The organism is Hymenobacter glaciei (assembly GCF_039539585.1).
In the GTDB taxonomy this organism is placed as follows: domain Bacteria; phylum Bacteroidota; class Bacteroidia; order Cytophagales; family Hymenobacteraceae; genus Hymenobacter; species Hymenobacter glaciei.
In genome coordinates this window covers 1-115,343 of record NZ_BAABDK010000034.1, presented here as the reverse complement: position 1 = coordinate 115,343, position 115,343 = coordinate 1, and the positions used below count along the sequence as shown (strand labels likewise).

The following is a 115,343-nucleotide window of genomic DNA, read 5'->3' as shown; positions in this document are numbered from 1 at the left end:
GTGTTTCGAGGCTGGCGCCGCCCATGCGGGGCAGGTCGCCGGCAAAGCGGGCGCGCCAGAAGAAGTTGTAGAGGTGGACAATCAGGAAAATCAGGATGATACTGCCCAAGATGCCCATGTTGCGCGAGGTCCACTCCGAGTTCTGCTCCGAGTGGTTGCTCACGTAGCCCTGCCCGCCGCGCGCCGCCTTGTTGCGACGGGTAAGCATGAGGGCTTCATAAATATGGAAGCCGAAGCCCAGCACCAAGCCCCACTCGATGGTGCGGATGATGGGATTGGTCCCCATGAAGTGGGAGTAGGTGTTGAAGGCCGCGCCCTGGTCGTGCTTGAACAGCTGCAGGTTGCCAATGAGGTGAACCACCAGGAACGTGCACAGGAACAGGCCTGTAGCGGACATAATAATTTTCCGGCCGATGCTGCTGGTGAGTGTTTTGGTTATCCAACTCATAAAGTCGCCAAACTTGGGAAGTGAAGAAGTATGTTTAGGTTGCTCAAAGGTAGGCCCCACCCGCTAATCGGCCAACGCACGGCCCGATTCTTGCGCGTAATCGGGACTGCGCTAAACATTGCCGGGGGTGGTGAATCTATCCACTGCCGGCATCGTTAACACGCACGGGCTCGTGGTTGTTAACGATGCCGGGCGGCATACTTGAACTTCCTTTTCCTCCATACTCACGATTGACTATGACCACACTCTTTTCCCATCGGGCGCGGAGCGGGGCCCGGCTGGTGCTGGCGTTGCTGGGCCTGCTGGCCTTTGCTGCCCTACGCCCCCAAGCCGTCCAAGCCAGCCACCTGCGTGCCGGCGATATCAAGGCCACCTACGACACAACAGTGAATGCCCCTCCCGGCTCGCGTCGGGTGTTTTTCCGCATGATTCTGTACACGGATATTTCCTCAAATGTCTCCGCTGTGCAGGATAAGGCCACTATCTTCTTCGGCGATGGCACTGCCACTTGTCCTGGTGATGAGATAAAACGGACAACACTTGCCGCAGTACCAACTGCGTCGGACAAGAATGTGGGGAGCAACGTGTATTATTTTGAACACACGTACCCAACTGTGGGGCCGTACACCATCAGCTTTGTAGGGGAAAATCGCAATGGAACGGTTCGCAACATGTCAACCCCTGCTTCACAGACTTTCTATATAGCGACCACCATTTACCTCGACCCTCTATACCGTGGTAACCATGGCGTGGTGTTGCGTGCGCCGGCTATTGATAGAGGCGCCATTGGCCAGATTTTTCTGCATAATCCAGCCGCTTATGACGCTGATGGCGACTCGGTGGCCTTTCGACTGGCACCCAGCCGGCAGGTGGCAGGCAGTACCAGCGCCGTTGATATGCTGCTGGGCCTGCCTTGTCCAGGACGTACTGGTACCAACCGGCCCGACCGGGTAGTGGTGACCACCACCGGCTATCATTATCCTAATGACCCGACGGTAGCAGGCCCTGCAGTAAAGGAAGACGGCACTCCTCCGGCTATTTTCGAGGTCGATGCCCGCACCGGTCAGCTTACCTGGAATGCTCCGGTAGCGGCGGGCGAGTATAACGTTGCCATCGAAATTCTGGAGTACCGGCGTACACCCGGCGGCTTCGACTTAATCGGATTGGTAATCCGGGAAATGCAGATTACCATTGCCGCTACCAGCAATCGGAGGCCCATTCTCACTATTCCGCCCGACCTGTGCGTGATTGCCGGGCAGCAAGTGCGGGGCGTGGTTACCGCTGTGGATGGCACTGGCCCCGGTACTACCCAAACTCCGGTGACGCTGTTTGCTTATTCTGGCATTCTGCCCCCCGCTACGTTCGTACAAACCCAGGCGGGGCCGCCTACCGCTACTGGTAACTTCACCTGGAATACGGCCTGCAACAACGTAGCCAAAGAACCCTATCTGGTGGTATTCAAGGCCCAGGATAACCCCAATCCTATTTCCAATACGAACCCACCGCTCATTGATGAGAAAGCCTGGCGGATAACCGTGGTGGGCCCGCCGCCCCAAAGCCTGCGCGCGGCTCCAGCTAGCGGCAACAACGTGCAGCTTACCTGGGACCCGTATACCTGCACCAATGCACAGTATATGTACATCTACCGCAAAGAGGGGCCTTCGGGCTTGGTACCAAGCAACTGTCTCACAGGTATTCCGGCCAGTGCAGGCTACACGCTCATCAAGCGAGTGGCGGCTTCGGACGTAAGCTACATCGACAACAACCCCGATGCCACGGGTACCGCCCGGGGCCTGAAGCGGGGCGTGAACTACTGCTACCGCATCTACGCAGGCTTTCCACCACCGGCACTGGGCGAGAGCATTGCCTCGAACGAGGCTTGCGCGATTATTCCGGGCCGCGAGGCACTGCTGACCAAGGTTGACGTGACGGCTACCGCTACCAGTACCGGCCAGATTCAGGTGTGCTGGACGCAGCCGCGCACCGGCACCAGTGCTTCCTTCACGGGCACGCCGAGCTACGTGCTGTCGCGGGCCGAGGGGCTAAACCCACTTCCTGGGGGGTTTGCGCCCATCGCCACCATTACTGCACTGGCCGATACCTGCTATGCCGATAGCAACCTGAATACGCTGGACAAACAGTATACCTACAAGCTCGACTTTATCCGCATCTTCCCCACCGGGCAGGGCACCACCATCACCGAAACGACGGCTCCGGCCAGCAGTGTGCGCGTGCAGGTGATACCAGTGAATAACGGTAACTCGGCTAGCGTGAGTTGGACGTTTAATGTGCCATGGGACAACACCGCGCGGCCTACGGAAATTTACCGGAGTAATGGTGGCACTGCCCCTTATGTGCGTATTGGCACCGCGACCAGCATGGCCACTGGCGGCACCTACGCCGACAGCGACCCCACACTAGTGAAAGGGCAGCAGTACTGCTACTACGTGCTGACTACGGGCCGCTACCCCAATATTCCCTTCCTGCAAAACCTGCCCAACCGGAGCCAGCGCCTTTGCCTGACCCTGATACCGCCGCCCTGCCGCCCCGTGCTGACGCTGCTTACCACCAACTGCGACAGCCTGGCCAACCTGCAGGAGTTTCCGCGGCAGAACGAGCGCTACACCAACCGCCTGCGCTGGGCCATTAGCAACCAGCCCACCGGCTGCGATGCCAACGTAGCTGGCTACCGGCTCTACTACCGCCCCACGCCCACGGGGCCCTTCACGCTGCTGACTACGACGACTGCCACCAGCTTCCTGCACACCGACCTGAGCTTCTCGGGCGGCTGCTATGCGGTGCAGGCCATTTCCGCCAGCGGCGTGGCCAGCGACACGAGCAACGTGGCTTGCCAGGACAATTGCGTGTTCTTTAAGTTGCCTAACATCTTTACCCCCAACGGCGACGCGCAAAACGCCGTGTTCCGGCCCAAGAACTACAGCCCCATTCGGCGCATTCACTTCCAGGCCTACAATCGGTGGGGTGTGAAGGTGTTCGAGAACACCACAACGGCTAATGACCGCATCCTCATCAACTGGGACGGCGGTGGAACTGGTGGCGAAGGTGCCACGAGCCGCAAAGTGTCGGATGGCGTGTATTACTACTTGGCCGAGGTGGAGTTTGCTGACTTCGCCAATACCAAGCGTACGTACAAGGGCTGGGTCGAAATCGTCCGATAATCATGTCTTTAGCTAAGATAGAGAGTTGAAAACGACGCGGAGCGGGCCAGGTGGTCCGCTCCGCTTTTTTTGGGCAATGCGGGTTTTTGTGCAGCTTGCGCCCACTTTGTTATTTCCCCGGTGGGCGGTGCCGCCCGTGCAGATGCCCTCCTCTCTAAACCACTAATCCGCGACCTCTAATGAATCCGTCTTCTTCCGTTCTGTTCCCCGGCCAGGGCAGCCAGTTCCCGGGCATGGCCCGCGAACTGTTCGACCAAAGCCTCGAGGCCCGTGCGTTGCTCACCCGCGCCAACGACGTGCTAGGCTTCAGCCTCACCGACATTATGTTCGCCGGTTCGGACGAAGACCTGCGCCGGACCGATGTAACGCAGCCCGCCATTTTCGTGCATTCGGTGGCGCAGTTCGTAGCCCGGCCCGGCTTTGAGCCCGCCAGCACGGCCGGGCACTCGCTGGGCGAGTTCTCGGCGCTGGTAGCAGCGGGCGTATTAAAGTTCGAAGACGCATTGCCGCTGGTGGCGCGCCGCGCCCAAGCCATGCAGGCCGCCTGCGAGGAGCAGCCCGGCACCATGGCCGCGATTCTGGGCCTCGACGATGTCATTGTGGAGCGCATTTGTCAGGAAATCAGCGGTGGTGGCCACGTGGTGGTGGCGGCCAACTATAACTGTCCGGGCCAGCTCGTCATCTCCGGCTCGGCCGAAGGTGTGGCCCAGGCCTGTGAAGCCCTGAAAGCCGCCGGAGCCAAGCGGGCCCTGCCACTGCCCGTGGGCGGTGCCTTCCACTCGCCGCTGATGCAGAGCGCCGCTGCCGCCCTGGCCGAGGCCATCGAGAAAACCACTTTTGGCTCCGCCCGCTGCCCCGTGTACCAGAACGTGGACGCGCTGCCCCACACCGACCCGGCCGAAATCAAAGCCAACCTGCTGGCTCAGCTCACGGCCCCCGTGCGCTGGACGCAGCTGGTGCAGCACATGGCTGCCGACGGAGCCATCGACTTTGTGGAGTGCGGCCCCGGCAAGGTGCTGCAAGGGCTAGTGAAGAAAATTGCGCCCACGGCCACCACGAGCAGCTTTTAGCTCGCTGTAACGGCAAAAAGGGCTGGTATTCCAAACTTCAGTTCAGCCACCGAAACGCGCTTTTTATGCGTAGTTCATCGGCCGACCTGAAGTTGAGAATGCCAGCCCTTTGTGGCTGCAACTCAATTGTAGCCGTATTTGCCACGCGGGAACGGCCCGTATCGTTTTTGCAAGTCCATGTCTACTGCTCGTCTGCCAACCCGTGCTGCTCGTCGCCGGCCGCGACCACTTATTGGGGTGCTGCTGGCAGTAGCGGTGCTGGTGCAGCTGGGCTTATTTAGTTACACCACCGCGTCTGGCCTGGCGGGCACCAGCGACTCGCGTCTGTACCTCTACGCTGCCCAAACGCTGCGCGAGGCCGGCCACCTGTTGCACCCTGATGGCTCGCCGTACCGCTACTGGCCCCCGCTTTATCCGGTGTTGCTGGCCGCTGCGGACTCCCTGGCCGGGGTGCGCCTGCTTCACGGCAGTGCATTAGTCGGCAGCTTGCTGCTGTGGAGCTGGTTGGGCCGGCAGTTGCTGCCGTGGCGGCGGGCGCTGCTGCTGCCGCTGCTGCTGGCCCTGGGTACGCCCGGGCTGCTGGTCGGCAAGTTTGTGTGGGCCGAATGCGTGTTTATGTTGCTGGTAGCAGCGTACGTTTCGGCGCTGCTGCAGTGGCTGCGTTCGGCCCGGGGCGAGTGGGGAGTGCTGGCCACCGTAGTGGGCGTGCTATTGCCGTTGCAGCGTACGTTGGGGCTGTTTCTGTTGGCGGGCGTGGGCCTGGCGCTGGTGGTGGGCACGTGGCGGCACCTGGCAGTGCGCGGCCGCTGGCTAGTGCTGCTGCACCTGCTGCTGTGTGGCCTGGGCGGCGTGCTGTGGCAAACCTACGCGCTGCTGGTGGTAGCCGCGCCCAGCCGCTACCACCCACCCCGCGGCTGGGCGCAGCTGCTGAGTTCGGCGGCCGATTATGGATTTGTACTGCTACGCTGGGGGCTGCCATTGCCGGCTGCGGCTAGGGTGGGGCTACCAAATGCGTTGTGGGCAGCCGTGTTGCTGGGGCTATTTGCAGCGCTGTGGCCCCGGCGACGGCCCTGGCGGCAGGTGGGGGCTTTGGCGGCACCTGCCACGCCCGATGCTGAGCCTGCCAACACGGCCTTTCGGGCTACCCACGGGCTCAGTTTCAGCACGCAGCTGGTGCGTGAGGTATTGTGGGCCGCATCTGTAACATTGGTCTCGTTGGTGGCGGCGCTCACGGTATTTGCCCAGAGTGCCGCGGGCGTTCACGATGCCGAACGATACGCCAGCGTGCTGTTGGGGCCGGTGGTGGTACTGGTGCTGGCCGCGTGGCCCACCCGCGCACCACGCTGGCTGGGCGTGGGGCTGCTGGGGCTGTGGCTGGCTGGGTCGGCGGTACGGGCGGTGCACGTAGCGCGCGACTTGCACCGGTTGCCGCCGCTGGCCCCGGCTTCATTCCCCCGCCCAGTGCTGCACCGCCAACCGGTCGGGGCAGAGGAGGAGTAAGGTTTCGATGGTTTCGTGCAGTTGGGGATGGCGTAGTGCCCCGGCAATTTCGGCCAGCGGCACCAGCGCAAAGCGGCGCTCGGGCAGGCGGGGGTGCGGCACCGTCAGGTCAGGGGTATCGATGATGCTACCTCCAAAAAGCAGGATGTCGACATCGAGCGTGCGGCTGCCCCAGTGCTCCAGCCGCTGGCGACCTGCCTGTTGCTCGGCTGCCTGGCAGGCCGCCAGCAATGCTTGGGGTGATAGCCAGGTGCGCACGGCCAGCGCCTGGTTCAGGAAAGCGGGTTGGTCTTCGCGCCCCCAGGCCGCCGTTTGGTAAAGGCCCGACGCTGCTACGATTTCGCCAGCGGAAGTAGCCAGCATCTGCCAGGCCGCCACCAGCAGCGCGGGCCGATTGCCGAGGTTGGAACCCAGCAGCAAATATGCCACCGTAGGGTCGTTTAAAGCTGCTGAACTCATAGCTGGCGCTCAAAGAAGGCAGCCGTCGCTTCAGCCACCGTGCGGGCAGGGGCCGGCAACTCGGCGTGCGGCCACGGGTGGGCACCGCCAAACATGTGCGTGGCTTCAGGCAGCAATAGTAGCTCAGCATCGGGCCGCAGTTTGCGTAGTGCGTGGGCGGCAGCTACATGCACTGTTTCGTCGGCCTCGCCATGGATGATGAGCAAGGGTTGGCGCAGCCGGCGGCGCACGTTGTGGGCGATATCGAGCCGTGCTCGGTTCACCTGGTAATCTTCGACCAATTGATAGTGCAGCGGCAATTGCTGGCCAGTGCGGGTGTTGGGCACGTGCAGCACGCCAGTGCGCGCCCAATCGTCAAAAACGGCTTGCGGCCACTGCGGGTGCACTTCGGCGATGGCGGCCCAGGTGGCTACGGCCCGCACGCGCGGGTCTTCGGCGGCTTTGAGCAGGGCGAGACCACCGCCGCGGCTGTGCCCCGCTAGGAAAAAGCGGCCCAAGTCCATTTCGGCAGCGGGTATGGGCGTGGTTCCTGGTGCGAACAGCGCATCGATGACTTGGCCAATATCATCGAGTTCGATGCTGAAGTTGTTGCGGCCGAAGGCGTCCAGGTCTTCCAAATCGCCGGTGCCGCCCACCACCAACCCGTTGTGCGAGAGGTTGAGCTTAACAAAGACAAATCCGCGCTCAGCAAAGAAATCGGCTAGCAGCGGGAAGTGCCCCCAGTCTTTGAACCCCTTGAACCCGTGCACGAACAGCAGCACAGGTTTGGCCCGGCCATCGGCGCGATAAGTGGCATCGGCGTCGAACGGCCGGCTGTGGGTAGGGCCGGTGAGGAGAAAAGACTCGTGGTTGAGCATGGTGCGAAGGTAGGAGCCGGGGCGGCCCGCCCATAAAAACTAGCAGCAAAGCACATAAAAGGTTGCGCCCGTAATACGGGCCTGCGCCGTTGTGGCGTATCATTGCGGGCGCAATGCCCAACCCGTCCACCATCTCCCTCGACCAGATTCAGGCGCCCATCGCGGCCGAAATGACCGAGTTTGAGCACAAGTTCCGCCAGTCGATGCGCACTAAGGTGCTGCTGCTCGACAAGATAATGGGCTACATTGTGAAGCGCAAGGGCAAGCAGATTCGGCCGATGTTCGTGTTTCTGACGGCCCGGGCCGCGCGGGCCGAGCCCAACACCGGCGACCCGCTGCCCGATGCTTCTTTCCGCGGGGCGGCCCTAATCGAGCTGCTGCACACGGCCACGCTGGTGCACGACGATGTAGTGGACGAAAGTAACTACCGCCGCGGCTTCTTCTCCATCAACGCGCTGTGGAAGAACAAGATTGCCGTGCTCGTGGGCGACTACCTGCTCTCGCGGGGCCTGCTGCTCTCGCTCGAAAACGACGATTTCGACCTGCTTAAGATTGTGAGCAATGCCGTGCGCGAGCTCAGTGAAGGCGAACTGCTGCAAATCGAGAAAGCCCGCAAGCTCGACATCACCGAAGAGGTTTATTTCGACATTATTCGGCAGAAAACCGCCTCGCTTATTGCCTCGTGCACGGCCGTTGGTGCCGCCTCCGTGGGGGCCGACAAGGAGACGATAGAGCGCGCCCGCCTGTTTGGCGAAAAAGTAGGCATTGCCTTTCAAATTAAAGACGACTTGTTCGACTACGGCACCGCCGAGATTGGCAAGCCCGTGGGCATCGACATCAAGGAAAAAAAGATGACGCTGCCACTGATTTATTCCCTCCAGCAGGCCAGCTGGCTGGAAAAGCGCCAGGTCATCTTCAACGTTAAAAACAACGCCGGCCACCGCGACCGGGTGCAGCAGGTAATCGAATTTGTGAAGAGAACCGGCGGGCTGGAATATGCGATTAAGACCATGAAGGAATACCGTGACCAGGCTCTGGCCATTCTATACACCTTCCCCGAGTCGCCGAGCCGCACGTCGTTGGAGCAATTGATTAACTACACCATTGAGCGCGAAAAGTAAGGTGTCTGTGATGGCGAGAGGGCGTTGCGGAACGCGGCGCCCGCATAATCTGACCTCTCACAACAACCAACCTTGAGACATGAAAAGCCCCACCACTGGATATTGACGGGGCTTTTTGCTTCAAAAGAAATGTGCTTCCTCAAAAGGATAGTCTTGACCGAGGCCGAATTAGCTTCCTTTACTTTCGGGTGCCATAGCTTGCGGCTAGGCAACGACAGGCAACTTGTTACTGGGCTTGCGCCACTTGGTAGCTCACGCTGCCGGGCTTCACCTCACTCACTTTGAAGGTAACGCCGTCGAAGGTGCTGTCGACTTCCAGGGTGTGGGTCATCTCACAGCCGGGGCATTTTACTTCCTCGATTTCGTGGTTGGCGGCGTGCTCGGGCGAGTCGGCCTGGTCGTTGGGGGCAGGCACGCCGATGAGGTCGGTGAAGACTTCGGTGTGGCACATGTTGCACTCAAATTTGAGGCCCACGGCACGGCCTTGCAGGTCGGCGAGCGGAGCGGGGGTGTTCGGTTGTTGCTGAATCCACATAAGGTGCAGGGTAATTGGGGCGGTGAAAGAGAGTAGGGCGGGGGCCGGGCCCCGGTTGGCTGTACGCGGCCCGCCGGAAAAAAGATAGGCCGGGACCGGAGCGGCGTTATTTTTGGGCGTCGCATCCGATTGCGGCCTCGCGCCATGCCTGAGTTGCTACCTTCCGAAACCAGTGCGCCGGCCGGGCCGGCACGGCTGCCCCGCGTGCCCCGCTGGCGCTCGCTGCTGCGCTCGTTTGCGCTGGCCAAAGACCCGCTGCCCGTGCTCGATGCCGTGCTCGCCCGCCACGGAGACACGGTGGAGCTTTACGTGGGCGGGGTCGAGAAAAGCATTCTTACCCGCGACCCGGCTCTGATTCAGCACGTGTTGCAGAAGAACCACCGCAACTACGCCAAATCGAAGTTTACCCAGAGCTTTTCGCGCTATATCGGCCACGGCCTGCTCACCAACGAGGGGTCCGACTGGCTGCGGCAGCGCCGGCTCATTCAGCCCGGTTTCCACCGGCAGCGGGTGGCGGCCCTCACCGGCTTGATGCAGGAGATTGCCGCCGAAAGCCTGGCCCCCGTGGTGGCCCGGGCCGCCAGGGCCGGGGGCGAAACCACCGTGGAAGTGCACGAGCTGATGACGCGCCTTACCTTTCGCATTATTGCGCGCTCGGTGTTCAGTACCAACTTCCCGGAGGCTGAGCTGGACCGACTGGCGGGGCTAATAACCCAGATACAGGCGTTTTTCGTGCGCTCTATTCGCCAACCCTACCTCAAGCCCTGGTTTCGGCTGCGCGGAAAATTCCGCTACCACGATGCCCTGGCGCTGGAGTTGCGCACCCTGCTGGGAGCACTCATTGCTCAGCGCCAGCAAGCCAATGCCCAGCCCAACGCCCCCGCTGCGCCCGACGACCTGCTGCAAATGCTGCTCGACGTGCGCTACGAGGACACCGGCGAGCCCATGAGCACCGACCGCCTCATCGACGAGTCGCTGATACTGCTCGTAGCCGGCCACGAAACCAGCGCCAACGCCCTCACCTGGCTTACCTACCTGCTGGCACGCCACCCCGAGCAGGCCCGCGCTATTCAGGCCGAAAGCGCGGCGGTGCTGGCCGGCCGCATCCCGGCGTTCGACGACCTGCCGCGCCTGCCGCGGGCTTTGCACGCCGTGCAGGAAGCCATGCGCCTCTACCCACCCGCCTGGATGGTAGACCGCGTGGCCCTGGCCGACGACGACTTTCAGGGCCTGCGCATTCCGGCGGGCACGCTGTTTTCGCTCTACTTCCACGGCCTGCACCATGATGCCAAATACTGGGATGCGCCCGAGGAATTCCGCCCCACTCGCTTCGGTCCGGGCCAAGATAAGCCGGTGCAGGCCAATGCCTACGTGCCCTTTGGCGGTGGCCCGCGCCTGTGCATCGGCATGCAGTTCGCCCTCACCGAAATGCACTTGGTAGCCCTGGAGCTGCTGCGGCAATTCGACATTGACTGGGTGCCTGGCCAGCCCGAAGTCGCCATGCAGCCGCTCGTGACGCTACGCCCGAAGCACGATTTCCGGGTGCGCCTGCGGGCGCGGTAGCGCAGCCTTGCAATCGTTCTGCTCAATGTAGAGTGTCATGCTGAGCGAAGCCGAAGCATCTCTACCGCGCAACGCAATCCGTGTGACTAAATTAGTGTTGAGGTAGAAATGCTTCGCTTCGCTCAGCATGACGTTCCTTGTCAGCGTCTTTCAACGCTTGTTCAAATCGGCTCTTACGCGTCTGCGAAGTGGTAGGTGAGTACCGGCGGGAAGGCGTGGGTGGCCACGGTTTCGGCAATGCTGGTTTGCAGGAATCGGCTAAGGCCGGAGCGTACATGCGTTGGAATCACGACGAGGTCGGCCCCAATCTGCTTGGCGTAGTCTTCGATGCCCGCGCTGGTGCGGCGGGCATCAACTTCGGTGGTTTCGCATTCGCCCAATTGGTGCTGCTGGGCGAAGGCCCGCATTTGCTGCTCGGCTACGTGGCCGTCGCTGTCCGCCGCCACGTGGAGCAGGTGCAGGGTTGCTTCGGGAAAGGCGGCCCGTACGGCGCGCAGGCCGTCGAGCGCCCCTTCGGCCTCGGCCGAGAAGTCGGACGGAAACACAACGTGTTTCACCTCATACGCAGCGTGCGGATGCTTCACGGTGAGCACCGGGCAGGGCGCAAGCCGAATGAGGCGCTCGGCGGTCGAACTCACGAAAAAGTGCTCCATCGCCCCGTGGCCCCGGGCGCCCACTACCACCAGGTCGATGGCGTGGCGCTTGATGGCCGCGAGAATACCTTCACCAGCGCGGGCCATTTCCACCGTTTCGTGCACGGGCACCTCGGGCGCCAGGCGCAGCGACTCGGCGGCCAGCGCATTGAGGCGGCGCTTGGTGGCTTCAATCAGCTTGATGGCGAAAATCTGATTGATGCTGTCCTCGCCCACCGGCGAGCCCACGGTGCTGAACCCGCCACCCGAATCCTCAATCGTCTCCAACACATGCAGCAGCGTAAGCTGGCCGCCCGTGTGCCGGGCCAGCTGCACTGCCACCTCAAAGGCATGGTGCGCTTCGGAAGAAAAATCGGTGGCAACCAATATGTTTTTCATGGCCGAAAGAGGGGGTTTAGGTGCAAGCCGTAAGTAGGTAAGCACAACAGGGGCCGGGGATAAATCGTTACATATAAAAGTAACGATTTATCCCCGGCCCCTGCGTAGCAACTCGTTCAAGCGGTGCGCTATTCCTTCAATAGCTTATCAATTTCGCGGTTGAAGCCGGTAATTTCCTCCTGGTAATACTTGCCCGTGCCTGGCCCCGCAAAGCCGGTGTGGATTTTCCGCACGTTGCCCTTCTTATCGAGGAAAATGGTGGTGGGGAAAGCCAGGAACTTCGCCAGCTGCGGCAGCGACCGGGCCACCGAGTCCTTGTTGCTCACGCCGGCAAAAGCCACGTCGTAGCTCATGTTGAACCGGTCGCGCATGCTGCGCAGCTTGGCTGCCGAGACCTTATAATCGTCGCTGCGCTCGTAGCCCAGGCCAATAATTTCCACCCCGCGGGCTTTGTTCTTCTCGTACCACGGGGCCAGGAAGTTGGTTTCGTCCATGCAGTTGGGGCACCACGAGCCCAGAATTTGCAGTACCACTACTTTGCCCCGGTACTTGGGGTCGGTGGGGGAGATTCTGCCGCCTTCGATGACGTTGGGGAACTTGAAGTTCAGCCGCGACTCCCCTTTTTTGAGGTAGGTAAGCGTGTCAGCATCGGGCAGCTTGGCCTTGGGGTCGGGCACGGCCGTCCAGGTTTCGTGGCCCAACTTGCCCGAGTAAAAGTCGCCAAACAGGGTGTTGGGCGCGTATTCCTTGGTGATGTCGACGGGTTCGGGCGGGCCATTTTGGGCCTTGAACAGAAAGGCGTGGCTGCCGTCGAAGGTGCTGAGGTACATTTTCTGCCCGTTAACCTGGCCGCTGAGGTAGCGGTAGTCGCCGGTAGTGGTAAGGAAGGTGCCCACCAAGCTTGTTCCTTTCTGAGTGAACACGCCCGTGGCCGGGTAGCTCTCGCCGCTGTCGTCGCGGAAAGTGGCCCGCCAAGTCCCGCTGAAGCTACCCGTTTTCTCAGTCGATTTGGCGCCAGCAAACAACTCCTGCGCACCCGCCGAGGCTGTCAGGGGCACCCGGTAGGGCGTTTTTGAGTCGTATTTCACCCAAGTCCCTTTCAGCTTGTCGGTGCCGTCGGCGCGTACCACCAGTGCGGCATCGAAAGCATGCAGGCGAATAGTAGTGGAGTCGCCGGCTGATTTGATGTCGTCGCAGCGCAGGCGCTCCTCGCCGTTCAGGCCTTGGTTGATGAGGTAAACCACCGGCTTGTCGCCCTCGGTTTTCACCTCGAATAAAAATGGAATTTCTTGGCCCTGGGTGGCCAGTACCCCGCGCCAGGGACCCGGGGTGAGCACGGGAGCCGTCGCGGAGCCGCCCGCGCCGCCCGCGGCGGTTTCGGAAGAAGTGGAAGGAGAGGAGCAGCCGGCAAGGCCCAGGCCCAGCGTGGCCGCAGCCAATAGGATAAGAGGAGATGCTTTCATGGTAAGCGCAAATGTGCGAATAGAAGCCCAACAACCACGCGCTGCCCGAATAGGTTAGCGGTTGCCCAAGGCAGAAGGGCGTCGTTGCCGGGCGCTGGTCCTGCTCGGCTCTGCTTGCGGCGCAGTTGCCGGTGCCGGCTAATTTAGTCCTTTGGGAAGTCGGCTTGCTGGGCGGGCACAGCCGTCCAGGTTTCATGCCTCGACTTGCCGGAGTAAAAATTGCCCCTCAGGGTACCGTTGGCAAGTTTCTGGGCCTGCAACAACACGCCGGTGCGGCCATCGAAGCTGGAAAGGCCCAGGCCGCTTGCCAGCGCTGCGCCCGACAGGTAGCGGTAGCTACTGCCAGGCGCATCCAAAGAACCGAACAGCTTGGCGCCCTTTTGCTCGCATACCAGGGTGGCGGCGTGCGTCTTGCCGCTGCCGTCCTTGAATGTGACCCGCCAGGTACCCGCAAAATTGGGGGTAGTAGCATCCAGGCGCAGCGGGCTTAGCTCGCCATATAGTGCGCTGAAGGCGATACGGGTGGATGTTTTGCCATTCGGCATCGCCCAGGCGCCGGCCAGGTGCTCATCCCCGTTGGCGTGCACGGTCAGGGTCGCGTCGGTGCCGGGCAGGCTGATGGTGGCCGAGTCGCCAATGGCCCGCACCTTGTCGCAGCGCAGCCGCTCCTGGCCTTGTGGCCCTTCATTCACCAGGTAGGCCACGGCTTTATTATCCTCTACAACCACTTCGAAAACGAAATGCACTGCATGCTGCTGGGTAAGAAGGAAGGCCTGCCACCGGCCGACTTTAAGGCCGGCGGGCAGCGCAACGTTGCTGACCTTCGTGGCAGCCGGAGCGGTGGCAGTGGTTTTAGTTGCGGCCGAAGAACCAGCGCCGGCACCGGCAGCAGCAGGGCCACTGCCGGTGTCAGTTGTGGCCGTGTTGCTGTTCTGGACGACGCCTTTTTTAGAAGAGGAAGGGTCGCAGCTAGCCAGGCTCAGGCCCAGCGCAGCGAAGAGGTAGAGGGGAGATGCTTTCATGACGAGTGCAAATGTCCGAAAGGAAACCCACCCTTCACAGTCCTGCTCCGCTCGGTTTTTGGGACCTGCCTGGCGCGCCTAAATGCCATTAATCCTCCGGATGAGGCCACTTCACCTCAACGCCGCCCGTCCAACCTTCGTTAAGCCCGATAACCGCCTTTTTAGGCTAGGTCCAACTTCGCGTGGGCACTACCTTTGCGGCCATCACCCTCTATTTACCTCGCATCCTATGGCTTTCGACCTGGAAATGATTCGCGCCGTGTACGCCGGCATGGGTTCCCGCATCGAAGCGGCCCGTGCCGCTGTGGCGCGCCCGCTCACCCTCACCGAGAAAATCCTCTACGCCCACCTCTACGGTGGCGATGTTAAGCAGGCCTACGAGCGCGGCGTTTCCTACGTCGATTTCGCCCCCGACCGCGTGGCCATGCAGGATGCCACCGCCCAGATGGCGCTGCTCCAGTTCATGCAGGCCGGCAAGCCCACGGCCGCCGTGCCAAGCACCGTGCACTGCGACCACCTCATTCAGGCCAAAGACGGCGCTACCGCCGACCTGGCCGAAGCTAACTCCGAAAACAAGGAAGTGTATGACTTCCTGGCCTCGGTTTCCAATAAATACGGCCTGGGCTTTTGGAAGCCAGGTGCCGGCATTATTCACCAAGTAGTGCTCGAGAACTACGCCTTCCCCGGCGGCATGATGATTGGCACCGACTCGCACACCCCTAACGCGGGCGGCTTGGGCATGGTGGCCATCGGCGTGGGCGGTGCCGATGCCGTGGACGTGATGGCCGGCATGGCCTGGGAGCTGAAATTTCCGAAGGTGATTGGCGTGAAGCTGACCGGCAAGATGAGCGGCTGGACGTCGGCCAAAGACGTGATTCTGAAAGTGGCCGGTATCCTGACCGTGAAGGGCGGCACCGGCGCTATCGTGGAATACTTCGGCGACGGCGCCGAGAGCTTGAGCTGCACCGGCAAAGGCACCATCTGCAATATGGGCGCGGAAATTGGCGCGACCACGTCGGTGTTCTCCTACGACGAGAAGATGGGCGACTACCTGCGCGGCACCGGCCGCGCCGAGATTGCCGAAGCCGCCGCCGCCGTGCGCCAGCACCTGCGCGCCGACGAGGAAGTGTACAACGACCCGGCCAAATACTACGACCAGCTCATCGAAATCGACCTGAACACGCTGGAACCCTACGTGAACGGCCCGTTCACGCCGGACGCCGCCTGGCCCATCTCGGAGTTCGCCGCCGCTGTTAAAGAGCACGGCTGGCCCGAGAAGCTAGAAGTGGGCCTCATTGGCTCGTGTACCAACTCGAGCTACGAGGACATCACCCGTGCCGCCAGCATCGCCAAGCAGGCCGTGGACAAGGGCCTGACCGTGGCCGCCGAGTTCACCATCACTCCCGGCTCGGAGCTGGTGCGCTACACCGTGCAGCGCGACGGCCTGCTCGACACCTTCGCCGACATGGGCGGCGTGGTGCTCGCCAACGCCTGCGGCCCGTGCATCGGCCAGTGGGCCCGCCACACCGACGACCCCAAGCGTCGTAACTCCATCATCACGAGCTTCAACCGCAACTTCGCCAAGCGCAACGACGGCAACCCCAACACCCACGCCTTTGTGGCTTCGCCCGAAATCGTGACGGCCTTCGCCATTGCCGGTGACCTGACCTTCAACCCCCTCACCGACACGCTGCCCGGCACCAACGGCCCCGTGAAATTCGATGAGCCGGTGGGCGTGGAAATGCCCCCGCGTGGCTTCGCCGTAGAGGATGCCGGCTTCCAGGCGCCCGCCGCCGATGGCAGCGGCGTGCAGGTGCTGGTGAGCCAATCGTCGGACCGCCTCGAGCTGCTCGAGCCCTTCAAGGCCTGGGAAGGCACTGATTTGACGGGCCTGCGCCTGCTCATCAAGGCCCAGGGCAAGTGCACCACCGACCACATCTCGATGGCCGGTCCGTGGCTGAAGTACCGCGGCCACCTGGATAACATCTCGAATAACATGCTCATCGGAGCCACCAATGCCTTCAACGGCGAGGCCAACAAGGTGCGCAACTTCGCGGTGCAGGGCGACGACTACGCCACCGTGCCGCAGTCGGCCCGCTCCTACAAGAGCATGGGCATTGGGACCGTGGTAATTGGCGACGAGAACTACGGCGAAGGCAGCTCGCGCGAGCACGCCGCCATGGAGCCCCGCCACCTCGGCGTGCGCGCCGTGATTGTGAAGAGCTTCGCCCGCATCCACGAAACCAACCTGAAGAAGCAGGGCATGCTCGGTCTCACCTTCGCCAACAAGGCCGATTACGACCTGATTGAGGAAGGCGATACCATCGACATCCTGGGCCTAACCACCTTCGCCGAAGGCACCCCGTTGCAGGCCCGCCTGCACCACGCCGACGGCGACACCGACCTGATTACGTTGAACCACACGTACAACGAAGGCCAGATTGAGTGGTTCAAGGCCGGCTCGGCCCTGAACCTGATTCGCCTGAAGGAAAGCGGCGGAGCTCAGCTATCCCAGAAGTAAGCGGGTTGCATTAGCAGCTTAAGCAGCAACGGCCGCCTCAGGAAACTGGGGTGGCCGTTGTGTTTTTATAATACTCATGACTAGTTCTTCCCGACCCGCCATCCCCATTGCCGGATTTATCATCACCCTGCTAGGAGCTGTTTTATTTTCCACCAAGGCCATTATTGTCAAACATGCCTTTGGGGCCACGCACACCGACGCGCTGACCCTGCTGACGCTGCGCATGGCATTCTCACTGCCCTTTTTTGTAGTGGCCGCTTTTCTGGTATCGGGCCAAAAGGCAAACGTGCGCATGACACCCCGGCAATGGCTGCTGGTGACTTTTCTGGGCCTTATGGGCTACTACCTGAGCAGCTTGTTAGATTTTATCGGCTTGCAATACGTGTCGGCCGGATTGGAGCGGTTAATTCTGTTTCTGTACCCCAGCTTCGTGGTATTCATCAACGCTATTGTATTCAAGCAGCGAATTACCCGCATTCAAAAATGGGCGCTGCTGCTCACATATACCGGTATTTTAATTGCCTACGTGGGGGAAATAGCGTTTGATGCCAGCAAGCCAGGGCTGTATTTGGGGAGTTTCCTGGTGTTTGTCTGTGCCATTACGTACTCCATTTATATTGCGGGCAGCGGCAAGATAATTCCAGTAATTGGGGCCAATAAATTCACGGCTTACGCCATGCTGGCCGCCACAACTGGCATATTTATTCATTTCGCGCTCGCCGGCCACCACGAAGTATTTGCCACTGGGAAGGCGCTGTGGGTGTACGGGCTGCTGCTGGCGGTATTTGCCACCGTGCTGCCGTCGTTTATGATATCGCAGGGCTTGAAACGGATAGGCTCCAATAATGTGGCCATCATCAGCGGTATCGGACCAGTTTCGACCATCTTGCAGGCCCACTTCATTTTGGGCGAGAAGATTTTCGTGGCGCAGATTTTCGGGACTATTCTGGTGGTGCTGGGTGTGCTGCTGCTAAGCTGGAAGCGTAAGGAAGCAGCCGGGTAAATTGCACCGTCTAAGTCTAGCCAGCTCTCAGAACAGTTTTGCGAGCCGGGTACATGGGAGCAGCAGCGTGGGCTTGGGACTCCGCGCGGCGAACCTGCATTTTCTGGTTATTACGGAGGCCAAAGCGCACGGCGACCGTGTTGCTGTGGAGTCGTAAAGCAGAAAGGTGCTTTTCGCATGGGCCCGAATGCCTAACTTGCCACACCTTGCGCACACCAGATGGATTTAAAAGAACTCGAAAACGGCGTTAATCCCGACACGCACTGGTACTACCAGAGCAAGAAGTTGCCGCTGCTGCGCTTCGCCCAGCAGCTGGCCAAAGCCGGCAAGCCGCTGACGATTATTGACATCGGCTCGGGCTCGGGCTTCTTTGCCTACGAGCTGGAAAAGACCCTGGGCGCGGCCATTGCCAAGGTGTGGCTGGTGGATATCGGCTACTCGGAGGAAGAAATGGCCCCGACGCGCGGGGCTAAAATTGAGATGGTGCACGACGTGCCCACGAATGTTACCGACGGCCTGTTCATTATGATGGACGTGCTGGAACACCTGCCCGATGACCTGGCCATGCTGCAGCGCGTGAAGGCGTCGGCGGTGGGCGACAACAACCACTTCTTCATCACGGTGCCGGCGTTTCAGTCGCTCTGGAGCGGGCACGATGTGTTTCTGGAGCACTACCGCCGCTACCACATCCCAATGCTGAGTGGGGTGCTGCAAAAGGCCGGCTTCCGCCGCATTCGCAACTACTACCTCTACGGGGCCTTGTTTCCGCTGGTCTGGACGGTGCGCCGCCTCAGCAACCTGCGCAAGCACGAGGCAGCTTCCAACATGAAGCCCATGAACCCGCTAGTGAACAAGGTGCTGCTGGGGCTGAATTCGCTGGAGATGAAATTTTCGCGCGCTAACCGCGTTGCTGGCGTTACCTGCGTGGGCGAAGGGCAGGTGTAGACCTCCATATTCCACCAACCAGGGTAAGATGTTCAACCTGCGATACCGTTGGATGCTGGCCGGACCCTTGGCGCTGCTGCTCTCAGGCTGCGCGACTATGCCCAGCAGCCTGCGCACTGGTTACTACAGTGCGGCTACGGGCCTGCCCCTGGGGCCGGCGGCCTACGTTGCCGAGCAGCCCACCGGCTCGCCCAACGTGGTGAGCATCTAAAGCCCGCCCATGCCGAACCCGGCCCCATTCCTTGACAGTGAGGTGGTGAAGCTTCGCCCTGGTTCCAAGCTTTGCCGCGATACCTTCCAGGTGCCGAATCTGGGGCATTTGCACGGCTTAGTGGAGGGGCCGGGGGCAGTGCACTTCTCGCACTCGGGCCTGGCAATCGACGAAGCGGAAATTACTAATCTCGACTGGCGACTGTTTGTGGCCGACGTGTTTCCCGCCGACTCTTCGTCGAACGACATCCGGCCTGCGGTGCTGCCCGACCCGGCCGCACTGCCCGTGCCGGACTACTACACCAGCCCGTTTTACGCCTACTACCCGGTGGTGGGCATCCGTTACGAGCAGGCCGTGCTGTACTGCCAGTGGCGCACCAAAGCAGTAAACAAACAACTGAAGCTAGGCAGTGATTTTGCGGGCGAAAGCGTAGAATACCGCCTGCCCACCGAGGCCGAATGGGAGGAAGCCGCCGAAGTGCGCAGTGGCTTGCCGTATGGCACCACCTGCCTGGAACTGCCGGTGCAGGTAGCACCCAAAGCGGCGGCATATTTGCAAAAACGGTCGGGTAGTACCAAGCCGGTTGCGCAAATCAAGGCCGACATTGCTGCCTACAACAGCCGGCACCCGGCGCGCTCGTGGATTAACTATGCCCAGGCCGAGCCTTATTTCCTGAAACTGGCCACGCCGGGCTACGTGTACCAGGGCCCACCCAACGACTTTGGGCTTTATCAAATGCTGGGTAACGTGGCCGAAATGGTGCAGGAGCGCGGCCTGACCAAAGGTGGTAGCTACCGCGACGACTTGGCGGCGTGCACCATCAGGGCGCGCGGGCAGGTGGCCGGGCCCGCGGCCACGGTGGGCTTTCGGGCTGTGTGCGTGGCGCAAGCGCGAGTCAAGCAGTAGCAGCTGGCGTTGTCTGCGTGAGGCTACCGTGTAAGCAAAGTCAGTTGCTGATACCCGTTAATAACGAACGTCGAAGCGGCCATCGGCTACGGCCAATGAATCGTGTTGCCCAGTATTATCGCTGTAGAGCATCCCTTCGAAAGTGCCGCTCACAATGCGCTGCTGCCGGTTGAGCTTGCGGACGAGCAACCGAACAGGGCGACGGCTGATGCTGGTATAGTCCAGTCCGGTGATAAAATCGGTGACGCGCACTCGCTCATTCGTGTTGCTGCCGCCGAGCAGGCGAAGGCCCCCTAATGTGTCGGAGGGAAGAAACACCAGGTAAAGGCGTCGGTCGTAAAACTCCTTGCTATTGCGCACGCCCGTCATTCCACCATGCACCTGGAGTGTGCGCGGAATGGAATAACCTCCTTCAACTATTAATTGATTGGACTCCCAGCCACCGCCGATGCTGTAGGCTCTATGCTTGCCCAGCACCGTCCACACCTGCGGCCCCAGCACGCAGCCCAGCGTATTGGCTCCGGTTTCGGTGTAGGGCGGCAGTTTGGCTTGCGCGAACTCTTCGTTGTTGTCGTAGTCGTTGCACGAGCGGGTACAAGCGCTTAGTGGCAGCAGGCTGAGGTAGGTGAGAAAGGTGCGGAAGCGCATGGCTGGAAAGGGAAAGGGGGCAGAAGCAAGATAGTCTGAGGAGGCAATTGGTTGCGTCCGGTTCATCGGCGGCTCTAACGGTTCGTCCGCCTCATCCGACGGTTCGGCAACGGGAAGTTGAGCGCAGGGGAGGGGCACGGGCACCTTTGAGCCATCAAAACGCCTACTGCCATGAAAACCTCACTACTTCCGCTGCTCCTGCTGCTGAGCGCCACGCCCGCCTCTTTCGCCCAAACCACTCCGTCTGCTAAGACACACCAAACCACCACTTCATTAACCCGCCTGCATGGCACTGTGCGCGATGCTGCCGGCCAGCCCCTGCCGGGCGTGAACGTGTTTCTGAAAACCACTTTCGACGGGGCCAGCACCGACTCGCTGGGCCGCTTCGATTTCCGCACCGACCGCGCTGCTGGCCCGGCCGTGCTGGTGGTGAGCTTCATCGGCTACGTGCCGCAGGAGCTGCTGGTGAGCCTGGGCGAAGGCTCCGTGGCCCTGCCCAACATCCGGCTAAAGGCCAACCCCGCCGCCCTCGGCGACGTGGTGGTGACGGCCGGGGCTTTCGAAGCCAGCGACACCAAGCGTGGCACCCTGCTCAAGCCCCTCGACATTGTGACCACGGCCGGCGCGCTCGGCGACGTAGCCGGCGCCCTGAATGCGCTGCCCGGCACCACGCGGGTGGGCGAGGACGGCAAGCTGTTCGTGCGCGGCGGGGCAGCTTCAGAAACCAAGTACTACATCGATGGCCTGCCCGTGCAGACGCCGTACGGCGGCGCGGTACCCAACGTGGCCTCGCGGGGCCGGTTTTCCCCCTTTCTGTTCAAAGGACTGGTTTTTAGCACGGGTGGCTACTCGGCTGAGTACGGGCAGGCCCTGAGCGCCGTGGTGGTACAGAACTCGACCGATTTGGCCCCCGAAACGCAGTCCAGCGTGTCGCTGATGAGCGTGGGGGCAAGCCTCGGGCGTACCAAGCGTTGGGAGCGCACCTCGGTAGCTGTGAGTGCCGACTATACCAACCTGGCTCCCTACTACAACCTAGTGCCCCAGAACCTGGGCTGGGACAAGGCCCCGCTGGCTCTCGGTGGCTCGCTGAAAGTGGCCCACAAAGTAGGTGAGGCCGGCATGCTGAAAATATATAGTACCTACAGCCGCCAGCGCCTGGCCCTGCGCCAGCCCGACGCCAACCCCACCTACGCCGCCGACGGCCACCCCGTAACGCTGGCCAACGACAACGCCTACCTCAACGCCACCTATCGGGCCCCATTGCGGCGTGGCTGGAGCCTGAACACCGGCCTGGCCCTGACCGTGGACGACAACCGCATCAGCCCCGACGTGCAGTCGGTGCGCGACCTCGACCAGTCGGCTGTGGCCCGGCTGGTGCTCACCAACGACTCGGCCAGCACCTGGTTCAACCTCAAAATGGGCCTCGAAGGCTATGCGCAGCGCTACCGCCAGCAGTACCAGCCCACCGCCGAAGCCCCCACGCTGGCCCTGGCCGTGGATGAGCAGCGCGGCGCCGGCTTCGTGGAAAGCGAGCTGGTGCTGAGCCGCCGCCTGGCCGCTCGCATGGGTGGGCGGGCCGAGTATTCGGCACTGCTGCGCCAGTTCAACGCCGCACCCCGCCTGGGCATGGCCTACAAAACCGGCGAGCACAGCCAGCTTTCGGCGGCCTGGGGCTACTTCTACCAAACGCCCACTACCGATTTGCTGCGCGTCAGCCACGCCCTCAATTTCGAGCGGGCCGAGCACTACAGCTTGTTGTTTGAGCGCACCGTGAACAACCGCACCCTGCGCGGTGAGCTGTACCAGAAAAACTACCGCCAGCTCGTGACCTACGACCGTACCAACCTCTTCAACCCGGCCGGCTACCAGAACGTCGGCAGCGGCTACGCCCGGGGCCTCGACGTGCTGTTTCGGGACCGCAGCACCTTCAAAATGGCCGATTACTGGATTAGCTACGGCTTGCTGGATACCCGCCGCCAGTACCGGGCCGACCCCGTGGCGGCCATCCCCACCTTTGCCGCCCGGCACAACCTGAGCGTGGTAGGCAAGTACTACGTGGCCAAAATCCACACCCAGTTCGGTTTCACCTACAGCTACGGCACCGGCCGCCGCTACTACGACCCCAACCTGCCCGGCTACAACCAGGCTGCCCTGCCCGCCTACCAGGACCTGAGCCTGAACGTGAGCTACCTCACCCACTGGTTCAAGCAGTACACCATCGTTTACCTCTCGGCCAGCAACGTGCTGAATCGCCAGAATATCTACGGCTACACCTTTGCCAGCGCGGCTGATGCCGGCGGCCAGTACCGCAGTGCCGCCGTGCTGCCGCCCGCGCCGCGCATGCTGTTTCTGGGCGTGTTCATCTCAATTAACAAGACCACGAAAGTGGATTTGGAGAAGCGGCCGGACTGACCCCGCCCCCAGCCCCTCCCCGGTGGGGAGGGGTGCGTTCAACGTTGTTAATGCCGTTTCGGAATCAGTGGATGTAGGGGCGGGGGCAAGCCCTACCGGGTACGACCCCGCCCCTACATTGTTCAACAGGTACATTCACCGCGAAATTGCTCTAATGATGGTGGTGATGGTGCGACGAGTTGGATGCCGCCGTCATCATTTCCTCCAGGTTGTTGGTTGAGCCGGCGGGCAGGTCGAAGGCATCTTCCGATGCTGTGGGCTCGAACGACTCAAGCTCGGTGTCCTGCGAGAACAGGTTGCTTAGGCGGTGGTGCATCCGGTCGAGCAAGCCAGTGGAAGTGGGCTGCGGCGTTGGGGTATAGCGCACGCCCAGCGCCAGGGTGGGCAGCGCAGCCGGCGAGTGGTGCACGATGCAGGCCACTGCCGCCTTCGATACCCGCACCTGCTCGGAGTAGAAGGCATCGCAGCGCGTGAGGTCGGGCAGCATAAACAGCACGGCCTGAAAGCTGCTGAGGCGGCGCAGGGCGGGGCCTGCCACCGCCGTGCTGTGTAGGGCGGGGGAGTTTAGCGGAACGGGCTCGAAAATGGTGCTGTAGGGTTTGCGGTCCGTAAGCGGGGAGAAGATGGGTTCGTTGGCGGCCACGCGGGCCAGGTAGGCGGGGCGGGCCATGCGGTAGTGGGCATTGCGGGTGGCATCCTGCACGTAGTAGGTCACGCTGTCGGTGCGCAGGTCGGCGATGATGCCGTACCGCTCGGTGGAATCGGCGAAACTGCCGGTGCGGATATCGCGCCGCAGCCGGGGGCCGTCGAAGGTGAGCGTAACGAACGTGGTGGTGCGGATGCCCAGCACGTAGCGGTGCTCTACCAGTAGGATGGTGCCCACGAAGGGCTTGGCAGCTGCCGCGCGGGGCGGGCGGGGCGGGCCGGTGGTAGTAGTGGGCGCATCCTCGGTAGGCGAGGAGCAGCCGGCCAGCAGTAAGCTCAGGGCTACGGCGGGCAAACGGTACGAAACGGGAAAGGGCATGGAAGGGCGCAGAAAAGGCGGAAGGTACGAGCGTTGCTTGTCCGATGCCTGCTCAGCTCCGTAACGCCGCCTTACTGCCACTGGAAGGGATGCCTGCTATCCTGCACGGGTGGCGAGCCCGTGCGTGGCATCGCCCGACGATGCCGACGGCTTCGCGCCCGGCAACTGGACGACGCCCCGCCGCACGCCGGCGGGCTTAGCGGCCCTAGTCGAGCTCTGCGGCAGCCATATCGATTTGCTACTGGGCCGCCGCACCTACGATGCCTGGTCGGGCTTCTGGCCGACGGTGGCGGATGGTCCGATGGCCAACGGGCTGAACGCAGCCACAGATTACGTAGCGACTCACCGGCCCGACAGCCTAGAAGGTATTCGTGCTGTCAAGTCCACCAACGGCCCCGGCCTGCTCACTACAGGAAGAGCGAAACAAACAGCCCGGTCATAAAAAAGCGGCCGTCCCATCTAGGAGCGGCCGCTTTTTGCTGTGCCATAAACCAAGGTGCGATTACCGCCCAAAGCGGTAGCGAAGACCAAGGGCCTGACTAGTGGTGAGCACGTTGTCGCTGTAAGGGCCCGACCCCTCGGTCAGGTTCTTGTTCACGGTGAAGTCGTAGGTCAGCTCGAAGCGGCGACTCATGCGGTAGCGGGCTCCCACGCCACCGGTGAGCAGCAGCGCGTTACGACTGTAGTGGTTGTTGTAGGTGGAAGTGGTTGTAGTACCCTGGAAGCTGTCGGTGCGGGAGCCCTTGTTGGCACTGTTGGCGTGCTCGAAGGTGAAACCTCCCAACGCATCAAACTGCAGGCGGCGGGCCGGGTTGGCCGTGAGGGTGTAGCGGGCCAAGGTAGAAATGGAAGCCAGCCGCTGGGTGAAGACGCCTTCGGTGTTGTAATAAGGCGAGGGCGTGTTTGGCGTGGGGGTGCTGTACACAATGCTCTCGCCGTAGTGCGAAGTGTTGCCGCTGTACGCTACGCCCACCTGTACCGCCAAGCGCGGGCTAAGCTGGTAGCCAGCCGTGAGCTGCACCGGCATGCGGAAGCTGTTGTCGTAGCCCAGCGAAGTACCGCCGAGCCGCTGGTAGTAGCTGCTGTAGGCCCCCAGGCCCACGTAGTAGCGGGGCGTGGTCGTGGTTTCGGCGGGAGTGGTTTGGGCGAGGGCGGGGAGGGCCGCGGTGAGGAGTAGGCCGCCGAGGGCGAGGGAAAGGGTGCGCATGCGTTGCGAGAAAAAAAGTGGAATGGAATGTCAGGAGGAGGCAAATGGCTGGCTCAGCGTTGCAATCGGCTTCAAAAATGAAAACCACGCCGGAAAGCCCGGGTATTAGTGCCCAAACCGGTAGCGCAGGCCCACCGCAGCAGCCCCGGTGAGGGCCGGGCCGGTATAGACGGGGTCTATGTTGTTCAGAGCCCGGTTCACGGTGAAGTCGCTGGTGAGCTCGAAACAGGGGCTCAGTCGGTAGCTGGCACCCAGGCCGGCGGTGAGCAGCAAGGTGTTTCGGACAGTGGTGTAGTCGTAGGTAGAGGTTTGGAGCGTGCCCGAGAAGCCGTCGGTCTGGGTGCCGCGCCCGCGATAGGAAGAATGCTCGAGGCCAAAGCCCCCCAGGGCATCAAATTGCAGTCGGTGCGCCGCCTGTTGCGTAAGTCCGTAGCGAGCCAGCACCGTTACTGACGTCAGGCGCTGGGTATTTTTCCCCTCGATGGAATAGGGAACATACGAAGGGGAAGACTGCTGATTGGAGTTATTATAGGTATAGCTGTGGCCACTGTAGGCCACGCCCACCTGCACCGCCAGGCGCGGGCTGAGCTGGTAGCCCACCGTGAGCTGCACCGGCACTGGAAAACCAGTGGTGCCGTACGGCCGGCCGAACTTATTGTAATAGCTGCTGTAGGCCCCGAGGCCGACGTAGTAGCGGGGCGTTGCCGGCTTTTCGGCGGGAGTAGTTTGGGCGAGGGCGGGCAGGGCAGCGCCGAGGAGCAAGCCGCCGAGGGCGAGGGAAAGGGCACGCATGGGACGCGAGGAAAAGCGGAATGGAATGTTAGGAGGATGCAAATGTCCGTTTCAGTGTTGCAATCGGCTTCAAAAAATGAAACCACGCCGGCAAGTCCGGCTGCTACCGTCCGAACCGGTAGCGCAGCCCCAGCGCCGCGCCGCCGGTGTAGCCGTTGTAAGTATCCGGATGGCTGAGGTTGCGGTTGGTGGTGAGGTCGAAGTCGAGCTCGAAACGGGGGGTAAGGCGGTAGCGCAGGCCCAGGCCCACTGTCAGGAGCAGGTCGTTGGCGGAGCGGTGGTAGGTAAAGGGCGTTGTTTCGAGTGTGCCGGAAGCGTCGGTGGTTTCGGCACCGCGGGAGTAGCCGTTGCGGTGTACCAGCGTGAAGCCGCCCAGCGCATCTACCTGCAGGCGGTGGGCTGGCTGGCGCGTGAGCGTGTAGCGGGCCAGGGCCGAAACCGAGGTGATGCGCTCGGTGGTGGTACTTGAATATTGGCTGTGGTAGGCCAAGCCCGCGGCATTATAGAAGTAGGCATCGTAGGCGTAGTTGGCAGTGCGGCCGCTGTAGGCCACGCCCAGCTCCAGGGCTAAGCGGGGGCGCAGCTGGTAGCCGGCTACCAGCTGCACCGGTACCCGGAAGCCGGTATCGCCCTGCCGCCAGCTGCTTAGGTTCTGGAAGTTGCTGTGGTAGGCCCCCAGGCCGACGTAGTAGCGGGGCGCGGGCGGCGTTTCGGCGGGAGTGGTTTGGGCGAGGGCAGGCAGGGCCGCGGCGAGGAGCAAGCCGCCGAAAGCAACAGAAAGGGCACGCATGGTAAGCCAGGAAATGTGGAAAGGAACGCCCGTAGGATGCATTGGAGCACCCGAGCGTTGCACGAAGCGTCAAAAAAGCTGCCCGTCCGGGCGCTGAACCGTCGTTGCCAGCAACTTGTCGGTCGCCCGGTCCCGACACTTCATCCGCTTCATCTGACGCTTCGGTCGCAAGCGTTTTCGGACGGCCCAGGCCGCTGCCACCTTTGAATCATCAACCACGGCAAGTACGCCTTCATCTTCACTCCTAACCCCTTTTCAACCATGAAAACCCTCGTTCTCACCCTCGCGTTCGCCGCTGCTTCGCTCGCCGCCAGTGTCCAGGCGCAACCCGCTGCTCCGGCGACAAATGCCGCTGCCGCAGCGCCTGCCGATGCGTACACCACCATGATGACCGCCACCATCACCGAGCTGATGAGCACCGGGGACCCAGTGGTTCTCAAGGCGGTGGCTGCCAAGCTGGAGCGCGCCGCCACCGTGGCTCCCGCCGACTGGCTGCCCCGCTACTACCAGGCTTACGCCCTTGTCATCAGTGTATTCCAGAGCAAGGAAGACGGCGACGCCAAAGACAAAACCCTCGACCAGGCCGAAGCGGCCCTGGCCAAGGCCCGCCAGCTGCACGGCGACGAATCGGAGCTGCTCGCCCTGCAGGCCTACGCCCACCAGGCCCGCCTGGGCATCTCGCCCATGATGCGCTCACAGAAATACTCCGAGCTGGTGGGTGAAGCCGTTGCCAAAGCCCAGGCCCTGAACCCCGCTAACCCGCGCCCCTACCTCATCGAAGCCAACAACGTATTCTTCACGCCCAAAATGTTTGGCGGCGGGGCCGTTGCCGCCAAGCCGCTTTTCGAAAAGGCTCAGGACAAATTCGCGGCATTCGTACCGGCCGGCCCACTGGCACCTAACTGGGGCCAGCGCCAGCTCCAGGGCCGCCTGAAGCAGTACGAAACGCCCGCCACGGCCGCGAAGTAGCAGGTAGGAGGTGCGTCGTGACATGGGAACGTCATGCTGAGCGCAGTCGAAGCATCTCTGCCGCGCAACGCAATCCAATCGACCGGATTACTGCTGCGGTAAAGATGCTTCGGCAAGCTCAGCATGACCGTTCATTTTACCCGCTTTGCCGTTCGATTAGCTCCCGATTCTACCCCCAGCCGCTTACTTTGATGGAAACATTCCTGCCTACCGCCGTGGCCCTGTCCCGTTCTGCTATTCCTGTTTCCAACGCCGGCCCGGCCCGGCCCTGGGTGACAACCGTCGAGCCCTCGCAGCTGCGCAGCATCTGGAAGCAACGCTGGTGGATACTGCTGGGCACGGTCGGCTTCGCGTTCTCCAACGAGGCCCAACCCTGGCTGCACCCCATCAACTACGCCATCAGCTTCGCGATATCGCTGGCTTATTTCGTGGGCCTGTGGCTGGCCAACGGCTACACCACCGACTGGCTGAACCGACGCATGGGCTGGACCGAGCGGCCCGTTCGCCGCCTCTTGCTTACGGTAGGGGCGTCGCTGCTGGCCTCGCTGGCCGTGATTATGCTAATGGGCGAGGCCATTGCGGTGCTGCTGTGGCATCGGCCGCCAAGCTACGTCTTCCACGAAAACGCGTTGCGGCAGATGGTGGTACCGCTGGTGATAACGGTAATTATTTCGCTGTTCATGCACTCGCGCTCCTTTCTGCTGGGCTGGCGCGAGGCCACGGTGCGCGTCGAGCGCCTCGAAAAGGAAACGGCCGTGGCGCGCCTCGACTCGCTGCGTCGGCAGGTCGACCCGCACTTTCTGTTCAACTCGCTGAACGCGCTGACCAGCTTGGTAGAGGAAAACGACCCGGCCCGGGCGGTGCGTTTCATCCGGCAGCTGAGCCAGGTGTACCGCTACGTGCTCGACAGTGAAAGCCAGGAGCTGGTGCCGCTGGCCGACGAGCTGAAATTCGCCGAAAGCTACCTCTACCTCCAGCAAACCCGCCTCGGCAACGCCCTGGCCGTGGAAATGGACCTGCCGCCCACCGCCGTGGCCGGGTACTACGTGCCGCCGCTGGCCCTGCAGCTGCTGCTCGAAAACGTGCTCAAACACAACGCCGCCTACCAAAACGACCCACTGCGCCTGCACGTCACCCTCGACCCAGCCGCCCACACCCTGACCGTGCGCAACACCCGCCGCCCGCGCCGGCTGGCCCCGGGCGAGTCGTCGGGCCGCGGCCTGGCCAACCTGGCCGCCCGCTACGCTTTCTTGACGGACAAGCCGCTGGCCATTGGCGAGGAGCAGGGCGAGTTCGTGGTGACGCTGCCGCTGCTGATGCTGTGAGGGAATATTCAGAGTCAAAAGAACGTCATGCTGAATTTGCCGAAGCATCTGGCGTGGGGTAGTAACCCGTTTTTTTAACGATTGAATTACTATTGCACGCGAGATGCTTCGACTGCGCTCAGCATGACGTTCTTTTTTCTGCATCCGAAAACAATGCCCTTCCAAACAATGCCCCTCCGCGCCCTCATCGTCGAAGACGAACCCTTGGCTGCCCGCCGCCTGGCCGACATGCTGGCCCGCCAGCCCGAGCCGCTCGAAATCCTCGGCACGGCCGAATCGGTGGCCCAGGCCGTGGCGCTGTTGCGCGAAACCACCCCTGATGTGCTGTTTCTCGACATTCACCTGGCCGATGGGTTGAGCTTTGAAATTTTTGAGCAGGTGGCGGTGCGCTGCCCGGTCATCTTCACCACGGCCTACGACCAGTATGCGCTGCAGGCTTTCAAGGTAAACAGCGTCGATTACCTGCTTAAACCCATCGATGCCGACGAGCTGGCCGCGGCCCTGGCCAAGCTGCGCCAGCGCCTGCCCGCCGCTACGCCCGCGCCCCCGGCCTTCGACCCCGCGCTGCTGGCCCAGCTCATGCACCAGATGCAGCAGGCGGCCCCGCCGGCGGCCAGCTACAAAACCCAGTTTGTGGTGCGCGTGGGCGAGCACCTGAAAGTGGTGCCGCTCGACCAGATTGCCTACTTCTTCAGCCTCGAAAAAGCCACCTTCCTGCAAACGGTGGAGGGCCGCAAGTTCGTGGTCGACTACACGATGGACCAGCTCGAAGGCCTGCTCGACCCGCGCCGCTTCTTCCGACTCAACCGCGCATACCTCACCCAGCAGTCCGCCATTCAGGACATCATACACTACACCAACTCGCGCCTGCAAACCGTGCTCAAGCCCACCGCCCCCGATGCCCAGGTGCTGGTGAGCCGCGAGAAAGTCAACGTCTTCAAGAGCTGGCTGGACAGGTAGTCAGTGCTCAGGGCGCACGCGAATGAATTTGCCCTGCACGCCCATCTTGTCGATTTCAATGAGCGTATCCGCTTCCACATTGTAGTCGAAACGGAATTTGCATGTGAGAACCGATGCGGTGGCTTGGTGGCGCGGCGTGCGCGGCGTGTACGTAACGTGCACCGGAGATTCGTACAGGAAGTACCGCAGAGTGTCGGGGAGAAGGCCCGGCGTTTGATTTCGGTCGATGAACGTGGTATAGGTACCGGTGGAGTCGAGCTTTATTTTAAGTAAGTCGAACCCATCCTTGCGGCGACCTACCCAGGTGCCGGCCAGCCGATGCAGGTTGCCTTTAGAATCTTTGGTGGCTGTGGTGGCTGTGGTGGCTGATGTTTTCGATGAGTAAGGCGTTTCATCAGTGGCAGGCTGACAACCGGTAACTGAGCTTCCAAGAAGGAAAGCCACGAGTAGTGAATAGTTCATCGATAGTTGCAGATTGGCTGAAAGCATGAGCTAATCACTCCGCTCGCAGCCGCCGCAACTCCAGCGCGAAGCCGGGCAGCACTGGCCCGGCTACCAACTCCTGGTCGAAGCCCACAACGGGGCGCACGGGCTGCCCGGGTTCGAAAATATAGACCGATTCGGTGCCGGGCGCAATGAGCCAGCCGAGTTTGGCGCCGGCTTCGAGCCAGTGCTCCATCTTGCGCATGGTGTCGGTGAGGCGGTCGGTGGGCGAGAGCAGCTCCACCACAAAATCGGGGCAGATGCGCGCGAAGCCGCGCCGGTCCTCCGGACTGAGCGCGTTCCAGTTGTCCGAAGCAATCCAGCTGGCATCGGGCGAGAGCATGGCCCCGGTGGATAGGGTGAAGCCGGTCGAGGAGTCAAACGTTTTACCCAACTGGTGCTGACGGTTCCAATAAGCTAATTGGTAGTTGATTTCGCTGTTGGATGCACCAGTTTCGGAATTGGTAGGGGGCATGATGGTGATTTGATGGTTGGCATCACGCTCGATGCGCTGGTCGCGGTTGTCGGCGCAGAACTGGTAGAACTCCTCATCGGTGAGGCGTGCGAGCACGGGGCTTTTCAGAATGATGGCAGTCATAGCACTGGGGATTAGCGCAACAAGATACGTCGAAAGCTACCCTTCCAGCCAGGCTTTCAGGGCCGGCGCTTTCTCGCGGCTCACCAGCACTTCTTCGGCTGGCGCAGGGTGAAGCTCCACCAGCAGCTTGCCGCCAAAGTGCGGGTGCAGGCGGCGCACAGCCGGCAATTGGGCAATGAGCTGGCGGTTCAGGCGGAAGAACCGGGCGGGGTCGAGCAGGCCTTCGAGCTGCTCCAGCGTATAGTCGAGCACGAAGCGGCGGCCGTCGGCGGCTACCAGCGTAACGGTTTCGTTCCGGCTCAGAAACCAGGCTGCTTCGGCCACGGGCAGCGGCAGCAGCTGCTCGCCCTGCCGCACCAGAAAGCGCGTTTTGTAGGCCCGGGGCAACGCATCGAGCAACCGTTCGATGCTTAATGAAGAATGAGGAGACGCTTGGCTTAATTCTTCATTAAGCCAAGCTTTCCGTGTAGCGTGAAGCTTGGCGATGGCAGCTTGCAGCTCAGCCAGTTTCACGGGCTTCAGCAGGTAGGCCACGCTGTTGGCCTGGAAGGCGCGGATGGCGTAGGCATCGAACGCGGTGGTGAAGATGACCGGGCTGAGCACCACGGCCTGCTCCCAGATTTCCAGGCTCAGCCCGTCGGCCAGCTGGATATCGCTGAGGATGAGGTCGGGCGCTGGGTGGACGGCCAGCCAGGCCAGCGCCCCGGCCACGGTATCGAGCACGGCCAGCACCTGCGCCTCGGGCACGGCTTGCAGCAGCAGGCGTTGCAGGCGCTCGGCCGCGGGGTATTCGTCTTCGAGCAGGAGAATAGTCATGGCAGCAGGGTGGCCGGCGCGAACAGCAAGGGCAGTTTCACCACAAATTTGCCTTCGGCCACGTGGTTTTCGACGGGCTGGGCGGCGCCCAGCAGCTCGTAGCGGCGGCGCACGTTGGCCAGGCCGGTGCCCGTGCCCGGCGCGAACCCGGCCGTGCGCGGCCGCAGCGTGTTTTCGACTACCAAAGTAGCCGGTGCGGCGGCGGTTGCGGTTAGCCGCAGGTGCAGCGGGTGCTCGTGCGAGGCCACGTTGTGCTTCAGCGCGTTTTCCACCAGCAACTGCACGCTGAGGGGCGCCACGTGCCGGGCCAGCGTGGCAGGCGCAACGCTGATTTCGACCCGCAGGTTATTCCGAAAGCGGGCTTTGTGCAGCGCCAGATAGGTTTCAATAAAGGCCAGCTCCTCGGCCAGCGGCACGGTGGCGCGGCCCTGGGCCAGCAGCACGTAGCGGTACACGTCGGCCAACTGTTCCACAAAATCCTGGGCCGGCGCGTTGCCGGGCTCGATGAGGGCCGCCAGGGTGTTGAGATTGTTGAACAGAAAATGCGGGTCGAGCTGGCTTTGCAGGGCATCGAGCTGGGCCTGGGTGCCGGCGCTGGCCAGTTGCTCGGCCTGGTGATGGCTGGCCTTCCACTGCTGAAAAAAATAGGTGGTTTCGTAGAGCGTGAGCACCGCGCTGGTGGGCACCAGGCTGAAGCGGGTCGACTTCAGCAGCTGCCCCACGGAAAGGGCAAACCATTCGGGCAGCAGTACATGCAGCGGCAGTACCAGGACCACGGTAGTCGCCATGGTAACCAGCACTGCCAGCCCTGCCAGGGCCCACAGGCGGCGCGGTGTTTGGGCGGGACTGGGGAAGCGGGCCAGCAGCGTGCGCCACAGCTGCCGGTTGGCCAGCCAATAGCCCGCAGTGAAATAGAGCGAGATGAGCCAGTGCATCAGCACCAGCGGCCAGTGGACATTGGGCCCGGTGGGCAGCATGGTCGCCTCAATCAGCAAGCTCAGCCCCGGAATGCCCCAAAGCAGAAAGCGGCGGTCGTCGGGGAGGGTAGAACGCATAGCGAATGGGGGAGCCGGAGTGTTAAGCGGCCAGCGCCAGGGTGGCGCAGCTGGCGGCCAGGGCCAGGCACAGCGGGGTGTAGTAGCGGGTGTCGAGGCGGGCAAAAGTAGTGTCGTGCACGCGCTTGCTTAGGCCCACGTAGCGGAAGTCGCCCAGGGCCCGCAGGCCAAACACCAGCCCCAGGCCCCCATTGCCCAAACGCAGCCAGCCCGGTGCGGTGGCGGCCCCCAGCACCAGCGGCACGGCACTCAGGGCACTCATCGCCAGCAGGCCCGCGGCCACGGCGGCCGTGAGGGCGGCCGAGGGGCGCAGCTGCAGGGTGCCATCGGGCGTGGCCGGCAGCGCCGACGCAATGCCCTGCCGGCCACCCAGCGCCCAGTAGACGTGCAGGCCGCCCAGGGTCAGAAAAATGAACGTGTTGAAAGCGGCAAGCCAGTGCATAGGTTCAGCGAATTAAAGTATGAGAAAACAAGCCAATGGGCGGCCCGCTACTGCCCGGCCCACAGCGGCCGGCCGGCCAGGGCCAGCGCGAACAGCCCGGCCACCGCAGCGGCGTACAGCGCCGCCCCAACCCAAGTGAGCAGCCTGGCGCGGCGCGGCACCGTCCGGCTCAGCGCCCAGCCCAGCGACGGCAGGGCCTGCAGGGCGTGCATGCCCAGGAAATGGGCCGCGCGCAAGTCGCCGGCGCGGGTGCTCCACCCCAGGCCGGGCAGGCCGGGGCCCCCGTCGGCCGCGCCCACGGTGTGCTGGTTGAGGTGAATCATCATGCCGCCCAGCACCGAGCCCACCAAAAACAGCAGCAGCCCCAGCCGCACCCCCCACACGTAGCCGGCCGGCCCATGCGGCCGGTGCCGCCAGACCAGCAACACAGCCCAGATGGTCATGGCCGTGTTCACCATGATGAAGATGCCCATGAGCTGAAACAGCACGGCATCGAGTGGCGAGCCAACGTTGTAGTGCGAAGTGGTGCCCCGGGCGGCCTGCGTAAAAATCACGGCCTGCTCCACCACCATGCTCAGGGCCACGATTTGGCTGAGGCGGCGCACACTGCGCTGCGCAGCGGCCGGCAGGTCGGCCAGCAGCCAGCCCAGCGTCCAGGCGAAGGCGGTGATGGACAGTGCGAACTTCAGGGGCTTGAGCCAGACCAGCGCGCCCACCACGAGGCGGTGGTCGAAGGGCAGCAGCAGCAGCGCCAGCGCGGCCAGGGCCACGTTCAGCCAGCCAGTGCCCGAGAGTACGGGGTTCACGCGGTGCAACACGCGCAGGAAGGTTCGCAGCGGGTTTTCGGTGGTTGGCTTGGCCGCCGAATCAGGGAAAATAGTGGGCGAAAGCAGAGCCGTTTTCATGAGGTCAGGAGTGAGAAGTCAGGAAAAAAGAAAACCAGAGTTGAATTGGAAAAGCCCGAAATCAAGCTGCCGGGTGGGGCACTGGATACCGGCCGCGCACCCCGAAATACAGTAGCAGGCCCACCGGCCCGAACATAAACGTGAGCAGTAGGCAGGGCACCAGCAGCCAGTGCGGGAGGCCGCGCAGCTGGGCATCGCGGGTTTCCCAGGCACCGGTCCACATGTCGAAGCAGAGGTAGTGCACCCAGCCGGCCAGCAGCGCCCACCGGTCGCGGAACAGCGCCGCCACGGCATCGAGCGACTGGAAGCCGCCCTCGCCGCCGTGCGGCCCCAGGTAGTGCGCGGCAATGAGCACCGCGTAGGTGGCGGCCAGCACCAAGGGCAGTGCGCCGCTCAGCACCACGGCGCGGGTGCCGCGCCAGCGCGGGGCCAGCACCAGCAGGGCCCAGCCGAGCACGGCTGCAGGGTTGGCAAGGGAAAACAGAAAATCGGGCGTAAGCATGAGGGTAGGAGCAAAGCGTTGGGCCAAAGCTAGCGGGACGGCCAGCTCAGTGCCAGCGCCACCGGGGCGAAGCGTTGATTAGGGGGAGTGAAGCTGCCGCCGAGCTGGGGCGAAGCAACCAATACCCGCCCGGGCGACTCTGTGCTGGGAACTATCTTTCCGCGCTTTTTTTTACCCTTCCAGCTGCTCTCCATGCTGCTTACGCTACCTGCTCTGGCCCTCGCGGCCGCCCTGCGCCTGCCCGCGCCGCCGGCTCCCGTCACCCTGCGCGGCCACCTCGACCACGCCCCGGCCGGCGACACGGTGTACGTGTGGTACGACCACGTAAAAGCGGGTCCATTCCGGCCGGCCAAGGCAGTGCTTCGCCCCGGGGGTAATTTTGAAATGATGCTGCGCGACGTGAAAGAAGGCCCGGCCAGCCTGAACTACGCCCGCCAGCGCACGGTGCTGTACTTCACGCCCGGCGACCAGCTCGCCCTCACACTCGACTTTCCCCGCTTTGAGGAAACTGTGCGCTACACCGGGCGCGGGGCGGCGGCCAACAACTACCTGGCCCGCTCGCGCTACAAGTTCGAGTTCGGCCCCGCAACCGCCGATGCCGTCCACCTGAACGAGGCCCGCACGCCCAGCACCACGCCCGCCCAGATGCGCCAGCTGGCCGACCAGGCGCGCCGCCAGCAGCAGGCGTTTTTGAAAACCTACGCGGCTGCTCATCCGCTGCCGCCGGCTCTCCAGCGGCAGGCCGCCCTCGACATTGACCTTGACTGGGGCCGCGCCCTGCTCGATTACCCCGGCTACCATTTCGCCACGGCCAAGCAGGTGGCGCCGCTGCCGGCCAGCTACTATAATTTTCTGAAAGAGCTGCCCCTGCAAAAGCTCGACAACCAGCGCATGCGCGAGCCCGTGGTGCGCTTCGTCTCGGCCTACGGTGGGCGCCTGCTGGGGCCGGGCGAGAAACTCAGCGCAGCTCCCGGAGCCGCCGCGAAGCTCTATGCCCAGGCCACTGCTGACTTTGGGCCCACGCTGACTCGCGACCTGGCCATGTTTCAGCTGCTAAGCTTCGAGGCGATTCAGGGCGACCCGCTGACGGTGCTGGCCGCCTACCCCACCTTCCGGGCCCAAACCCGCGACTCGACCCTGGCCCGCAACATGCACGAGCTGGTGCGCGCCCAGGCGGCGCTGCAGCCCGGCCAGCCCGCTCCCGGCTTCAGCCTGCGCGACGACAGCGGCAAAACGGTGTCGCTGGCCGATTTTAAAGGCAAAGTCGTGTACCTCGATTTCTGGGCCAGTTGGTGTGCGCCCTGCATCGCCGAAGCGCCCGCTGGTGCCGAGCTCAAGCAGCAGTTTGCGGGCCGCGACGTGGTGTTTCTCTACATCTCCATCGACCGCAACCCCGACGACTGGCGCAAGGCCCTCACCAAACATGCCCTCACTGGCCCCACCAGCGTGCATTTGCTTGATGAGGCCGCCTACAATACCTCGGCTGGCAAGGCGTACCAGGCCGGTGGCATTCCCAGCTATTGGCTTATCGGGCGCGACGGCCGCATCCGCCTGGCCCATGCCCCCCAGCCCTCGGCAGGCACCGCTACCATCGCGGCCATCGAGCAGGCCCTGGCGCAGTAGCCCGGGCCGGTAAGTTATAACTTTGTGCTGGTGAAACGCGTTGGCAACTTGCTATGGTTGTAGGAGTGCGTTGTGCGTTGCGGCTGGCTTTGCTGGTAGGAATGGGGCTTCGGGCGCAGGCGCAGGTGCAGCCTGCTTCCGGCAGTGTGGGGCGCGATTCGGTGGTGCGCCGGCCGGCTATTCCGCGCTTGCCACGCAACCGCTTTGTGGTGCAGTACGACTCGCGCTATTCCATTCTCAACCACCACTTCACCACCGTCAACGGCCTCAAGCTGGGCATCGAGTTCAAGAGCCGTTTTCGGACTGGGGCAGCAATCTATTTCCTGAGCACGGGCGTGCCCTCGCGGCAGGCCAAGCCCGACAATGCCGCCGAAGAAGCCGACGCCGAAATCCGTTTCCGTTACCTGGCGGCCTATGCCGGCTACGTGCTGCTCGAAAAGCGCCGGTGGGAAATCAGCGCCAACATGCAGCTGGGAATGGGCTCAGCCTACGTGCTGTACGAGACCGACGACGGCGACCTCGACAAAACGCCCCGCTCGGTCCTGGGCATTGTAGAACCCACGTTGGCCGCCCAGTATCGGGTGTTTCGTTGGGGCGGCTTTGGCACGGGGCTGGGCTGGCGGCAGCCGGTATTCGTGCCCCTGCCCATTCAGCGGGAGTTGAACGGGCCGGTATTTTACCTGCGCGCCAACCTGTTTTTGGGCGAGTTATTCAAGGTGCTGAAGGACAAGGAGCCCCTCTTCACCCAAACCAACATGCGCTAAGCCGGGTACGACCGCGCTACTTGCCCGTGCTGTAAGCGAATCCTACCGAGAGCGTGCCGTTGGCCCGGGCGCGGTTCAGCACCACCACACTTTCGTAGGAAAACGTGTAGGCGAGGTTCAGGGCCAGGTGCTGGTATAGCTTGAAGGCTAACACGGTGGCGCTGTTCAGGCGGTAGTCGCCGCCGGGGTCGGTCACCGAGGGCTGGTAGAACAGCAGCTCCGAGAAGCTGAATACTTTTTGGTTCAGGCGCGCTTTCAGGCGGCTGCTGTTGCGCACTACGTGGCGCTGCAGCTCGGGCTCGGTGTTGTAGTTGGTGCGCTCATCGAGCAAAAAGGTGCTCAGGGCCACTTCGTTACTGAGGCTGTCGGCGTAGAGCTGGTAGCCCACTCCGCCGCCGGTCACCACCCGCCGGTCGATGGCGCGCAGGTTGCTGGTTTCGAACTCGCCCAGTACATAGAACTTCCAGCGGCCCAGGCGGTAGGCGGGCGTGAGGAGCAGCAGTAATTCCCGTTCGCGCAGCGCCCCGCCCTGCCGCCCGTAGCTATAGCTCAGGGCCGCCGGGAACTGCCAGTGCCCGGTGGTGTAGTTGCCAGTGTGGCTGGTGCTGAAGTACACCCGCTCGACGGTGCCGGTGGTGAGCAGGCCGGTGAGGGCCGCCGTGTAGCGCACGCCGTTGCCGTGTACGTTGTAGGTTTCAAACTCCGGCGAAGGCAGCCCCGCCGGCGGTGGCGTGAAGCTGCCGGCCTTATCGATTACCGTCGAGTCGGGCCCGCCGCCGGTGTTGGTCGAGTCGGGCACCTGGGCGCGCGCCGTACCGGCCGCCAGCACCAACACCAACAACAGCCGCCACTGCCGCCCCCAGACCCAGGCTGTTGCACAAGCGCAGCTCACTACTCCTCGTGGGCCAGGCGCAGGGTGGCGGCACGGTCGAGCTTGCCGTTGGGCGTAGCCGCAAACTCGGGCACGTAGCGCAGCTGCCGGGGCTGCTCGTAGCGGCCCAGCCGCTCGGCCAGCAGGGTTTTGAGTTGGCTTTCCTGGTCGGCTGGCAGGGGGGCTCCTTCGATGAAGGCCGTCACGGCCTGGCCCAGGCGCTCATCGGGCTGGCCCGCCACAAAGCAGCGGCGCGAAGCCCCAATTTCGGCCAGGGCCACGTCGAGCACCAGCTCTACCTTCTCGGCCGGTACCTTCACGCCGCCCGAGTTTATCACGAAATCGGCCCGGCCCAGCCACTCGAACGTGTGCGCGTCGAGCAGCTGCACCACGTCGTTGGTAACCACAAGCTGGTCGTCGGTCACGTCGCCGCGCAGGGTCAGGCAGCCGCGCTCGTCCTGGCCCGCCGCAATGCCGGGCAGCACCCGGAAGCTGGTAGTAGCTGCCGGGCCATTCAGGCGGCGCAGGGCCACGTGGGAGCAGGTTTCGGTCATGCCGTAGGTTAGCCACGCGGCGGCTTGCACGGGCTGCAGCTCCTGCTGCAGGGCCGCATCGGCCGGTGCACCACCTATCAAAAAGGCCTTCATTTTATTGAGGCGCGGGGCATGGCCCGCCGCCAGCACGGTCTTCAATTGCAACGGTACGAAGGCGGCAAAGTCAAATTCCGCATCTGCGGCCACGTAGGTAAATGGGTCGGCGTGGGGCTCCACAATGGTCAGGTGCACGTTGCGCTCCAGGCCGCGCACCAGCATCATCATGCCGCCAATGTATTCGCAGTTGAGGCAAACCAGCGCCCGGTCGCCGGGGCCAAGGTCGAAGAAGTCGGCCGTGCGGCTGGCCGAAGCTTCGAGCTGCCGCCGCCGCAGCGCAATAGCCGCGGGCGTGCCCGTGCTGCCCGAAGTGTGCAGCGTGAATTCCTGCGTGCCGTTCAGCCACTGCCGCACAAAGTCGAGCACCTTGGCCTCGTAGCCGTTCACGGGCGCATCGAGCTGCGCGGGGTATTCACGAATGGCCGCGTAGGCGTATTCGCGGCCATTGAGCAGGAGGGAAGTGGGCAGAGCAGGAGCAGTCATGCCGCAAAACTACTGGCGCCGGGGCCACGCCCCATCAATTGGCAGAATAATGCAGACGCTGCGGCCGGCTTAGCTTTTCTTCTTGCCGGCTTGCTGCTGTTCGATGAACCGGTCCGTCATTTTTTCGAGGATGGACAGCGTGACCGAACCGTTGGAAAGCACCATGTCGTGAAACGCCCGCACGTCGAAGTCCTCCTTCAGCGCGGCTTCCGCTTTACGCCGCATTTCCTTGATTTTTAACTCCCCCATTTTATAGGCCAGCGCCTGTCCGGGCCACAAAATGTACCGGTTGACTTCGGTGTTGACCTCGTGCAGGGAAAGCGCGGTATTATCGGCTAAATATGCCACGGCCTGGTCCCGGGTCCAGCCTTTTGAATGGAGGCCGACGTCGATTACCAGACGGCAGGCGCGCCACATTTCATACGTCAAGCGGCCAAACAGACTGTACGGGTCTTTGTAAAAACCCATTTCATGCCCGAGGTATTCGCTGTACAATCCCCAGCCTTCGCCAAAGGCATTAATGTATAAATTCCTTCTGAATTCTGGCAAGTTGGTTAATTCCTGCGTCAGAGAAGTTTGCAAATGATGACCGGGAACCGCCTCGTGCAGCGTGAGGGATTCGAGCGTATACAGGGTCCTGCTCGGCAGATTGGACGTATTTACCCAGTATTCACCAGCGCGCTTGCTGCTGATGGAGGCGCCCGAATACCGGCCCGAGGTATAGTTGGGAGCGAGGTATTGCGGCACGGGCACCACGGTAAAAGGTTGTCGGGGCAGCTTGCCAAACAGCGCGGGCAATTTGCCCTCTACTGTCTTGGCAATAAAGGCGGCGTCCTTCAGAAGCTCATCGGCGGTTTTGGGCCGGAATTGCGGGTCGTTGCGCAGAAAGAAAACGAATTCTTTAAAGTCGCCTTTAAATTTTACATCCCGAATAACCTTGTCCATTTCCGCTCTGATTCGGGCCACTTCCTGTAAGCCAATCTGGTATACTTCCTCCGAGCTTAACGCAGTGGTAGTGAATTGCCGCACCCGGTCTTCGTAATACGCCTTGCCGTTCGGAAACCCCGAAGCTCCAAGGGTGGGCCGGGCTTTGGGCAAGTATTCCTGGTCAAAGAAGACTTTAAGTTTTTGATAGCTGCTGATTACGTCTGTCGTCACAACGGTTTTGGCTCTGGCTTGCAGAGCGCTCCAATCGCCTTCGGAAATGGCGGCCGGTTTGGTTGCGAAGGGCTTCCAGAACACGGACTGTTCTGCCGTGGGGACGATGTGCTGGGTGTAGCTCGTTTCGTAACCATTGAGCACTTCCCGGGGCTGAATTACACCCAAGGAAATGCCTTTGCGCATCAGCTGGATGTTCTCGTCCATGAAGCGCGGGATGTCTTTTAAGAGAATCAGGTACTGCTCGGCCTCTTTTTTTGAGGTAATGGTGGTATTGCCCCGGTTGGCCAAGGCTGCGTGAAATCCGGTGTCGCTGATAAGCGGATTCAAATAGGCCTGGTATTCGTAATCCGCTAATTCGTCGTGAATCTGGTAATTCAATAATTCCAGATTAACCTCGTCGTCGAATGACAAGCTTTTCTTATTTATCGAGCTGAGATTGGCGGCAATTTTCTGATAGAAAGTGTACCGGGCCAGCGCAATGCTTTCCGTTTGGGAGCGCAGCGGGTGGTGACTGCTGCTGTCGCGTTTCCATTCGCTCCGGTCGAAGGCTTTTACCGCGGTCAGCGCAGCGGAAATATCTTTATGGATACTCTTTTGCTGCGCCTGAAGCGAAGGCGTGAGCAGCAGCAAGGGCGCGGAAAGCAGGAGCGTAACCTTCATGAGGTGGGAGGGGAGGAGGAGCACAAGTTGCGGTGAAAATAACCTCTAGCTAATCAGCCAACGCTGGTAGGTTTTCGCAGTAGGGACCAGCCGCCAGCTTAACGCCAGCAGTACGCCGGCGCTGGCCAGCAGGTCGAAGGGCTTGTGGGTAATGGCGTAGGAGGCTAGCAGGGGCAGGGCCGCCATACACAGCAAACTATTGCGCAGAAATACCCGGCCCAGGTAGGTGCGCAGATTCACCTCGGAAGGGTGCCGCAGGTTGGGCCGCATGTACTTGTACACCATGTACAAGCAGATGCTGACCACTGGCACCAGTACCCCCAGCAATAGCAGCGCCGGCCAGGTAGCCAGCTGCGGCTCTACCGTTTGCCCAACTGCTGCCCTGCCACTGGTCACCAGTACGGCGGCCCCCATCAAGAGCCCTTGTACCGGGTAGTGGTACCAGTGCACCCAGCGAATGCGGCGAATGGCTTGGTGAAAATCAGCGTCCGTCATGGGGTGATTCTGAGGGCAGGACCTTCAGCAAAAATAGGCTGCGCCACCGACTAGCCCGCGCGCTATTACACCGTAGCCGCGAAAGGGCTCCGTAGCAGTGACCAGCTTATAAAATAGCTGTTGCTTTTGCCCGGAAAAAAGCTGATATTAGGGTACACCAACCTCGCGTAGCCATGAAAGCTCAGCCTCAATCCGCGTCTGGTTTCACGCCCCCATCCGTTCCGATGAATCCGGCGGATACGCGCACCCCCGAGCAGAAAGCGCAAGCCAAAGCGCTGAAAAAGGAGCGCAAATACGAACGGATGCGCTTCTTCTTTGCCTGGTGCGAAGGCTGCCGGGCGTTTGGGTGCGGCTTTTAGCACCCCCCCGGGGCAGCAGGGGCTGGCACCAGTTTTTGGTGCTACGTTACTCTTACTGTCTGTTAATGAATTAGTTGCGCTCAGGCCGGACCTGTTCGGCAGGTAGCCATGCGCAAGGGCAAACTGCTTAGCGCACGCGCTCCACCCAAAAAAGGTGCTTAAAAAGAACAAGGTTTTGGCGTAGCGCACCGCTGCTCCACTCCAGAAAAACAGTGCTGAGGCTAAATCGCGTGGAGTAGCCGCAACTGGTTGCGCCAGGCATCGAGGCACATGCTACCTGTTTGGCCCAACCTTTTTTAATAGTAAGTATTTAATTATATAGCTAAAAATGATAAAAATTCCCAATTACATTCTGGGTGCTAACCAGTTGCTCCTTAAGGGTACTCGATTTACTCGTTAAGGAATATTTCGCCCATAAAGCAAGCCTGTACTGCTACCGGTGCGTCTTGCTTGGGCCTTGCTCATGACTCTGAATACCTGTTTTTCTTTTTCTATCACCACACTCTTAAGCCCTTTCAATCATGAGCAAAGTCATTCTACTCATTGCAATGCTGTGCTGCGGCACCCTGGTCCAGGCGCAGCAGTATTCATTTCCCTACGATGGAACTACCAGAAGTTACCTCGTGCATTTGCCCAGCGGCTACACGGCAGCCCGTGCTTACCCGCTCGTGCTCAACTTCCACGGCCTTACCTCTACTGGCGCGCAGCAGCAGTACTCCAGTGGCATGGATGCGGTTTCCGATGCCAATGGATTCATTGTGGTGTATCCCAACGGCTTAAACAATTCCTGGAATGCCGGAATCAACAACGCCAATGTCGACGATATCGGCTTCGTCAACCGATTGCTCGATGTGCTTGCCGGCCAGTATTCGGTGGATGCGCAGCGGGTTTATGCCACGGGTTTCAGCATGGGCGGGTATTTCAGTTACCGGCTGGCGTGCCAGCTCAGCAACCGGATTGCGGCCGTCGCGCCGGTTTCGGGCTTGCAGCTGGGCAGCTGCGCCCCAGTTAGAAGCGTGCCGGTGTTGCACATTCACGGCACCAGCGACCCCATTGTCTCCTACAGCCAAGTGGCGGGGAGCCTCAACTATTGGCGCAACCGGAACGGATGCACGGCCGCTGCCCAAACCACGAGCCTGCCCAATGGAGTGGACCTGACGGTGTACGGCGGGTGTACGCAGGGAGCAGAAGTGCGCCACTACCGCATCAACGGCGGGGGGCATAGCTGGCCGAGAACTTCCCTCAACGGCAGTCAGGTAATCTGGACTTTCTTCAACCGTTTCACGCTGAACGTGCAGCCGTCTAATCCTGCGCCGGTGGTGAGCATCACGGCCCCGGCCAGCAATGCCGCCTTCAGCGCGCCGGCCAGCATTAGCATCACCGCCAATGCCACCGATGCCAACGGAACTGTGGCCCGGGTTGAGTTTTTTCAGGGCAGTACGAAGCTGGGAGAAGACCTGACCAGCCCGTATGCCTTCACCTGGACTGCGGTAGGAGCAGGCACGTATAGCCTAACCGCTCGGGCAACCGACAACGAGGGGGCCGTGACTAACTCAGCGGCTGTAGCCGTAACCGTGACGGGGACGGGCGGCGACATTTGTGCGGGGGTGCCGGCTTATTCATCCACGGCCAACAACTACGTGGTGGGCAGCAAAGTCACCGGCTCCAATCAGTTGTACGAATGCCGGTCGGCCGGCCGGTGCAACGGTTGGGCCTACTATTATGCTCCAGGAACGGGCATTTACTGGCGGTACGCTTGGACGCTCCAAGGCACTTGCTCGTCATCGCGTGCTGCTACCGTGGACGAAGATGTTGTGAGCGTGTATCCCAACCCCGCAGTCAACCAGTTAGAAATTGATTTCAATGCTCCCACTGCGGCTCAAGTCAAGGTTTCACTGACCAGCATGTTGGCCAAAGACGCCGTCAATAGCAACTTTAGCGCCCATGCCGGTGAGAATAAATTGCTCCTCGACGTCAGCAAACTTCCCGCCGGGCTGCATATTCTTACCGTCGTCTATGACAACGAAATCATTGTGAAGCGGATTCATATCACCCGTTAGCCCAAGGTTACGCTACCATTTGCGTGGCTATTCAGAAAGGGAGGGTTAAATAGCAAAATCCAGACAAGTGGATTTTGCTATTTAACCCTCCCTTTTGACGTTTTCAAGCCTTGGTCATTTCTCCCGGTAATCGAATTACATCGGGCAATCGAGTTGGCTTGGCCCCAGAGCGCGGGCTGCTATTGCACCAGCAGCCGCAAATATTCAACGTGGGTTCGGAGCTGCACGGTCACGAAGTACACGCCCGGCTGCAGCGAGGGCGGCACGGCATAGCCCAGGGGCTGGTCGGCCGCAAGTTCCGTGTGGATGCTGGCACCCACGGGCTGGCCTTGGGCGTTGCGCAGCGACAACTCGGCCGGCCCGTTATAGCCCGAAACCGTGAGCCAGGCTTTCGAGCCGGCCTCTACGGGGTTGGTCATCAGTACCAAAGGCTGCGTTGGGGTGGCCTTGCTGCTGCGGCTGGCATAAGTGGCACCATCACGTGCTACCAGCCAAGCACTAGCCTGCGTCGACACCCGCAACGTGTAGGAACTGGCGCTGGTGTTGCCGTTATAGCCGTACACTTTCACGAAGTAAGTAGCGGCCGGGGCCCCGTTGTAGACGATGCTTTCGTCTGTGGTGCTGGCTTGGGTGGAGGAATACAGCAGCGTGCCGCCCGCATTATACAGCTCCAGGTCGTAGTCGAGCGGCAGCGTGCTGAGCGTGATGCGGATGTTGTTGTTGGTGCTGCTGCTCGTGAACCGGTACCAGTCCACGTCGCCGGTGGGGCAGATGTAGGCCGAGTTGTTCACGTTCACGCCAATGGTAGCGCCGGCACTAAGGGTCTCATTGGCTTCGTAGGTGTCGGCGGGGCAGCTGCTGGTGCCGGTCGACGTCCATCTGGCCGCGAAGCCGGGGCGCGTGGTGGCGCAGTCGCTGCGCAACTCCAGAAACATCTTGCCCGACGAAGCCGTGAGCGTGCCCGGAACGGTAGTGCCCGAAAACTTGCCAAGTAGCGGGGCCTGGTTGCTACTGCCGTTGAACACCAGCAGGTGGTCGTAGCCGCTTTCCAGGTCGAAGCTGCTGAAGGAGAGCGACACACTCGTAGCGCCGGTTGGAGCGATGAGCTGCGACTGGCGCACGTCGTCGGGGTAGTTGCCGGCGCTGCCGCCCGCGTCGTACACGTAGCCCGAAGCAGCGCTCAGCATCGATACGGTGGGCGCGTTGTTGACGAGGGTGTAGAAGTACTCCCAATTCCAGTTCACGCCGGGGTCGGTGTGCGTCTGGTTGGGGTAGTGCTGGTGGCCCTTGATTTTCACGCACGCGCCCGTGCTGTACGTGCCGGTAGTGGCCGCCCCGTAAAAAGCACGCAAGCCGCTGATGCCGTAGCCGCTGCCCACGATGTCGCGCGCCAAGGCCGCCGAGCTGCTATACATAGCGGTGGTGTACCACGAGGCGTCATTTACGTAGCCTTCGTGCTCGGTGCCAATGGTGTAGGGATTTTCGGAGCCGATGTGCCAGGCCTTGTTGGCCTCGCTCACCATCTGCGTCACTTGCCCGTCGCTGGAGCGCACCACGTAGTGGGCCGACACCTGCGAGGAGCAGTTTTTGAACCACGAAATGCAGCCTGCATACGTCCCCTGCACCGTATGAATGGCATAGTGAGTGACCGCCACGCCGCCGCGCCCACTGTAGTTGCAGGTAGTAAAATCGGTAACCGCCGGCCCGTAGTCGGTGGATTCCAGCCGGGACTGCGCCGAGCCGTCGGGGTTGTAGCGCCGGCCGTCGCCTTCCACGCCCTCGTTCGAAACCCGCGTGCTGCCCGCGCTCAGAATGCGGTAGTTGGCACCGAAAATGGCGGGTAGGTTGAGGCGATAATCGGAGAAGTGGTAGCGCTGCCGGTTCTCCGGTTTTGCCAGGAACGTGACCACGCTGTACAGGTGCGAATCCAACGCGTAGTTGCTCACGGCGTCTTTTTGGAGTGGCAATTCGCTCAGGGCAATGAGGACTGGCAGGTGCCGGGCAGGTTCCTCCGCCGTAAGCTTGCGCTTGGCCGCTAGTTTGGCGTAAGCTGCCGCATAGGCTAGGATGTTGCTTCTTGGGCTAGCCTTGATTTCCTCTTCGCTGACCCCCGAAAGAGAAGCTACCAGCGGCAAATTGGCGCGGAAGTAATTCTTGCCCTCGGCCACCAACCCCATCACGCCAAAAGGCAGCGGCATGCCCGTGCAGCTGGGCTGCTCATCGGCGCTGATGTGGCGAATGTGGGTTTGGGTATAGGCCACTGCTTCGAGCATGCCCCGCGGTATTTCCGGATACTGGCGGTAGGCAGCAGCGAAGTCCGCCGCGTATGGGGTTTCGGCGCTGATGGCCGTGCTTGGCGCCGTCTGCGCCTGCAGGGTGGGGGACAGGCACAGCAGGCCCGCCCAAAACAGTAAGGGTTTTTTCACGAAGGACTGCCAAAGGGAAAAAGTACGGTAGACTTTGGCTCTCTTAAGGTACTAAGGATTAGGTAATATCTCTGTTGATGTCAGACATTTTGCCCGAATGTTGTACTGCAAGCAGCTTGCGGTAGCCGGAGTATTAGCCTACAAAAAAGACCTTGCCGATAGGGCAAGGTCTCGTTGTGTTCTCTGAGCGAATTGTAGCGCGAACGTTGTAGTCCGCACCCCCGCGCCGGTAGAATCGTTTGGGTTTCCGCCGGGGACGCGGACTGTAGAGTCTGCGCTATTAACCGCGCTACAGCCGCACTCACTTACGGAAACTTGGGATACTTCGAGAAGTCGGGCTGGCGCTTTTCCATGTAGGCGTTGCGGCCTTCCTTGGCTTCGTCGCTCAGGTAATAGAGCAGCGTGGCGTTGCCGGCCAGTTCCTAACTGCTTCAGTTCACGGCAAAGCACTGCCGCCTACTTGGTCCTTTTCAGGTTAACCTCTTTCACTTCTCCGTCTTTGTCGATGGTTATTATTTTTTCCACGAATACTCTGACACCCGTGGTTACGCCGTAGCTGTTGGTTAAGTCGCTAGAGCCTTGGTAGACACCGTTTACGTAATGGTCACGCTGGCCTACGACATCAGTCTGAGTACCCTGGTGAACATACCCAAAACTGGTGTATATAAAATACTTGCCTTCTGTTAATTTGTCGAATATATATTTGCCTCTGCCGCCAGTCTTAGCGAATTTCATGCACTCAACGACTTCGTTGGGAAGTAGCAACGACTTGCCGCGTCTATGCTGTTTTTTTGATTCCGCCAGGTATTCTCTAAAATATGCTGTGTAAGGCATTAATACTACTTCGGTTCCCGCGCGCGCGTATTGCTTTTCGTTGGTATTCAATATGGACACTCCTGGTATTAGTCCGCCTTGGTTGTCTCGGGCGAAAACTTGTCCGGTGATAGTGGAACTGCCCCCGTCAAGCATTCTTATTGCTTCTGCTTTATCAAGCTTGTTATTCTGACTTGGTACGAATGTCTGTGCGTGGGACTGGAAGGCCATTGTCAAGGCGCAGGACAGCAGAGCGAAGGTTGTTTTCATGGCGGGTTTTTGATAGTGGTTTGGAGCAGGGGCAGTTGTTTTCAAGACTCATTGGGTCCCTGCAACATCAGGGTGCGGGCTGTTCCGCGCTTCCACCGTTGCTTGGGTTCACGCCAAAGCATGGCCGTCTACTCCGCCTTTTTCAGGTTGACCTCCTTCACCTCTCCATCTTTGTCGATGGTCACCAGCTTTTCAACCAACGCGTCACTATCCATGCGTAGTCCGTAGCTGCTGGTTATATCGCTGGAGTTTTGATAAACACCGTTTACATAATGGTCAGTCTTGCCTACGACTCTGGTACGGGGGATTGTGTGGATGTACCCAAAATGGGTGTACAGGACATATTTTCCTGGCATTAGTTTGTCAAACACAAATTTCCCGCCTCCGCCGTCAATCTTATGAAATTTCATGCACTCCACCGCTTCGTTTGGAAGCTGCAACCACTTGCCACGCTTGCGTTGTTTTTTAGCTGTCTCCAGGTACTCCTTAAAATATGCGGTATAAGGGATTAGGATTACTTCGGTTCCCGTAGGCGCGTATTGCTTTTCGTTCGTATTCAAAAACGATAATGCTTTGATGCCGGTCTGGATATCCCGGGCGAAAACTTTTCCGGTAATAGTAGAATTGCCCTTGTCAAGCATTCTTATCGCTTCTTCGCGCTCAAGCTTGTTGTTCTGACTAGAGACGAATGTCTGTGTTGTCTGTGCTTGGGCGAAGAAGGCCATTGTCAAAGCACAGGAGACTAAAGCAAAAGTGGTTTTCATGGGCACGGATGTTTGTAAGGGAGGTGGTTTGTTTTGGCGAGGCGAACGGAGGAAGATGGTCCCACTACTTCTGGTAATCCCGCAAAATCAGGGGGCTTGGAGTAGCGGCAGAACTTGAGACATTGAATGAATACAGTTGAGTATCGGCGGTTCTAATAGCGCCATTCATATCGATGTCCCATGAAATATATCTATATATTTTACGCCGCTGCTTCTACGCGAGGTTCTGGAAAAAGTTGAATGTGCAGGTGCTATGCCATCTGAGGTGGGTGGGCGGCGTGCCCAAAAGGTTTCAATCGGTCATTGCCACGCCCCAGCAGCCCCGAAAGACTAGCTGACCCCAGTGGTGAAGTTGGTGGTCGGGCCCCACAGGCAGCAAGGCGGCAGAAAAAAACCACCACCACGGCAAAGCCCCGTAGAAACGGCACCCGGACCTGCCGAATTTCGTTCCTACGGGGCTTATCATCCGCTGTTCTGGCCGTTGCTGCCGATGTGCTGTCCCGCCGGGACTATTGGTCGGCCGCATGTAACACGGAGGGCGCTAACGCGCGCAATTCGAGGAGTGGAATAATCAGGCAGAACACCAAAAGCCAGACCGCCGCCAAAGATTGACAGTGAAACAGCTGCACCGTTTAGTTAAGCGCCAGTAGTTTACGGAAACTTGGGGAATTTTGAGCAGTCGGGCTGGCGCTTTTCTATGTAGGCGTTGCGGCCCTCCTTGGCCTCGTCGCTCAGGTAATACAGCAGCGTGGCGTTGCCCGCCAGTTCCTGAATACCCGCCTGCCCGTCGAGCTCGGCGTTGAAGCTCGATTTGAGCATGCGCAGCGCGAGCGGGCTCTTCTGCAGAATCTTGTGGCACCAGGCCACGGTGGTTTCTTCCAGCTTATCCAGCGGCACCACTTTGTTTACCAGGCCCATGTCGAGGGCTTCCTGCGCGTCGTACTGGTCGCAGAGAAACCAGATTTCGCGGGCTTTCTTCTGGCCCACCACGCGGGCGAGGTAGCTAGCGCCGAAGCCGCCATCGAACGAGCCCACGTTGGGTGACACTGACGGTGGGGGAGCGGGTTAGCTCGGGACATCTGGCTTGTGCCCGCAATCATTTCAGCTTTACGTGCTTGCCGGGGCCACTCCCGGCTAGAAGTGGTTGTCGCGATACGAAAGCAGGGATTTGCGCGACACGGGGTTGCCGTGACCCAGGTAAAAGGTGTGGGTGTTCAGGGCCAGGAGGGCGTCGAGGCTGGCTTTCACCTGCGGCAAGCTGTCGTGAAAGGGCGGGTGCTTCATGTGGGAGTGCCAGGCAATGCCCCCGAGCAGGATGCCGGACGACGCCAGGTCCATTATTATCGCCTGCCCATCGTCGAGCACGACCGACAGGGAGCCGGGCGTGTGGCCGGGGGTATGCAGCACCTGGCCCTGGATTCCCCATTTCCGCAGGCTAAAGGCCTCGCTGCCCTGCAGCACGATGTCGGGCTGGCAGGGCTGGGCGCGGCTGTGGAGTAGCCGTTGCCGGAGAAGGTGCCAGCACTGCCTGTTGGGCTTCAGCGTCGAAACCTGGCTTTGCCCGGTTTCCAGCGCCGCCCGGTCCAGCTCGTGAATCAGCACGGGCACGTTGAGGGCCTGCTTCAGCTGGAAGGTGCTGCCGAAGTGGTCGATGTGGCCGTGGGTGATGACGAGCAGGCCGATGTCTTCCGGGCGGATGCCGTGGGCGGCCAGCTGCCTCAGAATTTTTCCTTCACTGTTGGGCAGTCCGGTATCGACCAGGATGTGCTTTTTATCGCCTTTAATGAGAAAGCAGTTTATCATCCCCAGAGGGAGAATCGAGAGTTGAATGATTGGGTGCATGGCGCGGTGATATGAGGATGCAAAGCTCCCCCGGGCCACGCGCCGCCTACTTGATAAATGTTAGAAAATGACTTTTTTGCGGATGCGGCTCAAGGACTCTGGCTTGATGCCGATGTAGGAGGCAATGTATTGGAGCGGCACGTAGCGGATAAGCTCGGGCTGGGCCGTAAGCAGCTTCCGGTAGCGCTTTTCAGCCGGCAGGGTCAGCATGTCTTTCGTGCGCTGCAGGCCGAACGCAATGGCCTGCTCGTAGAGGCGCTGGCAGAAGTGCTTCCAGTTGGGGCTCTGCTGGTGCAGGAGCAAGTAATCGGCTTTCGTAATCGAGTAGGCGTCGCACCCGGTGATGGCAATCAGGCTTTCCTGCGACGGCTTGCCACTCATGAAGCTGGTGAAGCAGGTGATAAAGCCCGGCCCGCCCATGAGCTGGGTGGTAATGTCGCGGCCATCCTCATTGCTGCTAATTCGCACAAAGCCCTGGTGAATGTAGTAGAGCTGGCCTGCCGGTCGGTTTTCCTGTTCCAGCACCGCGTTTTTTTCCAGCCGCACGGGCTTGAACAGCCGCGTCAGCAGCGCTTCTTCCGGGGCCGAGAGCGGAGCCTTGCGCGAAATGAATTGGAGTAGCGGGGAGGTATTCATGCTGGGCGGGCTTCCTTGGCAAGTCGGAAGCAATGAGGGGAAAGCCAGCCTGCAAGTACGCCAGCTTTTTTGCCTGGCGGCAGCCACTAGCTGCACAACCAGCCGCTTGGCCGGCCGTTGCGGAGTGCGGCCAGCAAAAAGCCCTGCCGGGAAGGCAAGGCTTTTCGGGAACAGGCAGCGGCGAAGCCATTACGGGAATTTCGGATACTTCGAGAAGTCGGGCTGGCGCTTCTCCATGTAGGCGTTGCGGCCTTCCTTAGCCTCGTCGCTCAGGTAGTACAGCAGCGTGGCGTTGCCGGCCAGCTCCTGAATGCCCGCCTGCCCGTCGAGTTCGGCATTGAAGCTGGATTTAAGCATGCGCAGCGCGAGCGGGCTCTTCTGCAAAATCTTGTGGCACCAGGCCACGGTGGTTTCTTCCAGCTTATCCAGCGGTACTACCTTGTTTACCAGGCCCATGTCGAGGGCTTCCTGCGCGTCGTACTGGTCGCAGAGGAACCAGATTTCGCGGGCTTTTTTCTGGCCCACCACGCGGGCGAGGTAGGACGCGCCGAAGCCGCCATCGAACGAGCCCACGTTCGGGCCGGTCTGGCCAAAGCGGGCGTTTTCGGCCGCGATGCTCAGGTCGCACACCACGTGCAGCACGTGGCCGCCGCCAATGGCCCAGCCCGCCACCATGGCAATCACCGGCTTGGGAATGGAGCGGATGATTTTCTGGAGTTCGAGCACGTTGAGGCGGGGCACGGTGTCCTCGCCCACGTAGCCGCCGTGGCCGCGCACGCTCTGGTCGCCGCCCGAGCAGAAGGCCCGGCCGCCCTCGCCGGTGAGGATGATGACGCCGATGTCGGTGCGGTCCTGGCAGATGCGCATGGCGTCAATCATTTCCTGCACCGTGAGCGGCGTGAAGGCGTTGTGCACCTGCGGCCGGTTGATGCTGATTTTGGCGATGCCGCCAAACTGCGAGAAGATGATTTCTTTGAACTCCTTAATCGGGGTCCAGCTGATGGGTTCGGTCATAGACTTTTATCATTCTGAGCGCAGCGAAGAATCTTGTCACGTCCGCGCCGCAAGAGTTACTAAAACCAACGAAAGCAGCCGTGATAAGATGCTTCCTTCGTCAGCACGACAGGTTATGAAAATGCTTGTTTCACCGCCGCCCGGTATTCTTCAAAAAACGCCGCGTTGGTCTTTGAGTCGGTGAAGACTTCGAGAATGGCCGCGCCGGTTTCGGCTGCAAAGAAAACCGGTAGTGCGGCTTCAAGTTCGGCAAAGCTCGAAACCGGGAAGTAGCGCAAGTTGAAATCGCGCGCCGTGTTCTCGGCCGTGAGCTGCTGGCGGGTCTCGAAAAACTCCTCCAGCTCCGGCTGCTGGCGCGGCCCGTCGATGATGCGGAAGATGCCGCCGCCGTGGTTGTTGAACAGCATCACCCGCAGGTTGGGCGTGGGGTAGTTGTGCCAGAAGGCGTTGCGGTCGTAGAAAAACGCCACGTCGCCGGTGAGCAATACCACCGGTCGCGCGGGCTGGGCGAGGGCTGCGCCCACGGCGGTGCTGGTGCAGCCGTCGATGCCGCTGGTGCCCCGGTTGGCGAAGACTTCTATTTGCCGGCCCTGCGAGATGCCAAGGATATTGGCGTAGCGCACGGCCATGCTGTTGGCCAGGTGCAGGGCAGTGTTAGAAAGCAGTGCCAACAACGCCGCACGAAAAGCCGAAAATTCGTTGAATACCGCTGCCGAAGTGAAAAACGAATTGAGAAATGTCGTGGCGCTGGCTTCGGCCCGCTGCCAGGGCTCTAGTGTTTCGCGGGGCGGAAGCTCTGCCGGAGCCCAGCGCGAGAAGAACTGCTCGGGCTCGCAACGAATAATTCTGGTGAGGCTGCGGAAGGTGTCCGCGACTGGTCCGGTTGCCTGAATGTGCCAGTGCTGAGCAGGAGCCGCCTCACGCAGAAATAGCTTCAGACTCTTAGAAATTAAAGATTTTCCGAACGTAATGAGTAAATCAGGTCGCAGCTCCTGCTTAGCTGATGTCGGTATCCCCGCCAGAAATACGTCCTGATGCGTCATCAATTGGCCTGCCGAAGTCAACAAGCTGGATGCGTCGGGATAGTATGCTCCTGCAGAACCCTCATGAATTGGTATTGGACTGGCGATGTTCGCAATAGTATCGCTTACCACCGGAGCACCGAATACTGCCGCGAACTTGATAAGTGCTGCCGTGACACGTGCATTTGCGGGCTGTTGACCAACCACTATAAGCATCTGCTTCGCCTGCTTTAATTCTGCATAGATTCCTAAATCAAATAAAACAAAGTTTGATGGTGGCAGCGGAATTTCCCGAATAATCCGCACGTCCTTCTCATACCTAATTACCTCGCCTGCCTTTGGGTAAAATGGCTCGCGCAGCGGCACGTTCACCTGCACCGGCCCGGCGGGCGCGGCTTGCGCCAGGTTGATGGCCTCGTTCACGATGCGCGCCGAATGCCACTTGGCATCAGCGTGCGCGGTATCAACCGGAAATTCAAATTCGCCCTTGGCGTGCGCGCCATACAAATTGCGCTGGCGGATGGTCTGTCCATCCAACTGGTCTATCCATTCCGGCGGGCGGTCGGCGGTGAAAATCACCAGTGGGATGTGCTGAAAAAAGGCCTCGGCTACAGCCGGCGCATAGTTCAGCCCTGCCGTACCTGACGTGCACACCAACGCCACCGCCCGCCGCTGTGCCTGCGCAATGCCCAGCCCAATGAAGGCGGCCGCCCGCTCGTCGGGCACCACGCGCACGGTCAAATCGGGATGGCGGGCGAAGGCCAGCGTGAGCGGCGCCGAGCGCGAACCCGGCGACAAAACAACATCGGTAATGCCGTGGCGGGCGCAGATTTCAGCAATGTTATAAACGGCCTGCATGTATTTTAATAAAGAATGAGGAATGAAGAATGAGGAATTGAAAATGGGGCAACGAGGTAGAACTCCTCATTTTTCATTCCTCATTCTTCATTAACACCGCGCCTACGGTTTGCATCTTCATCTGCGTTTCCTGCCACTCGCGGGCGGGGTCCGAGTCGATGGTGAGGCCGGTGCCGGCATAAAGGATGACCTCGGTAGCGCGCACTTGCAGGCAGCGCAGGTTCACGAAGAGGCGCGCAATGCCGGGCGCTTCTACGTTCACCGGGCCCAGAAAGCCGCTGTAGTAGGCACGGTCGTAGCCCTCGTGCTGCTGCAAAAAAGCCATCGCCGCTGTTTTGGGCATGCCGCCTACCGCCGAAGTCGGGTGTAGCAGCCGCAGCATGTCGGTGCCCAGCGAGGCCGCGTTGGGGATGTTGTGCAGGTCTACTTCAAAGTCGGTGCGCAGGTGCAGGAGCCGGCCGGCGACCACGGTGCGCGGGCCGGTTTCGAGATACTCGCGCAGCCGCAGCTGCTTGAAGCAGTTCACGATGTAGCGGGCCACCAGCGCCTGCTCTTCAATCTCCTTTTGCCGCCAGATGGCCTCCTGGGGGCGCGTGCTGGGCACCAGCGGCTGCGTGCCAGCCAGCGCCATGGTATGAAACTGCCCATCGGCCGTGACCTCGGCCAGCACCTCGGGCGAGGCGCCCAGCCAGGTGCCCACGCCCGGCACGCTCACCAGCGACACAAACGCGCGCGGGGACTGCGCGCTCAGCTCGGCAAACGCGGCCAGTGGGTCGAAACCCGGCGGCAACGGTTGGCGCGCGGCGCGGGAGCTCACCACTTTCACCACCTCCCGGGCCTCGATGGCGGCCACACCGGTGCGCACCAGCGCCTGGTATTCGGCCTCGGAGGCCGTGTGGGGCACCGGTTGGGTGCTGTAGTGCCAGGCCAGCTCGGCCGGTGTGGGCAGGGCCAGCCAGGCCGTAAGGTTGGGCACCAGCTCGCGGGCTGCCGGCGCTACGGCCACGGCTTCGGGCCGGGCCAGGTCGTAGCGTACGTCGGCGGGCAGGAACAAAGCCGGGTTGTGGTCGGAGTCGCGAAAGGGGAAGAACGCGAAGCCGGCCGGGGCGCGGTCGTCCAGGGCCGGGGGCAGACCGGTGTAGGTGGCTTCGAGCGAGCGGGCCACCAGCAGCTGCGGGTGCGCTGCATCGGGGGCCCGCCACAGCGCCAGCGGCCGGCCCGTACGCAGCGCGCCCGCCACCAGATGGCGCAGCCGGGCGGTGGCGTCGGGGCTGGCCGTTGCGGGCCAGGGCAGTTGGCGGTAATCGGGCAGCGGCATTTAGGGAGCGGGCTGAGGCTTGGCAGCGGGCAGGTCGACCACGGCCATGGTGATGCGGCTGATGCACACCAGCGCGCCGCTCTCCTCGTGGGTGATGCGGATTTCCCACACCTGCGTGCTGCGGCCGATGTGCACCGGCATGGCTCGGCCCTTCACCCAGCCATCGCGCACGCCTTTGAGGTGGTTGGCGTTGATTTCGAGGCCCACCGCCGTCTGCTTGGTGCGGTCGGGCAGGCGGAAATAGGCGGCCACGCTCCCCAGCGTTTCGGCCAGTGCTACCGAAGCCCCGCCGTGCAGCAGGCCCATGGGCTGGTGGGTCCGGCCGTCGACCGGCATGCGGCCCTCCACGTATTCGTCGGTAATAGCGGTAATTTCAATGCCCAGGGCATTCGAGAGGGTCGGACGCGAGGTCGTCCAGCTGTGCACTTGTTCCAGCGAGGTCATGCGGTGGGTGTTAGTTGTCAGTTGCTGGGAATTCGTTGTCAAGTGGTTGTTCTCAGAAAGCTGACGGCGGCTGACACGGTTGAGCTAACAACCGGCAACGAACGGCGAACAACTAAAAGCCAAACCCGTACTTTGAAGTATTGTTGACGCAAGGGTTACGCAAAACTACCACGCAACGTCATGCCCCGGACCATCTTTCTCCTGCGCCACGGCCAGACCGATTTCAACGTGCGCGGCATCGTGCAGGGCAGCGGCGTCGATTCGAGCCTGAACGATACCGGGCGGCAGCAGGCCGCGCAGTTTTTTGCGGCCTACAGCCACATTCCCTTCGACAAAGTTTATACGTCGGCCCTGCGCCGCACCCACGAGTCGGTGCAGCAGTTCCTCGACCTGGGCCTGCCCCACGAAGCCCATTCCGGCCTCAACGAAATAAGCTGGGGCGTGCGCGAGGGCACCCGCATCACGATGGAGGAGGACGAGGAATACCGCCGCGTGCTGGCCGGCTGGGCGGCCGGCGACACCCACGCCCGCCTCACCGGTGGCGAAAGCCCCGAGGAAGTTGCCGCCCGGCAGCGTCCCTTCATTGAGCTGCTGAAGGCTCGCGACGACGAGCGTACCGTGCTGGTGTGCCTGCACGGCCGGGCCCTGCGCGTGCTGCTCTGCCAGCTGCTCAACTACCCGCTCAGCTGCATGGAAGGCTTCGAGCACAGCAACCTATGCCTGTATAAAGTGGAGTACACCGGCAGCATGTTCACGGTGAAGAATTTCCTAGATGTGGCGCATTTGCAGACGGCAGGGTAGGGGAGAGTGCGTTGAGTAGTGAGAACGTCATGCAGAGCGCAGCGAACCGAAGGTCGGCGTAGCCAAGCATCTCGCGTGCACAACGCAATTCAATTGATTAGGATTAGTGGCAGCAAGCAAGATGCTTCGCTGCGCTCTGCATGACGTTCTGATAGTAATAAGCGGGCTGCATTATTCTCCCGCCAGCAACCTTGCCTCCCAAACTTTTCGGGCTAATTTTGGCCTCCTCAATCCAAGACGCGATAATCCGATGGCCGAAATCATAAAAATGCCCAAAATGAGCGACACGATGACCGAAGGGACCATCGCGGCCTGGCTCAAGAAAGTGGGTGATAAAGTTAAATCCGGCGATATTCTGGCCGAAGTGGAAACCGACAAGGCCACCATGGAGCTGGAGAATTACGAAGACGGCACCCTGCTTTACATCGGGCCGAAAGAGAAGGACTCGGTGCCGGTTGATGGCATCCTGGCCATTGTGGGCAAAGAGGGCGAAGACATTTCCGGCCTGCTGAACGGGCAGAGCGGTGGTGCTGCTACGGCTCCGGCCGCGGCGCCAGCGCCAGCTGCTGCGCCCGCACCAACTCCGGCTCCTACTGCTCCGGTAGCGGAAGCGCCGAAAGCGGCCCCGGCTCCGGCCCCCGTTGCCGCAGCCCCCGCTGCTCCGGCCGCGCCCGCCAACGGCAAAAAAGCCACCGTGGTGCGCATGCCCAAAATGAGCGACACGATGACCGAAGGCACCATTGCCGCCTGGCTGAAAAGCGTGGGCGACAAGGTGAAATCGGGGGATATTCTGGCCGAAGTGGAAACCGATAAGGCCACCATGGAGCTGGAAAATTACGAAGATGGCACGCTGCTCTACACCGGTCCCAAAGCCGGCGAAGCCGTAGCCGTCGATGGCATTCTGGCCATCATCGGCGAAGAAGGAGCCGACATTCAGGCCCTCCTTGGTGGTGGCGGTGCTCCGGCCCCGGCCCCGGCCGCTACACCGGCTGCCCCGGCTCCGGCCGAAGCGGCGCCCGCCGCAACTCCCGCTGCTGAAGCGCCTGCTGCTGCTCCTGCCGCCTCGGCCACGGCTGCGCCCGCCAGCAATGGCCGCATCCTGGCCTCGCCGCTCGCCAAGAGCATTGCCAAGGAAAAAGGCATCAACCTGGCCCAGGTAGTGGGCAGCGGCGACAATGGCCGCATTGTGCAGCGCGACGTGGAGAACTTCCAGCCCGGCGCAGCAGCTCCGGCGGCTACTCCTGCCCCGCAAGCTGCTCCTGCTGCCTCGGCTCCAGTTGCTGCTCCGCAGGCGGCTGCACCAGCCGCTCCAGCAACTCCCGCTGCCAGCGCCCCCGCCTCGACCGATACCTACACCGACACACCCGTGTCGCAGATGCGCAAGGTGATTGCCAAGCGCCTGTCGGAAAGCCTGTTCACGGCTCCACATTTCTATCTCACGATGGAAATCAACATGGACAAGGCCATCGAAGCCCGCGTGAAACTCAACGAGCTGTCGCCGGTGAAACTGAGCTTCAACGACCTCGTGCTGAAGTCGGCGGCCATTGCGCTGCGCTCGCACCCGGCCGTGAACTCCTCGTGGCTCGGCGACCGTATCCGTCAGAACAAGGTCATCAACATCGGCGTGGCCGTGGCCGTGGACGAAGGGTTGCTCGTGCCCGTGGTGCGCAACGCCGACCAGAAAGGCCTCGCCACCATCGCCAACGAGGTGAAGGAGCTGGCCGGCAAAGCCAAAACCAAGAAGCTGCAGCCGGCCGAGTGGGAGGGGAGCACCTTCACCATTTCGAACCTGGGCATGTTCGGCATCGACGAGTTCACGGCCATCATCAACCCGCCCGATGCCTGCATCCTGGCCGTGGGCGGCATCAAGCAAACCGCCATTGTGAAAGACGGCGCGCTGGCCATCGGCAACATCATGAAAGTGACGCTGAGCTGCGACCACCGCGTGGTGGACGGTGCCACCGGCGCTGCCTTCCTGCAAACGCTGAAAAGCTTGCTCGAAGACCCCATGCGCCTGATGATTTGAGTTGAATAACCATTAATTTAAAAAACCAGCCCCACCGGGCTGGTTTTTTTTGTGCGCCATTCACTAGCTTGCAGGGGTCTAAATATATTGTTTCAATATTATTGTATTGAAGCATATGTTGGCAATTCTTTCCACCTGCTAGTTTTTGCATGAAAACAAAACACCTATTACCCATTGTGTGTCTGGCCACAACCTCTGCCTGGGGCCAGGCGGCCACCACGCTTACCGGCCAGATTAAAGATGCCGCCGGCCGGCCCGTCATCGGGGCCACCGTTATCGAAAAAGGCACCAATAACGGCACCGCTACCGATGCCAACGGCCGCTTCACGCTGCGGGCCCGCACGGCCACGCCGCAATTGATTGTCAGCTCGCTGGGCTACACCACCCAGGAAGTGGCCGGCAGCAGCGACCTCACCGTGATGCTGGCCGAAAGCAGCACCAGCCTCGACGCGGTGCAAGTGGTGGGCTCGCGCAGCCAGAACCGCTCGGTAACGGACTCGCCCTCGCCGGTCGATATCATCGACATCCGGAGCGTGACGGCCAAAACCGGCCAACTCGATGTAAACCAGCTGTTGCAGTTCGTGGCGCCCTCGTTCAACTCGAACCGCCAGACCGGTTCCGACGGGGCCGACCACGTGGACCCGGCCAGCCTGCGGGGCCTTGGTCCCGACCAAACCCTGGTGCTCGTGAACGGCAAGCGCCAGCACCAGTCCTCGCTGGTGAACCTGTTCGGCTCGCGTGGGCGCGGCAACACCGGCACCGACCTGAACGTGATTCCGGCGGCGGCCATTGAGCGGATTGAGATTCTGCGCGACGGCGCGGCGGCCCAGTACGGCTCCGACGCCATTGCCGGCGTGATTAACATCGTGCTGAAAACGTCGGTGAACGAGCTGACGGCCAGTGCCAACTACGGTGCGTACACGGCCAAGTACCGCCGCGACGACCAGGATTTTGACGGCGGCAACTTCAACGCCAACGTGAACTACGGCGTGGGGTTGGGCGAAAAAGGCAGCTTCATCAACGCCACGCTCGATTTCAACCAGCGCCAGCACACCCAGCGCGCCAACGTGCCCTCGCCCAACGGCCTGGCCCGCCGCGAGTACGGCGACCCGAAGGTTTCCAACGCCTCGCTGTACCTCAATTCCAAGTTTGCTCTCAGCGACAAGGCTCACGTGTACGTGTTTGGCGGCCTGAACAAGCGCAAGGGCGATGCGTACGCCTGGACCCGCTTTGCCGACGACGACCGCAACGTGCCGGCCATCTACCCGAACGGCTTCGACCCCATCATCACCAGTGACATCGTGGACGCGTCGGCGGTGGCGGGCGTGCGCACCAAGCTGGGCGAATGGGAGCTGGACGTGAGCAACAACTTCGGCTCGAACCGCTTCGAGTACGGGCTGCGCAACACGCTGAACGCCTCGCTGGGGGCCGGCTCGCCCACGGCTTTCAACGCGGGCGGGTTCCAGCTGCAGCAGGACGTGGTGAGCCTGGGGTTGACGCGCAACTACAAAACCGTGCTCCAGGGCCTCAACGTGGCGGCGGGCGTAGAAGGCCGCCGCGAGTGGTACCGCCTGTTTGCCGGCGAGGAAAAGTCGTACCGCAATTACAACCCCACCTCGACGGGCGGCTCGCAGGGATTTCCGGGTTTTCAGCCCAGCGACGCCATCAAGGCCCAGCGCGACAACCTGGGGGCCTACGTTGATGCCGAGCTGAGCCTGACGCGGCAGTGGCTGCTGGCCGGTGCGGTGCGCTTCGAGAACTACAGCGACTTCGGCAGCACGGTGAACTACAAGGCCTCGACGCGCTACAACGTGACGGAGTTTCTGACGCTGCGCGGCACGTTCAGCACCGGCTTCCGGGCGCCGTCGCTGGCCCAGGTGAACTTCAACTCCACGTTCACCAACTTCATCAACGGCGACCCGGTGGAGGTGCTGCTGGCCCGCAACAACAGCGCCGTGACCCAGAAGCTGGGCATTCCGAAGCTGAAGCAGGAAACCTCCACCAGCGCCAACGTCGGCTTTACCAGCCGGCTGGGCTCGGCCCTGAGCCTGACCGTGGACGGCTACTACATCAAAGTGAACGACCGGGTGGTGCTTACCTCGGCCTTCAGTGCCCGGGACGACAACAACATGCTCGACCCCATCATTGGGGCCGACCTGGAAGCACTGGGCGTGGGACGCGCCCAGTTTTTTGCCAATGCCACCGACACCCGCTCCCTGGGCCTCGACGTGGTGCTGAACCACGCGGCCACGGTGGGCACCGGCCGCCTCAGCTCGACGCTGGCCGCCAACTTCAACGACCTGCGCATCGAGCAGGTGCGGACCTCGGGGGTGCTGGCCGGGCGCGAGGACGACTTCTTCGGTCCGCGCGAGCAGGCGTTTGTGAAGGCTTCGGCGCCGCCGTCCAAAATCAACCTCACCTTCGACTACCAAGTGGGCCGCTGGGGCACTTTGCTGCGCTTCGTGCGTTTCGACAAGGTGAAGCTGCTCGATTACGACAACGCCCCGATGGACTACGCCGCCCGCATCACCACCGACCTCACGGTGAGCTACGCCCTCACGCCGCACCTGCAGCTGGCCGTGGGCAGCTCCAACCTGTTCAACCTGTACCCCACGCTGTTCGACCCGCAGCGCACCGAAACCGGCGGCGCCTGGGACCCCGTGCAGATGGGCGCCAACGGCCGCTACCTTTTTGCCAAGCTGCAGTTTCGCGTGAGCAAGTAGTAGGTTGAAAAGAATATGGCATTGACTGAAAGAACGTCATGCTGAGCGCAGTCGAAGCATCTCTACCGCACGAGTAATTATTTACTTTCTGCGGTAGAGATGCTTCGACTGCGCTCAGCATGACGTTCTTTTTTGGTTTTAAAACCTTCTATGCCCCGGACGGGCACCACCGTCGTATTTTTGCGCCCTTATGCAAGCAAAAATCCGCTCTACTACCGTGCTCGGCATCCGGCACAACGGCGAAATCGCCGTTGGGGCCGACGGGCAGGCCACCATGGACAAGCACGTGGCCAAGAACAACGTCCGCAAAATCCGCAAGCTGCTCGACGGCAAGGTCGTGACCGGTTTTGCCGGCTCCACCGCCGACGCCTTTATGCTGCTCGACCGCTTCGAGGAGAAGCTCACCAGCTACGGCGGCAACCTGAAGCGCGCCGCCATCGAGCTGGCCAAAGACTGGCGCAAAGACCAGTACCTGCGCAAACTCGAAGCCATGATGGTGGTGGCCGACAAGGACGAACTGCTCATCCTCAGCGGCACCGGCGACGTATTGGAGCCGGACTCCGACGTGGCCGCCATCGGCAGCGGGGCGATGTACGCCCAAGCCGCCGCGCTGGCCCTGAAGAAGCACGCGCCGCACCTCACTGCTCGGCAAATGGTGGAAGAGGGCCTGCACATCGCGGCCGACATCTGCATCTACACCAATCATAATTTGATGATTGAGTCGCCGTCGTAAGCGACCAATCATCAGATAATAAGAACGGTCATGCTGAGCGCAGCCGAAGCATCTTTACCGCTTCGTTGTAACCGTATTGATTACTTCAGCAGTAGAGATGCTTCGACTGCGCTCAGCATGACGTTCACCTAATTCAGACAATAATTCCTCAAGCAATGCAAGTAACCAATTTCCTCCGCCACCACTTCCGCCACTTCAACGCGGCTGCCCTCATCGACGCGGCCGATGGCTACAACAAGCACCTCGCCGATGGCGGCAAGATGATGATAACCCTGGCCGGCGCCATGAGCACCGCCGAAATGGGCATCCAGCTGGCCGAGCTCATTCGCCAGGACAAGGTGCAGATTATCAGTTGTACCGGTGCCAACCTCGAAGAGGACATCTTCAACCTCGTAGCCCACGATTTCTACGAGCGGGTGCCGAATTACCGCGACCTCACCGCCGCCGACGAGCAGGCCCTGCTGGCCCGCCACATGAACCGCGTCACCGATACCTGCATCCCCGAAGAGGAGGCCATGCGCCGCCTCGAGCACTCGGTGCTGAAGTTCTGGGAGAAGGCCGACAGCGCCGGCGAGAGCTACTTCCCGCACGAATTCTTCTACCAGATTCTGCTGAGCGGCGAGCTGGAGCAGTACTACCAGATTGACCCCAAGAACTCCTGGATGCTGGCCGCGGCCGAGAAAAACCTGCCCATCATCTGCCCCGGTTGGGAAGATTCGACCCTCGGCAACATCTACGCCGGCCACGTGATGACCGGCGACATCAAGAACGTGCACACCATGCGCACCGGCATCCAGTACATGATGTACCTGGCCGACTGGTACACCGCCCAGGCAACCGACGACAGCACGGTCGGCTTCTTCCAAATCGGCGGCGGCATTGCCGGCGACTTCCCCATTTGCGTGGTGCCCATGCTGCACCAGGACCTGGGCCGTACCAGCGTGCCGCTGTGGGGCTACTTCTGCCAAATTTCGGACTCCACCACCAGCTACGGCAGCTACTCCGGCGCCGTGCCCAACGAGAAAATCACCTGGGGCAAGCTGGGCGAGAAAACCCCGAAATTCATCATCGAGTCGGACGCTACCATTGTGGCGCCGCTGGTGTTTGCCATCGTGCTGGGACAATAAAGCAGAAGCGCGTGGTAGCGCGAACTTTTAGTTCGCGTCCGCGCGCCGCCAACTCGTTCCGGGACGCGAACTACACCAAAAGAGCCGGTCGCTACATCAGCGGCCGGCTCTTCTTTTGATATGCTACACGTTGGCCAGCACCTCAATCTGCCCCCGGGGGCTCGCCGGTAAAACGTCCAGGAGCCGTGGAGTTTGCGGAACGGGTCCACTACAATGCCGTCGGCGGTTAGGCGCTGGTGCAGTTCGTCGACTTTCGCCGGGCTTTCCTGAATGAAGCCGAGGTGGAAGTGCTCGGGGTACACTACTTCCGGGGCGCGGTCGAAATTGCTTGGCGTGAGCACCAGGCCGGCCTCGTCGCGCAGGACGACGAGGGTTGGGTTAGACTTGGTGATGGCTTGCAGTCCAAAATAAGTTTCGAAAAAGGCCTGGGGTTGCGGTACGTCGCTGACGGCTAAGTTGAGATGGTTCAGAACCAAGGCGGGACTAGGGGATAGGCGGTGGGGCCAGCATGTTGGCCAGCAGTTCGGCTTCGCGCTCCAGGCCGGCAAGGCGGGCTTCGAGCAGCTGCCGTTCGGTGGCGGCTTTGCGCAGCTGGTGCTTGGCTTCGAGCTCAAAAACCGTGAGCCAGTTGGCTTCCTGCTCGGGGTCGGCCACGGGGCCGGGGTACGCGCGCAGGGCCGGGGCCGCCGCCCACCGGGCCTCGTGCGGAGCCGTCCGGCGGCGCAGCACTTCCAGCTTCAGCGCAATGCCTTGCGCCTGGGCCCGGCACTGGCGCAGGCGGTAGCCCAGCTCCCCGGCATCGGGCAGCGGCTCGGGCGGGGCCGCCGGGGCCGAAAAACTGCCGCCCGCCCCATCGTACACGAGGCCCTGCGCGGCCAATTGCAGGCGCAGGGTCTGCTCGCCCGTGCCCGCCGTGGTCGACTGATAGCCCCGCTCGGTCAGGGCCAGACTCGACCGGGCCACACCCAGCCACTCGGCCATCATTTCCTGGGTCAGTCCAAACTGGGTGCGGAGGGGAAGGGTGTCCATGGGCAAATGTGAAAAGCCAAAGCTAAACAGTTTTGAGGTAAACAAGTTGAAAATGTTTACCTCAAAACTGTTTAGGGCCGCCGGGCCAGCTTTCGCATTGCCAGTAAGTTTGCCTTTGGGTGCCAATTCCTGCCTCCCTGGGGTTTGTAAGGCCGGGGTTGGCGCTTAGGATGACTTCTGCTTCAGATAGCAGCCATAACAAGTATCCTTTGGTAGATGGGCGCTGTCCGTAGGAATGATGAGCTTGCCACATTTACCACAAGCAATGGCAAGGTGCTGCTGGTCCCAAGAGGGGCAATCATCGTCGGGCTCTTCTGATGGCATATAAAATGTCAGGCCATATTTTTCGCTGGCCAGTTTCCCTATCTCTTTTGCTAATTCAGCTTCTGGCCAAGGAGGCACCTGACCACTGAAGAGTCTGATGTCTCCGCCGAGGCTAATAGTGCCCAGGGCTTTTTTGCTCAGGTGCGGCTGAAAGATTTCTTTAAACCACCAAGTGCGGCGTTTGTAATAGAGGTTGAGGTACAGATACCAGCCACTGGTATCACCATCCCACAGTGCCTCTAACACACAAGGGATGCCGTTGATAGCCTTAATCTTCTCGTTCAGTTTGGAAAAGGAATTGATGTTGTGGCTCATCGTCTGTGAAGTGTAATGGCACTGTAAACCAAAGAGCCTGATTAGGTTGTGCTGCCCAGATTTGGGCAGGTTACAAGTGTTGATAGGATTTAAATCATCACAAATTACAGAAGTAAAAATCCCCCATGCCCACGCCCATCCCCAAAAAAATCCTGGCCCGCCAGCACGAAATCACCGCCGATTTCCGGCGGGAAGTGGACCGGCACCTGGCCGACATCGTGGCCGGGCGGGCCACCGAGATGTTCGAAGTGCGCGACCTGGCCGGGGTGCTCTGCATCCACCCCACGCACCTGAGCAACACCATTAGGCTGGCCACGGGCCATTCGCCGTGCTACTTTTTCGAGGCGCGCATCATGGATGTGTCGCGGGAGTTGCTGGCCGACCCGCGCCGCTCGGTGGCCGACATCGCCGCCAACCTCACCTACGACCCTTCTAACTTCACCAAGTTTTTCAAGCGCTTTCAGGGCTGCACGCCCAAGCAATACCGCGAACAGGTGTGGGCCGCTCAGCGCGAGCGCGAAGCAGTTCTTCTGTCATCCTGAGCTTGCGAAGGACCTTATCGCGTCTGCGCCAATCGAATTACTGCAAGCAGTTCTTCGGTGACAAGGTCCTTCGCTACACTCAGGATGACAAATAGCGCGGGGCGGCGTTGAAACGGAAACAGTCACCATTTAAACTGAACTACTCACCACAAACCCGGCGGCCGGGGGCCGGAACTTTGCCTCATCATTCACCCCCAACCAATAGCCCTGATGAGCACCTCCAAAATAGCCCTCGTAACTGGCGGCAGCCGTGGCCTGGGCAAAAACATGGCCCTGAGCCTGGCCAACAAAGGCATCGACGTTATCCTGACTTACCACAGCCAGCAGGCTGAAGCCAACGCGGTGGTCGCCGAAATTGCTGCCCTGGGCCGCAAGGCCGTGGCTTTGCAGCTTGACGCCGCCAACGTGGCCAGCTTCCCGGCATTCTACGCGCAGGTTGTTGCCGCACTGACGGACAGCTTCGGCACCGATAAATTCGACTTCCTGATTAACAACGCCGGCACGGCGCTCTACGCGCTGTTTGCCGATACCACCGAGGCGCAGTTCGATGACATGCTGAACATTCACCTGAAGGGGCCCTTTTTCCTGACGCAGCAGGCCCTGCCGCTGCTCCGCGACGGCGGGCGCATCATCAACATCTCGTCGGGGCTGGCGCGGTTTGCCAACCCGGGCTCGTCGGCCTACGCCAGCATGAAAGGCGCCATTGAGGTACTGACCCGCTACCAGGCCAAGGAACTGGGTGCGCGCGGCATTGCGGTGAATACGGTGGCCCCGGGCGCGATTGAAACCGATTTCGGTGGCGGCCACGTGCGTGATAACAAGCAGGTCAACGATTTCCTTGCCGCGCAAACGGCCCTGGGGCGCGTGGGCCAGCCCGACGACATTGGCGGCGTGGTGGCTTTCCTCTGCACCGACGAAGCCCGCTGGGTGAATGCCCAGCGCCTGGAAGCTTCAGGCGGCATGTTTATCTAGTAGTTGCGCGGGCACAAGAAGCCTTTCTGTTGGTTGCCAATGCAACTTTTTAGCGCGTAGATTAGAGCGGTTTCGTGGTCAGTGTACAGGTTGAACGACGTAGGGGCGGGGCTTGCCCCCGCCCGTCGTTGAACGGAACCGGTCAACGGGCGTCAACGTCCGGGCGGGGGCAAGCCCTACCGGGTACGACCCCGCCCCTACATCCACTGACTCCGAAACCGCTCTAGTGCCTCAACTACCTACCATGAAATACTTTCCAATAGCCGCGTTTCTTGCGTTTGGTTTTCACTCCGCCGCCGCCCAATCTCTGGAAGAGAAAATAGCTGCCAAGAGTTGTGAATGTCTCGACAAGGAGAAGGGTGTAACGGACTCAATAATGCGCGATTGCATCTCCCGTTCGCTGGCAGAAGTGATAATGGCTGACTCTACCAAAAAATACATAAGGCTACTAAGCTCGGTAGAAAGCATCCAGAGCACAGCAGCGAAAGTTCATGCTTTACTGGTCAAACAGTGCAAAGTGGCGACTAAGCCTCGTGAGGATTAAGTAATCGAGCAGAAGTAATCAGGTCATCGTCCGGCCCGGTCCGACCGCCCTAGGCGGTCCGACCGGTTGTCGTCAGCGCAAAACCGGAGGTGCTTCAACCGGTCAGACCGCCTAGGGCGGTCGGACCGGGCCGATGCCGAATTACTTTTGCTCGACTACTTAGGGTCGCATTGTGAAACGAAAAAGCCTTCCTGCTACGTAGCAGGAAGGCTTTTTGATGTGATTTCAGTAGTAAGGGCTATTTGCCGGCCGGTCGGCTTTTCCGATACGAATCGACTTGTTGGCGCAATACGGCGAGCAGGCCGCCGTAGCGTTGGCGCGCTTCCTGGGTGCTTTCGAGACGTTGCAGGCGCGCGCTGATGAGCTCCGAGAAGTCTTCAACAGAATAAGTACGTTTCGGCGCGGTGGTCACGAGCGAGGAAGCAAAAGGGAGCCAGGCAAATACGGATGCCGCTACGGAACATACGTAGCGTCCCCAAACTTAGGATGTAAAAACTAAAAACGAAATAGCGGCCGGGCCGGATTCCAAATTCCCCACGGAATCATGAGCAGCACCAGCAACAGAGCCACGCCGAAATAGAGCAGTGCCTTGCGGTGTTTCTGGGTGCTGTCGGCGGTTTTTTTAACGGCAATGCGGCCCACTTGAGCGATGATGGCGGCCAGAATCATGACCATGACGTGTTCCATTCCGAAGAAGCGGGTGGTGGGGTCTTTCATGGCGCCGGCCTGCTTCATGGCGTTCAGGCCGTAGGGGCTCAGGCCGAAATACAGGCCAAAGCCGATGAGTACCTGCAACCACATAAAGCCCGAGAAAGCGGCACTCATGCCGTTGTCGGCGCTCACGAAAGCGCGGCGGCCACTCCAGCCCACGTAGGCGCGGTACACGGCGATGAGGCCGAAGATGACCACAAACCAGCGGGACCAGGAGTGCAGATGAAGAAGCGCGTTGTACATAAAAAAGGGAAGAGGTAAGGGGGAAAACAGGGTAACGTGAGTATCAGTAGCGAGTAGTTAACAAGGAAGGGCCATGCTTGGCTACGCGCTGCACAGCGACCTCGACTGGAAAGCTTCCTAAGCTACCACTGGCGCGGCGCCAAGCTGCTTTTTGTCGCGGCGTACCACGAACATAACCACGAACAGCGACACGTAGGGCAGGCAGCAGCCAATGCCGAACCACCTCCAGAACGAGCGGCCGTGGTTGTAGGCCATAAACGCCGTCATGAGCGGCATGAAAACAGTGGCGTCAGGATAACAATAGGGGCTTCGAGCATCGAGATAATAGCGGGAATACTATCGCCACAAAGGTACGGCCGGTGCCCGGGCCTCACACCTTCAATACCACGCCTTTCCGATACATCCAGCTCAGAATGAAATACCAGATGACGATGAGCGCCACGGCCCCTACCAGCGAGGCAGTGCGTGGGTCGGCGAAGTACGGCGCGATGCCCCACTCATACAGCCATTCCTTGACGCCACCGGTTTTGCCGCCGGGCAACGCCAGCTTAAACAGCCCGAACGTGCGCGAAAGCAGCGCTGAAAGGCAGAACACGAGAATGGCATTGACGCCGTAAACCAGCGCGGGCCGCGTCCAGGCGCGGTGGCCCTGCACGTCGCAAATCCAATACAATGCGGCCAGTCCGGCCATGGCCAGCCCGCCGGTGTACAGCACGTAAGGGCTGCTCCAGAGAGCTTTGTTGATGGGGAACCAGGGGTGCCAGATGAGGCCAAGCAGCGCCAGCCCACCGCCGGCGATGAACAGCCAGGCGACTTTGGCCGCCGGTTCGCGGTCGGGGCGCCGCAGCCATTGGGCGGTGAGCGCACCGAGCAAGCCGGTGGCCAGCGCGGGCAGCGTGCCGAGCAGGCCTTCGGGGTCCCAGGTTTTGCTGGTTTTCCAGAGGTGGGGCTCGCTGAAGACGAGGCGGTCGAGCCAGGCCCCAAGGTTGGTGGCAGGCTCCAGGTTGGCCGGCCCGAAGCCGGGCACCGGCACCAGCTGCATCAGCACCGCGTACCCAATGAGGAAGCCCACCACCAGCCAGATTTGCGTGCGCCGACTGGTGGTCAGGAAAATGACGCTGCACCCGAAAAACACCAGCGCAATGCGCTGCAGCACGCCCATGATGCGCACCACCGAGAAATCGAACTTTGGGTAGAGCGACAGCAGCAGGCCCAGGCCAAACAGCACAGCGGCCCGGCGCGCCACGCGGCCTAGCACCGCGCCCTGCGGGCCGCCTCGGCGCTTCACCCCATCGAGGGCGTACACCAGGCTCACGCCCACAATGAACAGGAAAAACGGGAAAATGAGGTCGGTGGGCGTGCAGCCGTTCCATTCGGCGTGCTCCAGCGGCGGGTAAATGTGGCCCCAGTCGCCGGGGTTATTCACCAGTATCATGGCCATCACGGTGAGGCCACGAAACACGTCGAGGCTGATGAGGCGGCCGGGTTGGGAGGCCTCAGCCAGCGGCTGCGTACCGGTGGTGTCGAGGGCGGCCTGGGTGGTGGAATTCATGGCGGGGTGGGTGGGATTGGGTAGTGGTTGTCGCAGAAAAATAGAAGAACGTCATGCTGAGCGCAGCCGAAGCATCTCTACCGCAATAGTAAATAAATTACTCTTCGCGGTAGAGATGCTTCGGCTGCGCTCAGCATGACGTTCTCTATTCAGTCGTTCAAAGCCACCGCCTCACCCCGGAAACGACACCTTGCCCATGCTCACGGCTGGCACCCGCTGCCGGCCCGCGCCAATAGAAACTGGCGTGCCTGCCACGGCTTCGTTGGCCAGCACCGCAAACAAGATGGCTTCTTTAGCATCGCCGGGTACGCCGAGTTCATCAGTACTAGCGAAGCGGGTACCGGGCAGGTGGCGGGCCAGGGCCTGCATGAGAGCGGGGTTGTGCGCCCCGCCGCCACTGGCGTACACGGCCGTTGGCGCGGGTCGGCCGGCGAAAGCCAGCCGCACGGCCCGCGCCACGCCAACGGCGCTGAACTCGGCCAACGTTGCCAGCAGGTCTTCCAGCGGCAGGCCTGTGGTGGCACTGCACTCTTGAGCGGCAGCCAGGTAGGCGGGCGCAAACAGCTCGGGGCCGGTAGTTTTAGGCAGGGGCGCGGCAAAGAAGGGGTGGGCCAGCAGTTCGGTCAGCAAGCCTTTATGCACGTGGCCCGCTAAGGCCAGGCGGCCGTTCTCATCGTAGGCCAAGTCGGGGCGGTAGGTGCGCACGGTCGCGTCGAGCAGGGTATTGCCGGGGCCGGTATCGGTGCTGAAAGCGGACGTGGCATCGCCACCGGCGCGGGGCAGGTAGGTGAAGTTGGCAATGCCGCCGAGGTTAAGCAGCAGCCGCTCTTCGGCGGGGCTGCTGAGCAGCAGGAAGTCGCCGTAGGCAGCCAGGGGGGCCCCTTCGCCGCCGGCCGCCACGTGCTTCTGGCGGAAATCGGAAAGCGTGATGATGCCGGTTTCTACCGCTATATGGTCGCCATCGCCGATTTGCAGCGTGGCGTTCAAGTCGAAACCGGGGCGCTGGTGCTGGTGGCGCGGAGCGTGGTAGATGGTCTGGCCGTGGCTGGCGATGAGGTGGACTTCGGCGGGTGCGATTTGCCACTCGGCCAGACAGGCCAGCACCGCGCGGGCGTGCAACTGGCCCAGCCAGGGGTTAAGCAGCGTGAGATATTCGAGGTTCACCGAGTCGCGAGCGAACACCTGGCGGATGCGCTGCTTCGTGTCTTCAGTATAAGACACGGTTTGGAAGTGCTCCAGCGTAAGTTTGATGCCCGGACCGTGGCCTTCGAGCCGGCACAACGCTACGTCAAGCCCATCGAGCGAAGTGCCCGACATGAGGCCGATGATGCGGCGGCTGGGCTGGCCGGCCAACTGGCACAGGCGGGCGAGGTGGGGGTTCATTTTTAAGGGTAGGAGGGTAGGAGGGTAGGAGGGGATTGGGAAGGAAGCAAAAGAACGTCATGCTGAGCGCAGCTGAAGCATCTCGCGTACCACCAGTAATCAATACGATTGGATTACTACCACACGCGAGATGCTTCGGCTGCGCGGACGCCAGATGAGCATGACGTTCTTTTATCATACCTCGATTCGCTGCAAAGTCCTACTGCAACGGGTCGGGGGGCGTCTGCGAGTTGTTTTCGCGCTCCACCCGCGGGTAAGGGTAGAAGTTGCGGTTGCGCTCGTTGGTGGCCAGCGGGCCGGGGCCGGGGCGGCCAAACCGGCGGCTGTCTTCCAGCCGGAAGCCCTGGTAGGCCAGCTCGATGTGGCGGTTGCGCAGAATGTCGGTGAGGATGTCGGCCGCCGTGAGGAGGCCGGCATAAGGGGCCAGGCCCGCACCGGGCGGGGCCGTGGGCAGGCCAGCCGAGTTGAGCGTGGCCGGTGCCGTGCTGGTCCGCACCTTGTTCAGCTCGATAACAGCATTGGCGAGGTCGCCTTTGCGGGCGTAGGCTTCGGCCCGAATCAGCAGCATTTCGCCGGGCACGTATACCGGAATGGGGGCGCTGTTGGCCGTGAAGAAGCCCGTGCCGAGGTTCTGGGTGGCGCTGGGGTTGGTGCGCACGTAAAACGGCAGGCGGCGGTCGCCGGCTTCGGGTGCCAGCGCGCCAGTCAGGCCCAGACTGGCGTTGGTGGGCTCAAACACGTTCTTATTGCCGAAGGCGTACTCAAAGAGCGGGTTGCGGGTGAGGTCGTCGTAGTTGAACACCGAGCGTTTGCTCAGGTCGACGCGGGCCGCAGCGGCCAGCGCTTTGTCGTAGTCGCCGGCGAAAAGGCTGTAGCGGGCAATCAGCGCCTGGATGGTGTTGGGCAAGTCGATGCCCGGCGCAATCTTGGCCGTGAATTCGGCCGACACCGGTGTGGCGGCCAACTGGGTGGCGGCCGCTTCGAGCTGGGTAACGGCCGATTGCAGCACCGCCACGCGGTCGACGAACGGGGCGTTTTCCTGGGTCACGATGGGGGCCTTCTCGAAGAACTGCGCCAGCGTGCCCAGGCTCAGGGCCCGGAAGATGCTGGCGTAGGCCACAATGCCGCTGCGGGTGCCAGGGTCGGGCGCGTTGCCCACGTTTTGCAGCACCAGGTCGGCGTTGGCGCGTACCAGCTGGCACTGCGTCCAGAGGTTGCGCACCACGAAGTTGCTGTTGTTCACGCTGGCCCCGCCCAGGAATACGTTGAATTCTTCGTTATTGCCCACATTCAGCACGGTCAGCTCGCGGGTGCTTAGGCCGCCCAGGGCGGTGGCATTGTAGGGCACGCTCAGCGACGCGCCGGTGCTGTAGCGCTGCTGCAGGCCGTTGCAAAGCGTCAGCAAGCCGTCGGAAGAGCCCGTGGCCTGCGGCAGGCTAATGCTGCTGGGGTTCAGGTATTCTTTGGAGCAGCCACCAAGGGCCAAAGCCAGTGTGGTGGCAAAGAGAAGGAGCTTTTTCATGAGAATCGGGCGGAATTAGAACGTGGCCGAAAACTTAACCTGGTAAGTGCGCGGCACCGGCACGTTGCCGAAGTCGATGGCCCGCAGCAGGTCCGACGAGCCCCCGGCGCTGGTTTCGGGGTCAAAACCGTTGTAGTGGTCCCACGAGTACAGGTTGCGGCCTACCAGGCTTAGGTTCAGCGAGCTGATAAATTTGCTGAATGTGGGCAGGCCGTAACTCAGGGCCACTTCGCGCAGCTTCACATACGAGCCATCGTCGATGCGGAATTCCTGGGTGTTGTAGATGGCGAAGACGTAGCCGCGCGGCAATTGCCCGCGCAGTTCCTGCTCGGCCAAATCGCCGAGGCCCACACCCTGGCGGGTGCGCTTGTCGGCGTTGAACACGTTCCCGCCGCGCACGGCATCGAGCAGCACGTGCAGTCCCAGTTTCTTGTAGCTAAAGTTGGTATTGAGCGAGCCCGTCCACTTGGGGTTGGGGTTGCCGATGACGATGTTGGCCGCCGAGGTGCCCGCCGCGTAGCTAGGCTGGCCGTCGGCGGCGCGCGCGGGCACGAAGGTGGTCGAGCCCACGGCCTGGCCACTGGTGCGCTCGTCCTGCGGGAAGCCCTGGGGCGTGAGCAGCAGCGAGCCGTCGGGGTTGCGGGCGTAGCCGGTGCCGTAGAACACGCCGGCCGGCTGGCCTTCCAGCAAATACACCGGCGCGCCGGTTACGTTGTCGATGGAAATGGCCTGCACCGCGCCGTTCGAGCCGGGCAGGCTCAGCACCTTGTTGCGGTTGCGGTTGTAAATCAGGTTCACGTCCCAGCCGAAGTCGGTGGTTTTCACGGCCTGTACGCCCAGCGCTACTTCCAGGCCCCGGTTTTCCATGGTGCCCACGTTGTTGATGATGGCCGAGCCACCCGACGAAGGCGCCACGTTGCGCCGCAGCAGCAGCGAGCTAATCTGCTGGTTGTAGGCCGTGACGCCCAGCGTCAGGCGGTCGGCAAAAAACGAGAGGTCCGCGCCGGCTTCCAACTCAGCCATGCGCTCGGGGCGCACGTCGGGGTTGGCCAGGGTAGTGCCGGGCACCACGGTGTTTTTGCCCAGCAGCGGCACCGGGTTAAACTGATAAAACCGGTCGTAGGAACCAACGCCGGTCAGGTTGCCGGCCTCGCCGTAACTGGCACGCAGCTTCAGGCTGGTAAATTTCTGGGCGAAAGCGGCATCTTTCCAAAACGCCAGGTCCGACACCACCAGCGAGGCGCTCACCTTGGGGTAGAGCTGGTTGGTTTGCGAGGGCGAGAACTTCGACGACCGGTCGCGCCGCAACGCCCCCGTCAGGAAAGCCAGGTTGCGGAAGCCGATGGTGGCCTGCCCGTAGTAGCCGCTCAGGTCGAAGCGGTCGAGAAAGTAATTGGCCGTAATGGTGGTGCTGGAAGCCCCGCTCACGGTTTCGACGAAGGGGGCCAGGTTCTGGCCCTGGGCAGTGTTGTAATCCTGCTGGCTGAACTGGTAGCTGTAGCCGGCCAGCAGGTTCAGCTTCAGGTTTTCGCTGAAGCTGCGCTCGTAGCCCAGGTTCACGTCCGAGTTCAGCAGCAGCACGGCGTTGGCGGCGTTCGAGGCGAAGCCGCCGGGGTAGCGGGCGGCGGGCAGGCCGGCCGTGGCCTGGTAGGGGTAGGGCCGGATGTAGCCCCGGCCCACCTGCGAGTAGGCATCCACGCCCAGCACGTAGTCCACCGAAAAGCCTTTGAATGGCGTCAGATTCAGCTGCACGTCGCTCACGGTGCGGTTCACGCCCTGGGTAAATTTCATGTCCTCGATGGTCGAGAGCGGGTTCACGCGGGTAGGCTCCACGGCCAGCAGGTTGCCGGCCGCGTCGCGCCGGGTAATGTCATAAATGTTGTTGGTGATGTTGATGGCGTTAATTGGGCTGTAGAACACGTTGCCGTTGGCCTTCTCGTTCGAAAAGCTGTTGATGTAGCTCAGCCCCGCCGACACCTTGGCCCAGTCGGTGAGCCGCTGGTCGACCCGGGCCCGCAGGTTGTAGCGCGTAAAATCGGTGCCCTTGATGATGCCCTGGTTGCGGAGGTAGTTGGCCGACACGAAATACGTCGTCCGCTCCGAGCCGCCAGCAATGGAAACGCCGTTGTCGGTGCCGTAGCCTTTCTGGAAAATCTGGTCGAAGTAGTTGTAGCGCGTCACGTCCACCAGGTTATTGGCCAGCTGCGTGGTCAGGTTGGCCCGGGTGATGGGTGTGGTGGTGGTACCGGGGTTGGCCGCAACCTGAGCCGGCGTCACGCCGCCAATGGGGTACAGGCGCAGTCCGGCGTAGCCGAATTGCTTGCCGTAGGTATTCACCGGCACCGATTTGCGCAGCTCGTTCCGGTTCACGCTCGTGTACACGCTCACGCGCGGGGCACCGGCCTGCCCGCGTTTGGTGGTGATGAGCACCACGCCGTTGGCGGCCCGCGAGCCGTACTGCGCTGCCGCCGCCGCCCCGTTTATCACGTTCAGGCTGGCAATATCGTTGGGGTTGAGGTCGGCCAGGCGGTTTTGCCCGGCGCTGGCGGCTCCAATGTCGTTGCTCACGGCCAGCTGCGACACGTTGGTGCTGGCGTTGCTCACAATCACGCCGTCAATCACATACAAGGGGTCCGACGAGCCCAGCAGCGAGTGCACCCCGCGCAGGCGCACCGAGATGGAGCCGGCCGGGTCGCCCGAGTTCTGAGTAATCTGCGCGCCGGGCACCTTGCCTTGCAGCGAATTCAGCACCCCGCCCGAGCCGCTTTGTGCCAGGTCTTCGGCCCGAATGGTGCTGATGGCGTTGCCCAGCTCGCGCTTGTTCACGCTCACCGTCGAGCCCACCACCACCACTTCGTCCAGCTTCTGCCGGGCTTCGCTCAGGCTCACGTTGGCGGTCACGTTCTCATCGGCACCCAGCGTCAGCGGGCGCATCACGGTTTGGTAGCCCACCAACGATACCGTGAGGGTGTAAGGCCCCGGCGCAGTGCTTAAACTCAGCGTGTAGTCGCCGTCGGCGTTCGCAGCCGTACCGGCCTGCGTGCCGGCCAGCAGCACGTTGGCCCCAGGCAAGCCCTGGCCAGCGGCATCGGTTACGCGGCCCTTCAGCGTGTAGCGTTGGGTACCGGTTTGGGCCCGGGCCGCCAGGGCCAGCAGCAGGCACAGCAGCAGTCCGCCCAACGGACGGCCCAACTGCTGCAAACAGTAAGAGTACGACATGAGAAAAAAGGGTTGGTGGGTTTCGTGAGGCTAAGAAAAGCAATGATTTACAAAATATTTACAATAAATGTATTTATAATATAAATGCATCGGCATCAGCTTACCTCAACAGCAGGCGAAGTGCCTGTGAGAGCCGAATAAATAAGGCGTCAAACTAGGACTTGTATAAACTCTCGCAACAGTACAAACCGGTTTTGTACTGGCCTGTACCTCATAAATGGCTTCAGGGCGCCAAGACGAAGCTAAAATTCCCAGCGCACGAAAGCTTCAATGCCCTCATATTCGGGCAGGCCCAACTCGTCGTAGAGCTTGGCGGTGGTGCGGTTGCGGGCCTCGCTGCGCTGCCAGAACTCGCGCTGGTCGGCCCCGGGAAATAGCGGCCGGTCTTTCTGGCTCTGGTGCTTAAAGATGGCGCGGCGCTTGCGCGTGAGCTCCTGCGGCGAGAGCGGCACGGCCATTTCAATCTGGTCGATGTCCCACTCCTGCCAGGCCCCACGGTAGAGCCATACCCAGCAGTCGTCGAGCCAGGGCGTGCCCGACGCTTTGAGGCGGGTAATGCTCTCGAAAATGGCGGCCAGGCACACGCGGTGGGTGCCGTGCGGGTCGCTCAGGTCGCCGGCGGCGTAAATCTGGTGGGGCTGGATGCGGTTGAGCAGCTCCATGGTCAGGCGCAGGTCTTCGTCGCCGAGGGGGTTTTTGCGCACGCGGCCGGTTTCGTAAAAAGGCAGGTCCTGGAAGTGGGCGCGGGTGGTGGGGTCGAGCCCGGCGTAGCGCAGAGCCGCCCGCGCCTCGCCCCGGCGGATAACGCCCTTGAGCTGCTGCACCTCGGCCGAGTCGACCTGGCCGGGAGCTTTGGTGTGCAGGAAGTCGGCCACGCGCTGGTAGAACTGCTCCCCGGCCGGGTCGTTCTGCTGAAACATCTGGTCGTATTCGGCCGCGAAATCGGCGAAGCGCAGGGCATCTTCGTCAAACACGGCAATGTTGCCCGACGTCTGGTAGGCGACGTGCACCTCGTGGCCTTGGTCGACGAGCCGCAGCAAGGTGCCGCCCATCGAAATCACGTCGTCGTCGGGGTGCGGCGAGAAGATGAGCACGCGCTTTGGAAACGGCGCGGCGCGCTCGGGCCGGTAGGTGTCGTCGGCATTAGGCTTGCCGCCGGGCCAGCCGGTTATGGTGTGCTGGAGCTCGTTGAAAACCCGAATGTTTAGGTCGTAGGCCGGGCCCGACTGCGCCAGCAGCTCCGAGAGGCCGTTTTCGTTGTAGTCTTCGTCGGTCAGCTTTAGCAAGGGCTTGCTTACGGTGCGGGCGAGGCCGGTTACGGCTTTGCGCACCAGGGCGGCATCGTGCCAGTTGCAGGGCAGGCTGCGCAGCCAGGGCGTTTTGCGGGTGATAAGCTCGGCGCCGGCGGCCTCGTCCAGCACTACCTGCACGGCGGGGTGGCGTTGCAGGTAGGTGGCGGGTACCGAGTCGGTAACGTCGCCCTCCACCATGCGCTTCACCACGGCGGCTTTGCCCTCGCCCCAGGCCAGCAGCACAACCTGGCGGGCTTCGAGAATGGTGCCCACGCCCATGGTGAGGGCCCGGCGGGGCACGTTTTCCTCGCCGTAGAAATCGGATGCCGCGTCGGTGCGCGTCACGTGGTCGAGAGTGATGAGGCGGGTGCGCGAGGCTGGCCCCGAGCCCGGCTCGTTGAAGCCGATGTGGCCCGTGCGCCCAATGCCCAGCAGCTGCAAATCGATGCCGCCGGCCGCCCGAATCTGCTCTTCGTAGCGCTGGCAGAAGGCCGCTACCTGCGCCTCGGGCACGGTACCGTCGGGGATGTGCACGTTTTCGGGCCGGATGTCGACGTGGTCGAACAGGTACTCGCGCATGAAGCGCACGTAGCTCTGCAGCGAGCCCGGAGCCATCGGGTAATACTCGTCGAGGTTGAAGCTGATGACGTTCTGGAAGCTCAGGCCGTCTTCGCGGTGCAGGCGCACCAGCTCCTCGTAAACCCGCGTAGGGGAGGAGCCGGTAGCCAGGCCCAGCACGCAGGGCCGCCCCTCGGCCGCGCGGGTGCGAATGAGGCCGGCTATCTGGGCCGCGACGGCCGCCGAGGCCGCTTCGGAATCGGCGTAGAGCTCCACCGGGAGGTGAGCGCCGGCCGTGGCGGGCAGAGTGGCGAGCAGCGTGGGCATGGCGAGAATGCAGTAGGTGAAAGGACCCGGGCCCGTGCGGCCCGGGCCGAAAGGTGGCAAAACCTAGCTGATTATCAAAACAAAGCCGCGTTTTCTGTGCCTCCCGGGCAAAAATAGGCAGTTGTTTATACGCCAGAACCTGAATTCTCAGATGCTGCACAACATCATGGCATGGGTTCGCAATTGCGAAATTTTCAATGAATATTGCTTGAATATTTCGCACTTTTGAAAGTGCTGCGGGGCCACCACCCGCATGAGTATTCCCGTTGCGGCTCGGACGGTTGGCCCGTACCGCCGCAGCGTTTTTTGGGCATCGGAAGGCTCCTGCAGGCCACTTGGGCTGCATCGCTTCGGAACTGATTCCGGCCACGTATTGCCGCGCTTGCCATCTGGTATCTCCGTTTCCCCGGGGCTTGAGCCTCCTCCTACTTCTTCTCATCCCACCTCCATTTTTCTCACCCATTCATTTCCCATCATGAAAAAACCTTACTGGCTATTGCTGCTGGTGTTGGCCGTGCTGCTGGCTCCGCCCAGCTGGGCCCAAACAGCGCGCCCGGTATCGGGCACCGTTACTTCCGGCACCGACCAAGCGCCCCTGCCTGGCGTGACGGTGCTCGTGAAGGGCACCACCAACGGCAGCACCACTGGTGCCGACGGCCGCTATTCGCTGTCGGCCGAGCCGGGCGCTACCCTGGTGTTCAGCTTCATTGGCTACGCTGCCCAGGAGCGCACAGTGGGCACCAACAGCACTATCGACGTGGTGTTGAAGGAGAGCACGACCGGTCTCGATGAGGTAGTGGTGACGGCCTACAACATCAAGCAGGAAAAACGCACGCTGGTAACGGCCGTGCAGGAAGTGCAGAGCAAAGACATTATCGACTCGCGCCAGACCAACGTGGTGAATGCGCTGCAAGGCAAAGTGGCGGGCGTGGACATCACCTCGTCGGGCGGCGCGCCGGGCGAGGGCGCGGCCATCGTTATCCGGGGCGGCACCTCGCTCGACGGCAACAACCAGCCGCTGTTCGTCATCGACGGGATGATTATGGACAACGGCTCGTTTCAGGAAAGCACCGCGCCCGGCGGCGGCTCGGCCTTCAATGGCCTGCTGGGCCGCTCGGTAGGCGCCAGCAACCGCGCCGGCGACCTCAACCCCGAAGACATTGCCAGCATCACGGTGCTGAAAGGCCCGGCGGCGGCGGCCCTCTACGGCCTGCGCGCCTCCAGCGGCGCGGTGGTGATTACGACTAAAAAAGGCGTAGCTGGCGCTACTACGCTTAACTTCCGCACCCAGGTGTCGGTAGACCAGGTGAACCGCCTGCCCAAAATGCAGGACCTGTACGGCCAGGGCTCGAACGGGATTTTCGACGGTACCACGCGCGTGTCGTTCGGCCCGCGCTTCGGGGCCAACCAGCCGGTGTACGACAACATCGGCAACTTCTTCCAGAAAGGCTACACCTACCAGAACTTCCTGAACATGTCGGGCGGCTCGGAGAAGGCCTCGTTCTTTATGTCGGCCTCCAACCTGCAGCAGTCGGGGGTGGTACCCAATAGCACCTACGACAAAAGCACGGTACGCCTGTCGGGCACGGCGGCCATCTCCAACAAGCTCAGTGTGAGCGGCTCGGCCCAGTACCTGACTTCGGGCGGCTTGCGGCCCATTCAGGGGCCGGGGTTGTTTGGCTCGTCGGGCGGGTATCTGCTGAGCTTGCTGAACTGGCCGCGCGGCGACGACGCCCGCAACTACCTCAACCCCGACGGCTCGCGCCGCCGCCTGCTGGCTTTGGGCAACGGCACCGACGCCGACGCCGACAACCCCTACTGGACGGTGTACAACAACCCCCAGACCGAGCGCATCAACCGCTTTATTGGCAACGCCCAGCTGAGCTTTAAAGTAGCGCCCTGGCTCACGCTAAGCCACAACATTGGCACCGACATCTACACCTCGCGGAACACCTCGGTGCGCGCGGTGGGCACCTCGCAGGTGGGCAACCAGAACGGCGGCATCTCCGAAACCGTGGACCAGTTCCGGTCTGTCACGGCGACCACGCTGGCCACGTTCGCGCACGATTTCGGCACCAACTTCGGCGGCTCGCTCATTTTGGGCAATACCATTGAGGAAAACAAAGACCAGGCGGTGGACTACATCGGCCTGATTTTCCAGAACCCCAACTTCACCGGCCTCAACAACACGGTGAACCGCGGCGCGCTGCAGCGCGACAACACCCGCCACGTCATCGGCAACTTCGCGCAGCTGAACGGCACGCTATTCAACCAGTTGTTCATTCAGCTGCAGGCCCGCTACGACCAGTCGTCGACGTTGCCGCGCCCCGAACAGAACAAGGTGTTTGGCAAGGGCTTCCTGTACGGCTCGGCTGGTGTGGGCTATGAGTTCACCAAAGCCCTGGGCCTCGACCAGAGCAACATTCTGAACTACGGCAAGGTACGTGCCTCCATTGCCGAAGTGGGCAAGGATACCAACCCCTACCGCGTGGAATCGGCCCTGACGCAGAATACCTACATCGGTGGCGGCTTCCGCAACGACTTCTTCGGCTCGAACCCCAACCTGAAGCCCGAGCGCACCCGCACCTACGAGGCCGGCGTAGCGCTGCAGTTTCTGAAAAACCGCCTGGGCCTGGATTTCAATTACTATTTCTCCCGCACCACCGACCAGATTATCGCGCCCCGGGTGAGCCAGTCGGCCGGTTTCATTCTGCAGTACATCAACGGCGGCATCGTGACGAACGAGGGCCAGGAAGTGTCGCTGACGGGCTCGCCGGTGAAGGGCAAAGACTTCAGCTGGGACATCGTGGCCAACTTTTTCCACAACACCAACCGGGTGGAGGAGCTGCCGTTCCCGCTCACGGTGGTGTTTCAGTCCGATGCCTTTATCACCGATGTGCACGAGGGCGGGGCCTTTCCCGGCCGGTCCATCTCGGGCGTGGGGGCCTCCGATTTTGCGCGCGTAACCGACCCCAACAACCCCGATTATGGGAAGGTGATTGTGAACACTACCACCGGCTACCCCACCGTCAACAGCCTGTTCACCTACGCCGGCAACCGCGCCCCGCGCTTCACCACCCAGCTCACCAATACGTTCACTTATAAGGGGCTGTCGCTCACTTCGCTGTTTGATTTCCGCGTGGGTGGCGTGGTCATCAACGGCAACGACTGGTACCAGACCCGCGTGGGCACCTCGCCCCGCACCGCCGACCGCTACAAGCAAGTGGTGTTCGATGGCGTGGTGGCCCCGCTCAACCCCGACGGCACCATCAAAAAAAATGCGGACGGGGGCGTTACGTACTCGCCCAACACCCGCCCTGTAGAGCTGACGCAGACCTACTACACCAGCATTCTGGGGGCCGTGGGCACGGCCTTCATCGAAGACGGCTCGTGGGCCCGCCTGCGCTACGTGACCCTGAGCTACGCCGTGCCCGCCAGCCTGCTGGGCGCCACTAAGTTCATCAAAGGCGCCGAGCTGAGCGTGACCGGCCGCAACCTGGTGCTGCTGACCAACTACACCGGCGCCGACCCCGAAACGGCAGCCGCTGGCGCGGGTGTACGCGGCGGCGGCTCCGGCGGGTTCGACTACGGCAACGTGCCCGCCACGCGCGGCGTGGACATGGCCCTGCGCGTGAATTTTTAATTGCTGGTACGGTCTGACCGCCCTAAGCGGTCTGACCGGTTGAAGCACGAACGAAACCGTTGTTTCAACAACCGGTCGGACCGCCTAGGGCGGTCGGACCGGGCCAGCAACCCCCACCACTGACAACTAACCACATGAAACGATATATCCTTGGCCTCAGCTTACTGAGCCTACCGGCCCTCACCGCGTGCGAGAAGTTTCTCGACGTGAACAACAACCCCAACAACCCGGTGTCGTCGACGCCGAACTTCATCCTGCCGGGCATCATTTCCAATGGCATTCAGACGCAGATGTTCACGGCCCTGCGCACGCCGTTCATCACGCAGTACGTGGTGAGCCGCACGGCCAACAGCGGCGGCAACGACCAGTTTTTCTTCACCAACGCCCAAAGCACCAACACCTTCAACTTCTCGTACTTTCAATCGGGCGGCAACATTCCGGTGATGCAGAAGGCGGCGCTGGCCGAAGGCTCGCCCTATTACGTGGGCGCGGGCAAGATTATGCAAGCCCTCATTCTGGCCCACGCCACCGACATGCTGGGTAACATTCCATACTCAGAAGCCTACCAGGGCGGAGCCAACTTCACGCCCAAGTACGACTCGCAGCAGCAGATTTATTCCACCATCAACCAGTTGCTCGACGAGGGCCTGGTGGAGATGCTGAAGCCGGCCAGCGCCAACTTTCGCCCCCTCTACAGCACCTCGCCCAGCGAAAGCGGCGATATCCTGTACAAAGGCGACGTATTGAAATGGCAGCGCCTAGCCTACGCCCTGAAGGCCCGCCAGGCCCAGCACCTCACCAAAAAAGCCAGCTACGACCCCAACGCCGTGCTGGCCCTGTGCGCCAAGGCCTTCCAAACGTCGGCCGACGATGCGCAGCTGCAGTTCCAGCCGGCGGTGGCCCCGCTCACCAACACCACCAACATCTTCGGGCCAACCCGGGGTAACTTCGGCGGGGCCACGTTTTCGCTCAACCTTATCAAGTACCTCAACGGCACTACTTTTCCAGGGGTGGTCGACCCACGCTTTGGCGTGATGGTGCCCAGCACCAGCACCGGCGCGGCCCCCGGCGCGGGCACGGCCAGCACGGCCAACCTCACGCCCGGCTCTACGCTCACCGACTTTTACGGCGGCTGGTACGCCCGCGACCTGGGCTACTACGAGGCCATCACCTACCACGAGGTGAAGTTTATTGAGGCCGAAGCTGCTTTCCGGGCCAACAACAAAACCCTGGCGCTGGCTTCACTGAAGGAAGGCATTCGGGCCCACATCCGCAAGATGAGCGGCGGCGGCACGTTCTCGCCGCCGCCGGTGACGTTCCCGGCCATTACCTCGGCTCAGATTGAAGCCTATATCGCCAGCGCCGCCGTGCCCCAGACGGAGGCGGCCCTCACGCTGCGCTCGATTATGGAGCAGAAGTACATCGCCATGTTCCTGAACCCGGACTCGTGGTCGGACCTGCGCCGCCTGGATTTTGACTCCAACATCTACGTCAACCTCCAGTACCCCGTGTATTCGAACGGCGGCACCGGGCCGCTGCTGGGCAAGTACCCGCGCCGCCTGCTGCCGGGCGCCACCGAAGTCACCGTGAACCCCAACGCCGTGGCCGCCAACTACGCCGAAGCCGGCGCCACGTCGGACCAGGACTACGTGACCAAACCGCTGTGGTTTGACATGCCGTAGGACGGAGCCTTTGCTCCGTCTCGTCCGCGCCGCCCAGACCCACCCCCGCTTGGCGGAGCAACGACCCGGTTCGCAGCCACCGATTGGCGGAGCAAAGGCTCCGCCCTACATTCAATCAACTTCTATTCCCATGAACTATATACCCACCGCCCGCGCCCTTTGGGGCGGGCTCCTGGCCCTGGCTCTGCTGGCCACCGGCTGTAAGAAAGAGCTCGACGACTACTACACTGCCCAGGGGCCGCAGTTCCCTACGCTGCTCACCACCAATGCCCTGGGCACGGCCACCAAGTACGCCAGCGGCGAAACCGTGACGTTCGAGCTGCAGTTCGCGCAGCAAACCGACCCCATCAAGCAGATTGTGATTCTGCAGAAAGTAGAGCCCGCCCGCGACTCAGCCATCGTGCAGACCCTTACGTACGCGCCCGCTTTCTCGAAGCGCAAAAACGTGGACACCCTGGTGGTGAACTACACGGTGCCCACCGGAGCCAATAAGTCCCTGGTGCGCGTCGATGCCCGCGTGGACAGCCAGAACGGCCAGACCAAAACCCGGACGTTCTACTTCCGCCTGGCCGAGGCCACGCCGACTATCGTCATCAACTCGGGCCCTACCAACGTGACGCTGCCCACCGCCACTGCTACCAGCGCCCCCGGCGACATCATCCGCTACAGCGTGACGCTGAACAAGGGCGGCATCACGGCCGCGCCGCTGCCACCGGCCAGCACCGCCGTTATTCCGGCCGGCATTCTGTACAAGGACCTCGACAGCCTGGTGACCTACGCCAAAGTGGGCACTGCCGCCGAGCGGCGCGTGGTGCGTACCAAACTCACCGCCAGCGGCGCCGAACTCACCACCAACGTCGACATTCCGCTGCCGGCCGGTAGCGCTGGCCAGCCCATCACCTTCCGCTTCGAGGTGAAGGTGCGTACGCCGGCCCGCGCCGCCAGCGCCACGGCCACCGCCGTTTACACCCCCGCCGCTGCCACGCCCTTTGCGGCCGTGCGCACCGGCACGCTCACCTACACTGGCACCACCGGCGGCGACCTCGCTGCCTATGACCTAACGACCTTCGCCGCGGTGCCCGCCACCGGCCCCGCCACTAGCAAAGACCTGGTCATCAGCAGTACCGCTACCAACGCCGTGCAGTTCCGTACCCTGAGCACCGGTACCCGTCTGGTGCGCTCCACTGCGGCCGTGTACACGGCGGCCACGCTCAGCAGCATCCGCCAGACCTACAATGCCACGGCGGCTGCCTCACAAGTTGCCACGTTGGATAACATCGTGGTGGGCGACGTCATCATCCTCAAGCTGCGCGGCCTCGACCAGTACGCCGTGGTGCAGGTAACGGGCATCAACCGTACCTCGGCTACAGATGTGACGGTGAGCTTCAACGTGAAGGCGCTGTAGAAGCTGACCCGCATTTTCCGAATGAAACGAGCCCGGTGCATTACGCCGGGCTCGTTTCGTTTTAAGTCCTCGTTCAAAAGCAACTGGGTACAAGCACGTCATGCGCAGAATGCGCTGCATCACGGTTCCTTTTGCTGGAGTACTTAACTCTTGAATTTTTCTGTTGTACTTGTGTCGAAGAGAACTGCGAAAATCGGCCGGCTGGTGTAGAGACGCGACCCATCGCGTCTCGGCGTTGAACGATGCTGGAACGGCGCGGTCCCGAAGACGCGATGGGTCGCGTCTCTACATTGTCGGGTATAATCAAGGCTGATTACCGCCATCATATTGATTGCTGCAACCAAATTGCCACGTGAGTAATGGCAATGCTTATTCCAGTTTGTAGATGAATTCTTCTACCTCGGTTTGGCGCGCATTGGCAAAGCCTTTGTCCGTGCCGATTTTGACAAAGCCACATTTCTCCAGGACTTTCTGCGAGCCTGAATTGTCAAACGCCACTTTGCCAAAAAGAGGCCTGGCGCCTTCAATTTCCAGAAACTGGCTGAGTGCTGTTGTCGCAATTCCTTTCCCCCAGAAGTTTCGGTCTATCCAATAGGTGATTTCAGCGTCGCCATTCATTTCGAATTTCGCCATGCTCCCTGCGATGGTTCCATCGGCCAGAATCGTCTGCATATGTATGGTCGGGTCGTTTAAGAACCTGGTGAATTTCTCAACATAGGCTGCTTCGTCGGGTTGGTCTTTGGGCGTGAAGGCAGCTAAGTAGTTAGCCTCTTCGTCAAGCTGAAATCGAAAGAAAAATTCCAGGTCAGCTTTTTCGGTTTTTCGGAGTTTTACCTGTCTGTTCTGCATCAGGAGAATTCTGTTGTTGCGCTTAGGCAATGTAAGCTAGAGCGATTTCGTGGTCAGTGTACAGGTTGAACGATGTAGGGGCGGGGTCATACCCGGTAGGGCTTGCCCCCGCCCGTCGTTGAACGGAACCGGTCAACGGGCGTCAACGTCCAGGCGGGGGCAAGCCCTACCGGGTACGACCCCGCCCCTACATCCACTGACTCCGAAACTGCTCGAAGCTGGTCGCTTCAGGCAAAAGGTTGAGCCAAAGTCTAAAAGCAAAAGAGCCCGACGCAACGCGCCAGGCTCTTCTGTTTCAGGAAATCAATGCCAGCAGCCGAACCGTGCCCATCAGGGGGGGGCAAAAATGATACTGAGGTATTACTTGCCCCCGAACAGCCGCGCGAAAAAGCCCTTCCTTTTCGCCGGCTTCTCCTTGATTTTTACCTTCGAGAATGGAGCCGAGCCTTCCGGCTTTTCGGCTGCGGGCGTGGGGCGCAGCACCGGTTGCGGGCGCACGGGAGCCGGCGCAGAAGCCACCGTGGGCGCGGCTGGTTGCGTGGCCGGGCGCGGGGCCCCGGCCGGAGATTGGCCCACGGCCAGCTCGGGGCCGGCCTGGCCGGCGGTCACCACGCGCATGGGGCGGCTCTCGTTGTGCAGCCGGTCGACGGCCGTGACGTAGTAGGCGTAGGCCTGGCCGGGCACGGCGGTGGTATCCACAAATGTGGCGGGGTAGCCGGGGGCGGGGCGCGGCAGGGCCAGGATGTGGCGCGGGTCGTTGGGCGTGGCGCGCTCGTTGGCCTCGAAGCGGTAGAGGACGTAGTAGGTGGCAATGTCGCCGTCGGCAGCGGGCGCGCCGCTCTGCCAGTTCAAGGTCACGTAGTGGCTGAGGCGGCGCAGGGTGAGGTTGGCCACGGGCAGCGGCGGCATAGCGTCCATCCAGGGCATGGTGGGGATGAGGGCCGGGTAGCGGAACAGGTTCCGGCGCAGCGAGTCGGTGGTGTGCAGCGGGTTGGTGAGCACCGATTTGGCCGAGAAGAACACGCTGCCGGGCGCTTCGCCGTCGTAGCTGCGGTTCAGCCGAATCTGGCGGGGCAGCTCGCGCGGGTTGCGCCAGGTGGTGTCCGAGCGCGTGCTTTCGAGCATGCGGTAGGTGCCGTGGCCGATGTAGAGGTGGCGGTCGAAGTGGTTGCGCGTCCACCATTCGAGCAGCACGGGGTAGGGCACGAGCTTGAAATTGGTGCTCCAATACAGCTGCGGCAGGATGTAGTCAATCCAGCCCTGCTCCAGCCACAGGCGCGAGTCGGCGTACAGGTTCGAGTACGACGGCTGCCCGGCGCGGGTATTGGAGCCCAGCGGGTTGGCCGATTTGTTCATCCACACACCAAACGGCGAGATGCCGAATTTCACCCAGCGCTTGGCCGACCGAATGCTGTCGTGCAGGTCGCGGATGAGGATGTTCACGTTCTGCCGGCGCCAGTCGGCCAACTTGGCAATGCCGTCGGGGTTCTGGTCGCGGAAGGCGGCTTCGTCGTGAAACACTTGCCCAACTGCCGGGTAGGGGTAGAAATAGTCGTCGAAGTGCACCGCATCAATATCGTAGCGCCGCACCACGTCCAGAATCACGCGGGTGATGTGGGCGCGCACCGCCGGCAAGCCGGGGTTGTACAGCAGCTGCCCGCCGTAGCGCAAAAACCACTCGGGGTGCTGGCGGTAGGGGTGGTTGGGGGCCAGGCGGCGCGTTACCGAGTCCATGGTGGCGCGGTACGGGTTGAACCAGGCGTGAAACTCCATGCCGCGCCGGTGCGCCTCAGTAATGAGGAAGGGCAGCGGGTCGTCGCCGTTGGCCGGGGCGCGGCCCTGCACGCCGGTCAACCACTTGCTCCAGGGCTCGATGTCGGACTTGTAGAAGGCATCCGAAGCGGGCCGGATTTGCACGAACACCGCGTTCAGGCCGGCGCGCTGGCCGGCGTCGAGCAGGCGGCGGTAGTCGCGGCGGTACTGCTCGGGCGCTTCGCCGCGCTGGTTGGGCCAGTCGATGTTCTCGACGGTGGCTACCCACATGCCGCGCAGCTCGCGCTTGGGCGGCACTCCCTCCTCGGCCTGGGCCTGAACCCGAACGGCGCTAAGCAGGCCGCTCCCCAGCAGCCCTACAAACAACAGAAGCCGGCCAGCGGCAAGAAAACGGACCATCAAACGAAATTGGCAACACAGAAACGCCCGCAAATTACGCCGAGGCCGTCGAAGCCCGGCGCCGACGTCTCCACCGGCTTCAGAAGCTGTATAGAAAGTCGGTGTGTCGAGGTAGAGACGCATACTTGCGTCTCGTCGTCTGTGCCGTTCAACAGTAATCGTTCAACAACGAGACGCAAGTATGCGTCTCTACACTGTTCTGGCGACTTCCTAAAACAACTTCTCAATCAGAACCAGCCAGCCAAACAAACCCAACATAAGAAGGTCGGATTTCTGAAATCGAGCCGTACGGGCGCGAAATCAGAAATCCGACCTTGAAAATGGCGGATTCGGCCGCCGTGTTCAGTTACTTCAGGAGCCGGTCAGCTCGGTATCCGTTTCCGGAGCATCTGGGCCGCCTTCGAGGCCGTTGGTCTGGCTGGCGTTGCCGTAGTCGCCGCGGATGCCCGCGCCGTCGCCCATGTTTTCCTGGGTGCTGGTCGGAATCGCGCCATCGGCGGCGGTGCCGGCTTCGGGGTTGCCGCTGGCATTTTGGTCGCGGTCGGTGCCTTGGTCAGGCGTGAGGCCGCCGGTGCTGGCTTGGTCGGGGCGCGGGTCGGTGGGGTTTTGCTCGGGCGTAGGCATGGGGGAAGAGGGATAAGGAATAGGGGAGAAGGGAAATGAGCCGCCTGCTTGGGTGTACGGCCCCGGGCCGGCGTGGTTGGCGCGGTAATTTTTGTGGAACCGGATGCGTCATAATGTGGCATCTGGTGCGAACTTGCCAATGGGAAGCTGGGTCTGGTTCGCCGGAATTACCATATGCCCCCTTTTTGCCTGTTTTCTTCTCCATTCCCTTTTCCATTTACCCGCCGTGGCCGATTCCATCGACGACTTCTACCACCAGAAAACCGATTCTGAACTGCAGTTTTTTGTTGACCATCCCGAGCTCTACCAACCCAGCCTGATTGACTCTGCCCGCCGCGAGCTGCGTCGCCGGGGCGTGGCGCTGGCCGCCCCGGCCGAGTTGCCGGCCCTTACCTACGTTTCGCCCGACCAGTCGCCGGCCGGCGGCCTGCGCACCGGCCCGCTCGCCCTGGGCCTGGCAGCGGTATTGGTTGTGGGCCTCGGTAGCTTTTACGTTGTGAAGCAAAAAAAACAGCCGCCGCCCGTGCCCACGGCCCCGGCCAAGCCCAAAGCCCCACCGCGTTTGGAAGAGGTAGAAATGTCGGCCATTCCTACCTACGACGGCGTGGTAGACCAGGCCGTGGCCCAACAGGTGCAGCGCCTGCCCGCCGCCGAGCGCGCCGCTGCCAAAGCCAAGGCCAACGGCATGGCCCTGCGCCAGTACCGCGAGCTGGCCAAGCGCTTCTGGGCGGCCGAGTGCCAGACGGAGTACCTCACCAACCAGGCCCACGCGGGCAAGGCCGGCGCCATGTTTGCCGACCAGGCCCTGGTGGCCCGCGCCACCTGGAGCAACTGGAACAAGGCGGCGGTGTACACCTACAAGTTCGGCCCCGCCATGCAGGAAGATTTCCAGCGCATGCAGGAAGTAGCCAGCAGCCAGCAGCACGTGCTGGAACGCATGCCGGACCTGCTGCCGCAACGGCAGTTTTTGACGGACAAAGAGCTGAATGCCCGCGGTGCCGAAGTGCAGGATTGGCTGCGGGTGCTGTGCCCGGCATCGCCCGTAACGGGCAAAGCGTACAAAGCCACGGTAATTAAGATGCAGATGTAGACGCTGCTTGCGGCCGAACAACTGGCAAAGTGGCCGGTTGCCCAGGCTGGCGCGCTCCTTGCCGCGCCGTTTCGCAATGGAAACCCCCGACCCCGCCGCTCCAGGCGCTACCGCTGCCCTGGCTGCCCAGCTTTTCGCCCAAAAAACCGAGGCCGAGCTGCTGTACCTGGCCCAGAATGCGGCCCGCTACCCACCGGCCGTGGGGGCCGCCGCCGTGGCCGAGCTCAGCCGGCGCGGCCTGCTGCCCGAAGCCGCAAGCCCCCAGCCCCCGAAACCAACCGCCGAGCCCGAAACCTGGCCGCAGCTGCTGGGCCAGCTGCTGCGGGGCCTATTTATTCCCTCGCGTCGCTTTCTGGTTACGCCGCTGCTGATTGATGCCTGCCTGCTGGTGTTTGGGCTGATGGTGGTGCTGGGCGGCGTTTCGGCTACTAACCCGACCGGGCACCAGCTGGTGCAGTGGGGTTCGAATGTGTCGGGGCTCACGCTGCACGGGCAGCCCTGGCGGTTGCTCACGCACGTTTTTGTGCACGCCGGCCTCTCGCACCTGCTGCTCAATCTGTTCTCGCTCTGGCTGCTGGGCTTGCTGGTGGAAGACCGCACGGGGCCGCTGCGCCTGCTGATGGTGTACCTGGCCAGCGGCGTAGGCGGCGGCTTGGCCAGCCTGTGGTGGCACACCAACGGCATCAACTCGGTGGGAGCCAGCGGGGCCATTTTTGGCCTCTACGGCCTGCTGCTGGCGCTGCTCGTCAGCAAAAAACTGGTGCTCGATAAGTCCGACCGCCGCGCCATGCTGGGATTGGTGCTCTACCTGGTGCTGAGCAACCTACTCTCCGGCCTCAGCGGCAACGTTGATAACGCGGCCCACCTGGGCGGGCTGGCTACCGGCTTGTTCCTGGCTGGTCCGCTGGCATTGCTGGGGCTGCAGGGAGGCGAGCAGCACCTAGCCGGGCACGATGGAAAGTAAACAGTTCGGACCGGTTGCCGGTAGAACGTTACAAATAGAACGTCATGCTGAGCTTGTCGAAGCATCTCTACCGCAGGAGTAATCCCTGATAATTGGGTTAGTCACGTGGTAGATATGCTTCGACAAGCTCAGCAGACGTTCCTTTTGCTCACTGCTCACTGCTCACTGCTCACTGCTCACTGCTCACTGCACCCAAAAACCATGAAAGCCCTTCAACTCGATGCCATTCACCAGCCTGTGGTGCTGCGCGACATTCCCACCCCCGCCCCCGGCCCCGGCGAAATATTGGTGAAGCTGCACGCTGCGGCCCTTAACCACCGTGACGTTTTTATTCAGGAGGGCAAGTACGCGGGTATTAAGCTGCCCTGCACCCTCGGGGCCGACGGCGCCGGCGAGGTAGCTGCCCACGGCGAAAACGTGCCCGCCGCTGCCCCCGCCGTGGGTGCCCGCGTGCTCATCAACCCCGGCCTGCGCTGGGGCGACAACCCCCGCGCCCAGGCCCGCGACTTCGCCGTGCTCGGCATGCCCGACCCCGGTACTTTTGCCGAATACATTGTGCTACCCGCCGAATACATCCGGCCCCTGCCCGCCCATCTCAGCTTCGAGCAGGGCGCCGCGCTGCCGCTGGCGGGGCTCACCGCCTACCGGGCCGCCTTCACGCGCGCCCAGGTGCAGCCCGGCGAACGCGTGCTTGTGACGGGTGTGGGCGGCGGGGTGGCCCTCATTGCCGTGCAACTGTGCGTGGCCCGGGGCTCCGAGGTGTGGGTCACCTCCAGTTCCGACGACAAAATTGCCCGTGCCCGGGAGCACGGCGCCAAAGGCGGCATCAAGTACAGCGACGAGAACTGGGTAAGAACCATCACCCAGTTTGCCGGCGGGCTGTTCGATGTCATCATCGACAGCGCGGGCGGGGCCGCTTTTGGGCCGCTGCTCGACGCCGCCGCGCCGGGCGGGCGCATCGTGTTTTTCGGCGGCACGCTGGGCAACATTCCCGATGTACCGCCCGCCAAGGTGTTCTGGAAGCAGCTCAGCATCCTCGGCTCCACAATGGGCACACCGCAGGATTTTGAGGACTTGCTGGCGCTGGTAACGGAAAAAGGCATTGTGCCCGTGGTCGACGAAATATTCCCGCTGGCCGAAACCGAAGCCGCCCTGCGCCGCTTGGAGGCTGGCGCGCAGTTCGGCAAAGTGGTGCTGAAAATTGGCTAAGCAACTGCTGCGAAATCAGCAGGGAAAAGACCCTATAAATACACCGTTTTAGAGCCCTTTTCCCTGCTGATTAAAAGCAGTAAAAACGGTGTTTTAAGGAATGAAAATGCGGTTTTTATGGTTGGATAAACACGCGGGTAATCGACTAAAACCCCGCTTGTTTTCGCATATGAAATCTGCTGCTCAATACCTCGAGAATCACGTGTTCGAAGCCCGTCGCCCGCGCCGCGAATTGCAAGCCGTTGTGGCGTACACCGATGCCATGCAAGCCATCGAGCAAGCCGTGGCCGATGCCGAGAAGTACCGCTACCTCCTGATGCGCGCCCTGCGCCACACCGATGCCCCCGCCACGACTGCGCCCGCTGTCTCTTTCTTCGCTGAGGAAGCTACGGTGCTGCCACTTTACCCCGGGCAGTCGCGCCAAGCGGCGTAGTTGTAAGCAACCCAAAAGCTCAAGTACCCCGAAGTTTTACCGCGGCCTGCCAGAACGTTAATCGTTCAGCGAGCCACAGTAAAACTTCGGGGTACTTCGTTATGATTTCCCCAGATGCCCGGCCAACGCCGCCGCCTGAAGCCGCAACTCCGGCACGGCCGTCGACTCGAAGTAGGCGGGCCGGCGGCTCGAGCCCAGGGTAAAAAGCCCTGGTGCAGCCCGGTTCTCATCGTCGAGGAGTGCGCCGTGGGGGTCGGTGAGCAGGCCCAGCCGCAGCGGGTCGGGCACAAGATCGCCGGCTTCGCGCAGGCTCACCACCAGCGGGTCGGCAATGCGGGCATAATCGAGCAGCGGCCCGGCGCAGTTGATAACGTGTTGGGCCGTGAGCCAGGAGCCGGCCTCGCCATGCGGCCCCACGCGCACGCGCAGCAGCGGCCCTTCGGGAAGTATTTCACGCACGGTGCCCATGTGCAGCTGCATCAGCCCAGCGGCTGCGAGGGCGACCACGGCGGCGGCATTCTCGGGTGGGCTGCGGTGGCGTGCCACGGCCCACAGGCCCGCCAGATGCTGCAAAAAGCGGTGCTGCTCGGCCAGCGGCCACACCGCCCAGATGCGGCCCAGGTCGGGCCGCAGCGCATCGAGTACCGGCTGCCACCCTATGCCTCGGGCCGCTGCGGCCCGTAGCTCGCGCTTAAACACCGCCACGGCGCCATTCACGGTAGTTTCGTGGGCCATCGCACTGTAGAAATTGGGGTAGGGCGCGGTGGCCGGCTCGTGGGCAGCGGGCCAGCGTCCGTGCCGGGCCACCACGGTAATGGGGGCCTGGTGGCCATCGTGCCGCAGGGCCAGCAGCACATCCACCGACGTCAGGCCCGAACCGATAAGCAGCACCTGCTCATCGGGGCCAATGCGGCGCAGGTTGCCCGCCGCCCAAGGGTCAGCGTGGAAACCGGGGTGGTGCAGGTAGCGCAGGTCGGGGCCGGCGGGCGGCGGCGGCGGGAAATTGCCCAGGGCCAACACCACGCTGTCGCTGGCAATGGTGGTGCCGTCGGCCAGTTGCACGGCGCGCTGGCCGTTGGGCTGGAGCGGGGCGGCTACGGCGGTCGTGCAGTGCCATTGCACCCCGGCGGGGCCAGCGGTAGGGGCCAGTACCGTGGCCAGCTCTTCGCGCAGGTAGCGGCCGTAGGTGGCGCGCGAGGCAAATTCCGGGGTGCCGCCGCTGTTTTCGGGCTGCCGGGCCAGCCATTGGGCGAAATGGTGCGGCTCGTTGGAATATAGGCTCAAAGCGCCGGGGCGCACGTTGAGCAGGTATTCGGCGCGCCGGGCCGTGTAGGCCAGGCCTGGGCCGGGAGCCTCGCGGGGCTCGATGAGGTGGATTTCGGCCCCGGCCAGCGTTGGCTGCCGGCGCAGCTGCAATGCCAGGGCCGTGCCCGCAAAGCCGCCGCCCACTATGGTAATGACAGGGTGAGCGGGTAGATTCACGGGCGAAAAGCTGAACTGATTGAGAAGGTAAAAGAACGTCATGCTGAGCGCAGCCGAAGCATCGCTACCACGCAAGTAAACCCCATGGTTTGGAATACTACTGCGGTAAAGATGCTTCGGCCGCGCTCGGCATGACGTTCTTTTTTAACAACACTACTGACGCTACAGATACCGGCCGGGCACCAGATAGTTCTGTACGTAGTCCTGAATGCCGTCTTCGAGGCGCGTGAATGACCGGTCGTAGCCAATGCTTTTCAGCTTGCTCATGTCGGCCTCGGTGAAGTACTGGTACTTGTCGCGAATGTCTTCTGGCGTGTCTTTAAAGCGGATATCGGCCGTGCGGCCCAGGGCTTGAAACGTATTAAGGGCCAAATCCAGGAAGGTGCGGGCCTCGCCGCTGCCCAGGTTGTATATGCCCGAATCCTTGCGGTGGTTCAGCAGGAAAAAGCACACTTCCACCACGTCCTTCACGTACACGAAATCGCGCATCTGGCCGCCGTCGGTGTAGTCGGGGTTGTGCGACTTAAACAGCATCATCGAGCCCGACTGCTGAATCTGGTGGAAGGCGTGCATGATAACTGAAGCCATGCGGCTTTTGTGGTACTCGTTGGGCCCGTACACATTGAAAAACTTCAGGCCGGCCCAGAAATAGGGTTTCTCTTCCTGCTGCAACGCCCAGTTGTCGAAGTCGTTTTTCGAGTCGCCGTAGGGGTTGAGGGGGCGGTAGAGTGGGAACAGGGCTTCGTCGTGGTCGGAGTAGCCGAGGGTGCCGTCGCCGTAAGTCGCCGCCGAGGACGCGTACACCAGCGGCAGGTTGTACTGCACGCAGGCCTGCCACATCTGCTTCGAGTAGTTCAGGTTCAGCAGGTCGAACACGGCCGGGTCCATCTCGGTGGTGTCGGTGCGCGCGCCGAGGTGGAAAATGAATTCTACCTGCTCGTGATGAGCTGCCAGCCACTCAAAAAATGTTTCGCGGTCGACGTATTCGCGCAGCTTTTTGCCTTCGAGGTTGGCGAGTTTCTTCTCGATGGAGAAGTTGTCGACCACGACGATGTCGTTGAAATTGGCCGCGTTCAGGCGGGAGACAAGGCAGCTGGCAATGAAGCCGGCCGCGCCGGTTACTACTATCATGAGGCAAAAATTAGGGCGGGTGGCAAAGGTAGCGCGCCGGAAAAAGAACCTGCAGCATGACGTTCCAGCGCTTGACGTTCTGCCAGAACAAGCCAGCCCAACGTCCGGGCCTACCTTTGCCCCATGCGTTTCTTTCTGCTGCTTCTACCCCTGGCCCTGCTGCTGGGTTGTCGTTCCGAAACCGAAAAAACGGGCCTCGTGCCCGTGCGCGACGGCCTGGGCCGGGCCGTGCAGCTGCCGGCCCACCCGCGCCGCGTGCTGGCCCTGGCCCCGAGCATGACCGAAATGCTGTTCGCCGTGGCTGATACCGCCACCATCGTAGCCCGCTGTCCGCAAGATAATTACCCTGCTGCCGTCTACCGCAAGCCCGTCGTCAACAACTACCCGCTCGACATGGAAAAGCTGGTGCTGCTGAAGCCCGACGTCGTGTTCACCGTCGAGGGCATGACGTCGGTTGACGATGCGCAGCGGCTGCAGCAGCTCGGTATTCCGGTGTATTACCTGCGGTTTCGTAGCGTCGACGACGTGTTCAAGGGCATCGACGAAGTGGGGCGCCTGCTGGGCCGGCAGGCGCAGGCAAAGCACTTGACCGACTCGCTGCGGCAAAGCCTGAAGACCCTCGCGAATGGACCGGGGCTTCAACCCGCCAATCGCCCCAACGTGCTGGCCATTACCTGGCAAGACCCCATCTACTGCTACGGACAGAACACGCTGTTTACCGACGAAATTCGCCTCGCGGGTGGCCAGAATGCCCTCACCGATACCTTTCCGCAGCCCTACCCGGCCCTTACCCGCGAGTATATCCTCAAGCTGAACCCCGACGTGCTGCTTGGCGGCAGCTTCGAGAAGCTCGACAGCACCTTCTTCAAAAACTACCCCGAGCTGAAGCGCATCAACGCCTACCAGAGCCGGCGGGTGTTCGCCATCACCGGCAACTTGCTGGAGCGGCCGAGCCCGCGCGTGGTGGAGTCGGTGCGCGAGCTGCAGGGGTTGCTGCACCAAGGGCGTGAGATGCAGCCGGCAACAGCTCGTGCAACGGCTAACTAATTGAGTGCGCCAATGTGCTCGTAAAGTTCTTGTTATGATGCAGTTGTTTTTTTTGGCGCTTCTCATACTAGCTGGCCCAGCCTGCGCGCAGAAACAGATTGAGGCCATCGTGTTGGCCGATGGACGTTTCAGTGGCACGGGGCTGGTTGCGCAAAGTGGACGGGTACAGGCGCAACTGCACCACGGCTACGCTAACCAGCAATTTGCTGTGCCCATGACGGACACCACGCGCTTGCCAATTGCCTCGGTCACGAAGCTGTTTACCGCCATTTTGGTGCTGCAGCTCTGCGAAAAATCGCAACTGCGCCTGACCGATAACGTCGGCCGCTACCTTAGCGACTTGCCCAGCACTTGCCGGGATATTACGATTCTTCAATTGCTCACGCATTACTCCGGCCTGAAAAACGAGCCGGGGGCAGCCTATGCGAATCCGTATTCGGCCGCTGAGTTTGTGGGCAAGTTTGTAGTCAAAAAGGAGGGACCACCGGCCCCGACTTTCAACTACAACAACGTCGACTACATTTTGCTGACGCATTTACTGGAAGTACTTGCCAAAAAAAGGTACTCCGAACTAGTGCAGGAAAACATTCTGAAGCCACTCCACATGAGCAATTCCGGCGTTATTTCCGAAAGCCAGATAATTCCGGGGCTTGCCTATGGTTACCACAACTACAGTTTTGGGGGCGGCAAGCCCAACCAGCTACTTCAAAACGATGCCCCGCTGTACCTGTCTAATTATGCTGGCGCGGGAGCCATCTATTCTACCCCCGCCGACCTGCTGAAGTTGGTACAGGCCCTGAAAGAGCACACGCTGCTCAACACTCAAACCACGGCCCTGCTTTCCACGCCCCAGCAGAAAGGCTTTGTGGAATACGCCCGCGGCAAGCCGGCCATAGGGTTTTACTGCAACGATAAAATCTTTCCGCAGCCAGTGCTGGAGCGCCGGGGCAGTATCAATGGCTTTAATTCGGTGCTGCTGACGAATAAAGCCTTTGATAAGGTCGTAATTCTGCTAACCAATACCGACAACGCCGATTTAGAAGCAATAGGCGATAAGCTGTATGCCGAACTCAAGTAGCATCGGCGACTTAGCCCCGCGTCGCCCGTTGTGGTGGCTGGCCCTTGGGCTGCTGCTGCTGCTGGCGCTGCTGGTACTGGGCCTGCACGTGGGCAGCTACAGCACCTCGTACGGCTTCATCCTGAACACCTTCCGGCACTACGACCCCGCCGACCCTGCCCAGCTGGCCCTGGTGGAGCTGCGCCTGCCGCGCCTGCTGCTGTCGGTGCTGGCCGGCGCCAGCCTGTCGGTGAGCGGCTACCTGCTCCAAACCCTCGTCACCAACCCGCTGGCCGACCCCTACCTGCTGGGCACGGCCTCGGGCGCGTCGCTGGGCGCCATTGCTGCTTATGTATTGGTGCCCTCGCTCACGCTAATGGGCGTGTACCTGCCCCCAGTGGCCGCGCTGGCGGGCGCTTTCGGGGCCACGGTGCTGGTGGTGGCGCTGGGCACCAGGCAAGGCAAAATTCTGCCGGCGCCGCTGCTGCTGGCCGGGGTGGCGGTGGGGGCCCTGGCAGCTGCCATTGGCAGCCTGCTCACTTTCCTGGCGGCGCCCGAAGGCAGCCTGCGCAGTGTGGTGTTCTGGGCGTTTGGCAGCTTCGAGCGGGCCGGCTGGAGCGTGTTGCCATACCCGGCCGCGGTGCTGGGCATCAGCCTGGTGGTGCTGGCTTTTTTGCAAAAGGACCTGAACCTGCTGCTGCTAGGGGAGGAGCGGGCTGCTGCGCTGGGCCTGCCGGTAGCGGCGCGGCGCTGGCTGCTGGTGGGGCTGGCGGCGGCCCTCACGGGCGGCGTGGTGGCGCTGTGCGGGCCGGTGGGCTTTGTGGGCCTGCTGGTGCCGCACCTCACGCGGGGGCTGCTGGGCACCACGGGGCGCTACAATTTGCTGGGCTGCGCGGTGCTGGGCGGGGCCTTCCTGCTGGCCTGCGACCTGCTGGCGCGGCTGCTCTACCCACCGGCCGGGCTGCCGGTGGGGCTGGTCACGGCCCTGTTCGGGGTACCCTTCTTCGTATATTTGCTGCGGAAAACCACTTAGTTGCTGGTTGTTTGTTGTCAGTTGTCAGGAGCAGAAAATGCCTTTTCAGACTGACAACGAACAACTAACGGCTGACAACGAAAAGAATGATTTACGTCTCCCGCCAAGAACATTTCAACGCTGCCCACAAGCTCCACAACCCCAAGTGGAGCGACGAGCGCAACCGGGAGGTGTTCGGCCCCTGCGCCAATGCCAACTGGCACGGCCACAACTACGACCTCATTGTGACGGTGAAGGGCAGTCCCGACCCCGAAACCGGCTTCGTGGTCGACCTCAAAGCCCTGTCGGACCTGCTGCGCACCCACATTACCGAGCAGGTCGACCACAAAAATCTCAACCTCGACGTGCCCTTCCTGGCCGGCCAGATGGCCAGCACCGAGAACCTGGCCATTGCGTTCTGGCAAATCATCGAGCGCGAGCTGCCGGCTATTACGACGGCCAAGCTGCACTGCGTCAAACTCTACGAAACGCCCCGCAACTTCGTGGAATATTACGGGGGATAAGCAATTAAAAATTAAGAATTAAAAATGTCCAGGCACACCGCAGGGGCAGAAACAATTTTTAATTTTTAATTCATAATTTTTAATTCAATAAATGAAATATTACTTGATAGCCGGCGAACGGTCGGGCGATTTCCATGCTGCCAACCTCATGCGCGAGCTGCGCGGGCAGGACGCCGACGCCCAGTTTCGCTACTGGGGCGGCGACATGATGCAGGCCGAAGGCGGCGAGCTCGTGCGCCACTACCAGGACCTGGCCATCATGGGGTTTCTGGAGGCCGCCACCAGCATCCTCAAGTTCCGGGGCTACCTCAAGCAGTGTCAGGCCGACATTCTGACTTACCAGCCTGACGTGCTGATTCTGGTAGATTACGCTGGCTTCAACATGCGCATGGCGAAGTTCGCCAAAGAGCAGGGCATTAAGGTGTTCTACTATATCTCGCCCAAAATATGGGCCTGGAACCAGGGCCGCGTTGCCAAGGTGAAGGCCTACGTGGACAAGATGTTTGTCATTCTGCCCTTCGAAACGGAGTTCTACCAGAAGTTCGACTATGCCGTCGACTACGCCGGCAACCCCACGGTCGATTCCGTAGCTGAGTTCCAGCCCACCGCCGACTTCTACGAGCGCAACCGCCTGGAGCGTGACAAGCCCATTATTGCCGTGCTGCCGGGCTCGCGCAAGCAGGAAATTGAGGAAATGCTGCACGAGATGATTGCCATTCTGCCTGGTTTTCAGGAGTACCAGTTTGTAGTGGCCGGCGTGAACAACCTCGACCCCAACTACTACAAGCACTTCCACCGCAACGGCATTCGGTTTGTGTTCGACCAAACCTTCGACCTGCTGAGCCACGCCACGGCGGCCCTGGTAACCAGCGGCACGGCTACGCTCGAAACCGCGCTTTTCGACGTGCCCCAGGTGGTGTGCTACCGCACCAGCGCCCTGAGCTACGCCATTGGCAAGATGGTGATTAAGGTGCCCTACATCTCGCTGGTGAACCTGATTGCCGGCCGCGAAGTAGTGAAAGAGTTGATTCAGAACGAATTCAACGCCCGCAACCTGCTCGACGAGCTGCGCAGCCTGCTCACCGACCCCGCCTACCTGGCCCGCGTGAAAGCCGGCTACGCCGAGCTGCGCGAAAAGCTGGGCCAGCACCAGGCCGCCAAAAAAACCGCCGAGTTGATGGTGGGTTACCTGCGCGCCGCCCGTTAGCCTGCTGCGGCCGAGGCGGTGGGATTATATAATAATTAGATTTTTTGAATGTACTGAACACGGAACCCTGGGCCCTGGCTTAGGGTTTCCGGCGTTAATGCCATAATTACCAGCAGCGAAGCCTGCTATTTGCCTTGAGTGTAATTTGAAGTTAGTGGAAATTCAGCCCGGCTTTTACACTTACATTTACGTTTCCACACCAACTGTTTTTTTATGCATGAACGTTACAATAGCGGGCTAACTGCTCCGGATGGCACTACGGCCACCGGCCGTTGCCTGCGCCGCACCAGCGTTGCCATACTGGCCACACTGGGCCTGGCCCTGAGCGCCCGCGCTCAACAAACCACGCCCTACTTCCGGGCCGATGCCGAAGCCCGGAGTGCCGCGGCCGTTTCTCCGCTGGCCGCCGTCCTCACCCGGTCGCAGGCCCTCACGCTGGACGAAGCTGCCCTGCGCGCCGCGCTGGCCACTGCCCCGTTCGAAGGCCCGGCCGGCGCTGCCCTGGAGCTGGCCCTGCCCCGGCCCGATGGCACCGTCGCCCGTTTCGCCGTGCGCGAAACGTCGGTGATGGCGCCCGAGCTGGCCCGCAAGTTCTCATCCATTAAAACCTACACCGGTACGGGGCTTGATGACCGGTCGGCTTCGCTGCGCCTCGACCTGACGCCACAGGGCTTTCATGCCCAGGTGCTGGCCGTAGGTGGCAACACCTACTACATCGACCCCGTTTCCCGCACCGATACCCGCCACTACCTTGGCTTTTTCCGGCAGGACATGAACCGCGCTGCTGCTGGCCAGCAGCCGGCCTGTGAATTTGCGCCTACCACCGATGAGCTGAAGGAAAACCGGCTGCGGCTGGCTGCGGCTGCTGCTTCGGGCAAAGCCCAGGCCAGCGGCTCGCAGCTGCGCACCTACCGCCTGGCCCTGTCCAACACGCCCGAGTACGCCTTCACCAAAGGCAACACGGTAGCCAGCGTGCTGGCCGCCGAGGTCACGACCGTAAACCGAGTGGTGGGCGTATACGAGAAAGAGCTGGCCGTGCGCCTGGTGCTGGTTGCCAACAACGACCAGCTCGTGTTTCTGAGCGGGCTTGGCACGCAGCCCTCGCCCGCCTTCAGCAACAGCAATGGCAGCTCCCTGCTGGGCCAGAACCAGTCCAACGTCGACCGCATCATCGGTTCGGCCAACTACGACATTGGCCACGTGGTGAGCACTGGCGGCGGCGGCGTGGCCGGGCTGGGCGTGGTGTGTTCCTCCAGCCGCAAGGCGCAGGGCGTAACCGGCCTGCCCAACCCCGTGGGCGACGCGTTCGACATCGACTACGTAGCCCACGAGATGGGGCACCAGTTTTCTGGCAACCACCCCTTCAACGGCAACGCGGGCAGCTGCGCCGGTGGCAACCGCAACCCCAACACGGCCTGGGAGCCGGGCTCGGGCACGACCATTATGGCTTATGCCGGCATCTGCACCTCGACCAACAACCTGCAGGCCAATTCCGATGCTGTTTTCCACACCGGCAACTACCAGGAAATGCGGGCCTTCATCAACAGCACGGCTTGCGGCACCAACTCGGCTACCGGCAATACGGCGCCGGTAATAACGGCCCCGGCCAGCGGGAAAACCCTGCCCATCAGCACGCCCTTTAAGCTGACAGCCTCGGCTACCGACGCCGACAACGACCCGCTGACTTACATGTGGGAAGAGATGGACCTCGGCCCACAAAAAGCCCCGAATGATGCGCAAGTGACTGGCGAGAACGTGCCGCTGTTCCGCTCGTTCGTGCCGGTGCTGGAACCCACCCGCTACTTCCCGCGCCTCACCGAACTGGTAAATAATACCACCGTTTTCGGCGAGCGCCTACCTACTGTGACGCGTACCCTGAAGTTCCGCTGCACGGCCCGCGACCAGCACAGCGGCCCGGCCGGCGTGATTGGCGGCGTCGACTACAGCAGCTTTGTGAACTTGGACGTGACAAGCACTGCTGGTCCCTTTGTGCTTTCGGCGCCTAACTCGGCCGTTAGCTGGACCGGCGGCACCACGGAAACCGTGACCTGGAACGTAGCCGGCACCGATGCAGCCCCGGTAAGCTGCGCCACCGTGAACCTGCGCCTGAGCCTCGACGGCGGCCTTACCTACCCGGTGCTGCTGGCTTCGGGCGTGCCCAACAACGGTACCGCTTCGGTTACTGTGCCCAACGTGACGGCCGCCCAGGCCCGCGTGATGGTAGAAGCCGCCGACAACTATTTCTTCGATATCTCGGACGCCAACTTTGCCATTGCCCCGGGCCCCGGCGCTACCATTACCAGCTTCACGCCCACGAGCGGGCCAGTTGGCACGGTGATTACCCTCACGGGCACCAACCTAACGGGTGCTACGGCCGTGAGCATCAACGGTACACCTGCCACGTTTACGGCAGGTTCGGCCACCAGCCTCACCGCCACGGTCGCGGCTGGTACCACCAGCGGCCTCATTAGCGTAACGACGCCGGCCGGTACTACTGTCTCGGCCACGCCGTTCGTGGTGGGGGTTCCGCCCACCATTACCAGCTTCACGCCCACCGCGGGCGCGGTTGGCAGCACGGTCGTTATCACCGGCACCAACTTTACGGCGGCCTCGCAGGTAACTTTTGCCGGCACCAACGCGCCGGTTTACTCCGTGAACTCGGCCACGCAGATTACCGTGGTTGTGCCCATCGGGGCAGTTACGGGCGCCATTGCCGTAACCACGCCGCTGGGCACGGGCACCTCGGCTACCAGCTTTACCATTCCGGCAGCTCCGGCCATTACCTCGTTCTCGCCTACGGTTGGAGTGCCTGGCACGGTCGTGACCATTAACGGCAATAACTTCACTGGCACTACGCGGGTAACCTTCAACGGTACGAACGCGACAGTATTCACAGTGGTTTCGGCTACTCAGATTACCGCAACGGTGCCCACCGGTGCTACCACTGGCCTCATTACTGTGACGACGCCTAACGGCATTGCCGTTTCAACCACCCGGTTCACGGTGCAGGTACCGCTTATCACCTCGTTCACGCCCACCAGCGGCCCTGCGGGCACCAATGTGACGATTAACGGTAACTACTTCACCAGCGCGACGCAGGTAACCTTCAACGGCACACCTGTGGCGTCATTCGTAGTGGTTTCGGCCACCCAGATTACGACCAGCGTGCCGGCTGGCGCTACTTCGGGGCCCATCACCGTAATCGCGCCCGTAGGCAGTGGCACGTCCGCCACGCCTTTCCTGATTCCGCCGGCCAACGACCAGTGCGCCAATGCCACCCCGCTGGCTTGCGGGCAGACCCTGAATGGCACCAACCTGGGAGCCACGGCCACCGGCGACCCGACCGGCAGCTGCGGCACCGCCGTCAGGAACGGTGGGGTTTTCTATAGCGTGGTAGGCACCGGCGCCAACATGACCGTAACCACCTGCAACGCGGCCACTGACTTCGACACCCAACTGTTCGTGTACTCGGGGCGTTGCGGCACCTACACCTGCGTGGGAGGCAACGATGATGCCATCCCCAACTCCACTACCTGCTCTTCGGTAACGTTTACTTCGCAGTACGGTGCTACCTACTTCGTCCTCATCAATGGCTACCTGGCCACCGACGCCGGCAACTTCGCCCTGACGCTTACCTGCGCCACGCCGCCTGCAGCCCCGGCCATTACGAGCCTGAGCCCCACCAGCGGCCCGGTGGGCAGCACCGTTACCGTTACGGGTAGCAACTTCACTGCGGCTACCGCCGCCACCGTCAACGGGGTAGCGGTCACCGGCTTCACGGTTGTGAACGCAACCACCGTCACCTTCGTCGTGCCCGCCGGCGCCACTACCGGCGATGTGGTGCTAACCACCACGACCAACATTCCGAGCAATGGCCTGGCCTATACCGTCACGACGGCCACGGCCACAGCCCAGGCCCAGCAGAGCGAGTTCAGCGTGTACCCCAACCCCGTAGCGGGCCACGGCACCCTGAACCTGAAGATGGCCGCCACCGCCGCCACGGCCCAGGTAACCCTGCGCACCGTACTGGGCCAGACGGTCGCAACCCGCACCTTCAGCGGCAGCGCTACCGAACTGCCCCTGAGCGGCCTGGCCGCCGGTACCTACCTGCTCTCGGTACAGGCCGCCGGCCGTGCGCCGAGTGTGCAGCGTGTGGTAGTGCAATAAGGTCGCATTTGCCGGGAGTTTCCTGGCTGAATAGAAAAAGCCCGTTCGGTGATTCCGAACGGGCTTTTTTGCTTTCTAATGGATTGATAGGAGGGAGGGCGGTGCGGCGTGTGGTCACCTGCATGCCAATGGGCACCGGGAGGGCCAAAATGTTAAGGTTGAAAAAAGACAGGGTTTTTTAGTGCTTAGTTAATAAAATTCATACTTTTATAGCTGTACTTATCTAATTTTTTCTATGAAACAACTTTCCTGTGATTTGCCGGCTCATTCGGAGGCGGCGGTTGTTTGCGCCGCCCTTTCGGGCTGGCGTCTCAAGCAGCTCGGCGTGCTGCTATTCGTTGGGCTGGGCTTCGCTCCGGCAGCCCGAGCCCAGCAGCGGCCAGCTCCCAACTTCTTCACCGCTGATGCCGCCGCCAAGTCGGCCGCCGCACAGTCGCGCCTGACGCCCGCCCTGCGCCACGCCCAAGCCCTGAGCCTTGATGTGAACGGCCTGCGTGCCGCCCTGGCCACGGCCCCGACCGAAACCCAGCCGGCTGCCGCGCCGCTGGTGCTGGCCCTGCCATTGCCCGATGGGGGCACGGCCCGCTTTGCCCTGCGCGAAGCCCCGGTGATGGAGCCCGCGCTGGCCGCGAAATTCCCCCAGATTAAAACCTACGCCGGCGTGGGCCTCGACGATGCCGCCGCCACCGTGCGCCTCGACCTGTCGCCGCAGGGCTTTCATGCCCAAGTGCTCACGGGCGGCGGCAACAGCTTCTACATCGACCCGGCCACGGCCACTGATGCCCGCCGCTGCCTGAGCTTCTACCGCCGCGACATGAACCGCGCCGCTGCCGGCGCTGCCAATTTCAGCTGCGGCTTCAAGCCCTCGCTGGCCGACAAGCAAGCCACGGCCCAGCGCCGCGCTGCCGCTGCCAAAAATGCCGCTGCCACGGCCGCCAAGCCAACCCAGCTGCCCTTGCGCACCTACCGCCTGGCCCTGGCCAACACCCCCGAATACGCCCTGACCAAGGGCAACACCGCCGCCGGCGTGCTGGCCGGTGAGGTGGCCACCGTGAACCGTGTGGTGGGCGTGTACGAGCGCGAGCTGGCCGTGCGCCTGGTGCTGGTAGTCCACAACGACCGTCTGCTGTTCCTGAGCGGTACCGGCCCCCAGCCGCCCACGCCCTACGACAACTTCGATGGTGGCGCGATGCTGGCCGAGAACCAAGCCAACATCGACCAGCTCATCGGCCGCAGCCAATACGACATTGGCCACGTGCTGAGCACCGGCGGCGGCGGCGTGGCCGGTTTGGGCGTGGTGTGCAACGATGCCCTGAAAGCCCAGGGCGTGACCGGCTCGTCCAACCCCGTGGGCGATGCCTTCGACATCGACTACGTGGCCCACGAGATGGGCCACCAGTTTGCCGGCAACCACACCTTCAATGGGGAGGCGGGCTCCTGCGGCGGCGGCAACCGCAACCCCGGCACGGCCTTCGAGCCGGGCTCGGGCAGCACCATTATGGCCTACGCCGGCATCTGCACCTCGGCCAACGACCTGCAGCCGCACTCCGACCCCTTCTTTCATACCGGCAACTACGAGGAGATGCGGGCCTTTATCGAGAGCGGCACCTGTGCCGTGGCCACCGCCACTGGCAACACCGCGCCCTTGGTGAGCGGCCCGGCCAGTGGCAAAACTCTGCCCGTGGGCACCCCTTTCCGCCTGCGGGCCCAGGGCGACAACAACGACCCCGCCGCCACTTACCTCTGGGAAGAAGTGGACCTCGGCCCGGCCGATGCCCCCGCCGACGCCCAGGTGGCCGGCCGCACGGTGCCGCTGTTCCGCAGCTTCGAGCCCTCGGCCGACCGCACCCGCTACTTCCCCCGCCTCGGCGACCTGGTGAACAACACCACCGTATTTGGCGAGCGCCTGCCCACGGTGAGCCGCACCCTGAAATTCCGCTGCACGGCCCGCACGGCGCACAACGGCCCCTCGGGCGTGGTGGGCAGCGTGGCCTACACGGCCCCAGTGGAGCTGGGCGTAACCCGTTCGGCCGGCCCCTTCGTGCTCACGGCCCCCAACACGGCCGTGACCTGGGTGGGTGGCTCGGCTCAGGCTGTGGCCTGGAACGTGGCCAATACGACTGCTGCCCCCGTTAGCTGCGCCCGCGTCAACCTCCGCCTCAGCCTCGATGGCGGCCTGACCTACCCCACGGTGCTGGCCACCGACGAGCCCAACGATGGCAGCGCCGTGGTGCTGGTGCCCCGCCTTGCGACCGCCAATAGCCATGCCCGCGTGCTGGTAGAAGCCGCCGACAACTACTTTTTCGATATCTCGAACGTCGACTTTACGGTGGTTCCAGCTGTGGCTTCGCCCACTATCAGCAGCTTCTCGCCCACGGGTGGGCCGGTTGGCACGGTGGTTACCATCCTCGGCTCGAACTTGGGCCTGACCACGGCCGTGAAATTCAATGGCCGGGCGGCTTCGCGCTTCACCATAGTGTCGGCCACGCAGCTCACGGCCACCGTGGCCAACGGCACCAGCACCGGCCCCATTACCGTGACGGCCGGCGGCAGCACCGCTACTTCGGCCACCGCGTTTGTAGTGGGTACTGCGCCCGTGGTCAGCAGCTTCGCCCCGGCCACCGGCCCGGAGGGCGCTTCGGTCGTCATTCGCGGCACGGGCTTCACTGGCGCTTCGCGCGTTACATTTGATGGCATCGCGGCCGCCTTCACGCTGAACTCGGCCACTCAAATTACGGCTATTGTGCCGGTGGGCGCCACCACGGGGCCCGTGGCTGTGACCACGCCCGTTAGCACCGCCCAGTCGGCCGGCAGCTTCGTGGTCATTCAGGCTCCCGAAATTGCCGCCTTCACGCCTGGTCGCGGCCCGGCCGGCACGGTGGTCACCATTACCGGCAACAACTTCGCTGGTACTTCGCAGGTCACGTTCAGCGGCATTGCGGCCAGCTTCACGGTGAATTCGGGTACCCAGATTACGGCCACCGCCCCCGTGGGCGTGGCTTCCGGTCCTATTCTGGTAACCGGCATTGCCGGCGTGGGCACTTCGCCCACCGACTTCCTGGTGCCGCCGGCCAACGACCTGTGTGCGAACGCCGTGCCCATTGCCTGCGGCCAGACCCTGACCGGCACCACCGTCGGGGCCGGCGCCGTGGGTGACCCCACCGCCAGCTGCATCGAAAGCGTGGATGGCGGCGGCGTATTCTACCGCTTTGTGGGCACCGGCGAAACCACGCTGCTGTCGACCTGCCACCCCGCTACCAACTACGACAGCAAGGTGTTTGTGTACACCGGCACCTGCGGCGGCCTTGCCTGCGTGGGCGGCAACGACGACGGCCCCGTGTGCGGCACCACCGCCTCAGAAGTAACCTTTGCCTCGGTGGCCGGCACGTCCTACCTCATCTTCGTGAGCGGCTACGCCGGAGCCGTTGGTTCCTTCGGGCTGAGCGTGACCTGCGGCACGGCGCCCCGCACCGACCAGGCGGCCAAAGCGGCCCGCACCCCGGTCGGCACCAGCGCGTTCAGCGTGTATCCTAACCCGGTGGCGGGCTCCAGCGCCCTGCACTTGTCGCTGGCTACGGCCGCTACCACCGGCCAGGCCACACTGCGCACCATGCTGGGGCAGGTGCTGAGCACCCGCAGCTTCAACGGCAGCACCGCCGAACTGCGCCTGGGTAACCTGCCCGCCGGCATCTACCTGCTCACGGTGCAGGCCGACGGCCAGGCCCCGAGCGTGCAGCGCGTGGTGGTGGAGTAAAGGCTGGCGGTTCTGAGTAGTGCTGCAGCCTGATGGGCAACTCAAACTGATGCCTTACTACTATGCATGCTACTGCTGTGTGACCAGTTCTATAGTTATTGCAAAAAGCTCTGGGCTATGCCTGGAGCTTTTTTGCGTCATGGGCCCGCTGTATACCTCAGAAGCCAGAAACAACAACTTTAGAAGCCAGAAATAACAACTTTTCAGTGTTTGAACTATGACATGTAAATAATTAATATTTCTAATGTTTTAAGACAATATTAAATTTATTCATAATAACCCATGTTTAATTTCTAATTTTACATTTACAGGTCTCTCTTTTTAATGAAAACACAACTTTCCCATCAATGAAACAATCTTACTTGAGTTGTCCATCTGCTACGGAAGCGGCAACTACCACATCGCTTGGCATCGGCCGTTTGGCCGGCGCTCTGCTCCTGGCTTTGGGCCTAACATCGGGGGCCCAGGCCCAGCAAACGGTTCCCACGTTTTTCCAAGTGGATGGGCAGGCCCGAAGCGCTGCCGCTCCCTCGAGGCTGGCAGCAGCTTTGTTGCACTCGCAAGCCCTGACGCTGGATGTGGCGGGACTGCGGGCTGCGTTGGCTATCGCGCCGCTGGAAACCCGCGCTGCCGCGCCGCTGGTGCTGGCCCTGCCGCTGCCTGATGGGGGCACCGCCCGCTTCGCCGTGCGCGAAGCCCCGGTGATGGAGCCCGCGCTGGCGGCACAGTTTCCCAACATTAAAACCTACGCCGGTGTAGGCCTCGACGATGCCGCTGCTTCGGTACGGCTCGATTTGTCGCCGCAGGGCTTCCATGCCCAGGTGCTCACGGGTGGCGGCAACAGCTTCTACATCGACCCGGTAAGCCAGACCGATTCCCGGCACTACCTGGCTTTTTACCGCCGCGACATGAACCGGACGCTGGCGGGCACCCCACCGGCCTGCGGCTTTAAACCCACGGTAGCCGACAACCAGGCAACGGCGGCCCGCCTGGCCGCCCAAACGCAAAAAAACGGCACTAATGGTGGCGTACTGGCCCGTTCGAGTGGCCCGCAGCTGAAAACCTACCGCCTGGCGCTGTCCAACACCCCCGAATACGCCGTGACCAAAGGCAATACCGCGTCCGGCGTGATGGCTGGCAAGGTGGCCACCGTGAACCGCGTGGTGGGCGTGTATGAAAAGGAGCTGGCCGTGCGTCTGGTAATGGTGGCCAACAATAGCCTGATTAACTTTTTGAGCGGCACGGGTACGCAGCCCTCTCCAACGTACTCCAACAGCGACGGCAGCGCCCTGCTAAGCCAGAACCAGTCCAACATCGACCGGATTATTGGCTCGGCCAACTACGACATCGGCCACGTGGTGAGCACCGGCGGCGGCGGCATTGCCGGCCTGGGCGTGGTGTGTTCAAGCACCCGCAAGGCGCAGGGCGTCACGGGTTCATCCAACCCCGTGGGCGATGCCTTCGACATCGACTACGTAGCCCACGAAATGGGCCACCAGTTTGGCGGCAACCACCCCTTCAACGGCAATGCGGGCAGCTGCGCGGGCGGCAACCGCAACGCCAGCACCGCCTTCGAGCCTGGCTCGGGCAGCACCATTATGGCTTATGCCGGCATCTGCACCTCGACCAATGACTTGCAGCCCAATTCCGATGCCATCTTCCACACTGGCAACTACGATGAGATGCGGGCCTTCATCGAAGGCACCACCTGCGGCACCAGCACCGCTACCGGCAACACGGCCCCCACGGTAACGGCCCCGGCCGGCGGCAAAACCCTGCCCATCGGCACGCCCTTCAAACTCACGGCCACGGCCACCGACGCGGAAAGCGACCCCCTGACTTACCTCTGGGAAGAGCTTGACCTGGGCCCGCAACAGGCCCCCAACGACCCGCAGGTAGCCAATCAGAACGTGCCGTTGTTCCGCTCGTTTGTGCCCTCGGCCAGCGGCACGCGCTACTTCCCACGTCTGAGCAACTTGGTGAACAATACCACGGTCATCGGCGAGCGCCTGCCTACCGTAACCCGCACCTTGAAGTTCCGCTGCACGGCCCGCGACCAGCACAGCGGCTCGGCGGGCGTTATCGGCGGAGTCAACTTCAGCACGACGGTGAGCCTGAGCGTGAGCAGCACGGCTGGTCCCTTCGTGGTGACGGCCCCAAACACGGCCGTAAGCTGGACGGGTGGCAGCGCCCAAACCGTGACCTGGAATGTGGCAGGCACCACCGCCGCGCCCGTTAGTTGCGCCACGGTCAATATTCGCCTCAGCCTCGACGGCGGCCTGACGTATCCGACCGTGCTGGCCTCGAACGTTGCCAATACGGGTTCGGTCACCGTGACGGCGCCCAACCCTGCGACAACGCAGAGCCAGGCCCGCATCATGGTCGAAGCAGCCGACAACTATTTTTTCGACATTTCGAACACCAATTTTACCATCAGCCCATCGTCGACGGCGGTGACGACTATTACTGGCTTTACGCCCGCGAGCGGGCCGGTTGGTACCGTCGTAACGGTGCAGGGGTCAAATTTCACGGGTGCTACTGCGGTGCGCTTCAACGGGACGCTGGCTAGCAGCTTCGCCGTGAATTCGGCCACGCAGCTGACGGCCACCGTGGCTGCTGGCACTACCACCGGCCCGGTTACCGTAGTGGCCCCAGCGGGTACTGCTACTTCGGCCACGTCGTTCACGGTAACAACTGCGTCGGCAAGCCCCACCATTACCAGCTTCTCGCCCACCTCGGGGCCGGTAGGCACCAGCGTGGTCATTACGGGTACGAATCTGTCGACCGTCACGCAGGTGAGTTTCAACGGGACTAACGCGCCCACGTTCACCGCAAATTCCAGCACCCAGCTTACCGCTACGGTTCCGGCCGGGGCTACCACCGGAACTATTGCCGTGGTTAATTCCAGCGGCACGGGCACCTCGGCCACGAGCTTCGTCGTGTCGACGGGCCCGGCGAACGATTTGTGTGCTAACGCCACGCCGCTGAGCTGCGGGCAGACTTTGTCGGGTACCACGGTTGGTTCCACGGCCACGGGCGACCCAACGGGCAGCTGCACGACCAGCGTCGACGGCGGGGGCGTGTTCTACACCATCACGGGCACGGGCGCGGCCATCACCTTGTCTACCTGCAGCGCGTCGACCAATTTCGACACCAAGCTCTTCGTGTACACGGGTTCCTGCGGGGCGTTCACGTGCGTAGCAGGCAACGATGATGTGACTTGTTCGGCCAACTCGACGGCCTCGGCTGTCACCTTCACTTCTGTGGCTGGCACTGTTTACCGCGTCTTCGTGAGCGGCTACCAGACCGCCAAGGGCACGTTCGCGATATCCGCTACTTGCGCGACACCGCCCTCAACGGGCCCGGCCAACGATTTGTGTGCTAACGCCACGCCGCTGAGCTGCGGGCAGACCTTGTCGGGCACCACGGTCGGCTCCACTGCCACGGGCGACCCAACGGGCAGCTGCACAACCAGCGTCGACGGCGGGGGCGTGTTCTACACCATCACGGGCACGGGCGCAGCCATCACGCTCTCTACTTGCAGCGCATCAACTGGTTTCGACACTAAGCTCTTCGTGTACACGGGCGCTTGCGGCTCCTATACCTGCGTTGTGGGTAACGACGACACGAGCTGCTCGGCCCGTTCGACGGCCTCGGCGGTGACGTTCAACTCGGTGGCCGGCACCGTGTACCGCGTCTTCGTGAGCGGCTACCAGACCGCCAAAGGCGCATTCGCGATATCCGCTGCCTGCACGGGAGCCAAGCCCGCCGCACAAGCCAACGCGGGCGAGTTCAGCGTGTGGCCCAACCCGGTAGCGGGCAAAGGTGCCCTGCACGTAGCCTTGGCTGAGTCGGCAACCAACGCCACCGCCACCCTGCGCAGCATGCTGGGGCAGGTGGTGGCTACCAGCACTTTTAGTGGCAGCACCACGGACCTCTCCGTGGCAGGCCTGGCCACTGGTACTTACCTGCTCACGGTGCAGGCCGAAGGCCAGGCGCCCCGCGTGCAGCGCGTGGTGGTGGAGTAAAACTGAGTTTGCCGGGAATTTTCTGGCTGAATAGGAAAAGGCCCGCCAATTGGCGGGCCTTTTTTGTTGATACTAACCCTACCGATTACCAGCAGGTATCTTTCATTCAGAGAGGGCTAGCATCTGGCGCGGTTTTCAGGTCGGTGTATAGAGTAGCGCGGTCGTACCCGGCACGGATACTAGCCTGAGAACCGTCCTAAAGAGAAGGCTCCCGCTCTTTGGTGTTGAGTTTTGGTACGGGCACAATGAGCTCGCGCAGCCAGGTGGGCCGGGCGGGCGGCGCAGTTTTGAGCTTGGCCTGCCATTCCTCATCGGTGAGGCGGCTGGGGCTCTGGAATTCGTAGTAGCTGAATACCGGGCCCACGGCTACCACCGTGGTGCCGTTGATGTCGACCACCGTGTACAGGGCGTCGGCAGCGCCCACCGCCTCTTCCAGCACGTCGGCGTTGTAGGCGTACACGTCGGCCGTTACGCCCAGGTGACGCTCGCGCTCGGGCAGGCGGTCGGTTTTGAGAATGCTGAACGTCAGGTTTTCGGCCCAACCCCCGATTTGCGATAGTCCTATCATATCACCTTCGCTTACTTTTTCGTGGCGCAGCTCCTGTTGGGCAATGCGGCGCATGGTTTCAATTTGCTCGCGCAGCTCTTTGTTCAAGCCGCTCAGGTGAGGCGTGTTGGCCTTGAGGCGGGTGAGGGACTGGTCCTGAAAAGCCAGCAGGCTCAGCGCTGCGTCCCAGAAAGGCAGGTTGGGCTCCACGTAAGCCAGAATAACGGGCGGAGGCGGGCCACCTTCGCCAGGGCCACCCATCTCGGCGGCCTGGGGCTGCTCGGTATACAGCAGCAGGTCGTGCTTGAGCTCGGCCCAGCCGCCGAGGGCCGTGCTCAGGTTGCGCTTTTGCCAGGCCGGCGTGGCGGCGAAAAGGGGCGTGCCGGCGGTCGGCGGCGTGGGCTTGTTCAGGCTCAGCAGGGTTTGCAGGGTTTTGGTGTAGAGGTTGCGGTCCCAGGCCGGCACCGCTGCAAACTGCTTTTGCAGCTGCCGAAGCGTGTCGGGAAAAGCGGGCCACTGCGCGGCCTCGTGGTAGTGGTTGAGCAACACGTCCTGGGCGGCGCGGGTGCCGAACGTGGCAAACACGTCGAGGCCTTTCGGGAAGGTGCGCTTTTGATTTCGAACCTCGGTCAGGCGCGAAAGGATTTCCGCATCGAACGTGTAGCGGCCGGCCGTGAAGAGCAGGGTAGGACGGTCGAGAGCCTCCTGGGCGTGCGCCGTGATGCCTTTGGCGCGGACACGGTCGGCGCCGGTGGCCAACAGCGCGGGGCGCAGGCGGGCCAGCACGGCCGGAGCCGCCAACTCATCCAGGGTTTTGCCGGCGTAGCCGGGGCTGGCCAGCAGCTGCAGCAGGTTGGTGAGCGAGCGGTTGTCCTCATCGCCCACCAGCACGTCGAGCACGTGCGTAAAGTTCTGGAAGCCCTGCGTGGCGGCCTTATTGCCGGCCAGGGCTTTGGCCAGGGCCACGGCGCGCAACAAGCCGGCATCGGTATCGAGAAAAACCGGGGCCGTGTTCAGCCACTTCACCGTGCGGAAATAGCGCTTTGTGGTATCGTTGCGGGTGTACATGCCGCGCGGCTTCAGCGCCTGGTATTGGTACAGCGAATCTTTCAGCAGCAGCGAACCTTTGGCATCGGCCTCGGTGGCGTTGGTTATCTCCAATGCGGCATCGGCCGCATAGGTCGGGGGCACTGGTCCCGACTGCCCCGTGAGCAGGCTTTGGCCCACAGCGTAGTAAGCGGCGGCCCACTCGGCCGCGTCGCGGGCTTCGGGCTGCTGGCATTGCTGGGCCAGGGTACGGGCCTGGGCATTGCCCTGGCGCAGCATGGTGGTCACCACGGGCAGAAGCCGCACTTCCTCCACGTCTTCCAGAATGCCGTTCAGGTACTTGTGCAGCAGCTGCAGAAATAAATCGGTGGTGACGAAGGCCGGCGTGAAGGCGTACTCGCCCTTGTCGTAGAGGTAAAAAAGCTGTTCCTCTTTGGTGGGAACCAGCGCAAAGTTGTTGCGGGCCAGCACGGCGCGCAGGGCGGCCGGCAGGGTAAATTCGTCTTGGTTGGTCACGAAGTCCGGGTTAATCATGGGGTAGCCGCCCTGTTTGGCCACGCGGTTGAGCAGCAGCTTGGCTTCGAGCCCCTTGATTTTCTGTTCAAAAGCCACTTCCTGCCGGTTGAGCGGCACGGGGATGACTTCGGCCGGCAGCGGGTTGCCGGCCGTGTCGGCTTCGGCGCTCCACACCGGCTTGTACCAGTTGGTTGCATCGAAGTAGCGCCGCAGCGTGGCATTCATGAAGCAGTATCCATTGCGGGCGTACAGCGTATTGCGCAGCAGCACCAGTTCGAGGTAAGGTTTGCCGGCCAGGTTTTGGTGATAGTCGAAGGCGGGCAGCGGCTTGCGCTTCACAAAGTTTTCGGGGGTATACTCGGAAGGAACCTCGAAATATTCTTTGATGTAGGGCCGGGCGTACACCTTGGCCAGCGCGGTTTTGTCGTCGGTGAGCACCACGGGCACTTGCTCGCCAAATCCGTTGTCGTGCAGAGTGGTACCGGCGGGCGCTACCGGGCCCGCCGCAGGTGAAGTTGCCGCGTGGCGCCGCCAGAATAGATAGCCCGCGCCGAGCAGCAGCAGGACGGCCAGGCCAACGAGGGGAAGTGAAAGTTTGCGGTTCATGCAAAAACAGGGAGAAAGGAAAAAGTCATAAAACGAAGCACTGGTAAGCGGCATCCAACGACTGCCGCCGGGCCAAAAAGCCATCCAGCGCCAGCCCAAAGCCCTGCCAATGATACCGCCCGATGCAGTAACGGCCATCGGGAGCCTGCTCCAGGGTGCGAACATATGTATGCCCTTCCGCGCCCCGTTCGGTTCGGAAGTACAGCAGCCGGTACGTCAGCCGCGAGCCGCGCCAGCGCGGCTGCAGGCGCCCGGCCGAATCGAGCGAGTACACAAAAAGTCGCCGGTGCATGGCGCTGTCGAAGCGGGTGGGCTTGGTGGGGCCGATGAGCAAGTCGACGTAGCCGTCGTTGTCCACGTCGCCCGCCCCGAAGGCGTAAATGGGAAACCGGAAATCCACCGTTGAGTAACCGCCGTGGGCGGTGGGTGCCCACATCTGGGTTTGGCGGGCGTGGGGCAAGGCGCGCAGTCGGACCGTGGCCGCGCCGGCCGGGCCCGTCACGGTAGCCCGACGGGCGAGGAAGCCAGGCAAGGAATCGGCGGCTGTCGGGCTCATGGGCAAAAGCTGCCAGCCACCTGCCGCGTCAGCCGGCCCCAGCCGTATGCCGGGCGAATAGCGCCGGATGCGGGCCGCCAGCGCCGCCTGGGCGTACGCATCGGCCCGGCGCGGCAGGGCCCGCACCAGCTGCAAGGGCCGCAGATACGTAGCCACCACGCGCCCGGCGCGCAGGTCAAAATCGGCCTGCAGCGCCAGGTCGGTAGCCGCCCGGCTTTGGTCGAACAGGAAATTGCCCAGGCTGTAAAGTATGGGCCGGCCCCGGTAAAACGCCACGGTTTGCACCACGTGCGGGTGCGCGCCCACCACGGCCGCCGCGCCGCAGTCGATGAGCGTGTGGGCCTGCTGCTGTTGCAGCTCGGTGGGTTGGCCGGCGTATTCAGTGCCCCAGTGCAGATACACCAGCACCGCCCGCTGCGGAAACAGGGTTTTGTAAGCGGCCAGCCGCTCGCACAGCCGGGCAAAGTCGCGTCCGCACACGCAGGCCTCGCCCACCCCACCCGTCTGAAACGTCGAATAGGCCAGCACGGCCACGCTGCTGTCCGGGCCCAGCAATTGGGGCAGGCAGCCAACGGCGGAATCAGCCTGATAGCCCAGCGTGCCCAGGCGGGCGGCGCGGGCGGCCTGGTCGGTATCGCGTAGGCCCGCCAGGTGCTGGTCGAAGGTGTGGTTGTTGGCCAGCGAAACGTGCGTGAGTCCCAGCCGGCGCAGCCAGCCCGCCCAGCGCGGCGCGGCCCGAAACACGAACTGCTTGGCGGCCGGCTGCTCATGGGTCGTCAGCGGGCATTCGAGGTTGCCAATAACGTAGCGGCTGCCGGCCCACCAGTGGCGGGTGCCGTGGGCCAGGGCGGTGCTGTCGCGGGCCAGGGCGGCCGGCACGCTGCGGGCCAGCAGCACATCGCCGACGATGCTCACCCGGAGCGCGGCGGGCGGGCTGGGTTGGCAGGCAGTAAAGCCGCCGCCCAGTATTCCCCCGATAAGAATTCCTGCTAGCAGAGGGAAGCGCGAAGGCATTGAAAATCGTCAAGCATGAACCCGTAGGTGAAGGCAAAGGTCGGGCTTGCTGCCATTGCTGCTCATCGAATTATTGGTGAAGCCTGAGAGCCGACTGGGGTTATTTCCTGATTTGATGCACTTCACTTTGCAACTCAAAAAACTCTTGATAATCAAACTAACAGTGTTTTGCCACCTAGTATTTTGCTACAGCAGCAAAGTGCGCAACATCAGTTAATGGGAGATGCCGATGCCAACCTGTGGTGCGTCGTCAATCATATTGACTGTGATTGTGTAAGTAGGTCGGATGAATTAGTTTGCATTATGCTCGTTATTTGCGGAATGAGTCGAGTAAACACT

General features: G+C 62.0%; 91 protein-coding genes and 3 pseudogenes (1 of these 94 running past the window's edge). 42 read left to right on the top strand and 52 right to left on the bottom strand.

The features are described from left to right. Positions 1-448: the 5' portion of a succinate dehydrogenase cytochrome b subunit gene (locus ABD837_RS23155; RefSeq protein WP_345059348.1), read on the bottom strand. The gene continues 311 nt to the left of window position 1, outside the view; the window shows 448 of its 759 coding nt (coding positions 1-448); it begins with the start codon at positions 446-448; its stop codon lies off the left edge, out of view. 236 nt (positions 449-684) lie between these two features. On the opposite strand from ABD837_RS23155, the gene ABD837_RS23150 reads away from it, so the two are divergent. The 3 genes from ABD837_RS23150 (at position 685) to ABD837_RS23140 (ending at position 6,197) form a co-directional block, all read left to right on the top strand. After that, entirely contained in the window at positions 685-3,627 is a 2,943-nt protein-coding gene (locus tag ABD837_RS23150; protein ID WP_345059346.1) for a T9SS type B sorting domain-containing protein, read from the top strand. 179 nt (positions 3,628-3,806) lie between these two features. Next, positions 3,807-4,697, top strand: coding sequence for an ACP S-malonyltransferase (gene fabD / locus ABD837_RS23145; protein WP_345059344.1), 891 nt, complete (start codon positions 3,807-3,809; stop codon positions 4,695-4,697). Positions 4,698-4,874: 177 nt separating this feature from the next. After that, entirely contained in the window at positions 4,875-6,197 is a 1,323-nt protein-coding gene (locus ABD837_RS23140) for a hypothetical protein (protein ID WP_345059342.1), read from the top strand. Here the strand turns inward: ABD837_RS23140 and folK are convergent. Both folK and ABD837_RS23130 read right to left on the bottom strand, forming a co-directional pair. Further along, a complete protein-coding gene (folK, locus tag ABD837_RS23135; RefSeq protein ID WP_345059340.1) occupies positions 6,144-6,656 on the bottom strand; it encodes a 2-amino-4-hydroxy-6-hydroxymethyldihydropteridine diphosphokinase in 513 nt (170 codons plus the stop codon). The genes ABD837_RS23140 and folK overlap by 54 nt on opposite strands. Continuing rightward, on the bottom strand, positions 6,653-7,513 hold the full coding sequence (locus ABD837_RS23130; RefSeq protein ID WP_345059338.1) for an alpha/beta hydrolase family protein: 861 nt from the start codon (positions 7,511-7,513) through the stop codon (positions 6,653-6,655). The genes folK and ABD837_RS23130 overlap by 4 nt, the downstream gene beginning before the upstream one ends. A 113-nt stretch (positions 7,514-7,626) precedes the next feature. Here ABD837_RS23130 and ABD837_RS23125 point away from each other — a divergent pair, with 113 nt between their 5' ends. Beyond that, a complete protein-coding gene (locus ABD837_RS23125) occupies positions 7,627-8,634 on the top strand; it encodes a polyprenyl synthetase family protein (RefSeq protein WP_345059336.1) in 1,008 nt (335 codons plus the stop codon). Positions 8,635-8,860: 226 nt separating this feature from the next. On the opposite strand, the gene ABD837_RS23120 is transcribed toward ABD837_RS23125, so the two are convergent. Further along, positions 8,861-9,169 (bottom strand): hypothetical protein, encoded by a 309-nt coding sequence (locus ABD837_RS23120; RefSeq protein WP_345059334.1) that lies wholly within the window; start codon positions 9,167-9,169, stop codon positions 8,861-8,863. Positions 9,170-9,313: 144 nt separating this feature from the next. On the opposite strand from ABD837_RS23120, the gene ABD837_RS23115 reads away from it, so the two are divergent. Beyond that, the gene (locus ABD837_RS23115) at positions 9,314-10,732 is read left to right on the top strand and encodes a cytochrome P450 (protein WP_345059330.1); all 1,419 of its coding nucleotides are present in this window, start codon (positions 9,314-9,316) and stop codon (positions 10,730-10,732) included. Positions 10,733-10,905: 173 nt separating this feature from the next. Here ABD837_RS23115 and ABD837_RS23110 read toward each other — a convergent pair whose 3' ends face one another. From ABD837_RS23110 to ABD837_RS23100, 3 genes are all read right to left on the bottom strand, one after another. After that, a complete protein-coding gene (locus tag ABD837_RS23110; protein ID WP_345059328.1) occupies positions 10,906-11,763 on the bottom strand; it encodes a universal stress protein in 858 nt (285 codons plus the stop codon). A 128-nt stretch (positions 11,764-11,891) separates the two neighbouring features. Further along, positions 11,892-13,226 (bottom strand): peroxiredoxin family protein, encoded by a 1,335-nt coding sequence (locus tag ABD837_RS23105; protein WP_345059326.1) that lies wholly within the window; start codon positions 13,224-13,226, stop codon positions 11,892-11,894. A 143-nt stretch (positions 13,227-13,369) separates the two neighbouring features. Beyond that, on the bottom strand, positions 13,370-14,248 hold the full coding sequence (locus ABD837_RS23100; protein WP_345059324.1) for a hypothetical protein: 879 nt from the start codon (positions 14,246-14,248) through the stop codon (positions 13,370-13,372). A gap of 229 nt (positions 14,249-14,477) precedes the next feature. Here ABD837_RS23100 and ABD837_RS23095 point away from each other — a divergent pair, with 229 nt between their 5' ends. From ABD837_RS23095 to ABD837_RS23075, 5 genes are all read left to right on the top strand, one after another. Next, on the top strand, positions 14,478-16,769 hold the full coding sequence (locus tag ABD837_RS23095; RefSeq protein WP_345059322.1) for an aconitate hydratase: 2,292 nt from the start codon (positions 14,478-14,480) through the stop codon (positions 16,767-16,769). A gap of 76 nt (positions 16,770-16,845) precedes the next feature. After that, entirely contained in the window at positions 16,846-17,772 is a 927-nt protein-coding gene (locus ABD837_RS23090; protein ID WP_345059320.1) for a DMT family transporter, read from the top strand. Positions 17,773-17,991: 219 nt separating this feature from the next. Continuing rightward, complete coding sequence (locus ABD837_RS23085) at positions 17,992-18,717, top strand: class I SAM-dependent methyltransferase (protein WP_345059318.1); 726 nt, start codon at positions 17,992-17,994, stop codon at positions 18,715-18,717. A gap of 28 nt (positions 18,718-18,745) precedes the next feature. Beyond that, on the top strand, positions 18,746-18,928 hold the full coding sequence (locus ABD837_RS23080; RefSeq protein WP_345059316.1) for a hypothetical protein: 183 nt from the start codon (positions 18,746-18,748) through the stop codon (positions 18,926-18,928). 9 nt (positions 18,929-18,937) lie between these two features. Continuing rightward, on the top strand, positions 18,938-19,834 hold the full coding sequence (locus ABD837_RS23075; RefSeq protein ID WP_345059315.1) for a formylglycine-generating enzyme family protein: 897 nt from the start codon (positions 18,938-18,940) through the stop codon (positions 19,832-19,834). Positions 19,835-19,891: 57 nt separating this feature from the next. Here ABD837_RS23075 and ABD837_RS23070 read toward each other — a convergent pair whose 3' ends face one another. After that, a complete protein-coding gene (locus ABD837_RS23070) occupies positions 19,892-20,482 on the bottom strand; it encodes a Riean_0653 family protein (RefSeq protein WP_345059312.1) in 591 nt (196 codons plus the stop codon). 171 nt (positions 20,483-20,653) lie between these two features. Here ABD837_RS23070 and ABD837_RS23065 point away from each other — a divergent pair, with 171 nt between their 5' ends. Beyond that, complete coding sequence (locus ABD837_RS23065; protein WP_345059310.1) at positions 20,654-22,894, top strand: TonB-dependent receptor; 2,241 nt, start codon at positions 20,654-20,656, stop codon at positions 22,892-22,894. Positions 22,895-23,045: 151 nt separating this feature from the next. On the opposite strand, the gene ABD837_RS23060 is transcribed toward ABD837_RS23065, so the two are convergent. Then, the gene (locus tag ABD837_RS23060) at positions 23,046-23,918 is read right to left on the bottom strand and encodes a hypothetical protein (RefSeq protein ID WP_345059308.1); all 873 of its coding nucleotides are present in this window, start codon (positions 23,916-23,918) and stop codon (positions 23,046-23,048) included. A gap of 109 nt (positions 23,919-24,027) precedes the next feature. Here ABD837_RS23060 and ABD837_RS23055 point away from each other — a divergent pair, with 109 nt between their 5' ends. After that, on the top strand, positions 24,028-24,360 hold the full coding sequence (locus ABD837_RS23055) for a dihydrofolate reductase family protein (RefSeq protein WP_345059306.1): 333 nt from the start codon (positions 24,028-24,030) through the stop codon (positions 24,358-24,360). Between the two features lie 60 nt (positions 24,361-24,420). On the opposite strand, the gene ABD837_RS23050 is transcribed toward ABD837_RS23055, so the two are convergent. The 3 genes from ABD837_RS23050 to ABD837_RS23040 form a co-directional block, all read right to left on the bottom strand. After that, entirely contained in the window at positions 24,421-25,125 is a 705-nt protein-coding gene (locus tag ABD837_RS23050) for an outer membrane beta-barrel protein (RefSeq protein WP_345059305.1), read from the bottom strand. A gap of 105 nt (positions 25,126-25,230) precedes the next feature. Next, positions 25,231-25,917, bottom strand: a complete 687-nt coding sequence (locus ABD837_RS23045; protein WP_345059303.1) for an outer membrane beta-barrel protein — start codon at positions 25,915-25,917, stop codon at positions 25,231-25,233. A gap of 103 nt (positions 25,918-26,020) precedes the next feature. Continuing rightward, positions 26,021-26,707, bottom strand: coding sequence for an outer membrane beta-barrel protein (locus ABD837_RS23040; RefSeq protein WP_345059301.1), 687 nt, complete (start codon positions 26,705-26,707; stop codon positions 26,021-26,023). A 261-nt stretch (positions 26,708-26,968) separates the two neighbouring features. Here ABD837_RS23040 and ABD837_RS23035 point away from each other — a divergent pair, with 261 nt between their 5' ends. From ABD837_RS23035 to ABD837_RS23025, 3 genes are all read left to right on the top strand, one after another. Then, a complete protein-coding gene (locus tag ABD837_RS23035) occupies positions 26,969-27,676 on the top strand; it encodes a hypothetical protein (RefSeq protein ID WP_345059299.1) in 708 nt (235 codons plus the stop codon). A gap of 191 nt (positions 27,677-27,867) precedes the next feature. Next, positions 27,868-29,001 (top strand): sensor histidine kinase, encoded by a 1,134-nt coding sequence (locus ABD837_RS23030; protein WP_345059297.1) that lies wholly within the window; start codon positions 27,868-27,870, stop codon positions 28,999-29,001. A gap of 168 nt (positions 29,002-29,169) precedes the next feature. Next, positions 29,170-29,961: a LytR/AlgR family response regulator transcription factor gene (locus ABD837_RS23025; RefSeq protein ID WP_345059295.1), complete on the top strand. Its 792-nt coding sequence runs from the start codon at positions 29,170-29,172 to the stop codon at positions 29,959-29,961. Here the strand turns inward: ABD837_RS23025 and ABD837_RS23020 are convergent, their stop codons facing one another. The 7 genes from ABD837_RS23020 to ABD837_RS22990 form a co-directional block, all read right to left on the bottom strand. After that, positions 29,962-30,450 (bottom strand): hypothetical protein, encoded by a 489-nt coding sequence (locus tag ABD837_RS23020; protein WP_345059293.1) that lies wholly within the window; start codon positions 30,448-30,450, stop codon positions 29,962-29,964. Between the two features lie 7 nt (positions 30,451-30,457). Further along, positions 30,458-31,042, bottom strand: coding sequence for a Uma2 family endonuclease (locus ABD837_RS23015; protein WP_345059291.1), 585 nt, complete (start codon positions 31,040-31,042; stop codon positions 30,458-30,460). A gap of 36 nt (positions 31,043-31,078) precedes the next feature. Further along, positions 31,079-31,858, bottom strand: coding sequence for a LytR/AlgR family response regulator transcription factor (locus ABD837_RS23010; RefSeq protein ID WP_345059289.1), 780 nt, complete (start codon positions 31,856-31,858; stop codon positions 31,079-31,081). Further along, positions 31,855-32,913: a sensor histidine kinase gene (locus ABD837_RS23005; RefSeq protein ID WP_345059287.1), complete on the bottom strand. Its 1,059-nt coding sequence runs from the start codon at positions 32,911-32,913 to the stop codon at positions 31,855-31,857. Before ABD837_RS23005 ends, ABD837_RS23010 begins: the two co-directional genes overlap by 4 nt. A 22-nt stretch (positions 32,914-32,935) precedes the next feature. Next, positions 32,936-33,355, bottom strand: a complete 420-nt coding sequence (locus ABD837_RS23000; protein ID WP_345059285.1) for a DUF3995 domain-containing protein — start codon at positions 33,353-33,355, stop codon at positions 32,936-32,938. Between the two features lie 47 nt (positions 33,356-33,402). After that, on the bottom strand, positions 33,403-34,260 hold the full coding sequence (locus ABD837_RS22995; RefSeq protein ID WP_345059283.1) for a hypothetical protein: 858 nt from the start codon (positions 34,258-34,260) through the stop codon (positions 33,403-33,405). 61 nt (positions 34,261-34,321) lie between these two features. Continuing rightward, the gene (locus ABD837_RS22990) at positions 34,322-34,762 is read right to left on the bottom strand and encodes an ABA4-like family protein (RefSeq protein WP_345059281.1); all 441 of its coding nucleotides are present in this window, start codon (positions 34,760-34,762) and stop codon (positions 34,322-34,324) included. Between the two features lie 192 nt (positions 34,763-34,954). Between ABD837_RS22990 and ABD837_RS22985 the strand changes: the two genes are divergently transcribed. Beyond that, on the top strand, positions 34,955-36,385 hold the full coding sequence (locus tag ABD837_RS22985) for a TlpA family protein disulfide reductase (protein WP_345059279.1): 1,431 nt from the start codon (positions 34,955-34,957) through the stop codon (positions 36,383-36,385). Between the two features lie 53 nt (positions 36,386-36,438). Beyond that, positions 36,439-37,149 carry a hypothetical protein gene (locus tag ABD837_RS22980; protein ID WP_345059277.1) on the top strand — a complete coding sequence of 237 codons (711 nt, stop codon included), beginning with the start codon at positions 36,439-36,441 and terminating at the stop codon, positions 37,147-37,149. A 16-nt stretch (positions 37,150-37,165) separates the two neighbouring features. On the opposite strand, the gene ABD837_RS22975 is transcribed toward ABD837_RS22980, so the two are convergent. The 4 genes from ABD837_RS22975 to ABD837_RS22960 all read right to left on the bottom strand — a co-directional run bounded on the left by ABD837_RS22975 (position 37,166) and on the right by ABD837_RS22960 (position 41,469). Further along, on the bottom strand, positions 37,166-38,041 hold the full coding sequence (locus ABD837_RS22975) for a DUF481 domain-containing protein (RefSeq protein ID WP_345059275.1): 876 nt from the start codon (positions 38,039-38,041) through the stop codon (positions 37,166-37,168). Continuing rightward, positions 38,041-39,153 carry an AMP-binding protein gene (locus tag ABD837_RS22970; RefSeq protein WP_345059273.1) on the bottom strand — a complete coding sequence of 371 codons (1,113 nt, stop codon included), beginning with the start codon at positions 39,151-39,153 and terminating at the stop codon, positions 38,041-38,043. The genes ABD837_RS22975 and ABD837_RS22970 overlap by 1 nt, the downstream gene beginning before the upstream one ends. A 69-nt stretch (positions 39,154-39,222) precedes the next feature. After that, positions 39,223-40,974 (bottom strand): DUF885 domain-containing protein, encoded by a 1,752-nt coding sequence (locus ABD837_RS22965; RefSeq protein ID WP_345059271.1) that lies wholly within the window; start codon positions 40,972-40,974, stop codon positions 39,223-39,225. A gap of 45 nt (positions 40,975-41,019) precedes the next feature. Next, the gene (locus tag ABD837_RS22960) at positions 41,020-41,469 is read right to left on the bottom strand and encodes a hypothetical protein (RefSeq protein ID WP_345059269.1); all 450 of its coding nucleotides are present in this window, start codon (positions 41,467-41,469) and stop codon (positions 41,020-41,022) included. Between the two features lie 173 nt (positions 41,470-41,642). Here ABD837_RS22960 and ABD837_RS22955 point away from each other — a divergent pair, with 173 nt between their 5' ends. Together ABD837_RS22955 and ABD837_RS22950 are read left to right on the top strand one after the other, a co-directional pair. Further along, positions 41,643-41,828: a hypothetical protein gene (locus ABD837_RS22955; RefSeq protein ID WP_345059267.1), complete on the top strand. Its 186-nt coding sequence runs from the start codon at positions 41,643-41,645 to the stop codon at positions 41,826-41,828. A gap of 521 nt (positions 41,829-42,349) precedes the next feature. Next, on the top strand, positions 42,350-43,888 hold the full coding sequence (locus ABD837_RS22950; protein ID WP_345059265.1) for an extracellular catalytic domain type 1 short-chain-length polyhydroxyalkanoate depolymerase: 1,539 nt from the start codon (positions 42,350-42,352) through the stop codon (positions 43,886-43,888). A gap of 179 nt (positions 43,889-44,067) precedes the next feature. Here ABD837_RS22950 and ABD837_RS22945 read toward each other — a convergent pair whose 3' ends face one another. The 11 genes and pseudogenes from ABD837_RS22945 to ABD837_RS22895 all read right to left on the bottom strand — a co-directional run bounded on the left by ABD837_RS22945 (position 44,068) and on the right by ABD837_RS22895 (position 55,295). After that, positions 44,068-46,314 (bottom strand): N-acetylmuramoyl-L-alanine amidase, encoded by a 2,247-nt coding sequence (locus ABD837_RS22945; protein ID WP_345059263.1) that lies wholly within the window; start codon positions 46,312-46,314, stop codon positions 44,068-44,070. A 305-nt stretch (positions 46,315-46,619) separates the two neighbouring features. Then, positions 46,620-46,736, bottom strand: a pseudogene (locus tag ABD837_RS22940) (1,4-dihydroxy-2-naphthoyl-CoA synthase); the annotation flags it as partial. A gap of 34 nt (positions 46,737-46,770) precedes the next feature. Then, a complete protein-coding gene (locus tag ABD837_RS22935; protein WP_345059261.1) occupies positions 46,771-47,397 on the bottom strand; it encodes a hypothetical protein in 627 nt (208 codons plus the stop codon). 128 nt (positions 47,398-47,525) lie between these two features. Further along, positions 47,526-48,161 carry a hypothetical protein gene (locus tag ABD837_RS22930; protein ID WP_345059259.1) on the bottom strand — a complete coding sequence of 212 codons (636 nt, stop codon included), beginning with the start codon at positions 48,159-48,161 and terminating at the stop codon, positions 47,526-47,528. Between the two features lie 651 nt (positions 48,162-48,812). Beyond that, positions 48,813-49,202: pseudogene (locus ABD837_RS22925) on the bottom strand (enoyl-CoA hydratase-related protein); the annotation flags it as partial. A gap of 93 nt (positions 49,203-49,295) precedes the next feature. Then, on the bottom strand, positions 49,296-50,003 hold the full coding sequence (locus ABD837_RS22920; protein WP_345059257.1) for an MBL fold metallo-hydrolase: 708 nt from the start codon (positions 50,001-50,003) through the stop codon (positions 49,296-49,298). A gap of 60 nt (positions 50,004-50,063) precedes the next feature. Then, complete coding sequence (locus tag ABD837_RS22915; protein ID WP_345059255.1) at positions 50,064-50,639, bottom strand: Crp/Fnr family transcriptional regulator; 576 nt, start codon at positions 50,637-50,639, stop codon at positions 50,064-50,066. A 189-nt stretch (positions 50,640-50,828) separates the two neighbouring features. After that, entirely contained in the window at positions 50,829-51,653 is an 825-nt protein-coding gene (menB, locus tag ABD837_RS22910; RefSeq protein ID WP_345059253.1) for a 1,4-dihydroxy-2-naphthoyl-CoA synthase, read from the bottom strand. A 113-nt stretch (positions 51,654-51,766) separates the two neighbouring features. Next, the gene (gene menD, locus ABD837_RS22905; protein WP_345059251.1) at positions 51,767-53,533 is read right to left on the bottom strand and encodes a 2-succinyl-5-enolpyruvyl-6-hydroxy-3-cyclohexene-1-carboxylic-acid synthase; all 1,767 of its coding nucleotides are present in this window, start codon (positions 53,531-53,533) and stop codon (positions 51,767-51,769) included. Positions 53,534-53,606: 73 nt separating this feature from the next. Then, positions 53,607-54,851, bottom strand: coding sequence for a chorismate-binding protein (locus tag ABD837_RS22900; RefSeq protein WP_345059250.1), 1,245 nt, complete (start codon positions 54,849-54,851; stop codon positions 53,607-53,609). Next, positions 54,852-55,295 carry a hotdog fold thioesterase gene (locus ABD837_RS22895; protein ID WP_345059416.1) on the bottom strand — a complete coding sequence of 148 codons (444 nt, stop codon included), beginning with the start codon at positions 55,293-55,295 and terminating at the stop codon, positions 54,852-54,854. 180 nt (positions 55,296-55,475) lie between these two features. Here ABD837_RS22895 and ABD837_RS22890 point away from each other — a divergent pair, with 180 nt between their 5' ends. The 5 genes from ABD837_RS22890 to ABD837_RS22870 all read left to right on the top strand — a co-directional run bounded on the left by ABD837_RS22890 (position 55,476) and on the right by ABD837_RS22870 (position 62,705). Continuing rightward, a complete protein-coding gene (locus ABD837_RS22890; RefSeq protein ID WP_345059248.1) occupies positions 55,476-56,096 on the top strand; it encodes a histidine phosphatase family protein in 621 nt (206 codons plus the stop codon). Positions 56,097-56,346: 250 nt separating this feature from the next. Then, on the top strand, positions 56,347-58,122 hold the full coding sequence (locus ABD837_RS22885; protein ID WP_345059247.1) for a pyruvate dehydrogenase complex dihydrolipoamide acetyltransferase: 1,776 nt from the start codon (positions 56,347-56,349) through the stop codon (positions 58,120-58,122). 149 nt (positions 58,123-58,271) lie between these two features. After that, positions 58,272-60,845 (top strand): TonB-dependent receptor, encoded by a 2,574-nt coding sequence (locus ABD837_RS22880; protein ID WP_345059246.1) that lies wholly within the window; start codon positions 58,272-58,274, stop codon positions 60,843-60,845. Between the two features lie 190 nt (positions 60,846-61,035). Next, positions 61,036-61,578 carry an ATP-dependent protease subunit HslV gene (gene hslV / locus ABD837_RS22875; protein ID WP_345059245.1) on the top strand — a complete coding sequence of 181 codons (543 nt, stop codon included), beginning with the start codon at positions 61,036-61,038 and terminating at the stop codon, positions 61,576-61,578. Between the two features lie 155 nt (positions 61,579-61,733). After that, entirely contained in the window at positions 61,734-62,705 is a 972-nt protein-coding gene (locus ABD837_RS22870) for a deoxyhypusine synthase family protein (RefSeq protein ID WP_345059243.1), read from the top strand. Positions 62,706-62,959: 254 nt separating this feature from the next. Here ABD837_RS22870 and ABD837_RS25085 read toward each other — a convergent pair. The 3 genes and pseudogenes from ABD837_RS25085 to ABD837_RS22855 all read right to left on the bottom strand — a co-directional run. Then, positions 62,960-63,181: pseudogene (locus ABD837_RS25085) on the bottom strand (VOC family protein); the annotation flags it as partial. A gap of 7 nt (positions 63,182-63,188) precedes the next feature. After that, the gene (locus ABD837_RS22860; protein ID WP_345059239.1) at positions 63,189-63,734 is read right to left on the bottom strand and encodes a hypothetical protein; all 546 of its coding nucleotides are present in this window, start codon (positions 63,732-63,734) and stop codon (positions 63,189-63,191) included. Positions 63,735-63,899: 165 nt separating this feature from the next. Next, positions 63,900-64,373 carry a hypothetical protein gene (locus tag ABD837_RS22855; RefSeq protein WP_345059238.1) on the bottom strand — a complete coding sequence of 158 codons (474 nt, stop codon included), beginning with the start codon at positions 64,371-64,373 and terminating at the stop codon, positions 63,900-63,902. A gap of 125 nt (positions 64,374-64,498) precedes the next feature. On the opposite strand from ABD837_RS22855, the gene ABD837_RS22850 reads away from it, so the two are divergent. The 3 genes from ABD837_RS22850 to ABD837_RS22840 all read left to right on the top strand — a co-directional run bounded on the left by ABD837_RS22850 (position 64,499) and on the right by ABD837_RS22840 (position 66,431). After that, positions 64,499-64,915 (top strand): helix-turn-helix domain-containing protein, encoded by a 417-nt coding sequence (locus tag ABD837_RS22850; RefSeq protein ID WP_345059236.1) that lies wholly within the window; start codon positions 64,499-64,501, stop codon positions 64,913-64,915. Positions 64,916-65,125: 210 nt separating this feature from the next. Next, the gene (locus ABD837_RS22845) at positions 65,126-65,887 is read left to right on the top strand and encodes an SDR family NAD(P)-dependent oxidoreductase (RefSeq protein WP_345059235.1); all 762 of its coding nucleotides are present in this window, start codon (positions 65,126-65,128) and stop codon (positions 65,885-65,887) included. Between the two features lie 244 nt (positions 65,888-66,131). After that, on the top strand, positions 66,132-66,431 hold the full coding sequence (locus tag ABD837_RS22840) for a hypothetical protein (protein WP_345059233.1): 300 nt from the start codon (positions 66,132-66,134) through the stop codon (positions 66,429-66,431). Between the two features lie 238 nt (positions 66,432-66,669). Here the strand turns inward: ABD837_RS22840 and ABD837_RS22835 are convergent, their stop codons facing one another. The 8 genes from ABD837_RS22835 to nagB form a co-directional block, all read right to left on the bottom strand. Continuing rightward, on the bottom strand, positions 66,670-66,843 hold the full coding sequence (locus tag ABD837_RS22835; protein WP_345059231.1) for a hypothetical protein: 174 nt from the start codon (positions 66,841-66,843) through the stop codon (positions 66,670-66,672). Between the two features lie 83 nt (positions 66,844-66,926). Further along, positions 66,927-67,385, bottom strand: coding sequence for a hypothetical protein (locus ABD837_RS22830; RefSeq protein WP_345059229.1), 459 nt, complete (start codon positions 67,383-67,385; stop codon positions 66,927-66,929). Between the two features lie 117 nt (positions 67,386-67,502). After that, complete coding sequence (locus ABD837_RS22825) at positions 67,503-67,652, bottom strand: hypothetical protein (protein ID WP_345059227.1); 150 nt, start codon at positions 67,650-67,652, stop codon at positions 67,503-67,505. A gap of 103 nt (positions 67,653-67,755) precedes the next feature. Then, entirely contained in the window at positions 67,756-68,937 is a 1,182-nt protein-coding gene (locus tag ABD837_RS22820; protein ID WP_345059225.1) for an acyltransferase family protein, read from the bottom strand. A 171-nt stretch (positions 68,938-69,108) separates the two neighbouring features. Further along, positions 69,109-70,320, bottom strand: coding sequence for an anhydro-N-acetylmuramic acid kinase (locus tag ABD837_RS22815; protein ID WP_345059223.1), 1,212 nt, complete (start codon positions 70,318-70,320; stop codon positions 69,109-69,111). Between the two features lie 199 nt (positions 70,321-70,519). Then, positions 70,520-71,842: a RagB/SusD family nutrient uptake outer membrane protein gene (locus ABD837_RS22810; RefSeq protein WP_345059221.1), complete on the bottom strand. Its 1,323-nt coding sequence runs from the start codon at positions 71,840-71,842 to the stop codon at positions 70,520-70,522. A gap of 15 nt (positions 71,843-71,857) precedes the next feature. Beyond that, positions 71,858-75,061 carry a SusC/RagA family TonB-linked outer membrane protein gene (locus ABD837_RS22805; protein WP_345059219.1) on the bottom strand — a complete coding sequence of 1,068 codons (3,204 nt, stop codon included), beginning with the start codon at positions 75,059-75,061 and terminating at the stop codon, positions 71,858-71,860. A 242-nt stretch (positions 75,062-75,303) separates the two neighbouring features. Then, positions 75,304-77,238, bottom strand: coding sequence for a glucosamine-6-phosphate deaminase (gene nagB / locus ABD837_RS22800; RefSeq protein WP_345059217.1), 1,935 nt, complete (start codon positions 77,236-77,238; stop codon positions 75,304-75,306). 475 nt (positions 77,239-77,713) lie between these two features. Between nagB and ABD837_RS22795 the strand changes: the two genes are divergently transcribed. The 3 genes from ABD837_RS22795 (at position 77,714) to ABD837_RS22785 (ending at position 83,968) form a co-directional block, all read left to right on the top strand. Further along, positions 77,714-80,881 carry a SusC/RagA family TonB-linked outer membrane protein gene (locus ABD837_RS22795; RefSeq protein ID WP_345059215.1) on the top strand — a complete coding sequence of 1,056 codons (3,168 nt, stop codon included), beginning with the start codon at positions 77,714-77,716 and terminating at the stop codon, positions 80,879-80,881. 134 nt (positions 80,882-81,015) lie between these two features. Continuing rightward, positions 81,016-82,563 (top strand): SusD/RagB family nutrient-binding outer membrane lipoprotein, encoded by a 1,548-nt coding sequence (locus ABD837_RS22790; RefSeq protein WP_345059213.1) that lies wholly within the window; start codon positions 81,016-81,018, stop codon positions 82,561-82,563. Positions 82,564-82,693: 130 nt separating this feature from the next. Then, positions 82,694-83,968, top strand: a complete 1,275-nt coding sequence (locus ABD837_RS22785; protein WP_345059212.1) for a hypothetical protein — start codon at positions 82,694-82,696, stop codon at positions 83,966-83,968. Positions 83,969-84,337: 369 nt separating this feature from the next. On the opposite strand, the gene ABD837_RS22780 is transcribed toward ABD837_RS22785, so the two are convergent. The 3 genes from ABD837_RS22780 to ABD837_RS22770 form a co-directional block, all read right to left on the bottom strand. Next, positions 84,338-84,817 (bottom strand): GNAT family N-acetyltransferase, encoded by a 480-nt coding sequence (locus ABD837_RS22780; protein WP_345059211.1) that lies wholly within the window; start codon positions 84,815-84,817, stop codon positions 84,338-84,340. 360 nt (positions 84,818-85,177) lie between these two features. Further along, a complete protein-coding gene (locus ABD837_RS22775; protein WP_345059209.1) occupies positions 85,178-86,989 on the bottom strand; it encodes a family 10 glycosylhydrolase in 1,812 nt (603 codons plus the stop codon). 351 nt (positions 86,990-87,340) lie between these two features. After that, the gene (locus tag ABD837_RS22770) at positions 87,341-87,613 is read right to left on the bottom strand and encodes a hypothetical protein (RefSeq protein WP_345059208.1); all 273 of its coding nucleotides are present in this window, start codon (positions 87,611-87,613) and stop codon (positions 87,341-87,343) included. A gap of 226 nt (positions 87,614-87,839) precedes the next feature. Here ABD837_RS22770 and ABD837_RS22765 point away from each other — a divergent pair, with 226 nt between their 5' ends. The 4 genes from ABD837_RS22765 (at position 87,840) to ABD837_RS22750 (ending at position 91,309) form a co-directional block, all read left to right on the top strand. Beyond that, positions 87,840-88,703 carry a hypothetical protein gene (locus ABD837_RS22765; protein WP_345059206.1) on the top strand — a complete coding sequence of 288 codons (864 nt, stop codon included), beginning with the start codon at positions 87,840-87,842 and terminating at the stop codon, positions 88,701-88,703. 76 nt (positions 88,704-88,779) lie between these two features. After that, positions 88,780-89,667 carry a rhomboid family intramembrane serine protease gene (locus ABD837_RS22760; protein WP_345059204.1) on the top strand — a complete coding sequence of 296 codons (888 nt, stop codon included), beginning with the start codon at positions 88,780-88,782 and terminating at the stop codon, positions 89,665-89,667. 201 nt (positions 89,668-89,868) lie between these two features. Further along, a complete protein-coding gene (locus tag ABD837_RS22755; protein WP_345059202.1) occupies positions 89,869-90,876 on the top strand; it encodes a zinc-binding dehydrogenase in 1,008 nt (335 codons plus the stop codon). Between the two features lie 169 nt (positions 90,877-91,045). Further along, a complete protein-coding gene (locus ABD837_RS22750) occupies positions 91,046-91,309 on the top strand; it encodes a hypothetical protein (protein ID WP_345059200.1) in 264 nt (87 codons plus the stop codon). A gap of 99 nt (positions 91,310-91,408) precedes the next feature. On the opposite strand, the gene ABD837_RS22745 is transcribed toward ABD837_RS22750, so the two are convergent. Both ABD837_RS22745 and rfaD read right to left on the bottom strand, forming a co-directional pair. Further along, entirely contained in the window at positions 91,409-92,791 is a 1,383-nt protein-coding gene (locus ABD837_RS22745; RefSeq protein WP_345059198.1) for an FAD/NAD(P)-binding protein, read from the bottom strand. A 162-nt stretch (positions 92,792-92,953) separates the two neighbouring features. Then, positions 92,954-93,922, bottom strand: coding sequence for an ADP-glyceromanno-heptose 6-epimerase (gene rfaD / locus ABD837_RS22740; protein ID WP_345059196.1), 969 nt, complete (start codon positions 93,920-93,922; stop codon positions 92,954-92,956). Between the two features lie 123 nt (positions 93,923-94,045). Between rfaD and ABD837_RS22735 the strand changes: the two genes are divergently transcribed. From ABD837_RS22735 to ABD837_RS22700, 8 genes are all read left to right on the top strand, one after another. Next, the gene (locus ABD837_RS22735) at positions 94,046-94,969 is read left to right on the top strand and encodes an ABC transporter substrate-binding protein (protein WP_345059194.1); all 924 of its coding nucleotides are present in this window, start codon (positions 94,046-94,048) and stop codon (positions 94,967-94,969) included. A gap of 34 nt (positions 94,970-95,003) precedes the next feature. Beyond that, positions 95,004-96,047, top strand: coding sequence for a serine hydrolase domain-containing protein (locus ABD837_RS22730; RefSeq protein ID WP_345059192.1), 1,044 nt, complete (start codon positions 95,004-95,006; stop codon positions 96,045-96,047). After that, positions 96,031-97,059, top strand: a complete 1,029-nt coding sequence (locus ABD837_RS22725; RefSeq protein WP_345059190.1) for a FecCD family ABC transporter permease — start codon at positions 96,031-96,033, stop codon at positions 97,057-97,059. The genes ABD837_RS22730 and ABD837_RS22725 overlap by 17 nt, the downstream gene beginning before the upstream one ends. Positions 97,060-97,145: 86 nt before the next feature. Next, positions 97,146-97,562 (top strand): 6-pyruvoyl trahydropterin synthase family protein, encoded by a 417-nt coding sequence (locus ABD837_RS22720; protein ID WP_345059188.1) that lies wholly within the window; start codon positions 97,146-97,148, stop codon positions 97,560-97,562. A gap of 91 nt (positions 97,563-97,653) precedes the next feature. Then, positions 97,654-98,769 (top strand): lipid-A-disaccharide synthase, encoded by a 1,116-nt coding sequence (gene lpxB, locus ABD837_RS22715; protein ID WP_345059186.1) that lies wholly within the window; start codon positions 97,654-97,656, stop codon positions 98,767-98,769. 213 nt (positions 98,770-98,982) lie between these two features. Next, entirely contained in the window at positions 98,983-102,936 is a 3,954-nt protein-coding gene (locus ABD837_RS22710; protein WP_345059184.1) for an IPT/TIG domain-containing protein, read from the top strand. Positions 102,937-103,171: 235 nt separating this feature from the next. Continuing rightward, entirely contained in the window at positions 103,172-106,690 is a 3,519-nt protein-coding gene (locus tag ABD837_RS22705; RefSeq protein WP_345059182.1) for a reprolysin-like metallopeptidase, read from the top strand. A gap of 347 nt (positions 106,691-107,037) precedes the next feature. Next, the gene (locus ABD837_RS22700; RefSeq protein WP_345059180.1) at positions 107,038-110,718 is read left to right on the top strand and encodes a reprolysin-like metallopeptidase; all 3,681 of its coding nucleotides are present in this window, start codon (positions 107,038-107,040) and stop codon (positions 110,716-110,718) included. Positions 110,719-110,914: 196 nt separating this feature from the next. Here ABD837_RS22700 and ABD837_RS22695 read toward each other — a convergent pair whose 3' ends face one another. Together ABD837_RS22695 and ABD837_RS22690 are read right to left on the bottom strand one after the other, a co-directional pair. Then, the gene (locus ABD837_RS22695) at positions 110,915-113,434 is read right to left on the bottom strand and encodes a DUF3160 domain-containing protein (protein ID WP_345059178.1); all 2,520 of its coding nucleotides are present in this window, start codon (positions 113,432-113,434) and stop codon (positions 110,915-110,917) included. Between the two features lie 25 nt (positions 113,435-113,459). After that, positions 113,460-115,004 carry a CapA family protein gene (locus tag ABD837_RS22690; RefSeq protein WP_345059176.1) on the bottom strand — a complete coding sequence of 515 codons (1,545 nt, stop codon included), beginning with the start codon at positions 115,002-115,004 and terminating at the stop codon, positions 113,460-113,462. Between the last annotated feature and the right edge of the window lie 339 nt (positions 115,005-115,343).

Excerpts from the sequence above, each read along its gene's own strand:
- menD (WP_345059251.1), bottom strand. The coding sequence starts at position 53,533 with ATGCAGGCCGTTTATAACATTGCTGAAATCTGCGCCCGCCACGGCATT.
- ABD837_RS22780 (WP_345059211.1), bottom strand. The coding sequence starts at position 84,817 with ATGCAGAACAGACAGGTAAAACTCCGAAAAACCGAAAAAGCTGACCTG.
- ABD837_RS23050 (WP_345059305.1), bottom strand. The coding sequence starts at position 25,125 with ATGCGCACCCTTTCCCTCGCCCTCGGCGGCCTACTCCTCACCGCGGCC.
- ABD837_RS22825 (WP_345059227.1), bottom strand. The coding sequence starts at position 67,652 with ATGACGGCGTTTATGGCCTACAACCACGGCCGCTCGTTCTGGAGGTGG.
- ABD837_RS22965 (WP_345059271.1), bottom strand. The coding sequence starts at position 40,974 with ATGAAGGTTACGCTCCTGCTTTCCGCGCCCTTGCTGCTGCTCACGCCT.
- ABD837_RS23080 (WP_345059316.1), top strand. The coding sequence starts at position 18,746 with ATGTTCAACCTGCGATACCGTTGGATGCTGGCCGGACCCTTGGCGCTG.
- ABD837_RS22795 (WP_345059215.1), top strand. The coding sequence starts at position 77,714 with ATGAAAAAACCTTACTGGCTATTGCTGCTGGTGTTGGCCGTGCTGCTG.
- ABD837_RS23115 (WP_345059330.1), top strand. The coding sequence starts at position 9,314 with ATGCCTGAGTTGCTACCTTCCGAAACCAGTGCGCCGGCCGGGCCGGCA.
- menB (WP_345059253.1), bottom strand. The coding sequence starts at position 51,653 with ATGACCGAACCCATCAGCTGGACCCCGATTAAGGAGTTCAAAGAAATC.
- ABD837_RS22920 (WP_345059257.1), bottom strand. The coding sequence starts at position 50,003 with ATGCACCCAATCATTCAACTCTCGATTCTCCCTCTGGGGATGATAAAC.
- ABD837_RS23125 (WP_345059336.1), top strand. The coding sequence starts at position 7,627 with ATGCCCAACCCGTCCACCATCTCCCTCGACCAGATTCAGGCGCCCATC.
- ABD837_RS22860 (WP_345059239.1), bottom strand. The coding sequence starts at position 63,734 with ATGGACACCCTTCCCCTCCGCACCCAGTTTGGACTGACCCAGGAAATG.
- ABD837_RS23040 (WP_345059301.1), bottom strand. The coding sequence starts at position 26,707 with ATGCGTGCCCTTTCTGTTGCTTTCGGCGGCTTGCTCCTCGCCGCGGCC.
- ABD837_RS23120 (WP_345059334.1), bottom strand. The coding sequence starts at position 9,169 with ATGTGGATTCAGCAACAACCGAACACCCCCGCTCCGCTCGCCGACCTG.
- ABD837_RS23020 (WP_345059293.1), bottom strand. The coding sequence starts at position 30,450 with ATGCTTTCAGCCAATCTGCAACTATCGATGAACTATTCACTACTCGTG.
- ABD837_RS22720 (WP_345059188.1), top strand. The coding sequence starts at position 97,146 with ATGATTTACGTCTCCCGCCAAGAACATTTCAACGCTGCCCACAAGCTC.
- ABD837_RS22930 (WP_345059259.1), bottom strand. The coding sequence starts at position 48,161 with ATGAAAACCACTTTTGCTTTAGTCTCCTGTGCTTTGACAATGGCCTTC.
- ABD837_RS23005 (WP_345059287.1), bottom strand. The coding sequence starts at position 32,913 with ATGCGTTCTACCCTCCCCGACGACCGCCGCTTTCTGCTTTGGGGCATT.
- ABD837_RS22815 (WP_345059223.1), bottom strand. The coding sequence starts at position 70,320 with ATGAACCCCCACCTCGCCCGCCTGTGCCAGTTGGCCGGCCAGCCCAGC.
- ABD837_RS23000 (WP_345059285.1), bottom strand. The coding sequence starts at position 33,355 with ATGCACTGGCTTGCCGCTTTCAACACGTTCATTTTTCTGACCCTGGGC.
- ABD837_RS22840 (WP_345059233.1), top strand. The coding sequence starts at position 66,132 with ATGAAATACTTTCCAATAGCCGCGTTTCTTGCGTTTGGTTTTCACTCC.
- ABD837_RS22895 (WP_345059416.1), bottom strand. The coding sequence starts at position 55,295 with ATGACCTCGCTGGAACAAGTGCACAGCTGGACGACCTCGCGTCCGACC.
- ABD837_RS22810 (WP_345059221.1), bottom strand. The coding sequence starts at position 71,842 with ATGAAAAAGCTCCTTCTCTTTGCCACCACACTGGCTTTGGCCCTTGGT.
- ABD837_RS22935 (WP_345059261.1), bottom strand. The coding sequence starts at position 47,397 with ATGAAAACAACCTTCGCTCTGCTGTCCTGCGCCTTGACAATGGCCTTC.
- ABD837_RS23140 (WP_345059342.1), top strand. The coding sequence starts at position 4,875 with ATGTCTACTGCTCGTCTGCCAACCCGTGCTGCTCGTCGCCGGCCGCGA.
- ABD837_RS22805 (WP_345059219.1), bottom strand. The coding sequence starts at position 75,061 with ATGTCGTACTCTTACTGTTTGCAGCAGTTGGGCCGTCCGTTGGGCGGA.
- ABD837_RS22820 (WP_345059225.1), bottom strand. The coding sequence starts at position 68,937 with ATGAATTCCACCACCCAGGCCGCCCTCGACACCACCGGTACGCAGCCG.
- ABD837_RS23110 (WP_345059328.1), bottom strand. The coding sequence starts at position 11,763 with ATGAAAAACATATTGGTTGCCACCGATTTTTCTTCCGAAGCGCACCAT.
- ABD837_RS23015 (WP_345059291.1), bottom strand. The coding sequence starts at position 31,042 with ATGACTGCCATCATTCTGAAAAGCCCCGTGCTCGCACGCCTCACCGAT.
- ABD837_RS22855 (WP_345059238.1), bottom strand. The coding sequence starts at position 64,373 with ATGAGCCACAACATCAATTCCTTTTCCAAACTGAACGAGAAGATTAAG.
- ABD837_RS22915 (WP_345059255.1), bottom strand. The coding sequence starts at position 50,639 with ATGAATACCTCCCCGCTACTCCAATTCATTTCGCGCAAGGCTCCGCTC.
- ABD837_RS22705 (WP_345059182.1), top strand. The coding sequence starts at position 103,172 with ATGAAACAACTTTCCTGTGATTTGCCGGCTCATTCGGAGGCGGCGGTT.
- ABD837_RS22850 (WP_345059236.1), top strand. The coding sequence starts at position 64,499 with ATGCCCACGCCCATCCCCAAAAAAATCCTGGCCCGCCAGCACGAAATC.
- ABD837_RS23090 (WP_345059320.1), top strand. The coding sequence starts at position 16,846 with ATGACTAGTTCTTCCCGACCCGCCATCCCCATTGCCGGATTTATCATC.
- ABD837_RS22770 (WP_345059208.1), bottom strand. The coding sequence starts at position 87,613 with ATGCCTACGCCCGAGCAAAACCCCACCGACCCGCGCCCCGACCAAGCC.
- ABD837_RS23065 (WP_345059310.1), top strand. The coding sequence starts at position 20,654 with ATGAAAACCTCACTACTTCCGCTGCTCCTGCTGCTGAGCGCCACGCCC.
- ABD837_RS22755 (WP_345059202.1), top strand. The coding sequence starts at position 89,869 with ATGAAAGCCCTTCAACTCGATGCCATTCACCAGCCTGTGGTGCTGCGC.
- ABD837_RS23010 (WP_345059289.1), bottom strand. The coding sequence starts at position 31,858 with ATGACTATTCTCCTGCTCGAAGACGAATACCCCGCGGCCGAGCGCCTG.
- nagB (WP_345059217.1), bottom strand. The coding sequence starts at position 77,238 with ATGCCCACGCTGCTCGCCACTCTGCCCGCCACGGCCGGCGCTCACCTC.
- ABD837_RS23035 (WP_345059299.1), top strand. The coding sequence starts at position 26,969 with ATGAAAACCCTCGTTCTCACCCTCGCGTTCGCCGCTGCTTCGCTCGCC.
- ABD837_RS22890 (WP_345059248.1), top strand. The coding sequence starts at position 55,476 with ATGCCCCGGACCATCTTTCTCCTGCGCCACGGCCAGACCGATTTCAAC.
- ABD837_RS22845 (WP_345059235.1), top strand. The coding sequence starts at position 65,126 with ATGAGCACCTCCAAAATAGCCCTCGTAACTGGCGGCAGCCGTGGCCTG.
- ABD837_RS23150 (WP_345059346.1), top strand. The coding sequence starts at position 685 with ATGACCACACTCTTTTCCCATCGGGCGCGGAGCGGGGCCCGGCTGGTG.
- ABD837_RS22995 (WP_345059283.1), bottom strand. The coding sequence starts at position 34,260 with ATGAAAACGGCTCTGCTTTCGCCCACTATTTTCCCTGATTCGGCGGCC.
- ABD837_RS23070 (WP_345059312.1), bottom strand. The coding sequence starts at position 20,482 with ATGCGCTTCCGCACCTTTCTCACCTACCTCAGCCTGCTGCCACTAAGC.
- ABD837_RS23025 (WP_345059295.1), top strand. The coding sequence starts at position 29,170 with ATGCCCCTCCGCGCCCTCATCGTCGAAGACGAACCCTTGGCTGCCCGC.
- rfaD (WP_345059196.1), bottom strand. The coding sequence starts at position 93,922 with ATGATAGTAGTAACCGGCGCGGCCGGCTTCATTGCCAGCTGCCTTGTC.
- ABD837_RS22900 (WP_345059250.1), bottom strand. The coding sequence starts at position 54,851 with ATGCCGCTGCCCGATTACCGCCAACTGCCCTGGCCCGCAACGGCCAGC.
- ABD837_RS23085 (WP_345059318.1), top strand. The coding sequence starts at position 17,992 with ATGGATTTAAAAGAACTCGAAAACGGCGTTAATCCCGACACGCACTGG.
- ABD837_RS22790 (WP_345059213.1), top strand. The coding sequence starts at position 81,016 with ATGAAACGATATATCCTTGGCCTCAGCTTACTGAGCCTACCGGCCCTC.
- ABD837_RS22960 (WP_345059269.1), bottom strand. The coding sequence starts at position 41,469 with ATGACGGACGCTGATTTTCACCAAGCCATTCGCCGCATTCGCTGGGTG.
- ABD837_RS22870 (WP_345059243.1), top strand. The coding sequence starts at position 61,734 with ATGCAAGTAACCAATTTCCTCCGCCACCACTTCCGCCACTTCAACGCG.
- ABD837_RS23130 (WP_345059338.1), bottom strand. The coding sequence starts at position 7,513 with ATGCTCAACCACGAGTCTTTTCTCCTCACCGGCCCTACCCACAGCCGG.
- ABD837_RS23075 (WP_345059315.1), top strand. The coding sequence starts at position 18,938 with ATGCCGAACCCGGCCCCATTCCTTGACAGTGAGGTGGTGAAGCTTCGC.
- lpxB (WP_345059186.1), top strand. The coding sequence starts at position 97,654 with ATGAAATATTACTTGATAGCCGGCGAACGGTCGGGCGATTTCCATGCT.
- ABD837_RS22690 (WP_345059176.1), bottom strand. The coding sequence starts at position 115,004 with ATGCCTTCGCGCTTCCCTCTGCTAGCAGGAATTCTTATCGGGGGAATA.
- ABD837_RS22735 (WP_345059194.1), top strand. The coding sequence starts at position 94,046 with ATGCGTTTCTTTCTGCTGCTTCTACCCCTGGCCCTGCTGCTGGGTTGT.
- ABD837_RS23105 (WP_345059326.1), bottom strand. The coding sequence starts at position 13,226 with ATGAAAGCATCTCCTCTTATCCTATTGGCTGCGGCCACGCTGGGCCTG.
- ABD837_RS22710 (WP_345059184.1), top strand. The coding sequence starts at position 98,983 with ATGCATGAACGTTACAATAGCGGGCTAACTGCTCCGGATGGCACTACG.
- ABD837_RS22880 (WP_345059246.1), top strand. The coding sequence starts at position 58,272 with ATGAAAACAAAACACCTATTACCCATTGTGTGTCTGGCCACAACCTCT.
- ABD837_RS22785 (WP_345059212.1), top strand. The coding sequence starts at position 82,694 with ATGAACTATATACCCACCGCCCGCGCCCTTTGGGGCGGGCTCCTGGCC.
- ABD837_RS22725 (WP_345059190.1), top strand. The coding sequence starts at position 96,031 with ATGCCGAACTCAAGTAGCATCGGCGACTTAGCCCCGCGTCGCCCGTTG.
- ABD837_RS22990 (WP_345059281.1), bottom strand. The coding sequence starts at position 34,762 with ATGCTTACGCCCGATTTTCTGTTTTCCCTTGCCAACCCTGCAGCCGTG.
- hslV (WP_345059245.1), top strand. The coding sequence starts at position 61,036 with ATGCAAGCAAAAATCCGCTCTACTACCGTGCTCGGCATCCGGCACAAC.
- ABD837_RS22955 (WP_345059267.1), top strand. The coding sequence starts at position 41,643 with ATGAAAGCTCAGCCTCAATCCGCGTCTGGTTTCACGCCCCCATCCGTT.
- ABD837_RS22950 (WP_345059265.1), top strand. The coding sequence starts at position 42,350 with ATGAGCAAAGTCATTCTACTCATTGCAATGCTGTGCTGCGGCACCCTG.
- ABD837_RS22730 (WP_345059192.1), top strand. The coding sequence starts at position 95,004 with ATGATGCAGTTGTTTTTTTTGGCGCTTCTCATACTAGCTGGCCCAGCC.
- ABD837_RS22985 (WP_345059279.1), top strand. The coding sequence starts at position 34,955 with ATGCTGCTTACGCTACCTGCTCTGGCCCTCGCGGCCGCCCTGCGCCTG.
- fabD (WP_345059344.1), top strand. The coding sequence starts at position 3,807 with ATGAATCCGTCTTCTTCCGTTCTGTTCCCCGGCCAGGGCAGCCAGTTC.
- ABD837_RS23060 (WP_345059308.1), bottom strand. The coding sequence starts at position 23,918 with ATGCCCTTTCCCGTTTCGTACCGTTTGCCCGCCGTAGCCCTGAGCTTA.
- ABD837_RS22830 (WP_345059229.1), bottom strand. The coding sequence starts at position 67,385 with ATGTACAACGCGCTTCTTCATCTGCACTCCTGGTCCCGCTGGTTTGTG.
- ABD837_RS22750 (WP_345059200.1), top strand. The coding sequence starts at position 91,046 with ATGAAATCTGCTGCTCAATACCTCGAGAATCACGTGTTCGAAGCCCGT.
- ABD837_RS23095 (WP_345059322.1), top strand. The coding sequence starts at position 14,478 with ATGGCTTTCGACCTGGAAATGATTCGCGCCGTGTACGCCGGCATGGGT.
- ABD837_RS22695 (WP_345059178.1), bottom strand. The coding sequence starts at position 113,434 with ATGAACCGCAAACTTTCACTTCCCCTCGTTGGCCTGGCCGTCCTGCTG.
- ABD837_RS22700 (WP_345059180.1), top strand. The coding sequence starts at position 107,038 with ATGAAACAATCTTACTTGAGTTGTCCATCTGCTACGGAAGCGGCAACT.
- ABD837_RS22760 (WP_345059204.1), top strand. The coding sequence starts at position 88,780 with ATGGAAACCCCCGACCCCGCCGCTCCAGGCGCTACCGCTGCCCTGGCT.
- ABD837_RS22980 (WP_345059277.1), top strand. The coding sequence starts at position 36,439 with ATGGTTGTAGGAGTGCGTTGTGCGTTGCGGCTGGCTTTGCTGGTAGGA.
- ABD837_RS22885 (WP_345059247.1), top strand. The coding sequence starts at position 56,347 with ATGGCCGAAATCATAAAAATGCCCAAAATGAGCGACACGATGACCGAA.
- ABD837_RS23100 (WP_345059324.1), bottom strand. The coding sequence starts at position 14,248 with ATGAAAGCATCTCCCCTCTACCTCTTCGCTGCGCTGGGCCTGAGCCTG.
- folK (WP_345059340.1), bottom strand. The coding sequence starts at position 6,656 with ATGAGTTCAGCAGCTTTAAACGACCCTACGGTGGCATATTTGCTGCTG.
- ABD837_RS23030 (WP_345059297.1), top strand. The coding sequence starts at position 27,868 with ATGGAAACATTCCTGCCTACCGCCGTGGCCCTGTCCCGTTCTGCTATT.
- ABD837_RS22775 (WP_345059209.1), bottom strand. The coding sequence starts at position 86,989 with ATGGTCCGTTTTCTTGCCGCTGGCCGGCTTCTGTTGTTTGTAGGGCTG.
- ABD837_RS23045 (WP_345059303.1), bottom strand. The coding sequence starts at position 25,917 with ATGCGTGCCCTTTCCCTCGCCCTCGGCGGCTTGCTCCTCGGCGCTGCC.
- ABD837_RS22970 (WP_345059273.1), bottom strand. The coding sequence starts at position 39,153 with ATGACTGCTCCTGCTCTGCCCACTTCCCTCCTGCTCAATGGCCGCGAA.